Consider the following 115343-nt stretch of genomic DNA (forward strand, 5'->3'; position numbering starts at 1 on the left):
CACCCTTGCCTCTGGCTAACACTTCCCCTTGCCGGGTGTGTAGAGGACTTGCACCTCCAAGTCACCCGCTTGGCCACCACAGCCAAGCGGGTTGCGCTTGCGCGCAACGCGCCATGCCTGGCGCACCACAAAAAAACCGGCCGAAGCCGGTTTTTTCATTTCTACGGAATCAGAACGAAGCGTTCTGCAGGCCGTCGAGGTAACGCTCGGTGTCCAGTGCCGCCATGCAGCCGGCGCCAGCCGAGGTGATGGCCTGACGGTAAACGTGGTCAGCCACGTCACCGGCGGCGAAAATGCCTTCGACGCTGGTCGCCGTTGCGTTGCCATCACGGCCACCCTGCACAACCAGGTAGCCGTCTTTCAACGTCAGCTGGCCTTCGAACAACGAAGTGTTCGGGGTGTGGCCGATGGCGATGAACACGCCGTCGACTTTCAGCTCGTCGAAGCTGCCGTCGTTGTTCTTCAGGCGAGCACCGGTCACGCCCATGTTGTCGCCCAGCACTTCGTCCAGGGTCGAGTTCAGCTTCAGGATGATCTTGCCTTCGGCAACCCGGGCATTGAGCTTGTCGATCAGGATCTTCTCGGCGCGGAACGTCTCGCGACGGTGAATCAGGGTCACAGTGCTGGCGATGTTGGCCAGGTACAGGGCTTCTTCCACAGCCGTATTACCGCCACCCACCACAGCCACTGGCTTGTTGCGATAGAAGAAACCGTCGCACGTCGCGCAGGCCGAAACGCCTTTGCCCATGAACGTTTCTTCCGACGGCAGGCCCAGATAACGAGCGCTGGCGCCGGTGGCGATGATCAGTGCGTCGCAGGTGTAAGTCGCGCTGTCGCCAATCAGGGTGTACGGCTTGGCGGCGAAGTCCACGGCATTGATGTGATCGAACACGATCTCGGTTTCAAAGCGCTCGGCGTGCTCTTTCATCCGCTCCATCAGCGCCGGGCCGGTCAGGCCGTGGACGTCGCCCGGCCAGTTGTCGACTTCGGTGGTGGTGGTCAGCTGACCGCCAGCCTGCATGCCGGTGATCAGCAGTGGCTTGAGGTTGGCACGGGCGGCATAGACCGCAGCGCTATAACCGGCAGGGCCGGAACCGAGAATAATCACTCGCGAATGACGAACTTCAGACATGACCTGCTCCTGTTGACCGGGCCCGAAACACTGGGCGCGGAACGCCGGATTGCCGGCGGGAATAAAAAAGGACCGTTGAAAGCACTTGGGGAAGGCTTGGGCTCGACAGTCCTGTAAAAGAATGGGTGCAGCGTATCGAGGGGGCGAAGATTAAGGAAATACGGTTTAACAATCCAGCTCATAGGCGGTCTCTATCCCATCATGATGGATACATAGACGCCTTTGTTACAGTTAATGTCGATGCCGTTACCGCACTTTCGCCCGTCAGGCAAAGCCGGTAAGGTCGCCCCGTTTACCCTTTGCTCGGAGCACGTTTATGCCCGCCCCCGTTCTGTCCGGCCCGCAATACCTGCGCGAGGGCCTCAAGCTGGTCCTGAGTCCTAGCCTGCGCTTGTTCGTGTTGTTGCCGCTGGCGATCAACCTGGTGCTGTTCGTCGGATTGATCTATCTGGCCGGCCATCAGTTCAGTATGTGGGTCGATACGCTGATGCCGTCCCTGCCCGATTGGCTGAGCTTCCTAAGCTACGTCCTCTGGCCGATTTTTGTCGTGTTGGTGGTATTGATGGTGTTCTTCACCTTCACCATGCTGGCCAACGTTATCGCCGCGCCATTCAATGGCTTCCTCGCGGAGAAAGTCGAAGTGGTGGTGCGCGGCACCGACGACTTCCCGGCCTTCAGCTGGGGCGAACTGATCGCCATGATCCCGCGCACCCTGTCCCGGGAAATGCGCAAACTCGGCTACTTCCTGCCCAGGGCCATCGGGCTGTTCATCCTGTCATTCATCCCGGTGGTGAACATCATCGCCGCGCCGCTGTGGCTGTTGTTCGGGGTGTGGATGATGGCGATCCAGTACATCGACTACCCGGCGGATAACCACAAACTCGGCTGGAACGAAATGCTCGCCTGGCTGCGGCAAAAACGCTGGCAGAGCCTCGGCTTCGGCGGCAGCGTGTATCTGGTGTTGCTGATTCCGGTGGTCAACATTCTGATGATGCCGGCGGCAGTGGCCGGTGCAACGCTGTTCTGGGTGCGTGAGCGTGGCGCGGAGAATCTGGTGGCAGAAAGCCGTTAATCGCGTCACAAATCCATCATCCCTCCGTCACAATGACGACATGGCCTCAGTCGACACTGAGGCCATGACGACAACTCTGCATATCACCCTGATCACCGAAACCTTCCCACCGGAAATCAACGGCGTGGCCAATACCCTTGGCCGCTTGTTCGATGGTTTGCGCGCGCGCGGGCATCAGGTGGAGTTGGTGCGGCCACGTCAGGGTGGCGACCCGCTCATGGGCAGCAACGATGACTTGCTGTTGTGTCGAGGCTGGCCGTTGCCGGGTTATCCCGGCTTGCAATGGGGTCAGTCGTCGATGCACAAACTGCTGCGGCGCTGGAAACGCCATCGCCCGGACGTGTTGTACATCGCCACCGAAGGACCTCTGGGGTTGTCAGCGTTGCGCGCGGCACGGCGTTTGGGGATTTCGGTGGTCAGCGGCTTTCATACCAATTTTCAGCAGTATTCCAGCCAATACGGCCTCGGGCTGCTGACCCGCTTGCTGACTCACTACCTGCGCTGGTTTCACAATAGCTCGACTCTGACTCTGGTGCCCAGCGCCAGCCAGCGACTGGAGCTGGAACGTCGCAGTTTCGAGCGCCTGGCGCTGCTCTCTCGAGGCGTCGACAGCCAGTTGTTTCATCCGGCCAAACGGCTGAAGCCGCTGCGCGAGCAATGGGGACTGGCCGAGGATGATATTGCCTTCATCCACGTAGGACGCCTGGCCCAGGAGAAGAATCTTGGCTTGCTCAAGCGCAGTTTCGACACGCTGAAAATGAGTTATCCACAACGAAAAATGAAACTGATTGTGGTCGGTGACGGTCCGCAACGATCGACGCTGGAGAAGGAATTGCCCGAGGCGATTTTCTGCGGCTCACAACGCGGCGAAGCCTTGGCCAGTCACTATGCGTCGGGGGATGTGTTTCTGTTTCCAAGCCTGACCGAAACTTTCGGCAATGTGGTGCTTGAGGCATTGGCCTCGGGGCTGGGGGTGGTGGCGTACGATCAGGCTGCGGCGGCCCAGCATATTCGCCATGGCTACAACGGCGTATTGGCCATGCCCGGGGATGAAGAGGCGTTCTGCGATGCGGCACGTTGGCTGCTGGAGGAGCGCGAAAACTTGCGGTGCGTGCGGCTCAATGCGCGCCAGCATGCGAGTCGGCAGGGGTGGGCGGCGATTATTGAGCAATTCGAGGGGCAGTTGCGCGGGGCTTGTGTGCAGGGGCAATCCCTGCCTGATGCGGCGTTGTTGCCTTGAAAAGCTTCGCGGGCAAGCCTCGCTCCTACAGGGTTTGTGTCGTTCGCAATATTGCGTGCGACGCTAACCTTGTAGGAGCGAGGCTTGCCCGCGATGAAGAGGCCCGACCGGATGCCGCTTAAACCAGCGTCATCAACGCCTCACGACTGAACGGCAGAATGTCTTCCTCACGACCGTCCCGCACTTTCTGCGCCCAGTCCGGGTCCACCAGCAATGCACGGCCCACGGCCACCAGATCGAACTCATCGTTGTTCAAACGTTCCAGCAGTTTTTCCAGGCTGGCCGGTTGCGCGATCTTGTCGGTGTTGACCATGAATTGCAGGAACTCACCGTCCAGGCCGACGCTGCCGACGGTGATGGTTGGCTTGCCGGTGAGCTTGCGGGTCCAGCCGGCCAGGTTGAGCTCGGAACCGTCAAACTCCGGTTCCCAGAAACGCCGTGTCGAGCAGTGGAAAATGTCCACGCCGGCGTCGGATAACGGCTTGAGGAATTCGCCCAAAGCTTCCGGGGTTTGTACCAGACGCGCGGTGTAGTCCTGCTGCTTCCACTGGGAGAAACGGAAGATGATCGGGAAACCCTGGCCGACCGCTGCACGCACCGCCTGAATCAGTTCGATGGCGAAGCGCGAACGATTGGCCAGGCTGCCACCATATTCGTCAGTGCGCTGGTTGCTGCCTTCCCAGAAGAACTGGTCCACCAGATAACCGTGGGCACCGTGGATTTCCACGCCGTCCATGCCGATGCTCTGAGCGTCTTTGGCGGCTTGGGCGAACGCGGCAATCACGTCCTGGATATCCTGTTGGGTCATGCCGTGAACCACGACCTGACCCTCCTTCAATTTCTCCGACGGACCGTAACCCGGAACGCTGGCGTCCGGCTCGGTGCCGATGCGGCGCACGCTGCCCACATGCCACAGTTGCGGAACGATCTTGCCACCCTCGGCATGCACCGCGTCGACGACTTTCTTCCAGCCGGCCAATGCCGCTTCACCATAGAAGTGCGGCACATTCGGGTAGCCGTTCGAGGCTTTGTGACCGACGGTGGTGCCTTCGGTGATGATCAGCCCAACCCCGGCAGCGGCGCGACGACGGTAGTACTCGATCACTTTGGAGTTGGGCACGCCGCCCGGCGAAAACGAGCGGGTCATCGGTGCCATGACGACGCGGGTCGGCAGTTCGAGAGCGCCGAGGTGGAAAGGCTTGAACAGGGCTTTGACAGGCATGGGACGCTCCACGGGATATAGACTTTATGACGGCGATAATATGGAGAGTGCCAAGCCTTGAAAAGCACTATTGATTTAGGTGATTAAGGATCAAAAGATAGAAAACATTTGTAGGAGCGAGGCTTGCCCGCGAAGGCGTCATGTCAGTCGATATCAATGTTGAATGACATGACGCCTTCGCGGGCAAGCCTCGCTCCTACACAGAGGGGGAACTCAGCCCAGCGCTTTTTCGATCGCCTGGATGACAGCATGATCATCCGGCGCCGTTCGAGGCGAGAACCGCGCCAGTACGCGACCGTCCTTGCCCAACAGGAATTTCTCGAAGTTCCAGGTGATGTCGCCCGGGAATTCCGCGCCCTCGCCCGCCAGCAGACGGTACAACTGATGACGCTCATGACCGTTGACTTCCAGCTTGCTGGATAACGGAAAGGTCACGCCATAGTTGAGGCTGCAGAATGCCTGGATCTCCTGTTCGGTGCCCGGTTCCTGTCCGGCAAACTGGTTGCACGGCAAGCCCAGCACACTGAAACCCTTGTCCTTGTATTGCTGGTAGAGGTTTTCCAGCGCCGCGTACTGTGGGGTCAAGCCACATTTGGAGGCGACGTTGACCACCAGCACGACGTGCCCTTTGAAGGGCGCCAGAGGTAACTCCTGGCCATCCAAAGCTTTCAATGTAAGGTCGTGAAAAGCACTCATGACGGACTCCAAATTTCCCGTGTTCTTCTCGAAACAGCCACTTGGCGGTGCCATCAAGGACAGCCGCGGACTAAAAAGGCGCCCTCGGGCGCCTCTCCAGATCTCGAAAGCTTAGCGCAGAAAATCAGTGGTGATGGCCACCTTCGCCATGGACGTGACCATGAGCGATTTCTTCCTGGCTGGCGTCACGGATGTCGATGATCTTGACCTGGAAATTCAGGCGCTGACCGGCCAACGGGTGGTTGCCATCAACGGTGACATCGTCGCCGTCCAGATCGCGAATGGTGACGATCTGCATCTGGCCGTCCGGAGCGGAAGCGTGGAACTGCATGCCCACTTCCAGTTCGTCGACGCCTTCGAACATGCTGCGGCTCAAGGTGCTGACCAGTTCGGCAGCGTATTCGCCGTAGGCATCTTCAGGTTCTACAGCGACAGTCAGTTCGTCACCGACTGCTTTGCCTTCCAGTGCCTTTTCCAGGCCCGGGATAATATTACCTGCGCCTTGCAGGTAGACCAGCGGCGCGCCGCCGGCGGAGCTGTCGATGACCTCACCAGCGTCGTTGGTCAGGGTATAGTCGATGGAGACAGCCTTATTGGCGGCGATCAGCATGGGGCGAGACCTTTTGCATAAGAATATAGAAAGACCAAGTTTAGCGAAGCAATCGCCCGAAAGCGAACACAACCCGGACAGACGGGGTGCGACGAAAACTTCGACCGTCACAGGCTTTCATCAGGACGAGGACGGACACTGGGTAGCCGAGCTTTCCTGCGGCCATACCCAACACCTGCGGCACCAGCCCCCATGGCAATCCCGGGCCTGGGTGCTGGACCCTTCGCTGCGTAATGAAAAAATAGGCCAGCCCTTTGATTGCGGATGGTGCGCACAAGGCTCGGTTAGCGATAACCTTGACGACTGATTTGGGCAGATCGTCAGTTATAGATGATCGCCACTGCCATGCACCTCCAGAGAATCCGCATGCAAACTTTTTTTATCGCGCCCACCGATTTTGGTGTGGGTCTGACCTCCATCAGCCTCGGGCTGGTGCGTACGCTTGAGCGGGCCGGCCTCAAAGTCGGCTTTTTCAAACCGATTGCCCAGCCGCACCCGGGCGACACAGGCCCTGAACGCTCCACCGAACTGGTGGCCCGCACCCACGGCTTGAAACCGCCTCAGCCGTTGGGCCTGGCTCACGTTGAGCGGATGCTCGGCGACGGTCAGCTGGACGAGTTGCTCGAAGAAATCATCACGCTTTATCAGCAAGCCGCTGTCGGCAAAGATGTGCTGATCGTCGAAGGCATGGTCCCGACCCGTAGCGCCAGTTACGCGGCGCGGGTCAATCTGCATTTGGCCAAGAGCCTGGACGCCGACGTGATTCTGGTCTCGGCACCGGAAAACGAAGTGCTGACCGAATTGTCCGGCCGGGTGGAGTTGCAGGCGCAATTGTTCGGCGGGCCGAAAGACCCGAAAGTGCTGGGCGTGATCCTCAACAAGGTCAAGACCGACGAAAGCATGGAGGCCTTCGCCTCGCGCCTGAAAGAACACTCGCCGTTGTTGCGCAGTGGCGATTTCCGCCTGCTCGGCTGCATCCCGTTCCAACCCGAATTGAACGCCCCGCGCACCCGTGACGTAGCCGATCTGATGGGCGCTCAGGTGCTCAACGCTGGCGATTACGAAACCCGGCGCATGACCAACATCATCATCTGCGCCCGCACCATGCGCAACACCGTGGAGCTGCTCAAGCCCGGCGTGCTGGTGGTGACTCCCGGCGATCGCGACGACATCATCCTCGCCGTCAGTCTCGCAGCGATGAACGGCGTGCCCCTGGCCGGTCTGTTGCTGACCAGCGACACCCTGCCCGATCCGCGCATCATGGATCTGTGCCGTGGCGCCTTGCAGGCCGGCTTGCCGGTGTTATCGGTCAGCACTGGTTCTTATGACACCGCCAACCAGTTGAACAGTTTGAACAAGGAAATCCCCATCGACGATCGCGAACGTGCGGAGATCATCACCGATTTCGTCGCCGGTCACCTCGACGCCAACTGGCTGCACCAGCGCTGCGGCACGCCACGGGAAATGCGCCTGTCGCCCGCGGTGTTCCGTTATCAACTGATCCAGCGCGCCCAGGCCGCCAACAAGCGCATCGTATTGCCCGAAGGCAGCGAGCCGCTGACGGTGCAAGCCGCGGCAATCTGCCAGGCCCGCGGCATTGCCCGTTGCGTATTGCTGGCGAAACCGGCGGACGTCGAAGCCGTCGCCCGCGCCCAGGGTATCGAGTTGCCGCCAGGGCTGGAAATCCTCGATCCGGACCTGATCCGCGAGCGTTACGTCGAGCCGATGGTCGCCCTGCGTAAAAGCAAAAGCCTCAACGCGCCGATGGCCGAGCAACAACTGGAAGACACCGTGGTGATCGGCACCGTGATGCTGGCGCTGGATGAAGTCGATGGGCTGGTGTCCGGAGTCATTCACTCCACCGCCAACACCATCCGCCCGGCCCTGCAGCTGATCAAGACCGCGCCGGGCTGCACGTTGGTGTCCTCGGTATTCTTCATGCTGTTCCCGGAAGAGGTGCTGGTCTACGGCGACTGTGTGATGAACCCGCACCCGAGCGCCAGCGAACTGGCCGAGATCGCCTTGCAAAGCGCCGATTCGGCAGCGGCATTTGGCATCACTCCGCGCGTGGCGATGATCAGCTATTCCAGCGGCGAGTCGGCCAGCGGTGAAGAAGTCGAGAAGGTCCGCGAAGCGACGTTGCTCGCCCACGAACAACAGAACTCATTGTTGATCGACGGCCCATTGCAGTACGACGCCGCCGCCAACGAAACCGTGGCCAAGCAACTGGCGCCGAACAGTCAGGTGGCCGGTCGTGCCACGGTGTTCGTGTTCCCCGACCTGAACACCGGCAACACCACCCACAAAGCCGTGCAGCGCAGCGCCGACTGCGTCAGCCTCGGGCCAATGCTGCAAGGCTTGCGCAAACCGGTGAATGACCTGCCGCGCGGCGCGCAGGTCGACGATATCGTCTACACCATCGCGTTGACCGCGATCCAGGCTGCCAACCGACCTATGGACGTTTAAATGCTGGATTTTCTACCTGCACCCCTGCGCGGCGTGATCGCTTCGCTGTTGTTGGCGCTGAACACGATTGTCTGCTGCACGCCGCTGTTCGTGGTGGCGATCTTCAAACTGCTGCTGCCCTTCCCCGCCGCCCAGCGTTTCACCGACTGGCTGATGGGCCATATCCACGAAACCTGGATCAGCAACAACAAGGCCTGGATGGACCTGCTCGGGCATACGCGCTGGCAGCTCAGCGGGCTGGAAGGCCTGGACTATCAGCACTCGTACCTGATCACCAGCAACCACCAGAGCTGGGTCGACATCATGGTGTTGCAGTATGTGCTCAACCGTCGCATCCGCCCGCTGAAGTTCTTCCTCAAACAGCAACTGATTTGGGTGCCGGTGATTGGCCTGGCATGGTGGGCGCTGGGTTTCCCGTTCATGAAGCGATACTCCAAGGCCTATCTGGAAAAGCATCCAGAGAAGAAAGGCAAAGACCTGGAGACCACCCGCAGGACGTGCGACAAGTTCCGCAATAACCCGGTGGGGATTTTCAACTTCATCGAAGGCACGCGCTTCACCGAGGGCAAGCACGTACAACAGGGTTCACCGTTCCGCTATCTGCTCAAGCCGAAAGCGGGCGGTATTGCCTTCGTGCTGGATGCCATGGGCGATCAGCTGGAAGCCATCGTCAATGTGACCATCCACTATCCGGCCGGGCGTCCGGGTTATTGGGATTTGCTCTGTGGGAATGTGAAGGATGTAGTGGTGCACTGTCAGGAGCTGAGGATTCCACCGCAATTTGTCGGCAAGAACTACGACCAGGATGGGGTGTATCGGCTCGAGTTTCAGGGTTGGATCAATCAGCTGTGGAATGACAAGGATGCGCTGCTGGGGCAGATGCACCGCGAGTATCCGTCTAACTGATCGTTCCCACGCTCCGCGTGGGAACGATCATCTCAAGAACACAAAAAAACCCGCAGACGATCACTCATCTGCGGGTTTTTTATTTGCAGCTAACGCTTAGATCGCGCCACGCTGACGCAGCAGATCCAGCACTTGCTTGACGCTTTCTTCCAGCGACAGTGACTGGGTGTCGATCACCAGATCGGCATTCAGCGGCACGTCGTACGGGAAGGATTCGCCCGGGATGTTGTCGCCACCCGCCGCGTACAGACCTTGCGGATCACGCTCGGCACAGACCGTCGGCGAGGCCTGGACGTAGACCGTCAGCAGACGCTCCTTGCCGATCAGTTCCCTGGCCTGCTCACGACCTTCAGCACTCGGCGCAACGAAGGCTGCCAAGGTCAGCAGACCGGCTTCGTTGAACTGACGCGCAACGTGCGCCGCACGACGCCAGTTTTCAGTACGCCCGGCGCGATCCTGCGGCAGACCTTTGTTCAGGTCATGACGCAGGTTCTGGCCATCGAGTACAAACACCGCACGACCCAGGTCGAACAGCTTGCGTTCAACCGCGTAGGCCAAGGTGCTTTTGCCAGCGCCCGACAGGCCGCTGAACAACACGGTGGCCGGTTGCTGACCAAAGCGCTGGGCACGTTCTTCGGTAGCCACGTGAGCCAGTTTGCCGTGATGGGTGCTGGTGCCATGGCTCAATGGCTGGGCGATGATCATGCCCGCCGCGACCGTACCGTTGGTCAATCGATCGATGACAATGAACGAACCGGTGGTGCGGTTGCTGTCGTAACCGTCCAGCGCGATAGCCGCGTCGAGACTGATCTTGACCCGACCGATCTCGTTCAACTGCAAAGCGCTGGCCGGCCCTTCGGCCAAGGTGTTCACATCCACGCGATTGACGATGCTGGTGATCGAACCCGGCACGTACGTCGTGGCGCGTTTGATGTCATATTTCTTGCCCGGCAGCATCGGCTCTTCGGCCATCCATACCAGCATGGCGTCGAAGGCGTCGGTCACTTGCGGCTGGTTGTCGGCATGCACCAGCAAGTCACCGCGGGAGATGTCGATTTCGTCTTCCATGGTCAGCGTCACCGCTTGACCAGGACCTGCATGCTCCAGCTCACCTTCGAAGGTGACAATGGATTTCACGCGGCTGCTCTTGCCCGACGGCAACACAACGACTTCGTCGCCCTTGTGCACGATGCCGCTGGCCAGGGTGCCGGCGAAACCACGGAAGTTCAGGTTCGGACGGTTGACGTACTGCACCGGAAAACGCAGGTCGGTGTAGTTGCGGTCGCTGGCGATTTCGACGGTTTCCAGGATCTCCATCAGCGACTGGCCGGTGTACCACGGCGAGCGCTCGGACTTGTTCACTACGTTGTCGCCCTTGAGAGCGGACATCGGCACGAACGCCATGGTGGTCGGCTTGAACGCGATGCCTTCGGCGAATTTCAGGTAATCGGCCTTGATCGACTCGAACACGCTTTCGTCGAAGCCGTTGAGGTCCATCTTGTTGATGGCGACAACGATGTGCTTGATGCCCAGCAACGAGGCGATAAAGCTGTGGCGACGGGTCTGGGTCTGCACGCCGTAACGGGCGTCTACCAGGATGATCGCCAGGTCACAGGTGGATGCACCGGTGGCCATGTTGCGGGTGTACTGCTCATGGCCGGGGGTATCGGCGATGATGAATTTGCGCTTGGCGGTGGAGAAATAGCGGTAGGCGACATCAATGGTGATGCCCTGCTCACGCTCGGCCTGCAAGCCGTCGACCAGCAACGCCAGGTCGATGTCTTCGCCAGTGGTGCCGACTTTTTTCGAGTCGCGGGTAATGGCTTCCAGGTGATCTTCGTAGATCATTTTGGAGTCGTGCAGCAGACGCCCGATCAGGGTGCTCTTGCCGTCGTCGACGTTGCCACAGGTAAGAAAGCGCAGCATTTCCTTGCGTTCGTGCTGGCCCAGATAGGCGAGGATGTCCTCGCTGATCAAATCAGATGCGTGCGACATGACAACCCCTTAGAAATAACCCTGACGTTTCTTTTCTTCCATCGAGCCTGCGCCATCGTGATCGATGACCCGGCCCTGGCGTTCGGAAGTTCGCGTCAGGAGCATTTCCTGAATGATGTCGGTCAGGCTGGTGGCCTCGGACTCGACCGCACCGGTCAACGGGTAGTCGCCCAGTGTACGGAAACGGACCTTCTTCTTGACGATGCGCGCCTTGTCTTCGTCGCTCAAGTGATTGAGCAGGCGCTCGTCGTCGATCATGATCCAGGTGCCATTCATCTCGATGACATCGCGTTCGGCTGCGAAATACAGCGGCACGATCGGGATGCCTTCGAGGTAGATGTACTGCCAGATATCCAGCTCGGTCCAGTTCGACAACGGGAATACGCGGATCGATTCACCCTTGTTTACCTTGCCGTTGTAGACGTTCCACAACTCGGGACGCTGGTTTTTCGGGTCCCAACGGTGCTTGGTGTCACGGAAGGAATACACGCGCTCTTTGGCCCGGGATTTCTCTTCGTCGCGACGGGCGCCACCGAATGCCGCATCGAAGCCGTACTTGTCGAGGGCCTGTTTGAGGCCTTCGGTCTTCATGATGTCGGTGTGCTTGGCACTGCCGTGGGTGAGCGGGTTGATACCCTGCGCAACACCCTCAGGATTGACGTGCACCAGCAGGTCCAGGCCGAGTTCTTCGACCATGCGGTCGCGGAACGCGTACATTTCCTTGAACTTCCACTGGGTGTCGACGTGCATCACCGGAAACGGAAGTTTGCCCGGGAAGAATGCTTTGCGCGCGAGGTGCAGCATCACGGCGGAGTCTTTACCGACGGAGTACAGCATCACCGGGTTATCGAACTCGGCGGCGACCTCGCGGATGATGTGGATGCTTTCGGCCTCCAGCTGTTTCAGATGCGTCAGTTTGTCGACCATGGCTACTCACGAAAACGATCTTATGGACGGCCGGCGGGCCGTGTTCGAGCGGGGAATCCTAGCACAGCGCCCCCTTCTAATCAGGACCACGGCTAGATCGAAAGAGTATATGAATATACCCCCTCGTTCGGGCTTCTTCCCCTGTAGGAGCGAGGCTTACCCGCGAAGAACACTGATGAACCGCGTTATCGTTCTTCGCGGGCAAGCCTCGCTCCTACAGGGTGATCCCATTCAGCCGTGAAATCAGATGGGGTTCGGGCAATCGATGAAGATGTGCTCGAGGGCGAAACGTCGCGCCAGGTAATCGCCCAATGCCTGCACACCGTAACGCTCGGTGGCGTGGTGACCGGCGGCGATGAAGCTGATGTCGTTTTCCCGGGCGCTGTGGAACGTCTGCTCGGAGGCCTCGCCGCTGAGGTACAAGTCGACACCAGCCAACACCGCCTGATCAATGTAACCCTGGCCGCCACCGGTGCACCAGCCGATCCGACGAATCATCTCGCTGCCTTCGATCAACAATGGCTCGCGCCCCATGACTTCCTGCACTCGACGGGCGAAATCGCGAGGGGTCATCGGCTCGCTCAACGAGCCAACCAGGCCAACGACTTTCAGATTGTCCGGATCCAGCGGGCCTTCGACGGTGATATCCAGTTGCCGGGCAAGCTGCACGTTGTTACCGACTTCCGGGTGCAGGTCCAGCGGCAAGTGATAGGACAGCAGGCTGATATCGTGCTTGAGCAGGGTTTTCAACCGGCGCTGCTTCATGCCGGTGATGCACGGGTTCTCGCCTTTCCAGAAATAACCGTGGTGCACCAGCACCAGATCGGCCTGGGCCTCCACCGCAGCGTCTAGCAACGCCTGGCTTGCGGTGACACCGCTGACGATGCGCATCACCTGCGGCCGGCCTTCGACCTGCAAACCGTTGGGGCAGTAATCGGCGATCTTCGCACTTGCCAGGTAGCGGTCGGCTTCTTCGACCAGGGTGCTCAGGGCGACGGCCATAAAAGACTCCTAAATATCCCGTTCAGAGGCGCGCGTGGCCTCGTATAATGCGCGACATTATGGGCGGTCTCACACCGCCTGCAACCTCTGTAGGACGTGCTTAATGCTCAAAGCGCTGCGTTTTTCCGGCTGGCCGCTGTTGGCCGGCGTGCTTATCGCTTTATTGATAATTCAGCGTTACCCAGAGTGGGTCGGGCTACCGAGCCTGGATGTCAATCTGCAGCAAGCCCCGCAAACTCTCGGTCTGCAGCAGGGTCCGGTGTCCTATGCCGACGCGGTGACCACAGCTGCACCGTCGGTGGTCAACCTGTACACCACCAAAGTGGTCAACAAACCCAGCCATCCGTTATTCGAAGATCCGCAGTTCCGCCGTTTCTTCGGCGATAACTCGCCCAAGCAGAAGCGCATGGAGTCGAGCCTCGGTTCGGGCGTGATCATGAGCCCGGAAGGTTACCTGCTGACCAACAACCACGTGACCAGCGGTGCCGACCAGATCGTGGTGGCGCTCAAGGATGGCCGTGAAACCCTGGCCCGGATCATCGGCAGCGACCCGGAAACCGACCTCGCGGTATTAAAGATCGACCTGAAAAACCTGCCATCGATCACCGTCGGCCGTTCCGACAATATCCGCATCGGCGACGTGGCCCTGGCCATCGGCAACCCGTTCGGTGTCGGCCAGACCGTGACCATGGGCATCATCAGCGCCACCGGACGCAATCAGCTCGGGCTGAACAACTATGAAGACTTCATCCAGACCGACGCCGCGATCAACCCCGGCAACTCCGGCGGTGCGCTGGTGGACGCCAACGGCAACCTGACCGGCATCAATACGGCGATTTTCTCCAAGTCCGGCGGTTCTCAGGGTATTGGCTTCGCGATCCCGGTCAAATTGGCGATGGAAGTGATGAAGTCGATCATCGAACACGGCCAGGTCATTCGAGGCTGGCTCGGTATTGAAGTGCAACCGTTGAGTCAGGAACTGGCGGAGTCGTTTGGTCTGTCGGGACGTCCGGGGATTGTAGTCGCGGGGATTTTCCGTGATGGCCCGGCGCAGAAGGCCGGCCTGCAATTGGGCGACGTGATCCTCAGCATCGACGGTGAACCGGCCGGCGACGGTCGCCGTTCGATGAACCAGGTGGCGCGAATCAAGCCGACCGATAAGGTCACCATTCAGGTGATGCGTAACGGTAAAGAGCTCAAGCTCACGGCAGAAATCGGCCTGCGTCCGCCACCCGCGCCGATCAAGGAAAAAGAAGGAGAGTAAGCCGGTAGGAGCTGCGCCCTCAGCAGCCCCATAACTCCGAAGCCGTAACAGCAGACATTCTCATTAGGCATGTTATGTTGTTTCAATATCACTATTGGAACAACATAACATGTCGTCTCGAACAATGGCTTCCCTCGCAGGCCTGGCCCTTGGTTTGCTGGGGGATCCGGTCTTCGCCGAAGAGTCGAAAACCGTTGAGCTGGACGCCATAAGCGTCACTTCCGACTACGAATCCCCCACTGGCCCGGTCAAGGGTTACCGCGCCACCCGCTCTTCCAGCGCCACCAAAACCGACACCGCCCTTCGCGATATCCCGCAATCGATCAGTGTGATTCCCGCCAGTGTGCTCAAGGATCTGGGCAGCACCAGCGTCGAACGCGCACTGGAATTTGCCGGCGGCGTGTCGAAGCAGAACAACTTCGGCGGCCTGACGCTCTACGAATACAGCGTGCGCGGCTTCACCACGTCGGAGTTCTACAAGGACGGCTTCAGTGCCAACCGCGGCTATCCAAGCACGCCGGACGTGGCCAACATCGAACGCATCGAAGTGCTCAAAGGCCCGGCCGCCAGCCTCTATGGTCGTGGCGATCCGGGCGGTACGGTGAACATCGTCACCAAAAAACCCCAGCCGGAAGCCTTCACCACACTGCAAGCCAGCGCCGGCAGCTGGGATCGCTACCGCACCGCCGTGGACGTCAACACGCCGCTGGATGATGACGGTAACGTTCTGTCCCGGGTGAACCTGGCGGTCGAGGACAACAACAGCTTCCGCGATCACGTCGACAGTCAGCGAGTGTTCGTTGCGCCTTCATTCAGTTGGCAACTTAACCCGGACACCAGCCTGTTGGTGGAGAGCGAATTCGTTCGCCACAGCTCGACATTCGATCGCGGCATCGTCGCGCCAAACAATAAATGGAGCGGCGTCTCTCGTTCGACCTTCCTCGGCGAACCCAACGACGGCAATGTCGACAACCACAACAATCTGCTGCAAGCCGCCCTCGAACATCAGCTCAACGACAGCTGGAAACTGCGCCTCGCCAGCCATTACAAGGAAGGCAAACTCTGGGGCTTCGCCTCAGAAAATCGCCCATTGAACGCCGACGGCCACACCGTCAACCGCCGCTACCGCGAGCGCGATATCAACTGGCACGACAGCATCACCCAACTCGAACTGCGCGGTTTGTTCGACATCGGCAGTTGGCAACACGAACTACTGATCGGCAGCGAATACGAGAATTTCCGCAAGAACGAACGGGTTACGACCATTGCCGGCAGCCCTTACGCCATCGATATCTATCGACCAATCTACGGCCAGCCGAAACCTGATGGTGCGCGCTCCGGGACCGATTTCTTCGAGCATGTCAAAAGCCAGGCGTTGAACCTTCAGGACCAGATCATCTTCACTGACAAACTGCGCGGCATGCTCGGTGCCCGCTTCGAGCACTTCGAACAAAGCATCGACGATCACAGCCGCAACGCGACCAGCCGCCAGCGCCACGATGCCCTGACCCACCGAGCCGGGCTGCTTTACCAACTGACGCCCGAAGTGGGGCTGTTTGCCAACGCCTCCACCTCGTTCAAACCGAACAACGGCCTGGACGCCGCCGGCAAATCCTTCGACCCGGAAGAAGGCGTCGGTTATGAAGTCGGGATCAAGAGCGAGCTATTCGACGATCGCTTGAGCAGCACCCTCGCCGTTTTCCATATCGACAAGGAAAACGTCCTGGCCCTCGATCCGAGCACAGATTCCAGCCGCGCCATGGGCAAGGCCCGCAGTCAGGGTGTCGATCTGCAAGTCAGCGGGCAAGTGACCGATGCCGTGCGAGTGATCGGTGCCTTCGCTTACATCGATGCCGAAGTCACCCAAGGCGACAAGGTCATTCCCGCCGGCAGCCGGATTCTCGGCGTGGCCAAACGCAGCGGCAGTTTGCTGGGGGTTTACGAATTTCAGGATGGCCATTTACGCGGTTCGGATCTCGGCGCCGCGTTCACTTATGTTGGCGATCGCTCGGGTGAAGCCGGCAGCGATTTCGAACTGCCGGCCTACCATACCGTCGATCTGCTCGCGCATTATAGAGCCAGCGAAAACGTCACCCTCGGCCTGAACCTGAACAACCTGTTCGACGAGAAATACTTCGAGCGCTCCTACAGCAACTACTGGGTCAATCCCGGTGAGCCGCGTAATTTCACTGTCAGCCTGACACTCAATCTGTAAAAGGAAAAATCTCCATGCAACAAGGCAAATCATTGGTTCTGCTGGGTCTGTTCGGCGCGATGTTCGCCACCCACGTTTCGGCCCATGGCCTGTGGACCGAACAACGTCGCGGCAATATCGAAGCCATCTACGGTGATGGCGCTGAGGACAATGCCTTCAAGGCGCAGAAAATCAGCGGCGCCTGGGCCTACGACACCGAAGGAAAAATGATCCCGGTTACCGTGGAACGCCTGGCCGACCATGCGCGTCTGCAACCACTCAAACCGCCCGCGGCGCTAGCAGTCGCGCTGGACAATGGCATGTGGTCGCTGACCGCCGACAAAAAGTGGATCAACGAAGGGCGCAGTAAGGTGCCAGGATCGATCGAGTCGACCGAGACGTTCAAATACAGCCTGGCCATTTACCAGCCGGGGGCGAAGTTGCCGAAGCTCGATCAGATGAAATTGGTGATTTTGCCGGAAGTCGATCCGCTGACGGTCGGGCCGGGCAGGTCGTTGCCGGTACGGGTGCTATTGGACGGCAAGCCGGCGGCGGGCGTGAAGTTGGTGGGCGACTATCGTAGCGCGCCGAGTACCATGAGCACCGAAACCGATGCGGACGGCCGGGCGCAGGTTCTGGTGCGCAATGAAGGGTTGAACGTGATTGCGGCGCAGGTGGAAGTGCCAGTGAAAAATAGCCCGGATGTGGCGACACGCGGGCTGTTCACGTCGTTGACCTTCCTGGGCGAACCGCATCACGAGTAACCACCGCATGATCGTTCCCACGCTCTGCGTGGGAATGCCGCCATGGACGCTCTGCGTCCACTGTGACGCGGAGCGTCACGGGATGCATTCCCACGTGGAGCATGGGAACGATCAGTCCGGGGGGGCGTTAGAGGTCGCCTAGTCCGTCGATCAGCGCCTGATTCTGTTCTGGCGTACCGATGGAAATCCGCAGGAACTGGGCAATCCGCTCCTGCTTGAAGTGCCGAACGATCACGCCCTGTTCGCGCAACTTCGCCGCCAGCCCTGCCGCATCGTGCTTCGGGTGACGAGCGAAAATGAAGTTCGCCGCCGATGGCAACACCTCAAACCCTTTCGCCTCCAGCTGCGCGACCACCTTCTCGCGACTCTCGATGACCAACCGGCAGGTCTTGTCGAAATACTCGCGATCCTCGAACGCCGCCGCCGCCCCGACAATCGCCAGACGATCCAGCGGATAGGAGTTGAAGCTGTTCTTGATCCGCTCCAGCGCCTCGATCAGGTCCGGGTGCCCCACCGCCAGACCAACCCGCAGGCCCGCCAGCGAGCGGGACTTGGACAGGGTCTGAGTCACCAACAGGTTCGGATAACGGTCCACCAGCGTGATCGCCGTTTCACCGCCGAAATCGATGTAAGCCTCATCCACCACGACCACCGAATCCGGGCTGGCCTTGAGGATCTGCTCAACCGCGTCCAGCGCCAACAGGCAACCGGTCGGCGCGTTCGGGTTAGGAAAAATTATCCCGCCGTTCGGCTTGGCGTAGTCTGCCGGATTGATCTGGAATTGTTCATCCAGCGGCACCGCATCGAACTTAATGCCATACAACCCGCAGTAAACCGGGTAGAAGCTGTAGCTGATATCCGGGAATAGCAGTGGCTGATCGTGTTGCAGCAGACCGTGGAAAATGTGTGCCAGGACTTCATCGGAACCATTGCCGAGGAACACCTGATTGCCCTGCACGCCGTAGTACCTGGCAACAGCCTGCTTGAGCTGGTCGCTGTTCGGGTCCGGGTACAGACGCAGGTTGTCGTTCAGTTCGGTCTGCATCGCGGCCAATGCTTTGGGCGATGGACCGTACGGGTTTTCGTTGGTGTTGAGCTTCACCAGTTTTGCCAGCTTCGGCTGCTCGCCCGGCACGTAAGGCACCAGATTCTTGACGAAGGGACTCCAGAATTTACTCATGCTTAGTTGCCCTTCTTTTCGTCAACGATGCGGTATTCGGCGCTGCGGGCGTGAGCGGTCAGCGACTCCCCACGGGCCAGCACAGAAGCGGTTTTGCCCAGTTCGGAGGCACCTTGCTCGGAGCAGAAGATGATCGACGAACGTTTCTGGAAGTCGTAAACACCCAGCGGCGAAGAGAAGCGCGCGGTGCCGGACGTCGGCAGCACGTGGTTCGGACCGGCACAGTAATCGCCCAAAGCTTCGGACGTGTGACGACCCATGAAGATCGCGCCGGCGTGACGGATCTGCGGCAACCAAGCCTGCGGGTCGGCGACCGACAACTCCAGGTGTTCTGGCGCGATACGGTTGGCGACTTCGATGGCTTGTTCCATGTCGCGAACCTTGATCAGCGCACCGCGACCATTGATCGAGGTTTCGATGATCTCGGCGCGCTCCATGGTCGGCAGCAGTTTGGCGATGCTGGCAGCGACCTTATCGAGGAACTCGGCGTCAGGGCTGACCAGGATCGCCTGGGCATCTTCGTCGTGCTCGGCCTGGGAGAACAGGTCCATGGCAATCCAGTCCGGATCGGTCTGACCGTCACATACCACGAGGATCTCCGAGGGGCCGGCGATCATGTCGATGCCGACTTGGCCGAACACATGGCGCTTGGCGGTGGCGACGTAGATGTTGCCCGGGCCAACCACCTTGTCGACCTTCGGCACGCTTTCGGTGCCGTAAGCCAGCGCGGCAACTGCTTGCGCGCCGCCGATAGTGAACACCCGGTCAACGCCGGCAATGCAGGCTGCGGCCAACACCAGCTCGTTGATTTCGCCGCGCGGAGTCGGCACGACCATGACCACTTCGGTCACGCCCGCCACCTTGGCAGGAATCGCGTTCATCAGCACCGAGGACGGGTACGACGCCTTGCCACCCGGCACATACAGACCGGCGCGATCCAGTGGCGTGACCTTCTGGCCCAGCACCGTGCCATCGGCTTCGGTGTAGCTCCAGGAATCCTGTTTCTGTTTTTCGTGGTAGCTGCGCACGCGGGCCGCGGCTTTTTCCAGCGCGTCGCGCTGAGGCACGGTGATGCGGGTCAATGCCAGTTCCAGGCGTTCGCGCGGCAGGATCAGGTCTGCCATGGAGGCGACTTGCAGGCCGTCGAACTTCTGGGTGAATTCCACCAGCGCCGCGTCACCACGCTCGCGCACAGCCTTGATGATGTCCAGCACCCGCTGATTGACCGAGTCGTCAGACACACTTTCCCAGCTCAGCAGATGATCCAGATGATGTGCGAAATCCGGGTCAGCAGCATTGAGTCGGCGAATTGCAGTCGGTGCGGTCATAGCGAGAGCCTCATAGGATTGGCAAAAACTCAGGCGCCCGAAGCTAACATTCGATCCGCTTGGGCACCTGAGAATTCTGGCTATGAGGCGGATAGACGGCGCGACTCAAGGTCGCGCAGGTAAATCAGCCGCGGTGTCGAGACTCCACTGCCTTGCGCAGGGTGTCGATCAACGCCTGGATACGGGCGTGTTGCATTTTCATCGAAGCTTTGTTGACGATCAGCCGGGAGCTGATGTCGGCAATGAAATCCTGAGGTTCCAGGCCATTGGCACGCAGGGTGTTACCGGTGTCGACCACATCGATGATCTTGTCCGCCAGACCAATCAGCGGCGCCAGCTCCATCGAGCCGTAGAGCTTGATGATGTCGACCTGACGGCCCTGCTCGGCGTAGTAACGCTTGGCGACATTGACGAATTTGGTCGCTACCCGCAGACGGCCCTTGGGCTCGACATCGCCGACACGGCCGGCGGTCATCAGCTTGCACAGGGCAATTCGCAGATCCAGAGGCTCGTACAGACCCTGGCCGCCATATTCCATCAGCACATCTTTACCGGCGACGCCGAGGTCCGCGGCACCATGCTCGACATAGGTCGGCACATCGGTGGCGCGCACGATCAGCAAGCGCACATCGGCCTGAGTCGTGGGGATGATCAGCTTGCGGCTCTTGTCCGGATTCTCGGTCGGCACGATGCCCGCTTCAGCCAGAAGCGGCAGGGTGTCGTCAAGGATGCGGCCCTTGGACAGTGCGATAGTCAACATGGGAAACGTCAGTCCTTATCAAGGTACTCATGCCCGGTCGCAAGTGACGCCGGACACACATCGAGGGTGTCACCACCCTCGACTCATAACAAATTCAGCAGGCGCGTCCTTGCGCCCATACGGCAACGACTAGCCCGGTACGCGGCGGATCTTGGCGCCGAGCATCTGCAGCTTCTCTTCGATGCACTCGTAACCACGGTCGATGTGGTAGATGCGGTCGATCAGGGTATCGCCTTCGGCGATCAGCGCCGAGATCACCAGGCTGGCCGAAGCACGCAGGTCGGTGGCCATTACTGGCGCGCCCTTGAGCTTTTCGATGCCGGTGACGATGGCGGTATTGCCTTCGACCTGGATGTGCGCGCCCATGCGGTGCAGTTCGTAAACGTGCATGAAGCGGTTTTCGAAGATCGTCTCGATCACCGCCCCAGTGCCTTCGGCAATGGCGTTGAGGGAGATGAACTGCGCCTGCATGTCAGTCGGGAACGCCGGGTACGGAGCGGTCCGCACGTTGACGGCTTTTGGCCGCTTGCCGTGCATGTTCAGCTCGATCCAGTCTTCACCGCAGGTGATTTCAGCACCCGACTCGCGAAGTTTTTCCAGAACGGCTTCGAGGATGGTCGGATCGGTGTCCTTGACCTTCACACGGCCGCCGGTGACCGCTGCCGCCACCAGGTAGGTGCCGGTCTCGATACGGTCAGGCATCACTTTGTACGTGGTGGTGTGCAGACGCTCGACGCCATCGATGGTGATGGTGTCAGTGCCGGCACCGGAAACCTTCGCGCCCATGGCATTCAGGAAGTTCGCCAGGTCGACGACTTCAGGCTCGCGAGCGGCGTTGGCCAGCACGCTACGGCCCTTGGCCAGAGCAGCCGCCATCATGATGTTTTCGGTACCGGTCACGCTGACGGTATCAAAGAAGAAGTGCGCACCGCGCAAGCCGCCTTCAGGCGCCTTGGCCTTGATGTAGCCGCCTTCGACATCGATCACCGCGCCCATGGCTTCGAGACCACGGATGTGCAGGTCGACCGGACGCGAACCGATGGCGCAACCGCCAGGCAGTGCGACTTCGGCTTCACCGAAACGGGCAACCATCGGGCCCAGCACCAGGATCGAGGCACGCATGGTTTTCACCAGTTCGTACGGCGCGATCAGGGTCTTGATGGTGCGCGGGTCGATTTCGACGCTGAGCTTCTCGTCGATCACCGGCTCAATGCCCATGCGGCCGAACAGCTCGATCATGGTGGTGATGTCGTGCAGGTGCGGCAGGTTGGCAACGGTAACCGGGCCATCGCACAGCAGGGTTGCAGCCAGGATCGGCAGGGCAGAGTTCTTTGCCCCGGAGATGCGGATCTCGCCATCAAGACGAGCGCCACCGGTAATAATCAATTTATCCATAAGAATCTCGACGCCCTTGGGCTCAGGTGCGCTCGGCCCAGGCCGCGCTGCTGAAAAATTTCATAGTGACCGCATGGATGCTGCCATCGGTGATCCATGGGTTCAAATGGGCATAGATCTGCTGCTGACGCTTGACCGGGCTTAACGCCGCCAGTTCATCGCTAATCACGTTCAGCTGAAAGTTGCAGCCTTCGCCCTCAACTTCTACCAGCGTTCCGGGCAGCTTTCCTTCAAGGAAGCTCTTCACTTCTACGGCCTGCATGCTCAACCTCAATCGGCGCCCTGTGCGCGCGGGTCGGACATCATACAAAAAAGCCCCGCGCCTGCGAACCCCGCGAAGCAGGACTCTGACGGGGGGCTTCTTTATAGATGCGGTTCAGGGATGCGCCAACAGCTCGGTCAATTCGCTGACCTGAGCAATTTCGCGCATATCGTCGGGTATCGCACGAATGCTCAGGGCCTTGCCGGCCGCCTGGGCATCGCGCATGAAGCACAGCAGCAGCGACAAGCCGACGCTGCTGGACTTCTCCACCGCGGAGCAATCAACCACCAGCGCAGCCGCGTTACTGGACTTGATCAGCGCCTGCCCCTGCTTGCGCAGGTTCGGGCCTGTCCGGTAATCCAGCACACCACTAAGCAGCAGCTCGCCGGATTCGCTCATGCGAATGGCCGACTCACTCATTGGGTTTGGGTCTCGGTGGATTTTTCGGTGGCTTCCTTGGCTTTGGCGACTTCCCCGGCCCAACCGTTGATGGTTTTGTCCAGGTCGTTGCCATTGCGCTGCATTGCATCAGCGAACTGATCGCGGAACAGCTTGCCAATGTTGATGCCATTGATGATCACGTTGCGCAGCTTCCACTCGCCATTGATCTTTTCGAGTGTGTAAGACACAGGGTAGATCGCGCCACTGCTGCTTTTGACCGTCATGCCAACGCTTGTACGGTCTCCCGATTCATCCTTGGCTGGGTCAACGGTGATGCTTTCGTTGTCGTACTCCAGCAGGGCATTGCCATAGAACTGGAACAGGCCCCTTTTGAAGTTTTCGACAAACTTCTGCATCTGCTCGGGTGTGGCCTTGCGTGAATACTTGACCGTCATGATGCTTTTGGAAATACCTTCGGCATCCACCACAGGTCCGACGATGGTATTCAGCGCCGTATAAAAGTCTTGCGGGTCCTGCTTGTACTTTTCCTTGTTGGCGGCAAGATCCGCCAGCAACCGGGTGGTGGTGTCCTGTACCAGTTCATGCGCGGAAGGCGCCGCTACGGCGTTAGCCATCAACGGCAAGGCCGCGAGTATTACCAACAGGCCACGTCGCAATATAGAGATCATTTAAAAGCTCCTCATTTGGCGTCTTTACTAACGGTATTGAGCAGGAATTTACCGATCAGGTCCTCGAGCACCAGCGACGACTGCGTGTCGTGGATGGTTCCACCCTCCTTGAGCAGGGTTTCTTCCCCACCGACGCTCACACCGATGTACTTCTCGCCCAACAGGCCAGCGGTCAGGATAGATGCAGTGGAATCAGTCGGCAGGTTATCCACGCGCTTTTCCAGTTGCATGGTCACCCGGCCAGTGAAGCTGTCGCGGTCCAGATCGATCGCCGTGACCTTGCCGATGGTCACACCGGCCATGGTCACTTTAGCTCTGACCGTCAAACCGGCGATATTGTCGAAATACGCATAAAGTTTATAAGTATCGGTGGTGGCGCTCGGGGACAGGCCACTGACCCGCAACGCAAGCAACAGCAAAGCCAGGATGCCAGCCAGCAAGAAAAGGCCGACACCGATTTCCAGGGTGCGGTTTTGCATCAGAAATCTCCAAACATCAAGGCGGTCAGAATAAAGTCCAGGCCGAGTACAGCCAAAGAGGCATACACCACGGTCTTGGTAGTGGCACGACTGATCCCCTCGGAGGTGGGCTCGCAATCATAGCCTTGGAATACGGCGATCCAGGTTACGACGAAGGCAAAAACCATGCTTTTGATAATGCCATTGAGCACATCGTCGACAAACGTCACGCTGTTTTGCATGTTCGACCAGTAAGAGCCTTCATAGACACCCAGCCAGTCGACTGCCACCCACGAACCGCCCCAGATACCCACCACGCTGAAGATCATCGCCAGCACAGGAAGGGAAATGAAGCCGGCCCACAGGCGCGGGGCAATGATGTACTTGAGCGGGTCGACCCCGATCATCTCCAGACTGGACAATTGCTCGGTGGATTTCATATTGCCGATTTCGGCGGTCAGGGCGGAACCTGCGCGCCCGGCGAACAGCAAGGCTGTGACCACCGGACCCAGTTCACGCAACAGCGTCAGCGCAACCATCTGCCCGACGGCCTGCTCCGAACCGTAGCTGGACAGAATGTTGAAGCCTTGCAGCGCCAGCACCATGCCGATGAATATCCCGGAGACGACAATGATCACCAGGGACATCACGCCCACGGAATGCAGTTGCTTGACCAGCAGGCCAAAACCACCGCCGATGCCGCCACGACCGAGCAAGGCATGAAACAGGAACAACGCCGAACGCCCGAATACCGCCAGCACATCGATGCCGGCGTAGCCGAAGCGGCGCACTCTTTCTATCAGTGAAATCTTGCGCATCAGCGCTTCCCCAGAAGATCTGCGCGGTAATCCGTCGCTGGAAAATGATAGGCGACCGGACCATCGGGTTCGCCCGTCAGGAATTGACGAATACGTGGCTCGTCCGACTTCATCAAATCCTTGGGCGCGCCCTGGCCCAACACTTGCCCGTCACCTACCACAATGAGGTGGTCGGCGATGCTCGCGGTCTCGGCCAGATCGTGGGAAACCACGATGCTGGTGATGCCCAGCGCATCGTTGAGCAGGCGGATCAGGCGTACCAGCACGCCCATAGCGATCGGATCCTGGCCGACAAAGGGCTCGTCATACATGAGGATTCGCGGATCGAGAGCAATTGCCCGGGCCAACGCGACACGACGCTTCATGCCGCCGGACAATTCGTCAGGCATCAGGTCGATGGCACCACGCAGGCCCACAGCCTGCAACTTGAGCAGGACAATGTCGCGGATCATTTCTTCCGGCAGCCCGGTATGAACACGCAGCGGAAAGGCGACGTTCTCGAACACATCAAGATCGGTAAACAGCGCGCCGCTCTGAAACAACACACCCATGTGCTTGCGCGCATCGAACAGATCGCTGCGCGACAACGTTGGCAGGTTCTGGCCGTTGACCCAGACTTCGCCGCTGGTGGGGCGCAATTGTGCGCCTATCAGCCGCAACAGCGTGGTCTTGCCACACCCGGAAGGCCCCATGATGCCGGTGACCTTGCCGCGCGGGATACGAATATCGACGTTATTGAAAATGCTGCGCGTACCGCGCTTGAAGGTCAGTCCCTTCAGCTCGACCGCGTAGGCGTTATCGGCGCTCATCTAAACTCCTTGCGATGCAGCCTCTCACTCGGACGCCTGGCTTTCTGGCGAAAGCACATACCTCCCCGGGCAGGCCGAACTGGCGGCGAACTATATCACTGCAAAGGCCAAGCGCCCAAGGCCCAAGCCGGGTACGTTCAGCATCATGACCGCCTGAAATCATCTATTTAGAGAGATTCGGTAACAAGGAATGACAAACCGCGACGAACTTGCGTGAGGGTTTTGATCATTACCGTTATAATCGCCGCCTTTTCATCAGGCTATTCGATTTCCGACATGAACCAATCCAGCGACCTGATTCAATCAGCACAACGTACCATCCGCCTCGAACTGGAAGCCGTACAAGGCTTGCTACCCCATATCGATGCAGATTTCGTACGTGCTTGCGAGATGATTCTGGCCAGCAAAGGCCGCGTGGTCGTGGTCGGCATGGGCAAATCGGGGCATATCGGCAGCAAGATTGCCGCCACCCTGGCCAGCACCGGCACCACGGCTTTCTTCGTGCACCCGGCCGAGGCCAGCCATGGCGACATGGGCATGATCACCCGTGATGACATCATTCTGGCGCTGTCGAACTCCGGGTCTACCAACGAAATCGTCACCTTGCTACCGCTGATCAAGCGCCAGGGCATTCAAATGATCAGCCTGACTGGCAACCCCGAGTCGCCGCTGGCCAAGGCTGCGGAAGTCAACCTCAATGTAAGCGTCGAACACGAAGCGTGCCCGCTGAATCTGGCACCTACTTCATCGACCACTGCTGCGCTGGTCATGGGTGACGCTCTCGCCGTTGCCTTGCTTGAGGCTCGTGGCTTTACCGCTGAAGATTTCGCTTTTTCCCACCCGGGGGGTGCCCTTGGCCGCCGCTTGCTACTGAAAGTGGAAAACGTCATGCATGCCGGCACCGAGTTGCCGCAAGTGACGTGCGGCACGCTGCTCAAGGATGCCTTGATGGAAATGACCCGCAAGGGGCTGGGCATGACCGTCGTGCTGAGCACGGATGGGAAACTCGCCGGGATCTTCACCGACGGCGACCTGCGACGCACTCTGGACCGCACCATTGATATTCACAGCACGACCATTGACGAAGTGATGACCGCCCATGGCAAGACCGCCCGCGCCGAGATGCTCGCCGCCGAGGCGCTCAAAATCATGGAAGACCACAAGATCAATGCACTGGTAGTGGTCGACAGCGAAGACCGCCCGGTCGGCGCCTTGAACATGCACGACTTGCTGCGTGCGGGAGTAATCTAAATGAGCACGGACCTGCTGCAACGTGGCAAACAGATCAAACTGGCGGTATTCGACGTCGATGGCGTACTGACCGACGGGCGCTTGTACTTCCTTGAAGACGGTAGCGAATTCAAGACGTTCAACACCCTCGACGGCCAGGGCATCAAGATGTTGATGGCTGCCGGCGTGCAAACCGCGATCATCAGCGGCCGCAAAACGCCGGTGGTCGAACGGCGCGCGAAGAACCTCGGCATTCCACACCTGTTCCAGGGCCGAGAAGACAAACTGGTGGTGCTCGATGGGCTTCTTGCCCAACTCAACCTGAGTTATGAACAAGTGGCTTACCTCGGCGACGACTTGCCAGACCTGCCGGTGATTCGCCGCGTCGGCCTTGGCATGGCGGTGGCCAGCGCTGCCAGTTTTGTGCGCGAACACGCCCATGGCATCACCCAGGCCCGCGGTGGCGAGGGTGCCGCTCGGGAATTCTGCGAGTTGATCCTGCGCGCCCAGGGCCACCTCGATGCGGCCAATGCCGCGTACCTGTGAGCCCATCATGCTGAGCAAAAAGATTCGCAACATCCTGGTGTTCGGTTGCATCGCAGCGATTTTTGCAGCGGTCGGCTATTGGAACATCAGCCCGGAACGCTTCCTCGACAAGCCGGTGGTGAAGGTCGATGAAAGCGCGATCGACTATTACGCCGTCAACGCCCACAGCGTGCAATACCTGCCCGACGGCAAACTGCAATACGAGATGACGTCGGACAAGGTCGAACACCTGAAAGCGACCGAAGTGACGTTGCTGACCAATCCTGACCTGAACATGTTCCGTGGCACCGAATTCCCCTGGCACGTCCAGAGCGAGCGCGGCGAAGTCAACCCGGACGGCACTCAGGTCGAGCTGATTGACTCGGTACGTATCACGCGTTTCGACGAAAAAAACCGCAAGACCCTGATTACCACCACCCGTATGACAGTGTTCCCGCAGCAGCAATATGCGCAGACCGATCAACCCGTTAGAATCGATGGCGCTGGCGGTGTATCGACAGGCAACGGAATGAAAGCGTACTTGAAAGAAAGCAGGATACACCTGCTATCGAACGTAAGAGGACAGTATGAGGCTCGTTAAAACTCTCCCTATTTTGCTCAGTCTGGGCGCAGCACTGGGAAGCGTGAGCGCCTGGGCTCTGCCGAACGATCAAGAGCAGCCTATCCGCATTCAGGCCGACGATGCCCAACTGGACGACAAGAATGGCGTTGCCACCTATAAAGGTGACGTGATCATCACCCAGGGCTCGATGAAGGTCACCGGCAATACCGTGACCATCACCCGCACTCCAGCCGGCGACATCGACGTGGTGACTTCGGTGGGCAACCTCGCCTACTTCGAGCAACTGCAAACGGCAGGCGACACCAAGCCGGTTCAGGGCTACGGCGTCACCATCCAGTACCACGCCTCGCAAAACCGTGTCGTTCTGATTGATCGCGCCAAAGTCATCGACAAAGACAACAACGTCACCCAAGGCGAGAAAATCGTCTACGACACGGTCAAAAAGCTTGCGAGCGCCGGTCGCGCCACGGGTAACAAGGTCACCGAGACGCGTCCTCGCATCGACATGGTGATCCAGCCGAAGAAGAAAACCGACGAGCAAAAGGCCCAGTAATGGCAACTCTGAAAGCTCAGCATCTGGCCAAGAGCTACAAGAGCCGCCAGGTCGTGCGCGACGTCAGCCTGTCCATCGACAGCGGTCAGATCGTCGGCTTGCTTGGCCCTAACGGTGCCGGTAAAACCACCTGTTTCTACATGATTGTCGGCCTGGTACAGGCCGATCAGGGCCGTGTACTGATCGATGACCTGGACGTCAGCCACCAGCCGATGCACGGTCGTGCGAAGGCGGGTATCGGCTATCTTCCGCAAGAAGCGTCGATCTTCCGCAAACTGTCGGTGGCCGACAACATCATGGCCATCCTCGAGACCCGCAAGGAACTCGACAAGGCCGGTCGTCGCCAAGAGCTGGAAAGCCTGCTGCAGGAATTTCACATCCACCACATCCGCGACAACCTCGGCATGAGCCTGTCCGGTGGTGAACGCCGCCGTGTGGAAATCGCCCGGGCCCTGGCTACCAACCCGAAATTCATCCTCCTCGATGAACCCTTCGCCGGCGTAGACCCGATTTCGGTGGGCGACATCAAGCAGATCATCCATCACCTCAAGGCCAAAGGCATTGGTGTGCTGATCACGGACCACAACGTCCGCGAAACCCTGGATATCTGCGAAACGGCCTACATCGTCAACGACGGACAGTTGATCGCCGAAGGTGACTCCGCCACCATCCTGGCCAACGAACTGGTCAAGGAAGTGTATCTGGGCCATGAGTTCCGACTGTAAGCGCTGAGGTGCCTGGCCCAGTCGCCCACAGCGCTGTAATAGTAAAAAATCAATAAGTTTTTATTGTTACAGCACTCTAGGCAAACACTTCAGTTTCAGGCATATAATTTGCTTATGTTTGGCGCTTCGGCGCCCTGTAGTGGATGGCGCATGTGCGCCGGCGAATTAAGGTGTTAAGCCCCTGCCATGAAACCATCGCTAGTCTTGAGAATGGGCCAGCAGCTGACGATGACACCGCAGCTGCAACAGGCCATCCGCCTGCTCCAATTGTCGACCCTGGACCTGCAACAGGAAATCCAGGAGGCCCTGGAGTCCAATCCGATGCTCGAACGCCAGGAAGAAGGCGACGACTTCGATAACGCCGACCCCTTGGCCGATAGCGCCGAACAGAAACCCAATGCCGACATTCAGGAACCCTCCTACCAGGAAACCGCCCCGACGGTGGATAACCTCGAGGAAGGTGACTGGAACGAGCGCATTCCCAACGAATTGCCCGTCGACACGGCCTGGGAAGACGTCTACCAGACCAGCGCCAGCAGCCTGCCGAGCAACGATGACGACGAGTGGGATTTCACCACGCGTACGTCGGCCGGTGAAAGCCTGCAAAGCCATTTGCTCTGGCAATTGAACCTGGCACCGATGTCTGACACCGATCGCCTGATCGCCGTGACCCTGATCGATTGCATCAATAATCAGGGCTACCTGGACGAAACCCTCGAGGAAATCCTCGATGCATTCGACCCGGAACTGGACATCGAACTGGACGAAATCGAAGCCGTCCTGCACCGCATCCAGCAATTCGAACCCGCTGGCATCGGCGCCCGCAACCTTGGTGAATGCCTGCTGCTGCAACTGCGTCAACTGCCCGCCAAGACCCCATGGCTGGCCGAAGCCAAGCGCCTGGTCACCGATTACATCGACCTGCTCGGCAGCCGCGATTACAGCCAGCTGATGCGCCGCATGAAACTCAAGGAAGATGAACTGCGCCAGGTCATCGAACTGGTCCAGAGCCTCAACCCGCGCCCGGGCTCACAGATCGAGTCCACTGAAGCCGAATACGTCGTTCCCGACGTGATCGTGCGCAAGGACAACGAGCGCTGGCTGGTGGAATTGAACCAGGAGTCGGTGCCACGCCTGCGGGTCAACGCCCAATACGCCGGTTTCGTACGCCGTGCCGATACCAGCGCTGATAACACCTTCATGCGCAATCAGCTGCAGGAAGCTCGCTGGTTCATCAAGAGCCTGCAAAGCCGCAACGAAACCCTGATGAAAGTGGCTACCCAGATTGTCGAGCATCAGCGCGGTTTTCTTGAATACGGCGACGAAGCCATGAAACCGCTGGTACTGCACGACATCGCCGAAGCGGTGGGCATGCACGAATCGACGATTTCACGGGTGACCACGCAAAAGTTCATGCATACCCCACGGGGCATCTATGAATTGAAATACTTTTTTTCCAGCCACGTCAGCACCTCCGAAGGCGGTGAATGCTCGTCCACGGCGATCCGCGCGATCATCAAAAAACTGGTTGCCGCGGAAAATCAGAAAAAGCCGTTGAGTGACAGCAAGATCGCTGGTTTACTGGAGGCACAAGGCATTCAGGTAGCCCGTCGTACCGTCGCCAAGTACCGCGAATCTTTGGGGATCGCGCCTTCCAGCGAACGGAAGCGGTTGATGTAGCCGCCGGGCTCGCCACAGCGTTCCAGTGGCAGGCATTTCTGCCTGCCGCTTTATGCACTGGCAACGAAGGAGAAGCTGTATGCAAGTCAACATCAGTGGACACCAACTGGAAGTGACCGAACCCCTGCGCACCTATATCGGCGAAAAACTCGACCGATTAGAGAGGCATTTCGACAGGATCACCAACGTGCAAGTCACGATGAACGTCGAGAAGCTGCTGCAGAAAATCGAAGCCACGCTGCATATCCCCGGTGGAGAAGTGGTCGCCAATGCCGAGCATACGGACATGTATGCCGCCATCGACCTGCTGACCGACAAGCTGGATCGCCAACTCAAAAAGCATAAGGAAAAGACCCAGAGCCTCCTCCAGGGCGCGACCGGTCGTTAACACTCCCAACCCATGATCCGACTAGAAACCATCCTGACCCCCGGCCGTTCCCAAGTGAACGCGCCGGGTGGCAGTAAAAAGAAAGCCCTCGAGCAAATTGCCAACCTTATCCACCGCGAAGTGCCGGATCTGGAAATGCAGGACGTCTTCGAGGCTCTGATTGCCCGTGAGAAACTCGGTTCTACCGGTTTCGGCAACGGCATCGCCATCCCCCATTGCCGGCTCAAAGGCTGCACCTCGCCAATCAGTGCGCTGCTGCACCTGGAAGCCCCTATCGATTTCGACGCCATTGATGGTGCCCCGGTTGACCTGCTGTTTGTGCTGCTGGTCCCGGAAGCCGCCACCGATGCACACCTGGAATTGCTCCGTCAGATCGCCAGCATGCTGGATCGCAAGGAAGTGCGTGAAAAACTGCGCAGCGCCCCGAGCAACGAAGCCTTGTATCAGGTTGTCCTGGACGAGCAGAACGGTCACTAATCATGCGCCTGATCATCGTCAGCGGCCGTTCCGGCTCAGGTAAAAGCACCGCCCTCGATGTGCTCGAGGACAACGGCTATTACTGCATCGACAACCTGCCTGCCGGCTTGCTGCCGGAACTGGCCGAACGCGCGCTGATTCACACCGAACTGGCACAACCGCTGGTGGCCGTGTCCATCGATGCACGTAACTTGCCAAGTCACCTGTCACGGTTTCCCGAACTGCTGGAAGAAGTCCGCGGCCGGCATATCCAGTGCGACGTGCTGTACCTGGACGCCGACGAAGAAACCTTGCTCAAACGCTTTTCGGAAACTCGCCGTCGTCACCCACTGAGCAGCGCCAATCGCTCATTGGCGGAGGCGATACAGGACGAAACCAATCTGCTGGGGCCTATCGCCGATCTGGCCGACCTCAAGGTCAATACCACCAATCTGAACCTGTATCAGCTACGCGATACCATCAAGCTGCGCCTGTTGAATCAGCCGGAGCCCGGTACTGCATTCCTGGTGGAATCTTTCGGGTTCAAGCGTGGCATGCCGGTGGACGCCGATCTGGTGTTCGACGTGCGCTGCCTGCCCAACCCTTACTGGAAACCGGAACTGCGGGCACAATCCGGGCTCGATCAACCGGTGGCCGAGTACCTGGCGGCACAGCCGGACGTCGAAGAGATGTTCCAGGACATTTCCTCCTACCTGCTCAAGTGGTTGCCCCGCTTTGCCGCCAGTAACCGCGCCTATGTCACCATTGCCATTGGCTGCACCGGCGGGCATCACCGCTCTGTCTACCTGACCGAACGTCTGGGTCAGGTCCTGCAAAAAACCCTGAAGAACGTCCAGGTTCGCCACCGCGACCTCAGCTAAAGGATTCACATCGCGATGCCTGCTCTGGAAATCGAAATCATCAACAAGCTGGGCCTGCATGCCCGCGCGTCTGCCAAATTCGTTGGAGTGGCGGGTCAGTATCCCTGCCAGATCAGGGTAGGACGCACGCCTGAATCCGTGGTGGACGGCAAAAGCATCATGGCCATGATGATGCTGGCCGCTGGCAAGGGCACCACAATCCACCTGAGCACTGAAGGCGAACAAGAGCAGGAAGCGCTGGATGCACTGGTAGCGTTGATCAACAACTTCTTCGATGAAGGCGAGTAATCCTCGCGCTCTAGGCAAGCGCTGTATCCATCACCATCATCAGACAAAACCCGATCAGCAGCCCAAGGCTGGCCAGTTTATCGTGACCATGGCGGCGCGATTCGGGTATGACTTCGTGAGTCACCACCAGCAGCATTGCACCGGCCGCCAGTGCCAGCCCCAAAGGCAACAGCAGTTCGGCCAGGCTCACCAGCCAGGCGCACAACAGCGCAAAGACCGGCTCGACCAAACCTGACGCCGCTCCGATCAGGAACGCCTTGACCCGCGACATCCCTGCTGCGGCCAACACCAACGCAATCACCAGCCCTTCCGGTACATCCTGCAAGGCAATGCCCATGGCCAGGCTGTCGGCGTCAGGCATGCCACCACCGGCCGAGACACCGACTGCCATGCCTTCGGGGATGTTGTGGGCGATGATGGCGAACACAAACAACCAGATTCGCGGTGCAATTACCGATCGCTCCAGTGCCCCCACGAGCATTTCCGGCGTAGCGCCGGACACCTTGCGATCCACCAGAAACAGCCCGAATGCGCCCAGCATGATGCCGAAACTGATCAGGCCGCTCGCCGCCCAAGGCGTCAGGCCGAGATTTTCAGCCGCGGCAATGCCCGGCACGATCAGCGAAAACGCCGTCGCAGCGAGCATCACTCCGGCCCCGAAACCGAGCAATATGTCGCTGACTACCTGAGGCATCTGCCGAATCACCAGCACCGGCACCGCGCCCAAAGCCGTGCCCAAGGCACAAATCACCCCGCCTTGCAGGGCACGCTGCAGTTTCGATTCGAGGTCCAGCCAGCTCAGCCCTTGGGCAGCCAATAACGTCATGCCCGCCAGCAGTAACAGCGATCCCAGTGCGTAACGAAACATCCGTCCACTTCCGACTGCCAGTGTTTCAGTGCCCATAGTCAGCCCTGGATTGTTTTATAGAGACTTAGGGGGCGTTCTCAACTAGTTCCCCCTCCGCGTTGTCGCCTTAAAGCGGGCCAGGCAAGGCGCAGGCTGCTGGGAATGGTTGTTCCCTTTCCAAGGCCTGCAACGCAGGCTGGCCCGTTTTAAGGCACAACCCGAAGGGCCGGGCCTGCTGTTGTGCAGGGCTGCGTTGCTCGAAGCTTATTTGGAATGACCAAACCACGCTTCTCGCGCCTTGCCCTGCACAACAGCAGACCCGGCGCGGAGGGGAAACTAGTTGAGAACGCCCCCTAAACCAGCGCAGCCTGATAACGCGTGGCGACTTCGGGCCAATTGATCACGTTGTAGAACGCATTGATGTATTCCGGACGGCGGTTCTGATAGCGCAGGTAATAAGCGTGTTCCCAAACGTCCAGGCAGAGAATTGGCGTATTGCCGCTCATCAATGGGCTGTCCTGGTTGCCGCTGCTTTCAACGATCAAGGTCTTTTGCGGCGTCACGCTCAACCAGGCCCAACCGCTACCAAAACGGGTCAGCGCGGCTTTGGTGAAGGCCTCCTTGAAGTTGTCGAGGCCGCCCAGTTGCTCGTCGATCGCCTTGGCCAGCGTACCTTCAGGCTGGCCACCGCCGCTGGGCGCCATGACTTCCCAGAACAACGAATGGTTGGCATGCCCACCGCCCTGATTGATCACCGCCGCACGAAGTTTTTCCGGCAATTGCTGGACAGCCGCCACCAGTTTTTCCACGGGCCATTCAGCAAATTCAGTGCCTTCGACTGCAGCGTTGAGGTTGTTGATGTAGGTCTGGTGGTGTTTGGTGTAGTGGATTTCCATGGTCTGCGCATCGATGTGCGGTTCCAGGGCGTCGTAGGCGTACGGCAAGGCAGGCAGGGTAAAAGCCATTTCAATGAACTCCATGTTGTAAGGGCGCAGGCTGATGCGAGGGCGAAGCGGTGTCGGTGTGCAGCAAACGGTGGGTGCGCGGATACTCGCCGTGATCGCTGATGAAATTCAGCAGCTCGACATAGGTTTTGCTGCTCTGGCGCAGCGCGGCTTCACGCAAAGCCGGCGCCAGTCGTGGGTTCTGCATGGTCTGCAACAGCCGTTGATGGATCGCGCACAGGTACTCGGCGCTCTCCTCCGGCTGGTTCAGACGCAAGTGCAGGTCCGCCAGGTTATGGTGGGAAATCACGCAAGCCGCCACCGCTTCGTCGGCATCCGCCCAGCGCTCGAACAACACCTGAGCCAAAGCCAATGCCTGCAAATAAGCCTCGCGGGCATCGACCAGCTCGCCCAGCATGAAACAGCGATTTGCTCTTTCGATCGTGCGTTTCCAGTGCTCCATGGTGAGCCTCCAAAGCGGTAGCAGTGATTACACGCCGCCTGCGGTGAGCTTCTCTGGGTTGAGCAATTCTTCCAGTTGGCTGCGCGTCAGGTCGGTGTATTCCAGGGCGACATCGATCACCGGTCGGCCCTGCTGATAAGCCTTCTTGGCAATCTCAGCGGCTTTTTGGTAACCAATGATCGGGTTGAGTGCAGTGACCAGAATCGGATTGCGCGACAGCGCTTCCTTGAGCCGGGCCTCGTTGACCTTGAAACTGGCGATAGCCTTGTCGCCCAGCAGACGGCTGGCGTTGGCCAGCAACTCGATACTGCTCAGCAGGTTCTGGGCGATGATCGGCAGCATGACGTTCAACTCGAAATTACCCGACTGGCCGGCGACGGTGATCACCGTGTCGTTGCCGATCACTTGAGCGGCGACCATCGCGGTGGCTTCCGGGATCACCGGGTTAACCTTGCCGGGCATGATCGACGAGCCCGGCTGCAAGGCTTCGAGCTCGATTTCACCGAGCCCGGCCAACGGGCCGGAATTCATCCAGCGCAGGTCATTGGCGATTTTCATCAAGGAAACCGCTGTGGCCTTGAGCTGCCCTGAAACGCTGACCGCCGTGTCTTGCGAGCCGATCAGCGCAAACAGGTCCTTGCCCGGCGTGAACTGCACCTGGGTCAGTTGGCTGAGTTGTTGGCTGAAACGCGCCGCAAATTCCGGATGGGCATTGATCCCGGTGCCCACTGCCGTGCCGCCTTGGGCCAGGGATTGCAGGCTTGGCAGCAGATCCTGCAAGTGACCGATATTGGCCTTGAGCTGTTGCGCCCAACCATTGAGCACCTGACTCATACGTACGGGCATGGCGTCCATCAAATGGGTACGCCCGGTTTTGACGAACGGATGAACCTGCTCGGCCTTGTGCTCGATCACCTGCACCAGATGCACCAGCGCCGGCAGCAACTGCTCATGCAAGCTCAATGCGGCGCTGACATGGATGGTGGTCGGGATGATGTCGTTGCTGCTTTGGCCGCAATTGACGTGATCGTTGGGATTCACCGGCTCGCCCAACAAGCGGCTGGCCAGGGTGGCGATCACTTCATTGGCGTTCATGTTGGAACTGGTGCCGGAACCGGTCTGGAAGATATCCACCGGGAAGTGCTGCATGAAGTCGCCTTCGAGCAGGCCTTGAGCCGCATCGACGATCGCCTTGCCTTGGGATTCGCTGATCTGTTTGAGCTCGACGTTGGCTCGGGCGGCCGCAGCCTTGGCCAGAATCAACGCCCGGATGAACTGCACGGGCATCGGTTTGCCGCTGATCGGGAAGTTATCCACCGCGCGCTGGGTCTGTGCGCCATACAAAGCATCAATCGGGACCTGTAACTCGCCCATGCTGTCGCGTTCGATACGTGTGTTATTCATCAGGAGATCCTTGCACCAGTTCTATGAGAGGAATCGAGGGTTGCAACTCGCAGGTCGCCAATTGCCAGGCATAGCTTTGCCAGCGCTTGAGGCGGCAACCGCAGAGTGATTGCCGTTCGAGATCGCGCAACGGCCGCCAAGCCTGGTCGAGACACAGGCTGCGCCAGTGCCAGGGCAGCGCGACATCGACGGCAGTGTCGAGCAGCAAACGGAAAGAGGTTTCGGCGATGGTCCAGGGAGAGGTGGCCGTGCAACACGCCAGATACCGGCCTTCGGCCAGGTAATGCTCGATCAGGCGCGGCTCGTCAGGGTCCATGGCGCAACGGATCTGGCGACTCATCCAGCGCCAGCTTTCAAGGTAAGGCTGCTCGTGCAAGGCAGAACTCATGATCCGGGCTCATTCGGTAATGAGATTTATTATTAGATGATAATGAGAACCAAAACAAGAGCCAGAGTAAAGCGGATCCTGTAGGAGCGAGGCTTGCCCGCGAAGACGGCGGTACAGTCAATTGATGTCGCTCGATATACCGCTTTCGCGAGCAAGCCCGCTCCTACGGGGGTTGTGTGAGCCCAATAAAAAAGGCGCGCCATCCGATAGATGGCGCGCCTTTTTGTACAGCGAGCGGAGGTTAGCTACCCGCCACCGTCATCCGCTCGATCAATACCGAACCGGTGCGAATGTTGCTGCGCAGTTCCAGGTCATTACCGACCGCAATGATCTGCTTGAACATGTCGCGCATGTTGCCGGCGATGGTCACTTCCTGCACCGCGAACTGGATTTCACCGTTCTCGACCCAGAAACCCGCTGCACCACGGGAGTAATCGCCGGTGACCATGTTCAGGCCTTGGCCCATCAGCTCCGTCACCAACAGGCCGCGGCCCATGCGGCGCAGCAAGGCTGCCTGGTCTTCGTCGCCGTGGGTGACGAACAGGTTATGCACGCCGCCGGCATTGGCGGTGCTCGGCATGCCTAGTTTGCGGCCAGAATAGGTACCGAGCACGTAGGACACCAACTCGCCATTCTCCACAAACGGCTTGGCATAGGTCGCCAGGCCATCGCCGTCGAAGGCCGAACTGCCCAGGGCGCGCATCAAGTGCGGACGCTCATCGAGGGTCAGCCATTCCGGGAACAGCTTCTGCCCCAGGGTGCCCTCGAGGAACGACGATTTGCGGTACAGACTGCCGCCAGAGATCGCCGAGAGGAAACTGCCGAACAAGCCACCGGCCAGTTCCGCGGAAAACAGCACCGGCACTTCGCAAGTCGGCACCGGACGCGCACCCAGACGGCTCGCCGCCCGTTGCGCGGCACGTTGGCCGATACTCTCCGGAGTGGCCAGCAAGTTGCCCTGACGGTTTACGTCGTACCAGTAATCGCGCTGCATCTGGCCATCGGCTTCGGCAATCATCACGCAGCTGAGGCTGTGACGAGTCGACGCGTAACCGCCGATAAAACCGTGGCTATTACCGTAAACCCGGCAACCCTGGTGAGTGCTGAGGGTCGTGCCGTCGGCGTTCTGGATCCGGCTGTCGGCGGCAAACGCCGCCGCTTCACAGGCCAGGGCCTGCTCGATGGCTTGCTCCGGGGTAATGTCCCATTGATGGAACAGGTCGAAATCCTGCAGATCCTTGGCCATCAGCGCGGCATCCGCCAAGCCCGAGGCTTCATCTTCGGAGGTGTGCTTGGCAATGGCCAGCGCGGCGGCGACGGTTTCGCGAATGGCTTCCGAACCGCTGGCCGAGGTGCTGGCCGAGCCTTTGCGCTGCCCCACATACAAGGTGATGCCAAAGCCCTGATCGCGATTGAACTCAACGGTTTCGACTTCCCGCTGACGCACCGTGGTCGACAAGCCCTGCTCCAGCGACACCGCCACTTCACAGGCACTGGCGCCCTGGCGCTTGGCTTCAGCGATGATCTGCTCGACTTGTTCTTGCAGTGCCGGCAACGCTTGTGGGCCGACGCTTTCAACTGCACTCATGCTGTTCTCCACTCAAATTCTGCTTTCGGCTGGGGCCTTCGAGCGACCGGGCCGGACAAGCGGCCCCCGACTGGTTATCATGGCGGCGTTTCTTTGCGGACGGCCACCATGGTTGATTCTTACGACGACTCCCTCGATACGGGAGAAAAAAGCAAATCCCAGGTTAAACGCGAGCTTCATGCTCTGGTTGACCTCGGCGAGCGCCTTACAACGCTCAAGCCTGACTTGCTGGCAAAACTGCCGTTGACCGACGCTTTGCGCCGGGCTCTGGGCGATGCCCCCAAGCACACCGCGAATATCGCGCGTAAACGGCACCTTATGTTCATCGGCAAACTGATGCGCGATCAGGACACTGACGCCATTCTGACTCTGCTCGATCAACTGGATGCCTCCACTCGGCAGTACAACGAACGTTTTCATGGCCTGGAACGCTGGCGCGATCGCTTGATCGCGGGCGACGATGCAGTCCTGGAGAAGTTCGTGCTCGACTACCCGGAAGCTGATCGTCAGCAATTGCGCTCCCTGATCCGTCAGGCCCAGCACGAACTGGCGACCAACAAGCCACCGGCTTCGAGCCGTAAAATCTTCAAGTACATCCGTGAGCTGGACGAGACTCAACGCGGTCTGCGTTAAGTCCCGAATCGGGTGAGCCGCCTGGCGGTTCACCCGAAGCTCCACTTTTTCAAGAGCCCTTACGCGCCCGTGCCACCCACGGTAATCGCGTCGATTTTCAGCGTTGGCTGGCCGACACCCACCGGCACCGACTGCCCATCCTTGCCACACGTTCCCACACCGCTGTCCAGCGCCAGATCGTTACCGACCATCGACACCTTGCTCATGGCTTCCGGCCCGTTGCCGATCAATGTCGCACCTTTGACCGGGGCAGTAATCTTGCCGTCTTCGATCAGGTATGCCTCGCTGGTGGAGAACACGAATTTGCCACTGGTGATGTCCACCTGACCGCCGCCGAGGTTGGCGCAATAGATGCCTTTTTTTACCGAGGCAATGATTTCCGCCGGGTCGCTTTCGCCAGCCAGCATGTAGGTGTTGGTCATGCGTGGCATCGGCAAGTGCGCGTAGGATTCGCGCCGACCATTACCGGTACGGGCCACGCCCATCAGGCGCGCATTGAGCTTGTCCTGCATGTAACCTTTGAGCACGCCGTTTTCGATCAGCGTGGTGCACTCGGTCGGCGTGCCTTCGTCGTCGACACTCAGCGAACCACGGCGCCCGGCGAGGGTGCCGTCATCGACGATGGTGCAGAGCTTCGAGGCAACCATCTCGCCCATGCGCCCGCTGTAGGCCGAACTGCCCTTGCGATTGAAATCGCCTTCCAGACCATGGCCGACGGCTTCGTGCAGCAACACGCCGGACCAACCCGAACCCAACACCACCGGCAACGTACCGGCCGGGGCCGGGATCGCTTCCAGATTCACCAGTGCCTGACGCAACGCTTCGCGGGCATAACCCATGGCGCGGTCATCGCTGAGGAAATAGCGGTAGTCGGTACGACCGCCACCGCCATGACCGCCGCGTTCACGACGACCGTTCTGCTCGACGATCACGCTGACGTTGAAACGCACCAGCGGTCGCACATCCGCCGCCAGGCCGCCGTCGGTGGAAGCAATCAAAATCCGTTCCCAGACCCCAGCCATGCTCACGGTGACTTGCTGGATACGCGGGTCGAGGGCGCGAGTCGCCACGTCGATACGCTTGAGCAGCTCGACTTTCTCGGCACGGGTCAGCACTTCCAGCGGGTTGTCCGGCCCGTACAACTGGGCGACATCCTGGGTGGTGAACGCCTGCACGCTGCCATTCTGCCCGGCCCGGGAGATCGAACGGGCCGCACGGGCCGCCGCGCCCAAGGCTTCGAGGGTGATTGCATTGCTGTAGGCGAAACCGGTTTTTTCGCCCGATTGCGCACGCACGCCGACACCCTGGTCGAGGTTGAAGCTGCCTTCCTTGACGATCCCGTCTTCCAGTGCCCAGGACTCGGAAATCTGCCCCTGGAAATACAGGTCGGCGGCATCGATGCCCGGGCCGGCCAGATCGCCGAGCACACCTTGCAGGCTTTCGATTGTTACGCCGCCGGGCGCCAGGAGGTGTTCACTGACGGAGGACAACAACTCGCTCATATGCTTTACGCCTTAAATTCGTCGTTCTGATGCAGGTCGCTGGGCGCCCTGCGAGAAAAATCGCCGGTGAGTGGACACCGGCATCCGCGCCCTGATGGACGCCTGTTCGCTGCTGTCGCGTTGGGCCAGCAGCACGGCCTCGCCTTGATCCTGTTGTGCCAGCACACGCCCCCATGGGTCGACGATAGCGGCATGACCAAAGGTTTCTCGTGGCCCCGGATGCGTCCCACCCTGGGCGGCCGCGAGCAGGTAACACTGAGTCTCGATGGCCCGTGCGCGAATCAACACGTCCCAATGGGCCGCGCCGGTTACCGCGGTAAAGGCCGACGGTGCGGTAATCAATTCCGCGCCGGCAGCACGCAATTCACTGTAAAGCTCCGGAAATCGCAAGTCGTAACACACCGTCAGGCCGACTCGACCGACGGGCGTGTCGGCAACCACCACGCCACTGCCATAAGCATAGTCATCGGATTCGCGATAACGCCCGCGATTGTCCGCCACATCTACGTCGAACAGGTGCAGCTTGTCATACCGTGCAATGGTTTCGCCCTGGTCATCGACCAGCAACGAGCACGCATGCACCTTGGCCGTCGGTTGATCCACCGGCGGCAACGGCAATGTGCCGGCCACTATCCATAACTTGAGGTCGCGGGCGGTCTGTTTCAACCACGGCAGAATCGGGCCTTCGCCCAAGGCTTCGGCGCGGCCGATGTCGGCAATGTCGCGACGGCCCATGGCGGCGAAGTTTTCCGGCAGCACGGCAAGCCGCGCGCCACCGGTCGCCGCCTGCTCAAGCAGACGACGGGCCTGGGCCAGATTGACCAGCACGTCGCTCTGGCTGACCATTTGAATCACCGCTACAGACATGGCCTATTCCTTACTTGTGATTTCACCCTGCCGTCGGTAAACGACACGACCTTGTAGCAGCTGGCGAAGCCTGCGTTCGGCTGCATAGCAGTCGTAAATCCGCAATGCACGGTTTGCCTGAAGGAATGCGGCATCTGATTTTACGACTGCTGCGCAGCCGAACGCAGCTGCGGCAGCTGCTACAGGGAAACGTGGCGGCTACAAACCAACCTTTGGACATGCTACTCCATAGGCCCAAAGAGTGCTTTTTCAAAAGAATTCAAAAAGGCTTGTCGAAGGTGATTTTCGGTTCTTTCCACGGGCCTTTGACGGTGTATTTGACACTGGCAAAGCGCGCCACGCGATCACCGATCAACTTATCGATCAGGAACAGCGCCCCGCCGACGGCCGGTGCACCGACGATCAGCGCAGCAATCGGCAAATTGTTGGTCACCGGCAAAGTCACCAACAACTTGGCATCGATCTGATCGCCCACTAGGTCCAGCGTGCCATTGAGCTCCACATTGCTCGACGGGCCGGTCATCAAAATCGGCTCACGGGTGACGTAGACCCCGTTACTGGCGACCAACAGGCCTTTGACGCGGTCATAGCTCAAGCCTTTGCCAAACAGATCGGAGAAGTCCAGGCGCAAGCGGCGGCCAATGGAGTTGAAGTTGAGCAGGCCGAATACGCGTAGCGCTTGGGCGCTGCCCTCGACTTCAACGAACTGACCTTTTTTCAGCGAAGCATCAAGGCTGCCGGAAAAGCGCTTGGTGGCCAGCCACGCCGGTGAGCCGGGCCAGCGACCGTCGACATCCATATGAAATTCTTCACTGGTGACGCTCGGTGCAAAACCCCAGCCCTTGAGTACGTCAGCGAGGTTCTTGCCTCTGATCCGTCCCTTATACCAACTGCTGGAGTTACCCGGCGTGCCTTCCCAGCCGCCGCTGCCCTGCAGGAAGATACCCTTGAGGCCCAGATCCAGGTTATTGAAGGCAATGCCTTTGGCGGTCGGCCGAATTTTCAGATGCCACGCGCCCACCAGATCCGGCCCCTGGAACAGCTGATTAATGGTGACATCCAGCGCCGGGATCTTCGTCGGGTCTACGGTGGCCAGCGGATCCGGCGAATTCTCGTCAGCCAGCGCCGTTGGGTCTCGTGCCGGCAAACGTACGTATTGCAGATTCACCGCAATCGGTGCGGCTTTCGCATCGGCAATAACGGCGCTGCCCTTGGCCTGCTGACTGTCTAGCTGCAAGCTCCATGCGGCCGGTTTGCGCGTCAATTGCACCGAGGCCTGATCGAAGGTCGTGCCGAAACCGCTGAGCTTGCCAATCTTGAAATCCGCGCCGCTGAGCAATTGTTTGGCACTGCCTTCCGGATCCTGGCCGGCATATTTGCTCAGCAGATCCTGCCAAGGGGCGACATCCAGCTCGGACAGTACGCCACGCACACGCAAGCCTTTGGCACCAGGCAACACGGCATTGCCACCACCGAGAAACAGCTCGCCGCGACCTGCGGCGAAATTACCGGTCGGTGCCGCAAACGTGAAGTTCGCCAGTTCACCGTAATTGACCCAGTAGCGCCGCTCCGGCCCTTGCAGGGTCATGCGGAACACGGTATCGCGCCCGACATCGGCCGCCATGCCGAACGGCGCCGGCAAATCCACCGCCACGCCTTTGAGGTTGGAACTGACCATTAATTGACTGTCGACGCCATCAAGGTTGAGCTGCAACTGGTAAGGGATCATCCCTGTCACCGGCAATGGCTGAGTGACATTCAGCCATTCAGTGAGTTTTTTGACCTCCACTTCGCTCGATGCGGTGATCCGCGTGATGAGTTTGCCCTCACGGCCCTCGGCATGGATCCGTGCGGTCACCGGCTTGTCGAATACCCTCGCCGTGATCTTTTGCCCACTCAGCCCCTTGATGCTGTCGAAACGGAAATCGCCCTTGAGTTGCGTCAGCTCCAGGGTGGGCTCGCGGAGCTTCAAACGGGCTTTGTCGGTCTTGAAATCCACAAGGATTTTCGGCCGCTCGCCTTTGACCAGAGGGATATCGAGTTTGAGCTTGCCTTGCAGATCGCCCTCGCCTTCCCAACCGGCGAAGGTGTCGGCGGTGCCGATTGGCGCTTCCTGCAGAATCTTCAGGCCATCGCCCAAGCCACCAGCAAACGCGCCGTCGAGAAACAGATGAGTGCTCTGCCCGGCAGGTACACGGGGAATATTGACGTAGACGTCGCTGACCTGAGTGTCGAGCAATTGACCCTTGCTCGCGAGGATCCGCACGCCGCTGTCTTCGATGAACACATCGCCGCTGACCTTGCTGACATGCGGCCAGCCCGGCTGAAACGCCAGCTCGGCATCGTGAACCTTGAAAAACAGGCTGATGCTGCGGGCCGTTTCGGCGGCGCCGTGGTTCAGCGAACCCTGATACTGGAAGAAGCCTTCATCCACCGCGCCTTTGAGAATCGCGGTGCGCAGCCATTCGTCCAGCCCCGGGCTGAGCACCGTCGGCAGGTACTTGGCGGTGTAGCGACCGTCGCCGTCCACCAGGCCGACCCGCAGGTCCATGTAGTCTTCCCGGGTGTGATCGAAATGCAGGCGGATCAGGAAGTCGCCGGCAATCTTGCCCTCCTCGCCCAATACCTTCAGGTACGGTGCGATCAGGGTGAAACCTTCTTTGTCGAGTTTCCAGGTCAACCGGGCGTTGGCCTGAATGTACTGCCATGGCTTGGCGAAAATCGGGTCCAGGTGCAGGGAGAAATCCTTGCTGTCCATGCGCAGCTCACCCTGCCCGAGGTCGCCGCTGATGTTGCCACTGACATTTCGCACCGCCGGCGCACCGCGATAAGCGTCGAAGCCGACTTTTTCCAGATTGGCGGCAAAGCTGAATTTGCTGTCATCGGTAGCGGCTGGGCGGAAGTCGATCAGCACGTTGCGCAAAACCCCGGTGACCTTGAGCCGCTCGACCGCCGTGGCAACACCTTCGGGCAGTGGGCCCAGTGCGTTCAGCAACGGAGTGAGCGGCGTGAGATCGATACGGTCGGCTTGCAAATGCAAGAGCTCTGGCGCCGTATCGTTCGCCGCCGTTTGTTGAAATTGCAGTTTCGATTCCCAGCGGCTATCGCCCAGACTCATCGCCAGCGAATCCAGGGTCACCAGAACGCCTGTGGAACTGCGCTGGAAATACCCGTTCAGCGCCAGATTATTGATCTGGATCGGCTGGCGCTCGGCATAGGCGCCTTTGAGTTGCGGCGCGTTCAAACGAATCGCGGCGCGTTGCACGGTGCCCTTGCTCCAGTTAATCCAGAACTCGCCACCTGCCTTGATCTCGGAAAAATTCCATTGCTGAGTCAGGCGCTCGGGTAACCATTTCGACCAATCACTTTGCGGCAGGCTCAGGTAAGCGTCCGCTTCGCCGTCCTTCCATTGGGCAGCGCGCAAACGGGTGCGCAGGCTCATCGCAACCGGCTGGCCGTCGGGCAAGGTCAAACGGGCATCGAGCCGCTGGCGGGATGGGCCGGTTTTCAAATTCAGGCCGACGTACGTCAGGGTCAGCGGCGACTCCCCCAATGGCTGCAAGGTGACCTGGCTGTCGAGCACCGACAGCTGCTGGATCATCTGCATACGATTGAGCAGTTGCTCCGGATTCAGCGGCTGGTCTTGCTGCACCGGTAAACCTTCCAGCGCCCAATGACCGTCCTCACCTTCCTTGAGGCTGATCTTCAGGCCGTTGAGTTCCAGATGTGCGATGCGCACTTCGCGCGCCAGCAGGCTGGCCCAGAGATCCGGCACCGCGCGCACCTGATCCAGGCGCAAGGCATTGGAACCCTCGCCGACCATCACGTCATGGGCCAGCAGAACCGGGGCGAGGCCGCTCCAGTTGCCTTCCAGCTTGCCGATTTGCAGGGGCATGCCCAAGGCATCGCTGGCTTTGTCTTCGACATCGGCACGGTACTCGGCCACCAGCGGCGTCAACTCCCGGCCGAGGCTGACGAACAGCGCCGTCAACACTAAAACCAACGCGCACAGGCCCAGGCCCCAGCGGGTCAGTGCGGCCAAAATGCGTGTCAGACGCTCCATGTCAGTTGGCTCCCATGGCAAAAATACTGCAAAAAGCTGAGGCCAGCCGCTCTAGTGGAGTTGAAACCCAACGATTCAGAGCAACACCACGTCGTATTGTTCCTGGGAATACATGGTTTCCACCTGGAACCGAATGGTGCGCCCGATAAAGTCTTCGAGCTCTGCGACGTTGCCCGACTCTTCGTCGAGCAAACGGTCGACCACTTTCTGGTTCGCCAGCACCCGATAACCTTCGGCCTGATAGGCCCGGGCCTCACGCAGGATTTCACGGAAGATCTCGTAGCACACGGTTTCCGGAGTCTTGAGCTTGCCGCGACCCTGGCAGCTGTTGCACGGTTCGCACAACACTTGCTCAAGACTTTCGCGGGTGCGCTTGCGGGTCATCTGCACCAGGCCCAACTCGGTGATGCCGATGATGTTGGTCTTGGCGTGATCGCGTTCCAGTTGCTTCTCGAGGGTGCGCAACACCTGACGCTGATGTTCTTCATCTTCCATGTCGATGAAGTCGATAATGATGATCCCGCCCAGGTTACGCAGGCGCAGCTGACGGGCAATGGCGGTGGCGGCTTCGAGGTTGGTCTTGAAGATGGTTTCTTCGAGGTTGCGATGACCAACAAAAGCGCCGGTATTGACGTCGATGGTGCTCATGGCTTCCGCCGGATCGATCACCAGATAGCCGCCGGACTTGAGCGGCACTTTGCGTTCCAGGGCTTTCTGGATTTCGTCTTCGACGCCATACAAGTCGAAGATCGGCCGTTCACCTGGGTAATGCTCCAAACGGTCGGCGATTTCCGGCATCAGTTCGGCGACGAACTGCGTGGTTTTCTGGAAAGTTTCCCGCGAATCGATACGAATCTTCTCGATCTTCGGGCTCACCAGATCGCGTAAGGTGCGCAGCGCCAGGCCGAGGTCTTCGTAGATCACACTCGGCGCGCTGATGGTCTTGATCTGGTCGTTGATCTGGTCCCAGAGCCTGCGCAGGTAGCGGATGTCCATGAGGATCTCATCAGCCCCGGCCCCTTCGGCAGCAGTGCGCAAAATGAAACCGCCGGCTTCCTTGATGCCTTCTGTGGCCACGCAGTCGGTGACCACTTGCTTGAGGCGTTCGCGCTCGGCTTCGTCTTCGATCTTCAGGGAAATGCCGACGTGGGCGGTGCGCGGCATGTACACCAGATAGCGCGACGGAATCGACAGTTGCGTTGTCAGGCGTGCGCCTTTGGAGCCGATCGGATCCTTGGTGACTTGCACCACCAGGCTTTGACCTTCATGAACCAGCGCGCTGATGCTCTCCACCGTCGGGCCTTCGCGAAGAGAAATTTCCGAAGCATGAATGAACGCGGCACGGTCCAGGCCGATGTCGACGAAAGCGGCCTGCATGCCCGGCAATACCCGCACGACTTTGCCTTTATAGATGTTGCCGACGATCCCGCGCTTTTGCGTGCGCTCGACGTGGACCTCTTGCAGGACACCGTTTTCGACCACCGCCACGCGCGATTCCATCGGCGTGATGTTGATCAGGATCTCTTCACTCATGGCAGGGTCTCGTTCAGGCATGTTCACGATAATGGCCGCATCTTGTCAGTACGACGCTCAGCGCGCGTTAAGGGTTTGCCAACAGGGTATGCCGAAATGGCCGAGTAGCTCGAAGGTTTCGCACAGCGGCAATCCGACCACCGCCGAATAGCTGCCATTGAGCCCGGCGACGAACACCGCACCCAATCCTTGAATCCCGTAGCCGCCAGCCTTGTCCCGGGGTTCGCCGCTGGCCCAGTAGGCCGACGCTTCGTCGCGATCGATGGTGCGAAAACGCACCAGACTGCGCACCACCAAAGACTCGCAGCGCTCGCCATCGCGCACTGCAATCGCTGTCAGCACTTCATGCTCACATCCGGACAACAGCATTAGCATGGCGCACGCGTCGGCTTCGTCCACCGGCTTGCCGAGAATTTTCCCGTCCAGCACCACGGCGGTGTCGGCACCCAGCACGCAGAAATCCGCGTCGGACACGACCGTTCCATGCCCGGCTTCGGCCTTGCCGCGCGCCAGACGCTCGACATAGGCCGATGGGGATTCTTCAGATAAAGGGGTTTCATCGATGTCAGCGCTGATGACGGAGAACGACACGCCGATCTGCGTGAGCAGTTCACGCCGACGCGGCGAACCTGAGGCGAGGTACAGCTGTTTCATCAAGACATCTCCCTGCTAGCGCCCTGTCTCACAAATACTGTTCCTTTTCGGCGAGACAGAGCACCAGGTGCGGGCACATGCCTGACCGAATTAATTGATTTTGTAGCGTCGACGCAAACCGCGCAAACCGTAGCTGATCCATGGCCAGAGCAATGCGCTGACCAGTGCCGGCAACACCAGTGCCAGGGTCGGCTGACGATTGCCGGTCAGGGCGCTCAGCCACAACTGAACCAATTGGGCGAGGCCGAAGATCACCAGGATCACCAGGCTCTGTTGCCACATCGGGAACATGCGCAGGCGCTGTTGCAACGACAGCACCAGGAAAGTAATGAGCGTGAGGATCAACGCGTTCTGGCCCAGCAACGTGCCATACAGCACGTCTTCGGCCAACCCCAGGCACCAGGCGGTCACCATGCCGACTTTCTGCGGCAGGGCCAACACCCAGAACGCCAACAGCAAGGCCAGCCACAGAGGACGCAGGATTTCCATGAACTGCGGCAGCGGCGAAACGCTGAGCAGCATGCCGATGGCGAAGGTCAGCCAGACCATCCAACCGTTTTTGGATGAAGTAGTACCGCCCATTATTCTCTTCCCCCAGTGGTGGCCGGCGCGGAGACAGGCGGTTTGGCAGCAGGCTTCACGGCAGCAGGCTGGGCCGTCGGTGGTTTGGCGGCGGCCGGTGCAGACGCGGGTGGCTTGCCGGCAGCATGGACAGCGGCAGGTTTTGCCGGCGTCGCGGCAGCAGGTGCCGTCGCAGGAGCAGCCGGAACAGCCGGAGCAGCGACGGCAGCCGGGATCACCGACACAGCCGGTTTCGGCACAGTCGCAGGAATGATCGGCCCACCGCCGTGCTGGTCCAGCGCTTCCTGAGCCTGGGCGGCGTCGTTGGCGCGCTCCTCGGCGGTGCGTCCGTCACTGAATACCAACAACAGATAACGGCTGCGGTTCAACGCGGCGGTCGGCACGGCACGGACGATGGCGAACGGCTGGCCGGAATCGTGGATCACTTCCTTAACCGTCGCCACCGGGTAACCCGCAGGGAAACGCTGACCGAGGCCGGAACTGACCAGCAGATCGCCTTCTTTAATGTCGGCGGTATCGGCCACATGACGCAGCTCAAGGCGTTCCGGGTTACCGGTGCCGCTGGCAATCGCCCGCAGACCGTTACGGTTCACCTGCACCGGAATGCTGTGGGTGGTGTCAGTCAGCAACAGGACGCGGGAGGTGTATGGCATCAACTCAACCACCTGGCCCATCAGGCCCCGTGCATCGAGCACCGGCTGACCGAGGACCACACCGTCGCGCTCACCTTTATTGATGATGATGCGATGGGTAAAGGGGTTGGGGTCCATGCCGATCAACTCGGCCACTTCGACCTTCTCGTTGACCAGCGCAGAAGAGTTGAGCAACTCGCGCAGCCGAACGTTCTGTTCGGTGAGGGCGGCAAGCTTTTGCATGCGCCCCTGCAACAGCAGGTTTTCGGTTTTGAGTTTTTCGTTTTCGGCGACCAGTTCGGTCCGGCTGCCAAACTGGCTGGCCACACCCTGCCATAACCGCTGCGGCAGGTCGGTGATCCAGTAGGACTGCATCAGCACCAGCGACATTTGGCTACGCACTGGCTTGAGCAGTGTGAAGCGGGCATCGACCACCATCAGCGCGACCGATAGCACGGCCAGCACCAACAAGCGCACGCCCAGTGAGGGGCCTTTGGTGAAAAGCGGTTTAATAAGCCGCTCCTCCCAGGCAAATGTTCTCTTTATTCATACGGCATCAAACCGGCCTGGATGCAGACTGACAGAAGATAAACGCCAACAGGCAGCACTGCAAAGTGCTGCCTGCGCGCTCAACAGCATAGAGGCGATCCGGCAACTTATTCGCTGGAAAGCAGATCCATGGTGTGTTTATCCATCATTTCCAATGCACGGCCACCGCCGCGAGCAACGCAGGTCAGCGGGTCTTCGGCGACGATCACCGGCAGACCGGTTTCCTGGGCCAGCAACTTGTCGAGGTCGCGCAGCAAGGCGCCACCACCGGTCAGTACCAGACCACGCTCGGCGATATCCGATGCCAGCTCCGGAGGCGATTGCTCCAGCGCACTTTTCACAGCCTGAACGATGGTGGCCAGGGACTCTTGCAGAGCTTCCAGCACTTCGTTGGAGTTCAGGGTGAATGCGCGTGGAACGCCTTCGGCCAGGTTACGGCCACGAACGTCGACTTCACGAACTTCGCCGCCTGGGTAGGCCGTACCGATTTCCTGTTTGATGCGCTCGGCGGTGGACTCGCCGATCAGGCTGCCGTAATTGCGACGCACATAGGTGATGATCGCTTCGTCGAAGCGGTCGCCGCCAACCCGTACGGATTCAGCGTAGACCACACCGTTGAGGGAGATCAGCGCGATTTCAGTGGTACCGCCACCGATATCGACCACCATCGAACCGCGCGCTTCTTCAACCGGCAGACCGGCACCGATTGCAGCGGCCATCGGCTCTTCGATCAGGAATACTTCACGGGCACCGGCACCAAGGGCCGATTCACGGATGGCACGACGCTCAACCTGGGTGGATTTGCATGGAACGCAGATCAGCACACGAGGGCTAGGCTGCAGAAAGCTGTTTTCGTGAACCTTGTTGATAAAGTACTGCAGCATTTTTTCGCAGACGCTGAAGTCGGCGATCACGCCGTCCTTCATCGGACGAATGGCAGCAATGTTGCCCGGCGTACGACCGAGCATGCGCTTGGCCTCGGTGCCGACAGCAACGACACTTTTCTGATTACCGTGTGTCCGAATAGCCACAACGGAGGGCTCATTCAGGACAATACCGCGCTCGCGCACGTAAATAAGGGTGTTGGCAGTGCCCAGGTCAATGGAAAGATCGCTGGAAAACATGCCACGCAGTTTCTTGAACATGGGAAAGGGACCCTAGGCAACGCGTGGGTAAAAAAGTGCGGCAAACTCTAACAACGACAGGGATTTTGGGCAAGGCGCCAATATGTTAAATTGGCCGCTTTTCTGTGCACCAAGCCCCACAATCGCGGCCTTGAGACCGTAGAAATGCGGTAGTGTTCCGACAATCTAACACACGGACGCCGTCCGTTCTGTTTTCCACTGGAGAATCCCATGGCGCTTGAACGCTCCGACGTGGAAAAAATCGCTCATCTGGCCTGCCTTGGCCTCAATGATGCCGATCTTCCACACATCACTTCGGCCCTGAACAGCATTCTCGGGCTGGTCGACGAAATGCAAGCGGTCGATACCGACGGTATCGAGCCGCTGGCCCACCCATTGGAAGCGAGCCAGCGTCTGCGTGCAGACGTCGTGACCGAAACCAATCATCGCGAGGCCTATCAGTCCATCGCACCAGCGGTCGAAAACGGCCTGTATCTGGTTCCGAAAGTCATCGACTAAAGGGAAAGAGCCTGCAATGCATCAATTGACTCTGGCCGAGATCGCCCGCGGACTCGCCGATAAAAAGTTTTCTTCCGAAGAGCTGACCAAAGTCCTGCTGGCGCGCATCGCCCAGCTCGATCCGCAGCTCAACAGTTTCATCAGCCTCACCGAAGACCTGGCGCTCCAGCAGGCGAAAGCCGCTGACGCTCGTCGGGCCAACGGTGAGAGCGGCGCCCTGCTCGGCGCGCCGATCGCCCACAAAGACCTGTTCTGCACCCAGGGCATCCGCACCAGCTGCGGTTCGAAGATGCTCGACAACTTCAAAGCCCCGTACGACGCCACCGTGGTTGCCAAACTGGCCGCTGCCGGGGCCGTGACCCTGGGCAAGACCAACATGGACGAATTCGCCATGGGGTCGGCCAACGAGTCGAGCTATTACGGCGCGGTGAAAAACCCGTGGAACCTGGACTACGTTCCGGGCGGCTCGTCTGGCGGTTCGGCTGCGGCAGTGGCCGCTCGTCTGTTGCCAGCGGCGACGGGCACCGACACCGGCGGTTCGATTCGTCAACCTGCCGCGCTGACCAACCTCACCGGCCTGAAACCGACGTACGGTCGCGTTTCGCGCTGGGGCATGATCGCCTACGCGTCCAGCCTCGATCAGGGCGGTCCATTGGCCCGCACCGCCGAAGACTGCGCGATCCTGCTGCAAGGCATGGCCGGCTTCGATCCAAATGACTCCACCAGCATCGATGAACCCGTGCCTGATTACAGCGCCAGCCTCAACGGTTCGCTGCAAGGCCTGCGCATCGGCGTGCCGAAGGAATACTTCAGCGCAGGTCTGGACCCGCGTATTGCCGACCTGGTCATGGCCAGCGTTGAAGAGCTGAAAAAGCTCGGCGCCGTGGTCAAGGAAATCAGCCTGCCGAACATGCAGCACGCAATCCCTGCGTACTACGTGATCGCCCCGGCGGAAGCGTCCTCCAACCTGTCGCGTTTCGACGGCGTGCGTTTCGGCTATCGCTGCGAAGACCCGAAAAACCTGGAAGACCTGTACAAGCGTTCCCGTGGCGAAGGTTTCGGCCCGGAAGTGCAGCGCCGGATCATGGTCGGCGCCTACGCGCTGTCGGCCGGTTACTACGACGCCTATTACCTGAAAGCGCAGAAGATCCGTCGCCTGATCAAGAACGACTTCATGGCGGCCTTCAACGAGGTCGACATCATCCTCGGCCCAACCACGCCGAATCCGGCCTGGAAGCTCGGCGCCAAGAACAGTGACCCGGTCGCTGCGTACCTGGAAGACGTCTACACCATTACCGCCAACCTCGCCGGTCTGCCGGGCTTGTCCATGCCTGCAGGTTTTGTCGATGGCCTGCCGGTCGGCGTGCAGTTGCTCGCCCCGTATTTCCAGGAAGGCCGCCTGTTGAACGTTGCCCATCAGTATCAGTTGAACACTGACTGGCACACCCGCACCCCAACCGGCTTCTGAGGAGAAACACATGCAATGGGAAGTCGTGATCGGGCTGGAGATTCATACCCAGCTCACCACCCGGTCGAAAATCTTTTCCGGTAGTTCCACCACCTTCGGTTCCGAGCCGAACACCCAGGCCAGCCTGGTTGACCTGGGCATGCCCGGCGTATTGCCGGTGCTGAACCAGGAAGCGGTGCGCATGGCGGTGATGTTCGGTCTGGCCATCGATGCCGAGATCGGCCAGCACAACGTGTTCGCCCGTAAAAACTATTTCTACCCGGACCTGCCCAAGGGCTACCAGATCAGCCAGATGGAATTGCCGATCGTCGGCAAGGGTCACCTGGATATCGCGCTGGAAGACGGCACGGTCAAACGCGTCGGCATTACCCGTGCGCACCTGGAAGAAGACGCCGGTAAAAGCCTGCACGAAGAATTCAGCGGCGCCACCGGCATTGACCTGAACCGCGCAGGCACACCGTTGCTGGAAATCGTTTCCGAGCCGGACATGCGCAGCGCCAAGGAAGCCGTGGCTTACGTCAAGGCTGTCCACGCGCTGGTGCGTTACTTGGGCATCTGCGACGGCAACATGGCCGAAGGCTCGCTGCGTTGCGACTGCAACGTGTCGATCCGTCCGAAAGGCCAAGCTGAGTTCGGCACGCGCTGCGAGATCAAGAACGTCAACTCGTTCCGCTTCATCGAGAAAGCGATCAACAGCGAAGTGCAGCGTCAGATCGAGTTGATCGAAGACGGCGGCAAGGTGATCCAACAGACCCGTCTGTACGATCCGAACAAGGACGAAACCCGTCCGATGCGCAGCAAAGAGGAAGCCAACGACTACCGTTACTTCCCCGACCCGGACCTGCTGCCGGTAGTCATCGAGGATTCGTTCCTCGACGACGTGCGCGCCACCCTGCCGGAACTGCCACCGCAGAAACGCGAGCGCTTCCAGGACCAGTTCGGTCTGTCGGTCTACGACGCCAGCGTCCTGGCCACCAGCCGCGAGCAAGCCGATTACTTCGAGAAAGTCGTGAACATCAGCGGCGACGCCAAACTGGCGGCCAACTGGGTGATGGTTGAACTGGGCAGCCTGTTGAACAAGCAAGGCCTGGACATCGAACAGTCGCCGGTTTCGGCCGAGCAACTGGGCGGCATGCTGTTGCGCATCAAGGACAACACCATCTCCGGCAAGATCGCCAAAGTGGTCTTTGAAGCGATGGCCAATGGCGAAGGCAGTGCGGACGAGATCATCGACAAGCGCGGCCTCAAGCAAGTGACCGACACCGGCGCGATCTCGGCGGTGCTGGATGAAATGCTCGCGGCCAACGCCGAGCAGGTCGAACAATACCGCGCGGCAGACGAAGCCAAACGCGGCAAGATGTTCGGCTTCTTCGTCGGCCAGGCCATGAAAGCCTCCAAAGGCAAGGCGAACCCGCAACAGGTCAACGAACTGCTCAAAAGCAAGCTCGAAGGCTGATGAGAATGGAGCCAGTTCTAAATATTGGCTCCATTCCCTGTGGGAGCGGGCTTGCTCGCGAAAGCGGTTCGGCACTCAACACAAGGTTGACTGTCAGAATGCATTCGCGAGCAAGCCCGCTCCCACATTTGTTTCGGGAATACCTTTTATGAAGCGTCTGCTCAGTGCCTGCGCCCTGCTCTCTCTGCTGGCCGGTTGTGCCAGTACGGATACCGTCGATCCACACGGCTACGACAAGACCGGCGTAGCTTCGTATTACGGCGCCAAACACCATGGCAAACGCACCGCCAGTGGCGAGCGTTTCAACCAGCACGGCCTGACCGCCGCCCATCGCCAGTTGCCGTTCGGCACCCGGGTGAAGCTCACCAACCTGAAAAACGACAAGTCCTGCGTGGTGCGCATCAACGATCGCGGGCCATACTCTCGTGGGCGCCTGATCGACGTGTCACGTGAAGCGGCCGAACAGTTGGGCATGCTGCGCAGTGGCACCGCGAAGGTTCGCGTGCAAGCCCTCGACGACTGATTGACGGAGCGCTGACTATTTTCGGACTTGCCGATTTACCCCTGATCAGCGTGATTGAATTGCTCTGCGGTCTGTTTTTACTGATCGCCGGCGCCGAACTGATGGTGCGCGCCGCCGTGCGCCTGGCCGCGCGACTGCAGGTGCGGCCGCTGATTATCGGCCTGACCATCGTGGCCCTCGGCAGCAGCGCACCGCAGATGGCGGTCAGCCTGCAAGCCACCCTGGCGCAAAACGTCGACATCGCCGTTGGCAGCGTGATCGGCAGCAGCATCTTCAACATCCTCGTCACCCTCGGGCTCTCGGCGCTGATAATTCCGCTGCGGGTTTCGCGGCAATTGGTGCGCCTGGATATTCCACTGATGATCGGCGCCAGCCTGCTGGTGTTCGTACTGGCGTGGAACGAAGAACTGAACCGCACAGATGGCATTATTTTGCTGGGCGCGCTGGTGCTGTACCTGGGTTTGCTGCTGCGCCAGTCGCGACACTCGGCCCGTCCGCCATCGGGGGCGCATGAAGCGCCACAGGCACCGTGGTTCAGCAGCCTGCTGATGATTATTGCCGGGCTGGTGATGCTGGTGTTCGCCGGGCACTTGCTGCTTGGCGCCGCAGTAGCGGTCGCGACCGACCTGGGGTTGTCTGAGCGGATCATCGGCCTGACCATCGTCGCCGTCAGCACGTCCCTGCCGGAGTTGGCCACTTCTTTGATCGCTGCGTTGCGCGGTCAGCGAGACATCGCGGTGGGCAACGTGATCGGCAGCAACCTGTTCAACCTCTTGGGCGTGCTGGGCTTCACCGCGTTGATCGCGCCATCGCCGCTGTCGGTGTCGCCCAACGCCCTGGATTTCGACTTGCCGGTGATGCTCGGCGTCGCGGTGCTGTGCCTGCCGGTGTTTTATTCCGGTTACCGGGTGACCCGCGCCGAAGGTCTGCTGTTTTTGGGTTTGTATCTGGCTTACGGTCTGCACGTGGTGTCGTTCACTACCGGCATGCCGCTGGCCGGCAAGCTTGAACACCTGATGCTGTTTTTTGTCCTGCCGGCGCTGATGGCGTTTTTGCTGTTCACGTCGCTGCGCGCCTGGCGTCGCCAACACCACAAGAGGGAATTGCCATGAGCACTGATAAAAAGGCTGGGGTTGAAGTCCGTCGCCAAGTGATGGGCGACGCTTTCGTCGACCGCGCTTTGGGCAACGCCACCGAGTTCACCCAGCCACTGCAAGACTTCGTCAACGAACACGCCTGGGGGGGTGTGTGGAACCGTGAAGGTCTGCCGCTGAAAACCCGCAGCCTGATCACCCTCGCCGCGCTGACCGCGTTGAAGTGCCCGCAAGAATTGAAAGGTCACGTGCGCGGAGCGCTGAACAACGGCTGCACCGTGGAAGAGATTCGCGAGGCGCTGCTGCATTGCGCGGTGTATGCGGGAGTGCCGGCGGCGATCGATGCGTTTCGGGCGGCGCAGGAAGTGATTGATAGCTACCAGAAGCCGGAGTAGGCAAATCGATCGCCTTCGCGGGCAAGCCTCGCTCCTACGGTGTTGTGTCGTTTGCGAAATTTGCACACGACAAAAAATCCTGTAGGAGCGAGCGGTGCGGCGATCCGACTTGCCCGCGAATGGCCATAAAGAACACTACAAATTCCGAAATTAAATCCACCCACCCCACTGCAACAAAAAGATCCCGACGTTGGTGGTGATCGCCGCCATCAGCGTGGTAATCACAATGATCGCTGCCGCCAGTTCATGATTGCCATTAGCCTGCCGGGCCATGACGAAACTGGCCGCGGCAGTCGGGCTGCCGAAGTACAGAAACAGAATCCCCAACTCCGCCCCGCGAAAGCCCCAGAGCCAGGCGCCAAGCGTCGCCAGCACCGGCAGGCCGATCATTTTCAGCAGACTCGAACTCAACGCCATCGTGCCGCTTTTGCGCATCGCCGCCAGCGACAACGTGCCACCGATGCAGATCAGTGCCAACGGCAAAGTGGTTTGTGCCAGGTACTGGCCGGACGTTTCCAGCCATCCCGGCAGCCCGATCTTGAACCAGGCAAACGGCGCCGCCGCAAACACACTGATGATCAACGGATTGACCATCACGCTTTTGCATATGCTCCACGGATCAGATTTGATCACCGGACTGTAGACCGCCAGTACGATGGTCGAAAGCGTGTTGTAGAACAGGATCACCAGTGCCGCGAGAATCGCCCCAAGGGAAATCCCGTAGTCGCCATACATGCTCGCCGCCAATGCCAGACCGATAACACCGTTGTTGCCGCGAAACGCGCCTTGGGTATAGATACCTCGGTCTTCCCGCGGGCATTTCCAGATTGCCCAACCCCAGGCAATCGCAAAGCACGCCAGGGTCGCGACCGAGAAGTAGATCAGCAGCGCCGGTTGCAGCGCGGCATGCAGGTCGGCATGCAAGATACCCAGAAACAGCAACGCCGGCATGGTGACGTTGAACACCAGGGCTGACGCGGTATGAATGAAATTGTCGTTGATCCAGTCGATGCGCTTGAGCAGCGCCCCCAGAAACAGCATGGCAAACACCGGCGCGGTGATGTTCAGGGTTTCGAGGAAGATAGCCAGCATGCCGGGGGGGAACCTTGGGTGAGTGTCGTTAGGGGGCTAATGATAAGCCACTTTCACCCGGATCGTTCCCACGCTCTGCGTGGGAACGATCACTCGGTCTCAGGTAATCGGCGCCGGGTTGAACAAGGTGATGTCGTTATGCAGCTTATGCTGCTCCGCCCACGTCTGTTTCTTGCCGCTGGCCACGTCCAGGTAGTAGTGGAACAACTCCCAGCCAAGGTCTTCAATCGACGCCCGCCCGGTGGCAATCCTCCCGGCATCGATGTCGATCAAATCCGGCCAGCGTTGCGCCAGTTCTGTGCGGGTCGACACCTTCACCACCGGCGCCATCGCCAACCCATAAGGCGTACCCCGCCCGGTGGTGAACACATGCAGGTTCATCCCAGCCGCCAACTGCAACGTCCCGCAGACAAAATCACTGGCCGGGGTTGCGCAGAAAATCAGCCCTTTGCGCTTGAAGCGCTCCCCAGGGCCAAGCACCCCATTGATCGCGCTGCTGCCGGATTTGACGATCGAGCCCAGGGACTTCTCGACAATGTTCGACAACCCGCCCTTCTTGTTCCCTGGAGTGGTGTTGGCACTGCGATCCGCTTCGCCCTTGGCCAGGTAACGGTCGTACCAGTCCATTTCCCGCACCAGTTCCTGAGCAACTTCCTCAGTTTCGGCGCGGGACGTCAGCAGATAAATCGCATCGCGCACCTCAGTGACTTCGGAAAACATCACCGTCGCCCCCGCCCGCAGCAACAGATCCGAGGCATAGCCAAGCGCCGGATTGGCAGTGATGCCAGAGAACGCATCGCTGCCGCCGCACTGCATACCGAGGATCAGCTCGGACGCCGGCACAGTTTCCCGACGACGCAGATCGAGCTTCTTCAAACGAGTCTCGGCCAGCGCCATGATCTGCTCGATCATCTCGGTGAAACCGTGGCCGGAATCCTGCAAGCGGTACAGCCACGGCTCGCTGAGATCGACCGAACTGTCGTTCTCGTGCATCACCTGCCCGGCCTGCAATTTCTCGCAGCCCAGGCTGATCACCAGCGCCTCGCCACCCAGGTTCGGGTTGCGCGCCAGATTGCGCACGGTGCGGATAGGGATGTACGCGTCGGTGGCGGTGATCGCCACGCCGCAACCATAACTATGAGTCAGCGCCACCACATCGTCGACGTTCGGGTACTTGGGCAGCAACTCGTCCTTGATGCGTTTCACCGCGTGATCCAACACCCCGGTGACGCACTGCACCGTGGTGGTGATGCCCAGAATATTGCGCGTGCCGACGGTGCCGTCGGCGTTGCGATAACCCTCGAAGGTGAAGCCTTCCAGCGGTGCCTGCGCGGCCGGCACTTCGGTGGATAGCGGCAGGCTATCCAGCGGCGGCGCGGTCGGCATGCGCAGTTGATCTTCCTTGACCCAGCTGCCGCGAGGGATCGGCTGCAACGCGTAGCCAATGGTCTGACCGTAACGAATCACCTGGCCGCCCTCTGGGATATCCTCAAGAGTGACCTTGTGGCTCTGCGGCACGAAATCCACGGTGACCAGGCCATCGGGGAATTCGGTGCCGGCCGGCACGCCCTGATCGTTGACGATGATCACCACATTGTCCCGCTCGTGCAGGCGGATGTAGCGCGGCGAGTCGGAATGTTCAATCAACTGCATGACGCCGCTCCTCAGGAATGCGCTTCAGATAACTTGTTGCTGGTTTCAGCGCCGCTGACTGGCGGCTCTTTGAGCACCACACGCTTGATCGGGCCAACGATCACCAGATAGCTGAAGACGGCTACCAGCGCGTTGCAACCGACGAACACCAGCGCCCACTTGAACGAGCCGGTGGAGCTGATGATGTAACCGATGACAATCGGCGTGGTGATCGACGCGATGTTGCCGAAGGTGTTGAACAGGCCACCGCTGAGACCGGCGATCTGTTTCGGCGAGGTATCGGACACCACCGCCCAGCCCAACGCACCCACGCCTTTGCCGAAGAAAGCCAGGGCCATGAAGCCGACTACCATCCATTCCACGTCCACGTAATTGCAAGCCACGATGCTACTGGAAACCAGCAGGCCGGCGATGATCGGCGCCTTGCGGGCGAAGGTCAGCGAGTGGCCTTTGCGCAGCAGGTAATCGGAAATCACCCCGCCGAGCACTCCACCGATAAACCCGCAGATCGCCGGCAGCGAGGCAATGAAACCGGCCTTGAGGATGGTCATGCCGCGCTCCTGCACCAGGTACACCGGGAACCAGGTCAGGAAGAAGTAAGTGATGCCATTGATGCAGTACTGGCCCAGATACACACCAAGCATCATGCGGTTGGTCAGCAGTTGGCGGATGTAGTCCCACTTCGGACCGTCGCCCTTTTTGCCTTTGCCTTTGTCCTGGTCCATGTCGACCATGCCGCCGTTGTCGGCGATGTGCTTGAACTCGGCGTCGTTGATCATCGGGTGTTGGCGCGGGCTGTAGATCACCTTCAGCCAGATGCCCGAGAAGACGATGCCGATCACGCCCATGACGATGAACACATGCTGCCAGCCGAAGGAATAAACGATCCAGCCCATCAACGGTGCGAACAACACGGTGGCGAAATATTGCGCCGAGTTGAAGATCGCAGAGGCGGTACCGCGTTCTGCGGTCGGGAACCAGGCCGCTACGATGCGTGCGTTGCCGGGGAAGGATGGCGCTTCGGCCAGGCCCACCAAAAAGCGCAGCATGAACAGCGCAACCACCGCCGTGGACATGCCGAACTCACCGACATAGCCCTGCAGCACGGTGAACAAAGACCAGGTGAAGATGCTCAGGGCGTAGATTTTTTTCGAACCGAAACGGTCCAGCAGCCAGCCACCGGGAATTTGCCCGGCCACGTAGGCCCAACCGAATGCGGAGAAGATATAACCGAGAGTGACCGCGTCGATGCCGAGGTCTTTTTGCAGGCTGGAGCCGGCGATTGCGATGGTGGCCCGGTCGGCGTAGTTGATCGTGGTCACCAGAAACAGCATGAGCAGGATCAAATAGCGGACGTGAGTCGGCTTGGTCGATTGCATTGTAGATGTACTCCCACTGATTATTTTTATGCGCGGGTGAAGTTGTTGTGTTGCGGTATCGATGCCGATACCGCGGTGTTCCTGTCAGGAGCCGATGTAGCTGGTCTTCACGACCGTGTAGAACTCTTGCGCATAGCGACCTTGCTCACGTGATCCATAGGATGAACCTTTACGCCCACCGAACGGAACGTGGTAATCCACGCCGGCGGTCGGCAGGTTGACCATCACCATCCCAGCCTGGGAGTGGCGTTTGAAGTGGTTGGCGTACTTCAGCGACGTGGTGGCGATGCCCGCCGACAGTCCGAACTCGGTGTCGTTGGCCATGGCCAGCGCTGCCTCGTAATCGGCCACGCGAACGATGTTGGCCACCGGGCCGAAGATCTCTTCGCGGCTGATGCGCATCGCAGCTTCGCTGTCGGCAAACAGCGTCGGGGCGAGGAAGTAGCCTTCGGTGTCGCATGTCACCAAACCACCGCCATTGACCAGACGCGCACCTTCGGACTGGCCGATATCGATGTACTTCAAGTCTTGTTCAAGCTGAGCCTGCGAGACGACCGGACCGATATCGGTGCCGGTTTTCAGCGCGTGACCGACCTTGATTGACTTCATGCGCTCGGCCATGGCTTCGACGAATTTGTCGTGAATCCCGGCGGTGACGATGAAGCGGCTAGACGCGGTGCAACGTTGGCCGGTGGAGTAGAACGCGCTCTGTACCGACAGTTCGACCGCTTGCTTGAGATCGGCGTCATCGAGAATGATCTGCGGGTTCTTGCCGCCCATTTCCAGCTGAACCTTGGCTTGGCGCGAGACGCAGCTGACAGCGATCTGACGACCCACACCCACGGAACCGGTGAAGCTGATGCCGTCGACTTTCGGGCTCTGCACCAGCGCATCGCCAACCACGCGACCGCTGCCCATCACCAGGTTGAACACGCCGGCCGGGAAGCCTGCGCGGGAGATGATTTCTGCCAGCGCCCAGGCGCAGCCCGGCACCAGATCAGCTGGTTTCAGCACGACGCAGTTGCCGTAGGCCAGGGCCGGGGCGATTTTCCACGCCGGGATCGCAATCGGGAAGTTCCACGGGGTGATCAGGCCGACCACTCCGAGGGCTTCGCGAGTGACTTCGACGTGGACGCCCGGACGCACCGACGGCAAGTAGTCGCCAGACAGGCGCAGGCATTCACCGGCAAAGAACTTGAAGATATTACCGGCGCGAGTCACTTCGCCGATGGCTTCTGGCAGGGTCTTGCCCTCTTCCCGGGCCAGCAAAGTGCCTAACTCTTCGCGACGGGCGAGGATCTCGCTGCCGACTTTATCCAGTGAATCGTGGCGAGCCTGAATACCCGAAGTGGACCAGGCCGGGAACGCGGCGCGAGCGGCGTCGATGGCGGCGTGGACCTGAGCCAGGTAGGCCTTGGCGTATTCGCCGATGGTATCGGTCAGCTCGGACGGATTGATGTTGGCGCAGTAATCACTGCCCGCCACCCATTCGCCGTTGATGTAGTTATCGAAACGCTTTGAATCAGCCACGGGCTGCCCCTTTTAAAAGAAGTCCTCACACAAAAAGCCACTAATTGCTCAGCGGCCTTGTTTAATCGGTTGTTACTGCGCACCTTGCTTGTCGATCAGCGCAGCAAGCATTTCGTACTCTTCGCCCGTCAGATCGGTCAGCGGTGCACGCACCGGGCCTGCGTCATAACCGGCAATTTTTGCCCCGGCCTTGACGATGCTCACGGCGTAACCGGCCTTGCGGTTGCGGATGTCCAGGTACGGCAGGAAGAAGTCATCGATGATCTTGCCAACGGTGGCGTGATCTTCGCGAGCAATCGCGTGGTAGAAATCCATCGCGGTTTTCGGGATGAAGTTGAATACCGCCGAGGAGTAAACCGGCACGCCCAGCGCTTTGTAGGCCGCGGCGTAGACTTCGGCGGTCGGTAAACCGCCCAGGTAGCTGAAGCGATCACCGAGGCGGCGACGGATCGACACCATCAACTCGATATCGCCCAGGCCATCCTTGTAGCCGATCAGGTTCGGGCAGCGCTCGGCCAGACGTTCCAGCAACGGAGCGGTCAGGCGGCAGACGTTACGGTTGTAGACCACTACGCCGATTTTTACCGATTTGCATACCGCTTCAACGTGGGCAGCAACACCGTCCTGGCTGGCTTCGGTGAGGTAATGCGGCAGCAGTAAAAGGCCTTTGGCGCCCAGACGCTCGGCTTCCTGAGCGTATTCGATGGCCTGGCGGGTGGCGCCACCGACACCGGCGAGGATCGGCACGCTGGTGGCGCAGGTATCGACGGCAGTCTTGATGATTTCCGAATATTCGCTGGCCGCCAGAGAGAAGAACTCACCGGTGCCGCCCGCGGCGAACAATGCCGAGGCGCCGTATGGGGCCAGCCATTCGAGACGCTTGATATAGCCCGCGCGATGGAAATCGCCCTGAGCATTGAAGTCGGTGACCGGGAACGACAGCAGGCCGGAAGAGAGGATGGACTTCAGTTCTTGTGGATTCATTTATTCGAACACCCTGGGTAGCAACGTTGTATGAGAAAACCGTTCAGCCTTCGCCGAAGTTGTAGGTCATCGTACAACTTAAAATACAACCGTCAACTGCATTTCATCGCGGGCCTCAACATTTGCGTCAGAAAAGGTAATTCCGTATCTGCTGCTCAAGGACTGGAAACCGGCGGGCGTTGTGAATTCGCCGGCCAAGGTAGATTTCCCAGGGGAGGGCCTCGCAGAGCCTACCGGCGTCTGGGATGAAGCCAGTGACGATGTGGTAACACAGACGGGAATTGAGCTGCGAATTCCGAAAGCGGAACTGGAAAAGTGCCGGAACACAGAAATCGAATTGCGTTACAAATTCGCGGATGAGTCGAGTATGGAGCCGTGTTCGGATCCCCTCATGACATCCAACCTGCGCCTGGCCTTTATAGTTCAGGCGCATTACGACACGACCGAAGTGAAGCCGTAACGCCTGTCACCCCTGTGCCTGCGCCTCTTCATGGGCCTGGCGCAGCCTTTCGCGGCTATTGGTCAGGTGCAGACGCATCGCTGCGCGCGCCGCATCGGAATCCTGTCGCGCGATCGCCTCGTAGATTTCCTCGTGCTCGCGGCTCAGGCGACTCATGTAGTGCTGCTGGTCGTCATGGGCCAGGCGCGCGGAGTTGAGGCGTGTGCGCGGAATAATGCTGGTGCCCAGGTGGGTCATGATGTCGGTGAAGTAGCGGTTGCCGGTGGCCAGGGCAATCTGCAGGTGGAACTGGAAGTCCGAAGCCACTGCATCGCTGGCGTGGGAGACGCTTTCATTCAGCGCGTCCAGCGCCGCTCGCATCAACGCCAACTGCTCAGGGCTGCGACGTTGCGCGGCAAGGCCGGCGGACTCCACTTCCAGGCTGATGCGCAATTCCAGAATCGCCAATACGTCGCGCAAGGTCACCACGGTGGCCGGGTCGATACGGAAACCGCTCGGGCTCGGGGTGTCGAGCACGAAGGTGCCGATGCCGTGGCGGGTTTCAACCTGCCCTGCCGCCTGCAAACGGGAAATCGCTTCGCGCACCACGGTGCGGCTGACGCCATGGGCCTCCATGATCGCCGACTCGGTGGGCAACTTGTCGCCACGTTTGAGGTGACCATCGCGGATCTGCTCGGACAGCACCGTCACCAGTTCCTGAGCGAGGCTGCGGCGCTTGCGAGGGAGGCGAGGTGTGTCGATCGGGTTTTCCATGGTGAACGTCTGTCTCAAAAATTCGGCTGAGCCCGCATCATAGCGCATGCGAGTTGTACGATCACCACCGCCCCCTGTAGGAGCGAGGCTTGCCCGCGAAGGCCTCCCCGCGGTTTTCAATCGAAGACCGCGTTATCGTTCTTCGCGGGCAAGCCTCGCTCCTACAGGGGGGAGGTGGTGTTCAGGCGGTGACGGTCTGGTCCACCAGATGGCCATTCTCGATGCGCACATGCCGTGGATGGAAACGCTTCAGGCTGCTGCGATGGCCGACGCTGACGATGCTCAAACCCGGCAACTCGTCGATCAACGCCTGATACAACGACGCTTCATCCTCTTCGTCCATCGCCGAAGTGGCTTCATCCATATACAACCATTGCGGCGCATAAAGCAGCGCGCGGGCGAAGGCCAGTCGTTGCTGCTCACCTGGCGAGAGCATGCGCTGCCAGTGATTGCCTTCATCCAGACGCGAAACCAGATGCGGCAAGCGGCAGGTTTCCAGCACGTGGACGTAGCGCTCGTGCGGGTAGGTGTCGCCGGGTTGTGGATAACTCAGCGCCTCGCGCAAGGTGCCAATCGGCAGATAGGGTTTTTGCGGCAGGAACAGATACCGTGCCGTCGGCAGACGGATGCTGCCATGGCCAGCCGGCCAGAGGTGCCCCATCGCCCGCAGCAACGTCGATTTGCCGCTGCCGGAACGACCGCTAAGCATGACGCGCTCGCCCTCCTCCACAGTCATGTCGGCGTTGGTCAGCAGATGACGACCGTCTGCGAGATCGAGGCCAAGGTTATGTACCTTCAACGTCGTGCCTTGGTTCTGTACATCGATGGCCGGTGCGCGCTGTTCGTTGTCAGTCATGGCCTGATGGAAACTCAATAGACGATCGCAAGTGGCGCGCCACTCAGCAAGGCCCTGGTACGCACTGATAAACCAACTGAAGTTCTCCTGCACGTTGCCGAACGCCGAGTTGATTTGCATCAATTCACCAAGCTCAATCTTGCCGGCGAAGTAACGCGGTGCGGCGACCATGAACGGAAAGATGATTGCGATCTGGCCATAACCGGAAGTGAAAAAGGTCAGGCGTTTGGACACTTTCATGATGTCCCAGAAGTTGTGCCAGACCAGGCCGAAACGGCTGCTCAGACGGCGGTTCTCATTGGGCTCACCGTTGTACAACGCAATGCTTTCGGCATTCTCGCGAACCCGCACCATGGAGAAACGCAAGTCGGCTTCGAAACGTTGCTGGTTGTTGTTGAGACCGATCAGACGACGCCCGATCAAATGCGTGAGCCAGCTGCCGACGATGGCGTAAACCAATGCACACCAAAACATATAGCCGGGAATCGTATAGCCAAATACTTCGATGCTGCCTGATACCCCCCACAGAATGATTGAGAATGACACTAGGCTGACGACGGTGCGGATCAAACCAAGGCCCAGGGCCAAGGTATTGGAGGTGAATTTATTGAGGTCTTCGGAAATCCGTTGGTCCGGGTTATCGGTGTAACCGCCCTGCTCCAGTTGGTAGTAGTTTTTATTGCCGAGCCAACGGGTGAAGTGCTTCTCGGTGAGCCAGGCCCGCCAACGGATGGTCAGCATCTGGGTCAGATAGAGCTGATACACCGCGCCGAGAATCGCCACCGCCGCGATGCCGCAGAAATACAGAATCAAATGCCAGAACGCCGCTTCGTCCTTCTTCTGCAAGGCGTTGTAGAAGTCCTTGTACCAACTGTTGAGCCACACTGAAATCGCCACGCTGAACAATGACAGCGCGATCACGGCGATCAGCAACGTCCAGGCCTTGCCCTTCTCTTCGCTACGCCAGTAAGGCGTGGTCATTGCCCAGACTTTGCGAAAAAACTGCCCGCGCACAGCATCGTTGACCGCGGAATATTCAGCGTTCTGATTCATGGATAAGGCTCGATAAAGAAAAGAACACACACGAGCCGATCATAAATGATCGACCCGGCTTGTAACGAGGTGTGACAACAATTGTTCAGCGCCAGTTCAGCGACGGACCGGGCGCTTCTGCAGTTTGCGCTGCAGCGTGCGGCGGTGCATGCCCAAGGCGCGGGCAGTAGCGGAGATGTTGCCTTCGTGCTCGGTCAGTACGCGCTGGATGTGCTCCCACTGGAGACGGTCCACGGACATCGGGTTTTCCGGCACCAGCGTGTCAAGGTCGGCGTGCTCGGAGAGCAATGCGGCCAGCACGTCATCGGCGTCCGCCGGTTTGCACAGGTAATTGCAGGCACCGCGCTTGATCGCCTCGACAGCGGTGGCGATGCTCGAGTAACCGGTGAGGATCACCACGCGCATTTCCGGATCGAGTTCGAGCAGCTTGGGCAGCAACACCAGGCCCGAGTCGCCGTCCATTTTCAGATCAAGGGCGGCGTAATCCGGAATGTCGGCCTGGGCGATGGTCAGGCCTTCTTCGGCGGAACCTGCTGTACTGACCCGAAAACCACGGCGGGCCATGGCGCGGGCCATCACGCGGGTGAAGGTTGCGTCGTCATCTACCAGCAGCAAATGCGGCAGTTCTTCGCCTTCGACTTGGATCTCGTCACTCATGTTCGTCTCCTCGGGCGACACGGGGCAGGCGCAGCTCGGTCAGCGTGCCACCTTCCTCATGACTGTAGAGTTTCACTGAGCCGCCGGCGCGTGTCACGCTGGCCTTGCTCAAAAACAGGCCCAGGCCGAAACCTTTGCCCTTGGTGGTAAAAAACGGTTTGCCGATCTGCTCGGCAATGGCCAGCGGCACACCGGCGCCATGGTCGCGAATGCTGATGGTCAGATCCTCGGCATTCCAGTCCAGGGTCACTTGCAAGCCTTCGGGGCACGCATCGGCGGCGTTGTTCAGCAAATTTAGCAGGGCTTGGGTCAGGTCCGGCGGCGGCGCCATGCGCGGCACGGTCCCCTGGCCCAGGCGCTGGAAGCGGTAACTGGCTTCCGGGCGCATCAGGTGCCAGCGGTTCAGGGCTTCGTCGAGCCAGTCGGTGACGTCCTGCATCTCCACCGCCAAGCGACGATTGGCTTCCGCCGCCCGAACCAACTGCTGCAAGGTTTCTTTGCAGAGTTTGACCTGATCCTGCAACACGCTCAAATCGTCCTGCAACAGCGGGTCGGGATGGTCCTGGCGCATTTCCTTGAGCAGCACGCTCATGGTTGCCAGTGGTGTGCCCAGTTCATGGGCTGCGCCGGCAGCCTGGGTCGCGACGGCCAGCAATTGCTGATCGCGCAGGCCTTCTTCGCGACGAATGGCACGCAGTTCCTCTTGGCGGCGTAGCTCTTCGGCCATGCGGGCGGCGAAGAAGGTGATGACTGCCGCAGCCAGGGCGAAACTCAGCCACATGCCATAGATCTGCAAATTTTCCCGGGCGATCGGGAACGTTTCCAGTGGGTAGAACCGCGCCAGCAGCAACGTGTAAAGCGCCAGGGCAATGCCCGACAGAATCACCGAATAACGCCAAGGTAGCGTCACGGCGGCGATGGTCAGCGGCACCAGATAATAAGAGACGAACGGGTTGGTCGAACCGCCGGAGAAGTACAGCAAGGCACTGTGGATAAACAGGTCGCAGGCCAGTTGCAGCGCGTATTCAAGCTCGGTGACTGGCCAGGAGGTACGCAGGCGGACGGCGGTGAACACGCAGAGCAGGATCGAGCAACCGAGGGTCATTGCCAGTTGCACCCACGGCAACGGCAGCAGGTCGAACCAGTAGGCCAGGCCCACGGAACCGGCCTGAGCGGCCAGCACCAACGTGCGGATGAACGTGAGCCGCCAGAGGTTCTGGCGAGTGGCGGAAGTGATTTGAACGGGGGCGAGCATGAGCTCTCCTGATGAGCGCTCCAGGCGGATCGCACGGAGTATAACCAAGCACAGGGGGTGACAGGCAAAAGTGCGGCAAACGGCCACATGGCAGGAAGGTTTGCTGCGTCTATAAGGACGCCTTCGCGGGCAAGTCGGATCGCCGTACCGCTCGCTCCTACGGGATTTTGGCGTGCAGGAGTTTATATACGACGTATTCCTGTAGGAGCGAGCGGTGCGGCGATCCGACTTGCCCGCGAATGGCCGCAACGCGCTCACCAGCCTTCCATCTGTATAGAAGTTGTAACTGTGCGAACCGGACCATTGAGGCTAGAGTCTGATGGTTTCACGCAGGTTCGGACTTTAACCCCTGCGCATCGTCCAAGGAGCTTTTCATGCACACATTGCGCCGCAGCGCCGCCCTTCTTGCCTTAAGCGTTGGCACCGTCAGTCTTCCGGCCCTGGCCGTCGACGAACTGCATTACAACCAGATATCCCTGCGCGCCGAAGTCAGCCAGGAAGTGGCCCGCGACCTGATGATCGTGACCCTCTACACCGAAGAGCAAAACACCGACCCGGCCAAACTCGCCGCCGACGTCAGCACCACCATGAACAAAGCACTGGCCCAGGCTAAAGAAGTCAAAGACATCACCCTGCGTCAGGGCAGCCGCAACAGCTACCCGATCTATGACACCAAAGGCCAGAAAATCACCGGCTGGCGCGAACGCGCCGAACTGCGCCTGGAAAGCTCGGACTTCGCCGCCCTCTCCAAACTCACCGGCGAACTGCTCACCGACCTGAAAATGGGCGGCATGGACTTCGCCATCGCCACCCCAACCCGCAAGGCCAGCGAAGACGCACTGCTCAAAGAAGCCGTGACCGCCTTCAAATCCCGCGCCCAACTGGCCACTGACGCCCTGGGCGGCAAGAGCTACAAAATCGTCAACCTGAACCTCAACAGCAATGGTTATCCACAACCGTACATGCGTGGGCCGATGATGATGAAAGCCGCGGCAATGGATTCAGCGCCAGTAACGCCAGAGGTTGAAGCAGGGACCAGCCAGGTCAGTATGACGGCGGATGGGGCGATTGAAGTGTTGATGCAGTGATTGGATAAGGGTTAAACGAAAACCGGCGATCAATAAGTGATCACCGGTTTTTTTGTGCCCTGAAGAAACGGAGTTTGTCCGTCAGGCCCTGTGTTGATTGATCTGCCGTCAATCGCGGGCAAGTCGAATCGTCGCACCGCCGCTCCCACAAGGTCATGCGCCAATTTCAAATCAGCACAAATCCTGGGGGAGCGGGCTTGCCCGCGATGAACGATAACGCGGTCTACGCCGGATCGACGTTATCCAGCGCCCGGTTCACCGCCAATTCCGCCAACATAATGATCTGTTGAATCGCCAACGCCGTATGACGCTGCGGGCCGATCAGATTGTTGGCGAAATCGCTGGCCAGGACACTCGCTGAGGCCAACGATTCGTAGGCGTAGGCCAGCAGGCTTTCGGTGCCGGCACCCGGGGCGACCATGAACAGGGTGCTGGGGCGACGGGGTTTTTCTGTGTATTGCGCGGGGGGATCGAGATAGTAGTCGAGGGCGCGCTTTATGGCTTCGCGGTCTTTGAGTAATTCTTCGGTGCGCGAAGCTTCGGCGTTGGGTGTGGTGGTGTTGAAGGGTGGGTCGGGGATTAATTTGTCCATTGAAAAATTTCTCCAGCGTTGGAGCCTCCACTCGCCGCTTCTCACACGGCGAAGAGGTGGCAGCTATGTGCGAGGTGAGAAGACCGGTTATGGACACCCGGCCGGACCGAAGTCCGCCCGCACACAGCCGCCATAACGCATTTGCAGGCAGCTAATAAACTGGCGGCGATTATGCGTGTACAGACACTGGATGACCATAAGTTGCCGGGCTTCTCACACCCGATCGCTGAGTTGTCAGCGACAGCCAAAGGTTATTGGGCCCGCGTCCGACCGACAACCTGAAAAATGCGTGGGAAAGTTCCATGTTTTGACACATCCATTAAACATTCAAAAGCGGAACGCGGAGCGTGCCTGGCGGCATTCCCACGCGGGAGAGTGAGAGCGATCAATCCCACGTCTGACACCGAATTATCGTCTGACACGGATTACTTGTAGGGGCTGTCGAGTGAAACGAGGCTGCGATCTTTTGATCTTAAAAAACAACGTCAAAAGATCGCAGCCTTCGGCAGCTCCTACAGTGGAGCGGTGTGCCCCGCCCCTCGCCACTCGTTGCAAGCCAAGGTGTCCACCGACAAACAGCAGCGGGTCAAACTGTACCAACAGGCACATCAAATCTTGAGCAACAGGTGCCGATTACACCGATTGCGAATTCGACAGTGTTCCAGCCACTGCGCAAGGAAGTTGCCGACTTCAAGATCAGCCCATTCGGCCTTACCCCCTTCTATGGAGTGGGTATAAATAAGTAACACCAGGCTCCAATCGGGTGCGCCAAACGCCCCGATTGCCCTTTGTCGGTGCGCGGTTTGCACCGTAAAAAACCTGCGCAAACGGTCAAATACCTCAGCATTTATACATATGCGACATTAAGGTACGTTCGTGCCACTGTTTAAGGCTTGTGACCATTCGGGATCTTGCATTGGGTATGGCCCCTGCATAAGTATCCGCAGGAACGACTCACGAGGTCGTACCTCAAAATCCAAAAATGACAACAAATCATGAGGCCAACATGCTTAAACACGCGGTCATTCCGTTTTTAGTCGGCGCAGGCTTGTTAGCCAGCGCACCTTTCGCCGCCGCGGCGACTAACCTGGTGTTTTGCTCCGAAGGGAGCCCGGCCGGTTTTGACCCTGGTCAGTACACCACCGGAACCGACTTCGACGCCTCTGCAGAAACCATGTTCAACCGCCTGACACAGTTCGAGCGTGGCGGCACCGCCGTTATTCCTGGCCTGGCGACCAAGTGGGACATTTCCGATGATGGCCTGACTTACACCTTCCACCTGCGTGAAGGCGTCAAGTTCCACACCACCCCGTACTTCAAGCCAACTCGCGAGTTCAACGCCGACGACGTCCTGTTCACCTTTAATCGCATGGTTAACAAGGATGATCCGTTCCGCAAAGCGTACCCGACCGAATTCCCGTACTTCACCGACATGGGGATGGATACCAACATCACCAAGATCGATAAAGTCGACGACCACACCGTCAAGTTCACCCTCAAAGAAGTTGATGCCGCGTTCATCCAGAACATGGCCATGAGTTTCGCTTCAGTCCAGTCTGCCGAATACGCTGCCCAGTTGTTGAAGGAAGGCAAACCCGCCGACATCAACCAGAAGCCGGTCGGTACTGGCCCGTTCGTGTTCAAGAGCTACCAGAAAGACTCCAACATCCGCTACACCGGGAACAAGGACTACTGGAAGCCTGATGACGTGAAGATCGACAACCTGATCTTCGCCATCACCACCGACCCGTCGGTACGTATTCAGAAACTGAAAAAGAACGAGTGTCAGATCACTCTGTTCCCGCGTCCGGCCGACCTGAAGGCACTGAAGGAAGACAAGACCCTGAAGGTACCTGACCAGGCCGGTTTCAACCTGGGTTACATCGCCTACAACGTGATGGACAAGGTCAAGGGCAGCAACGAGCCGAACCCGCTGGCCGACCTGCGAGTTCGTCAGGCGCTGGACATGGCAGTCAACAAGCCGCAGATCATCGACTCGGTTTATCAGGGCGCGGGCCAACTGGCCGTCAACGCCATGCCGCCGACCCAATGGTCCTACGACACCACCATCAAGGATGCGCCGTACAACCCTGAGAAAGCCAAAGAGCTGCTCAAGGAAGCCGGCGTCAAGGAAGGCACCGAAATCGTTCTGTGGGCGATGCCGGTACAGCGTCCGTACAACCCGAACGCCAAGCTGATGGCTGAAATGCTGCAGTCCGACTGGAAGAAGATCGGCCTGAACGTCAAGATCACCAGCTACGAATGGGGCGAGTACATCAAACGCTCCAAAGGCGGCGAGAACCAGGCGATGATCATCGGCTGGAGCGGCGACAATGGTGACCCGGACAACTGGCTGAACGTGCTGTTCGGCTGCGATTCGCTGCAGGGCAACAACTTCTCCAAATGGTGCGACAAGAAATTCGACGGCATCGTTAAAGAAGCCAAGCGCACGACCGATCAGGCCAAGCGCACCGAACTGTACAAGCAGGCGCAACACGTCCTCAAAGACGCCGTTCCAATGACACCTATCGCTCACTCGACGGTGTTCCAACCCATGCGCGACAACGTGCAGGACTTCAAGATCAGCCCGTTTGGCTTGAACTCCTTCTACGGCGTCAGCGTCAGCAAATAAGAAAAGGCAGCGGCGACGTTTTCAGCGTCACCGCTGCTTTTTTCTGCCGAGAAGCCAGGAATTTTCCTACGTCCAAATCCACTGCTTGGTACAGCAGGGCATAGGACGTGTTGACTTTTCCTACGAGTTTTTAGGACTCAACGCATTTACTGCCAGATCCACGGTCCCTACCGTCGGGTTCTGACCAGTAACTGTGTGGACTATCGGTTTGCTGTCCTGGTTTGAGCTCAATGCAGCCACTACGTCCCCAGACGGGATCGCGGCGCATTGAATAACACTACAAAAAGAGGGAGCGTCATGCGCCATACCTTGGTTTTATCCGCATTGCTGGGCACTGGCCTGCTGGCCGTCACTTCCATCAGCCAGGCCGCCAATAACAGTCTGGTGTTCTGCTCCGAAGGCAGCCCTGCCGGTTTCGACACCGCGCAATACACCACGGCGACCGATAACGACGCCGCCGAACCGCTGTACAACCGATTGGCAGAGTTTGAAAAAGGCGCCACCAACGTCGTACCGGGCTTGGCAACGAGTTGGGATATTTCCGAGGACGGCCTCAAGTACACCTTTCACCTGCGCGACGGAGTGAAATTTCATACAACCAAGTACTTCACGCCAACCCGCGATTTTAACGCCGATGACGTGCTGTTCACCTTCAATCGCATGCTCGATCCGCAGCAACCCTTCCGAAAGGCTTATCCGACCGAGTTCCCGTATTTCAACGGGATGAGCCTGAACAAGAACATCGCCAAGGTCGAGAAGACCGGGCCGCTGACGGTGGTGATGACGCTCAACAGCGTCGACGCCGCGTTCATCCAGAACATCGCCATGAGCTTCGCCGCGATCCTTTCCGCCGAATACGCCGACCAGTTGCTGGCCTCCGGTAAGCCGAGCGACATCAACCAGAAGCCGATCGGCACGGGTCCGTTCGTGTTCAAGAGCTATCAGAAAGATTCCAACATCCGTTACAGCGGCAACAAGCAGTACTGGGACCCGAGCCGGGTCAAGCTCGACAACCTGATTTTCGCCATCAACACCGACGCCTCGGTGCGTGTACAGAAACTCAAGGCCAACGAATGCCAGATCACCCTGCACCCGCGCCCGGCCGACGTAACCGCGCTGAAGAATGATCCGAAACTGCAACTGATCGAGAAACCCGGCTTCAACCTCGGTTACATCGCCTATAACGTGCGGCACAAGCCTTTCGACCAGCTCGAAGTGCGCCAGGCGCTGGACATGGCGGTGAACAAGCAAGGCATTCTCAATGCCGTCTATCAAGGCGCCGGTCAACTGGCGGTCAACGCCATGCCACCGACCCAGTGGTCCTACGACGAAACGATTAAAGACGCCGCCTACAACCCGGAAAAAGCCAAGGAACTGCTCAAGGCCGCCGGCGTCAAGGAAGGCACCGAAATCACCCTCTGGGCCATGCCGGTCCAGCGTCCGTACAACCCCAACGCCAAGTTGATGGCCGAAATGCTCCAGGCGGATTGGGCGAAGATCGGCCTCAAGGTCAAGATCGTCAGCTACGAATGGGGCGAGTACATCAAGCGCACCAAGAACGGCGAGCACGACATCAGCCTGATCGGCTGGACCGGTGACAATGGCGACCCGGACAACTGGCTCGGCACGCTGTACAGCTGTGATGCCATTGGTGGCAACAACTACTCGATGTGGTGCGATCCGGCTTACGACAAGCTGATCAAGCAGGCCAAGGTCGTCACCGATCGCGACCAGCGCACCGTGCTCTACAAACAGGCGCAACAGTACCTCAAGCAGCAGGTACCGATCACGCCGGTCGCCCATTCAACGGTTAACCAGCCGTTGAGCGCCAAAATCGAAGGATTCAAGGTGAGTCCGTTCGGTCGTAACGTTTTCTCGGGTGTCAGCATAGAAAAATAACCGCTTAGCCAAGAACCCGCTGAGGGCGCATTGCGCCCTCACGCAAGCGTATTGCCGTAATTCGCCAATCCGGCCTATAGCAAACGTTTGCGATGCGTGCATGAGTTCTAAACCAAATAGCCGGATCACCAAAAAAGACCGGCGTTAAAAAAAAGAAAGTAAGGAGCTTCACCCATGAAACTGAGCAGCACCGCGTTATTGGCCTTGGCCATCAGCAGCGTGACCGCCACGGCTTACGCAGAATCCCAGAGCCAGGCTTTTACGCCGGTTACCGTGAAAGAGAAAAGTGCTCAGAGTGAAGCCACTGGCTTTGTCGAAGGCCAATCGATCAGCGGCACTACGCGCAATTGGTACGCCAACGAGCAACTGAAACGTGGCGCCACGTTCAGCTACAAGAAAGACGGCGTATCGACCCCGACTGATCGTCGTATCAACTGGGTTCAGGGCACCATCCTCAAGTACAACTCCGGCTTCACTGAAGGCACCGTGGGTTTCAGTACCGAAGTGGCGGCCTACAACGCCATCGCTCTGGATCGTGATCGCAAGGATCTGGCGTCCAACAACGGCGGCGCACCGGGTACCCGTTCCGGGGCGGGCAACAACCGTACCCTGACCGAAGAAGGTGGCGACGCCGTCGGCCAGTGGAGCAAGCTGGGCCTGGCCAACGTCAAGGCCCGTGTGTCCAACACCACCCTCACCGCCGGCCGCCAGAACTTCAGCAGCCCGATGGTCGATGTCATCGGCAACCGTGCGCTGCCTTCGAGCTTCCAGGGTGTGACCCTGCACAGCGAAGAGCTGGAAAACCTGAGCTTCGACCTCGGTACCTTCGATCGCAATTCACCGCGAACCGAACAAAGCCAGCGCAAGTTCCGCACCGAATACGCCAACGGCATTGTTGAAACCGATCACGTCCACACAGCCGGTATCACCTACACGCCATTTGCCAGCCTGACCACCAGCCTGTGGGCAACCCAAGCCGAAGACATCTGGAACCAGTACTACTTCGGCGCCAGTCATGTGCTGGGCGACAGCTCGATCCTGAGCCTGACCACTGGCCTGAACTACTACAAAACCCAGGAAGAAGGTAAAGCGCTGATCGGCAAGATCGACAACGACACTTACTCCCTGTCGTTCGGCCTGACCCACCAGGCGCACAGCCTGACCTTCTCTTATCAGGAAGTGAACGGTAACGAGTACTTCGACTACCTGCACGAAACCAACGGCATCTACCTGGCCAACTCCCTGCTGTCGGACTTCAACGGCCCGAACGAGAAATCCTTCCAGATCGCCTACGGTCTGAACATGGCCGAATACGGCGTACCAGGCCTGAAGTTCAACATCTACCAGGCTCGCGGCTGGGGCATCGACGGCACCCACTACACCGGCAACGGCGGCGTGGCAGGCAAGGGTTACGACGGCATCCAGGCCCAGGATGGCGAACACCACTATGAATACGGCATCGGTGCTTCGTACGCCGTGCAGAGCGGTCCACTCAAGGCCACCGCCATTCGCGCGACCTACACCGCGCACCGTGCCAGCGAAAATCAGGCGGATGGCAGCATCAACGAGTTCCGTCTCGTGACCACCATCCCGTTCAACATTTTGTAAAACGCAGGCCTGCGGCTGACTCATGCTGAGTCGGCCGTCTGGCTTTTCTGTTCAACCGATTGCAGAGGGCTCTAGATGAAAATGCTTCCCCTACGAGCGGCCATCGCTGCCGCGTTGCTGAGTGTCGCCGTCGGCGTCTCGGCCAAACCCTTGGTGGTCTGTACCGAAAACAGCCCGGAAGGCTTTGACATGGTCCAGTACACGACTGCAGTCACAGGCGATGCAGTGTCCGAAACCATCTTCAACCGTCTGGTGGGTTTCAAGCCCGGTACCACCGAAGTGATTCCGTCATTGGCCGATTCGTGGGAGATCAGCGATGACGGTCTGACCTACACGTTCCACCTGCGCAAGGGCGTCAAGTTTCACACCACCGACTACTTCAAGCCGACCCGCGACTTGATTGCCGACGACGTGGTCTGGAGTTTCCAGCGTCAGCTGGACCCGAATCATCCGTGGCACAAGCAGTCGAGCGTGGGCTTCCCGTACTTTGAAAGTATGGGCTTCAAAGAGCTACTCAAGAGCGTCGAGAAGGTCGACGACAACACGGTCAAGTTCACTTTGACCCGCCGTGAAGCGCCGTTCCTGGCCGACATCGCCATGGCCTTCTCCTCGATCTACTCCGCCGAGTACGCCGACCAATTGCTCAAGGCCGACAAAATGGGCGACCTGAACAACAAGCCGGTCGGCACCGGCCCGTTCGTCTTCCAGCGTTACGCCAAGGATGCTCAGGTTCGCTTCAAGGCCAACCCGGACTACTTCCTGGGCAAGCCACCGGCTGACGCGTTGGTCCTGGCGATCGCCACCGATAACAACGTGCGCCTGCAAAAGCTCAAGGCCAATGAGTGCCAGATCGCGCTGTATCCAAAACCGGATGACATCCCGAGCATCAAGAAAGACGACAAGCTGAAGGTCGATGAACTGAACGCGATGACCGTCTCCTATATCGCCATGAACACCACTCGCAAGTACATGAGCGACGTGCGAGTGCGTAAAGCCATCGATATCGCCTTCGACAAAGAAGCGGCGGTCAACGCCCTGTTCGGCAAAGGCAATGCCACCGTGGCGGTCAACCCGTACCCGGACACCTTGCTGGGCTACAACCACACATTGACCAACCCGCCCCGCGACCTGGACAAGGCTCGCGCCCTGATCAAGGAAGCCGGTGTGCCGGAAGGCACGGTGTTTACCCTGTTCACCCGCAACGGTGGGGGTGCAACCAACCCGAACCCGATGCTCGCCGCGCAGATGATGCAGGCTGACCTGGCGAAAATCGGGATCAACGTGGACATTCGTGTCATGGAATGGGGCGAAATGCTCAAGCGCGCGAAAAACGGCGAGCACGATATGGTGTCTGCTGGATGGGCCGGCGATAACGGCGACCCGGATAACTTCCTGACGCCTATGCTCAGTTGTGAGGCCGCCAAAAACGGCGAAAACTATGCACGCTGGTGCAACGAGAAGTTCCAGGCACTGCTCGACCAGGCACGGGCCAAAGTGGATCCGGCCGAACGCGCCGCGCTCTACGAACAGGCCCAGGCCATTTTCAATCAGGACCAGCCGTGGATCAGCCTGGCGCACACCCGGATGTTCACTGCAATGCGCGCCAACGTAGAGGGCTATCACATTAGTCCCCTCACCACGAATAACTTCGCCACCACCCAGGTGAAGTAGATAAGAAACGCTCGGCATCGCTGACCCCAGCGCTGCCGGGCACGCCTAACCGGCTGATGAGGTACACCTTACGATGTTTAGTTTTATTGCCCGCCGACTGGGGTTACTGATCCCTACGTTCTTCGGCATCACCTTGCTGACTTTCGCGTTGATTCGCATGATTCCTGGCGACCCCGTGGAAGTGATGATGGGCGAACGTCGAGTCGACCCCGAAATGCATGCTCAGGCAATGGAACGCCTAGGTCTGAATAAACCCCTGTATGCCCAGTACCTGGATTACATCGGCAAACTGGCCCACGGCGATCTTGGCGAATCCCTGCGTACCCGGGAAAGCGTCTGGACCGAGTTCAGCTCTCTATTCCCCGCGACCCTGGAACTGTCCATGGCCGCCCTGTTGTTCGCCGGTATCCTGGGCCTTCTGGCCGGGGTGATCGCAGCACTCAAGCGAGGGTCCCTGTTCGACCACGGGGTGATGGGCATCTCCCTGGCGGGATACTCGATGCCGATCTTCTGGTGGGGCCTGATTCTGATCATGTTCTTCTCGGTGAGCCTGGGCTGGACCCCGGTGTCCGGGCGGATCGACCTGCTCTACGATATCGAGCCGCGCACCGGCTTCATGCTGATCGATACGTTGTTGGCCGATGACGTCGGGGCGTTCTTCGATGCCCTGCATCACCTGATCCTTCCGGCCATCGTGCTCGGCACCATTCCGCTGGCGGTGATCGCGCGGATGACCCGTTCGTCGATGCTCGAAGTGCTGCGTGAAGACTACATCCGTACCGCCCGCGCCAAAGGCCTGTCGCCGGCGCGCGTGGTATTCGTTCACGGCCTGCGTAACGCATTGATTCCGGTCCTGACCGTGGTCGGCCTGCAAGTCGGCACGTTGCTGGCCGGTGCAGTCCTGACCGAAACCATTTTCTCCTGGCCCGGCATCGGCAAATGGCTGATCGAAGCCATTGGCGCACGGGACTATCCCGTGGTGCAGAACGGCATCCTGTTAATCGCCTGCCTGGTGATTCTGGTCAACTTCGTAGTGGACATCCTCTACGGCTTTGCCAACCCACGCATCCGTCATCAGCGCTGAGATCAAGACCATGACCACTCTCACTACACCGGTAGCAGTCGATCAAAGCCTGCTGTATCCGTCGCCCTATAAAGAATTCTGGCATGCGTTTTCCAGGAACAAAGGTGCCGTCGCCGGCCTGATGTTCATGCTGCTGGTGATTTTCTGCGCGATCTTCGCCCCATGGGTCGCGCCGCATAACCCGAGCGAGCAATACCGCGACTTCCTGCTGACGCCGCCGTCCTGGCTGGAAGGCGGGCAGATCCAGTTCCTGCTGGGTACCGATGAGCTCGGTCGCGACCTGCTGTCGCGTTTGATTCACGGCTCGCGCCTGTCCTTGCTGATCGGCTTGTCGTCGGTAGTCATGTCGCTGATTCCGGGGATCCTGCTGGGGCTGTTCGCCGGATTCTTCCCGCGCATACTCGGCCCGTCCATCATGCGTCTGATGGACATCATGCTGGCCCTGCCGTCCTTGCTGCTGGCCGTGGCGATTGTCGCCATCCTCGGCCCTGGTCTGATCAACACCATTATCGCCATCGCCGTGGTTTCGTTGCCGTCCTATGTTCGTCTGACCCGCGCCGCGGTGATGGGCGAACTGAACCGCGACTACGTGACCGCCGCGCGTCTGGCCGGTGCCGGTCTGCCGCGCCTGATGTTCATCACCGTGCTGCCCAACTGCATGGCGCCGCTGATCGTTCAGGCCACCTTGAGCTTCTCTTCGGCGATTCTCGATGCCGCGGCACTGGGCTTCCTCGGCCTTGGCGTACAACCGCCAACCCCGGAGTGGGGCACCATGCTGGCTTCGGCTCGCGACTACATCGAACGCGCCTGGTGGGTGGTGAGCTTGCCTGGTTTGACCATTTTGCTCAGCGTGCTGGCAATCAACTTGATGGGCGACGGCTTGCGCGATGCGCTGGACCCGAAACTCAAGAACGCCGCCTGAGGAGATTCAAATGTCACTGTTAGAAATCAAGAATCTCAACGTTCGCTTCGGCGACGCCAACGCTGTTCCGGTGGTCGACGGTCTCGACATTTCCGTGGACAAGGGCGAAGTGCTGGCCATCGTCGGCGAATCGGGTTCCGGCAAGTCCGTGACCATGATGGCGCTGATGGGCCTGATCGAGCATCCGGGGATCGTCACCGCCGACGCCCTGAATTTCGACGGCAAGAACATGCTCAAGCTCAGCAACCGTCAGCGTCGGCAAATCGTCGGCAAAGACCTGGCCATGGTGTTTCAGGACCCGATGACCGCGCTGAACCCAAGTTACACCGTCGGTTTCCAGATCGAAGAAGTGCTGCGTCTGCACTTGAAAATGTCCAGAAAGGATGCTCGCAAGCGCGCCATCGAACTGCTTGAAAAAGTGGAAATCCCGGGCGCCGCCAGCCGTATGGACGCCTACCCGCATCAACTCTCCGGCGGCATGAGCCAGCGCGTGGCGATTGCCATGGCGATTGCCGGCGAACCGAAACTGCTGATCGCCGACGAACCGACCACCGCGCTGGACGTAACGATTCAGGCGCAGATCATGGACCTGCTGCTGGCCCTGCAAAAAGAGCAGAACATGGGTCTGGTGTTGATCACCCACGACCTCGCGGTCGTTGCCGAAACCGCTCAGCGCGTGTGCGTGATGTACGCCGGCCAGGCTGTTGAAGTCGGTCAGGTGCCACAGCTGTTCGATATGCCGGCGCACCCCTACAGCGAAGCACTGCTCAAGGCCATTCCTGAGCACAGCCTGGGTGCCGCGCGCCTGTCGACACTGCCGGGCATCGTTCCCGGTCGTTACGACCGCCCGCAGGGCTGCCTGCTGTCGCCACGCTGCCCGTACGTGCAGGACAACTGCCGCGTGCAACGTCCAACCCTTGACCCGAAAAGCAACAGCCTCGCCCGCTGCTTCTACCCGCTGAATCAGGAGGTGGCGTAATGGCCGTCGTACTTACCGCCCGCAACTTGACCCGTCACTACGAAGTGTCCCGGGGCCTGTTCAAGGGTCATGCGACCGTGCGCGCCCTTAACGGTGTGTCGTTCGAACTGGAAGCCGGCAAAACCCTCGCCGTTGTGGGCGAATCGGGTTGCGGCAAATCCACCCTGGCCCGCGCCCTGACACTGATCGAGGAGCCCTCCTCCGGCTCCTTGAAAATCGCCGGACAGGAAGTCGCCGGCGCCGACAAGGCTCAGCGCAAGCAGCTGCGCAAAGATGTGCAGATGGTGTTCCAGAGCCCGTACGCATCGCTGAACCCACGGCAGAAGATCGGTGATCAGCTGGCAGAGCCGCTATTGATCAACACCAACCTGAGCGCCGCGGAACGTCGCGACAAAGTCCAGGCGATGATGAAACAGGTGGGCTTGCGTCCCGAGCACTACCAACGCTATCCGCATATGTTCTCCGGCGGTCAGCGCCAGCGGATTGCCCTGGCCCGCGCGATGATGCTGCACCCGAAAGTGCTGGTCGCAGACGAACCGACCTCGGCGCTGGACGTATCGATTCAAGCGCAGGTACTCAACCTGTTCATGGATTTGCAGCAAGAGTTCAACACCGCCTACGTGTTCATCTCTCACAACCTGGCCGTGGTGCGTCACGTCGCCGATCACGTGATGGTGATGTACCTCGGCCGCCCGGTGGAAATGGGCCCGAAAGAGGACATCTATACTCGTCCTCTGCACCCGTACACCCAGGCGCTGTTGTCGGCCACTCCGACCATCCACCCGGATCCGGACAAGCCGAAAATCAAAATCGTCGGCGAACTGCCGAACCCGCTGAACCCGCCATCCGGCTGCGCCTTCCACAAGCGCTGCCCGTACGCGACCGAGCGCTGCACCACCGAAGAACCGCTGCTGCGCCTGGTCGATACGCGTCAGGTGGCTTGTCACTACGCCGAGCAATTTCTCGACGGCGCGACATAAAAAAACGCGCCTCGGATATCGGGGCGCGCTTTTGCTGAGTTGACCAGATCCCTTCCGCCAGACTGCGCATCAGTCCGGCAGGAGGGGTTTTCTTTTGTCCGTCATTTACGTTTGCGTGTCTTCCTCATCTTCATCTTCATCGGCGTCCGGGTCGTCATCGTCTGTTTCGGTCGCAGCGATCATCAGCTCGCTGTGCACGCCTTGCCCGTTCAAGGCCTGTTTTTCATGGTCCTGACATTCTGCCCACGCCACCGCCGACGTGCCGAGGGACAGCATCACCAAAACCTTTAGCAACAACACAATGCGTTGAAAAATGCTCATAGCCGATTCCATCCTTTGTGGGTGACGCATGGATGCCTGAAAGGTACTGAATGAAATTTAGTTCCGATTGACCGGGTTCTCCAGACAGGACGCTACCGGGTAGCAGAAAATCCCGTTGTCGAAGAGATTGGTTTCGAATAAGCCTTATATCCAAACCCACTAACAATGATGATCCAATGTGGGAGCGAGCCTGCTCGCGATGGCGGATAGGCAGTCAACACATGTCTGAATGCCAGACCGCTATCGCGAGCAGGCTCGCTCCCACGGGCAATAGTGGTCAATAAAAAAAAGCCCCGAGGCTTATGCATCGGGGCTTTGGTTGTTACGGCTCAGCGCTTAATGATGCTCACGCGTCGCACGGAACTTCACGTCTGGCCAGCGCTCTTCCATCAATGCCAGGTTGACCCGGGTCGGGGCGAGGTAGGTCAAGTGACCGCCACCGTCCAGCGCGAGGTTTTCCACCGCTTTGTTGGAGAATTCCTCAAGCTTCTTCTTGTCGCTGCATTCGACCCAGCGCGCGGAATAAACGGTAATCGGCTCGTAAGAGCATTCGACCTTGTATTCCTCTTTCAATCGGCTGGCCACCACATCGAACTGCAGCACACCAACGGCGCCGAGGATGATGTCGTTGCTCCGCTCGGGGAAGAACACCTGGGTGGCGCCTTCTTCGGCCAGTTGCTGCAAGCCCTGGCGCAGTTGCTTGGATTTCAGCGGATCACGCAGACGCACGCGACGGAACAGTTCCGGGGCGAAGTGCGGGATGCCGGTGAAGCCCAGGACTTCGCCTTCAGTGAAGGTGTCGCCGATCTGGATGGTGCCGTGGTTGTGCAAACCGATGATGTCGCCGGCAAATGCTTCTTCCAGCTGCTCACGCTCGGAGGAGAAGAACGTCAGCGCATCGCCGATCCGCACGTCTTTGCCGGTGCGTACATGGCGCATTTTCATGCCTTTTTCGTACTTGCCGGAGCAAATCCGCATGAAGGCGATGCGGTCGCGGTGTTTCGGGTCCATGTTCGCCTGGATCTTGAACACGAAGCCGGCGAATTTCTCTTCAACCGGTTCCACGGTGCGTTCGTTGGCGACACGGGCCAGCGGTTTCGGCGCCCAGTTGACCACGGCGTCGAGCACGTGATCGACACCGAAGTTGCCCAGTGCGGTACCGAAGAACACCGGTGTCAGTTGGCCGTCGAGGAATTCCTGTTGATTGAATTCGTGGCAGGCGCCCTGCACCAGTTCCAGCTGATCAACAAAGCGATCGTATTCGTCGCCCAAGTGCGCGCGGGCTTCGTCGGAGTCGAGCTTCTCGATGATTTTCACATCGGTGCGCTCGTGGCCGTGACCGGCGGTGTAGACAATGATGTAGTCGTCGGCGAGGTGATAAACGCCCTTGAAATCGCGGTAGCAACCGATCGGCCAGGTGATCGGCGCAGCCTTGATCTTCAGGACCGCTTCGATTTCGTCGAGCAGTTCGATCGGGTCGCGGATGTCACGGTCGAGTTTGTTGATGAAGCTGACGATCGGCGTGTCACGCAGACGGCAAACATCCATCAGGGCGATGGTCCGTGGCTCTACACCCTTACCGCCGTCGAGGACCATCAAGGCCGAGTCCACTGCCGTCAGGGTGCGGTAGGTATCTTCGGAGAAGTCTTCGTGGCCCGGGGTGTCGAGCAGGTTGATCATGTGGTCGCGATACGGGAACTGCATGACCGACGTGGTAATGGAAATACCCCGTTGTTTTTCCATTTCCATCCAGTCGGAGGTGGCATGGCGGTCAGATTTTCGAGATTTCACCGTGCCGGCAACCGCAATCGCCTTGCCCATCAGCAAGAGTTTCTCGGTGATGGTGGTTTTACCGGCATCGGGGTGGGAAATAATGGCGAAAGTGCGGCGTTTCGCGACTTCGGCGGCCTGTTTGGTCATGGGAAATCGCCTGGCAGGTGATTCAAAAAAAGGGCGCAGATTATAGCCCAACTTGAGTCAATAACCGAACCGTTGAGCACATTAGGGGTGGCCAAATGCTGCCGTAGATGGGAACCTTTTAAAGCACGGAGACGTCCACTCCCCCGTAACGACCACTCGTCGGGGGCCTGAAACACCTGCAATTCGGCCTGACGAGGCTGTGCTCACGGCTCGATTGCATACTGTTTCACCGGTATGACGAGCTGCTTCTCGCGATCATTTTTTCGGCAGCCAAGAAAGGCGTTGCCACACGAAAGAGTGTTCGCCGACTGAAAAAAAGGAGTCCGCCTGTGGCTATCCACTATGGCAAAGGGCTGATAGGAGGCGCGCTGGTAATCGCCCTTCTGGCCCTGCTGATCCACTGGATCGGCATCAACACGATCGAACAGTACCGCGAAGATTTGTTGTTTTACCTGCAAGCTCATCTGATTCTTGTCCTCGCTTCCATGCTGGCCGCCCTCGTTGTAGGCATCCCCGCCGGCATCTTCCTCAGCCGCCCGACCATGGTTGGACGCGCCGAACGCTTCATGCAGATCTTCAATATCGGCAACACTGTGCCGCCTCTCGCCGTACTGGCCATCGCCCTGGGTATCCTCGGCATCGGCAGCGGCCCTGCGATCTTCGCCTTGTTCCTCGCCTCACTGTTGCCGATTGTGCGCAACACCTATGAAGGGCTGAAAAACGTTCAGGGTTCGCTCAAGGAAGCCGCCGTCGGCATCGGCATGACACCGACTCAGGTGCTGTGGCGGGTCGAACTGCCGAACGCCATGCCGATCATCATTGGCGGCGTGCGCGTGGCGCTGGCGATCAACGTCGGGACTGCACCGCTGGCGTTCCTGATCGGCGCCAACAGCCTGGGCAGCCTGATTTTCCCCGGCATCGCCCTGAACAATCAGCCGCAACTGCTGCTCGGCGCGGCATGCACCGCCCTGCTGGCCTTGCTGCTCGACGGTCTGGTGACACTCGCCAGCCGCCTCTGGCTCGAACGCGGCTTGCGCCCGTCTTAAGCCTCGGCAAAGGAATATTCATGAAGACATTTAGCTTTTTACTAGGCTGCGTTCTGCTGTTCGCAGGATTTGCCCAAGCCGCTGATAAACCGCTGATTCGCATCGGCGCCCGGGTGTTCACCGAACAAACCTTGCTGGCGGAAATCACTTCCCAATACTTGCGCACCAAGGGTTACGACACCCAAGTGACGGGCGGCCTGGGCAGCAATCTGGCCCGCAGCGCCCACGAAAGTGGTCAATTGGATTTGATGTGGGAATACACCGGCGTTTCGCTCGTGGCCTACAACCATGTCACTGAAAAACTCGACAGCGAACAGTCTTACGCCCGAGTAAAAGAACTCGACGCGAAAAAAGGCCTGATCTGGCTCACCCCGTCGAAGTTCAGTAACACCTACGCCCTGGCACTGCCGGAAAACACCGCGAAGGCTTATCCGCAGATCAACACCATGAGCGAGCTGAACGCGGTGATGCAGGCGGAGCAGAAGCAAAATCATCTAGTAGCGCTGGACACTGAGTTCGCCAACCGCTCCGACGGTCTCGATGGCATGGTGGATCTCTACGGCATGAACCTGACCCGCAACAACATCCGTCAGATGGACGCCGGGCTGGTCTACACCGCCCTGCGCAATGGCCAGGTGTTCGCCGGTCTGGTCTACACCACCGACGGTCGCTTGAACGCCTTCAAGCTCAAATTGCTGGAAGACGACAAACACTACTTCCCCGACTACACCGCCGCGCCGGTGGTGCGTCAGGTTTACCTCGACGCCCACCCGAAACTCGCCGAAGAGCTCAAGCCGCTGGCTGAGCTATTCGACGACGCCACCATGCGTCAGCTCAACGCACGGGTCGATGTCGATCACGAAAGTCCTTCATCCGTTGCTGCAGATTTCCTGCGCCAGCACCCCATCAACTGAGGAGGAAAAGCCATGGAATTTTTGAACGCCTTTTCCCATCTCGATTGGCCGCAGGTTTTGCAGCTGACCTGGCAGCACATCACCCTGGTCGGCATCGCCGTGACCCTGGCGATTTTGGCCGGCGTGCCGCTGGGCATCCTGATGACCCGCTTCCCGACGCTCGCCGGCCCCTTGCAAGCCAGCGCCACGGTGCTGCTGACCGTGCCATCGATTGCGCTATTCGGCCTGCTGCTGCCCTTCTACTCGAAATTTGGCCAGGGCCTCGGCCCGATGCCGGCAATCACCGCGGTGTTTCTGTACTCGTTGCTGCCGATCATGCGGAACACCTACCTGGCCCTGACCAACGTCGAACCGGGCATTCGCGAAGCAGCGCGTGGCATCGGCATGACCTTCGGCCAGCGCCTGCGCATGGTCGAACTGCCCATCGCCGTGCCGGTGATCCTCGCCGGTGTGCGCACCGCCGTGGTGATGAATATCGGTGTGATGACCATCGCCGCGACCATCGGCGCCGGTGGCCTCGGTGTACTCATTCTCGCTTCCATCAGCCGCAGTGATATGTCGATGCTGATCGTCGGTGCCGTGCTGGTCAGTCTCCTGGCCATCTTCGCCGACCTGCTTCTGCAATGGCTGCAACGCACGCTGACTCCAAAAGGACTGCTCAAATGATCGAACTTCAAAACCTCAGCAAGACCTTCCAAAGCAACGGCAAAGATGTGAAAGCCGTGGACTCGGTAAGCCTGACCGTCAATGAAGGCGAAATCTGTGTGTTCCTCGGGCCATCGGGCTGCGGCAAAAGCACCACGCTGAAAATGATCAACCGCCTGATCAAACCGACCTCGGGCAAGATCCTGATCAACGGTGAAGACACCACCGACCTCGACGCCGTGACCCTGCGTCGCAACATCGGTTATGTGATCCAGCAGATCGGTCTATTCCCGAACATGACCATCGAAGAGAACATCGTGGTGGTGCCGAAACTGCTCGGCTGGGACAAACAGAAATGCCACGACCGTGCCCGCGAGTTGATGAGCATGATCAAGCTCGAACCCAAGCAGTATCTGACTCGCTATCCGCGAGAACTGTCCGGCGGCCAGCAGCAGCGGATCGGCGTGATTCGTGCGCTGGCGGCGGATGCGCCGCTGTTGTTGATGGACGAACCGTTCGGCGCGGTCGACCCGATCAACCGCGAGATGATTCAGAACGAGTTCTTCGAGATGCAACGGGCGCTGAACAAAACCGTGATCATGGTCAGCCACGACATCGACGAAGCCATCAAGCTGGGCGACAAGATCGCGATCTTCCGTGCCGGCAAACTGCTGCAAATCGATCACCCCGACACTCTGCTCGCGCACCCGACGGATGACTTTGTCAGCAACTTCGTCGGCCAGGACAGCACCCTCAAGCGTCTGTTGCTGGTCAAAGCCGAAGATGCAGCGGACAACGCGCCATCCGTCAGCCCGCAGACTCCCGTGGCCGAAGCGCTGGAATTGATGGATGAGCATGACCGGCGTTATGTGGTGGTCACCTGTTCCGAGAACAAGGCCCTGGGGTATGTACGACGTCGCGACCTGCACCGTCAGACCGGCACCTGCGCGCAGTACTTGCGCGAGTTCAACGCCACCGCGGCGTATGACGAGCATTTGCGAATCCTGCTGTCGCGCATGTACGAGTTCAACCGCTCGTGGCTACCGGTAATGGATGCAGAGCGGGTGTTTTTGGGTGAGGTGACCCAGGAATCGATTGCCGAGTATTTGAGCTCCGGCAAGTCCCGTGGGGGCAAGACCAGCATTGTTTCGCCGGCCGAGGTTGCAATGGCCTGACCTGACCCTGTGGCGAGGGAGCTTGCTCCCGCTCGGTTGCGAAGCAGCCGCAAAATCTGGGGCCGCTACGCAGCCCAGCGGGAGCAAGCTCCCTCGCCACAAAGGCAATGCAAATCCCTCCAAAATTCCTCATTCGGGGAACATCACACTGTCATGCAGGTCGGTTACATCAGTAGCTGTCCGGCACCGCACGACGGATGCGTGCAAAAACGCGACATTTTTTGTTGATCTCAAGCCCCTCACGCCCTAAAGTTCGCGCCGAACGTCCATGCTGGAAACGATCCATCCGGCTCAAGTACTGACGACGAGACAGCAAGGCCAAGGGTAAGCACCGCCTCCCATGGCCTTTTTGCTTTCGGCGACATGCCTTGGGAAGTAGGCGAACCAAAGTGGGGATACGGAGGGCGTTCATTTGCACCCATTGATAATTTCAGTTTGCCAGTAGGAGTTCCCAGCATGTCGATCAACGTCGAAGACTATTTCGCGCGCGATACCTTCCAGAAAATGAAGGCTTTCGCCGACAAACAAGAAACCCCGTTCGTGGTGATCGACACCGCGATGATCAGCCAGGCCTACGACGACCTGCGCGCCGGTTTCGAATTCGCCAAGGTCTACTACGCAGTCAAGGCCAACCCGGCCGTTGAAATCATCGACCTGCTCAAAGAGAAAGGCTCGAACTTCGACATCGCCTCGATCTACGAGCTCGACAAAGTGATGAACCAGGGCGTCGGCCCGGATCGCATCAGCTACGGCAACACCATCAAGAAATCCAAAGACATTCGCTACTTCTACGACAAGGGCGTGCGTCTGTATGCCACCGACTCCGAAGCCGACCTGCGCAACATCGCCAAGGCAGCTCCAGGCTCGAAAGTCTATGTGCGCATCCTGACTGAAGGCTCGACCACCGCTGACTGGCCACTGTCGCGTAAATTCGGCTGCCAGACCGACATGGCCATGGACCTGCTGATCCTCGCTCGCGACCTGGGTCTGGTGCCGTACGGCATTTCCTTCCACGTCGGTTCGCAGCAGCGCGACATCAGCGTCTGGGACGCGGCGATCGCCAAGGTCAAAGTGATCTTCGAACGCCTGAAAGAAGAAGACGGCATCCACCTGAAGCTGATCAACATGGGCGGCGGCTTCCCGGCCAACTACATCACCCGCACCAACAGCCTGGAAACCTACGCTGAAGAAATCATCCGCTTCCTCAAGGAAGACTTCGGCGACGAGCTGCCGGAAATCATCCTGGAGCCGGGCCGTTCGCTGATCGCCAACGCCGGTATTCTGGTCAGTGAAGTAGTGCTGGTGGCGCGTAAATCCCGTACCGCCGTTGAGCGATGGGTGTACACGGATGTGGGCAAATTCTCCGGCCTGATCGAAACCATGGATGAAGCCATCAAGTTCCCGATCTGGACCGAGAAGAAAGGCGAAATGGAAGAAGTGGTTATCGCCGGCCCAACCTGCGATAGCGCTGACATCATGTACGAAAACTACAAGTACGGCCTGCCGCTGAACCTGGCCATTGGTGATCGCCTGTACTGGTTGTCCACCGGTGCGTACACCACCAGCTACAGCGCCGTTGAGTTCAATGGCTTCCCGCCGCTGAAGTCGTTCTACGTGTAAAAACCACGCGCAGAAATCAAAAAGCCCATGACATGTCATGGGCTTTTTTGTGTCTGACGTTCCAAGCTGTCGAGGTAGTTGCTATCGGTCTTCCCGCACATGCCATAGACGAAGTATGTAGAGCGTGGAGCCTTGAATCTCATACCGCATCTCATAATGACCAACCAAAAGTCGTCGCACATCTCGCGGCGCGAACTCGTCGACTCGCTCCCCGATTCGCGGATTGCTGAGCAAGGATGTGGGGGCCTGAGTAAGAGATTGCACAGTACGCGCTGCAGCAGGACGATTGACCACCGCAAGAAACTCAAAAAGTCGTGCGAGATCCGATAACGCTTTATTCGTCCATTTCAACTCCATCAGTAAGGTACCGGCAACGGCTTATCGGTACTCAAACTGTCTGCCCAAGCCTGGACAGACTGATGATCGATCACCCGCCCAGCATCAACGTCAGCCATTGCCTCGCGGGTAAGTCGGCTTCGTTCTTCTTCCAGATCTACCCAATCGGCAAGCGCCTGCTTCACGATCCAGCCCCGTGAGCGCTCCATCCTCGCAGCCATCTGATCGACTTTATCAGCAAGCTCCATGGGTACATGGGCAGTCAGGACTTTGGTTGCAGCCATGATTTCATCTCCAGGAAGCAATTTTGACGAGATTTGATTAGTTTTCAATCATAGTGATTTAAACCAACTCAACAACCCTTGATACGCTCCGTTCATCGCTCATCTGAACGAAGCGTTGATCATAGAGGGTCGCCATTTCCCGAATTTGTAGATTATCTGCGTTAAGCAGTGCCTTTCTCGCCACCCGCAAAAAATTCAGATTCCCACCATCCAGTGCCTTGTGCAGCCAACCCAGCGCCTCGTCGATGCTCCCTTCATCCGCCAACACCGCTGCATAACTGAACTGTCCACGAAAATCCCCGCCGACCGCCGAGCGTCGATACCAGTCACGAGCAGCTTGCGGATCTGCCGGACAAACCCGCCCCTCTTCCAGATAACGCCCCAGCAGGTTCATCGACTTTGCATGCCCCCAGTTCAGCGGCGCGGCGATAAAGGCCTAGCGCTTGTACCTGATCCTCGATCACTCCACGACCAGTAGCCAGCAGATTGGCGTAATTGTCGTAACTGACTGACATCAGGCCAAAGCCCCGTTCATCGAAGTGAACGGGGCTTTTGTGTGTAAAAAAGAATGCTTCTCGACAACTCACGGCATAATGCGCGCCGTGATGATAATTTTTGAACGAACAAGGCGAGCGACGTGTTGAAGAAATCCCTGTTCCAGTTGCACTGGTTTTTCGGCATCAGCGCCGGACTGGTCCTGGCCCTGATGGGCATCACCGGGGCGACGGTATCGTTTCAGGATGAAATCCTGCGGGCGCTGAATCCCTCTGTGCTGCACGTCGAGAAGCAGATAGCCGGCGTGCTGCCCCCGGCTGAGCTGGTGGAAAAAATCGAAGGTGCTTCGGGCAAAACCGTCTCGATGCTCTGGGTCGAGACCGACAGCGGCAACGCCGCGCGGGTGATCTTCACCGCTCCGCCAGGCGAGCGCCGTGGGCCGATGCGTTACTTCGATCCGTACACCGCCGAGTTCATGGGTGACGTCACGGGCCAGGACTTCTTTGGCCTGATGCTGCAACTGCATCGGGTCCTGGCCATGGGCGATATCGGTCGGCAGATCACCGGCGCCTGTACGCTGATTCTGCTGTTCTTCTGCCTGTCCGGCCTGTACCTGCGCTGGCCGCGCCAGTGGAAAAGCTGGCGCGCCTGGCTGACCCTGGACTGGAATAAAAAGGGTCGTAGCTTCAACTGGGATCTGCACTCGGTGGCCGGTACCTGGTGCCTGGTGTTCTACCTTCTGGCAGCGCTGACCGGGCTGTCCTGGTCGTACGAGTGGTACAACAAAGGCCTGACCCGACTGCTTTCCGATTCGCCGCAAAACGAACGAGTGCGCAGCGGTCGCGGCCCTGCGCCAAGTGGTCCGGCTCCCACTGCCGATTACGCCGCCATATGGAGCAGCATCTACAGCGCCGCCGGCCCTGATCTTTCATCCTACAACGTGCGTATGCCGCCCGTGGCCGGGCAACCGGCAACCGTGTTCTACCTGCTGAAGAATTCACCCCACGACCAAGCTCGGAACCAGATCACCCTCGATCCGGCGACCGGCATCATCAGCCGTCATGACCGCTACAGCGATAAGAGCCTCAAGGCGCAATTGCTGACCAGTATTTATGCGCTGCACGTCGGCAGTTATTTCGGGATGGTCGGTCGGATAATCCTGACGATCGCCGCGCTGGCCATGCCGCTGTTTTTCATCACTGGCTGGTTGCTGTATTTGGACCGTCGACGCAAGAAACGTCAAATCAAGGATGCCCGCAAAGGCCTCGCGCAACCGGGCAGCGACGCGCCCGCATGGCTGATCGGTTTCGCCAGCCAGAGCGGATTCGCGGAGCAACTGGCCTGGCAGACCGCCGGGCAATTGCAGGCTGCCGGGTTGCCGGTGAAGGTTCAACCGTTGGCGAATGTCAGTGAACAGGACCTGCAGGATTCCAGCAACGCGCTGTTTGTGGTCAGCACCTTCGGCGACGGTGAAGCGCCCGACAGTGCCCGAGGATTCGAACGCAAAGTGCTGGGCCGTGCGCTGAGCTTCGACAGCCTTAACTATGCCGTGCTCGGCCTCGGTGACCGCCAGTATCAACACTTCTGCGGCTTCGCTCGTCGCTTGCACACCTGGCTAGGCGAGCACGGCGGCAAGACCTTGTTCGCCCCGGTGGAAGTCGACAGCGGTGACCCCTACGCCCTGCGCCACTGGCAACAACAACTCGGCCTGCTGACGGGCCAGGCGCCGGTAGATACCTGGCAAGCGCCAAGCTACGACAACTGGACCCTGATCCGCCGCGAATTGATGAACCCGGACAGCAGCGGTTCACCCGTGTACTTGCTCGGCCTCAGCGCCCCCACCACCAGCAGCTGGCTGGCCGGTGACCTGGTGGAAGTGCTGCCGCGCAATTGTCCGTGGGCCATCGAGCATTTCCTCGACGGCCTGGGGATTGACGGTCGAGCCACGGTTGAGTTCGATGGCCTGTCGCAAACGCTGGAACAAGCCCTGGCCAGCCGCCAACTGCCCGAGAACCGCGCTCATCTGGTCGGCCTGCACGCGCAAGCGCTGACGGACGCCTTGGTGCCGTTGGCCATGCGCGAATATTCCATCGCCTCGATCGCCGCCGACGGCGTGCTGGAATTGATTGTGCGTCAGGAACTGCATTCCGACGGCACCTTGGGCGTCAGTTCCGGCTGGTTGACCGAGCATGCGCCCGTGGGTAGCGGCATCAGTTTGCGGGTGCGACGCAACAGTGGTTTCCATTTACCAAACGAGCCGGTGCCGATGATCCTGCTGGGCAACGGCACCGGACTGGCCGGGTTGCGCAGTTTGCTCAAGGCACGGATTGCCGACGGGCAGCAGCGCCAGTGGCTGCTGTTCGGCGAGCGTAATCGGGAACACGATTACCTGTGTCGCGCAGAGCTTGAGGAATGGTTGATTGCCGGGGATCTGGAACGACTGGACCTGGCGTTCTCCCGAGATCAGGCCGAGAAGATCTATGTGCAGGATCGCCTGCGCGAGTCTGCTGACGAGTTGAAAAAGTGGCTGGCCGATGGCGCCGTGATTTACATCTGCGGCAGTTTGCAGGGGATGGCTTCAGGGGTGGATCACGTGCTTAACGAATTGCTGGGCATTGAAGAAGTCGACCGCCTGATCGAACAAGGTCGCTATCGCCGCGACGTCTACTGACACCGCACAGCCAATGTGGGAGCGACCTGTGGCGAGGGGGCTTACCCCCGTTGATCGTTCCCACGCTCCGCGTGGGAATGCAGCCCGGGACGCTCCGCGTCCCTTTCAAGCCGAACACGGAGCGTCCGTTGAGGCATTCCCACGCAGAGCGTGGGAACGATCATGCGGCCCTCACACCGGCTGCAACGTGCGCTCCCCCCCCCCCCGCAGCACCACACTCATCTCCCCCATCTGCCCGTCGATGTTCACCTCCGAAAGCTGCGGGCCGCAGCCGAACCAGCGCCATTGCTCATCAGCCTCCAGTAACAACATGAAATAGGAAATTTCAGCGCCGCTTTTGGGAAACGTCCTAACGCCAGCCTCTGAGACTTTCAGTAGGTTCGAGGCGAACCCAGACGAACAAGAAGCGCTAATGAAAAAGCTCGGTTTCCCGGACACCCCGGATTTTCTGCCCGCCCCAAGACAACAACCCACCCAGGCGCAGATACAAGCCTTCCAGGACGCCGGCGCAGCGGTAGCCGCCATTAACCGAAAGAATGAACTGGACGCCAACGCCCGCTGGGAGATGCATCAGAAAAAACAACAGGACGCCCTCAATACTCAGCCCGACTCGCAAGGTTGCGTGTTCGCCAAGAGCTGCAACCTCCCTGACGGCGTCATCAATCACAGCCACCCGAGCGGATTTGTCCCCGTAGAGAAATTGGCCGACTACGGATTATGGGCCGTGCTCGACACCGGTGCGCCGATCACAGCCGCCGGGGTCCCCCTGAAACTGGTGAGAGGCTCAGCCACGGCCGGCGCCATCGCCCAACGTCTCGGCGGCTCGCTTGCACTCGGTCTGCTATCAGGCTCCACGGCAGTGGCAGCCGGCGCAGCGCTCGGGACCGTGGCACTCCTGATGCCGAATACCCGCCTTTCCCCCGACAGCGCCTTCTACAAGAAAGAACAGTACACAGAACTGAACACCGGGCGAACCCGTGTGCGCCTCAACGTGAAGACCTTGCCGGACGGCTCCGTCAACGCCTACGGCTTCTACACCGGCGGGAAAAAAGACTGGGAATTTGTCCCGGTCATCAAGGCCACCCAAGAGGGAGAGAAATTTGTCGCCGACCTCGGCAACGGCATCGGCCTGATCTGGACGCCTGCGGCGAACCCCGACGATATACCACGCATCCCGGCCCTCGAAGGCGCCCCGCCACTGCCAACGATATGGGTGTACCCGCCCACCGAGCAAGCCAACAAGGCTCTGGTGAACCCGGAGCATCCGCCCGATTATCAGGACGCGATTATCTGGTTTCCTGCGGATGCGGGACTTGAACCGATCTACATCGTGCTCAATGCCCGGTTTGAACCCGGTGGGGTTACGGGGGTGGGCGAGGATGTGTCGGGGGTTTGGCTTGCTGGGGCTGGCACTGGGTTAGGCGCTCCCATTCCGACGCGGATTGCTGACCAACTCAGGGGGAAGAGTTTCAGTAGCTTCGACACTTTCAGGAAAGCGTTCTGGATGGCGGTTGGGAGTGATGCCGAACTAGCCAGCCAATTCAATGACAGCAACAAGGCACGAATGCTTGAAGGCATGGCACCACGCGCAAAAGCAATCGATACAGTAGGCAAACGACGATCCTTTGAACTACACCACGGCATACCCGTTTCAGAAGGTGGAGAGGTTTACAACATCGACAACCTCAGTGCCATGACTCCGAAACATCACATTGGCACACACAGGAGCCCAAAATGATCGCACTTAAAAGCAGTCTGTCGGAATACACAGAAGACGAATTTCTGGAACTGATCAAAGAGATATGTAGCGCAGTCGGCACAGAGGAGTATCAGGACGAGCTTCTGGAGCGCTTCATCGATGCGACTGGTAACGCTGCTGCATCTGATTGGATCTACTACCCGGAGAACGGTGAGGATGATTCGCCGAAAGGCATCTTGAAAGCGGTCAAGGAATGGCGTGCAGCTCAGGGTTTGCCGGGGTTTACAGACTGATCCTGAAAACGGAAGTCATGCCGAGGAGGCAAATGAAACCACCGACCTGATTCGATATCGGGGTGACATTAAAAAGATCGCAGCCGTCGACAACTCCAGATTCGATGTACGCCGCAACATCGCGGTCGAACACAATCCAGGGTAGGAGCTGCCGAAGGCTGCGATCTTTTGCTTTTAAGCCTTGACCGGCTCCAGCACCAACTCCACCGTCTCAGGCCGTTTGAGCACCGAATACGTCACCGCCGTCAGCAGACTCCCGGCCACGATCGCCAGCAGATACAACAGCGCATGGTTGATCGCATTCGGAATCAGCATCACGAACAACCCACCGTGCGGCGCCATGAGTTTGCAGCCGAAATACATCGACAACGCGCCGGTCAGTGCGCCGCCGGCGATGCTCGCCGGAATCACCCGCAGCGGGTCTTTCGCCGCAAACGGAATCGCCCCCTCGGAGATAAAGCACAACCCCAATACCAGCGCCGCTTTACCGGCTTCGCGTTCAGTCTGGGCGAACTTGCGCCGGGCAATGAACGTGGCGATGCCCAAGCCAATCGGCGGCACCATGCCGGCGGCCATGGTCGCGGCCATCGGCGCATAACTTTGCGACGCCAGCAGCCCCACCGAAAACGCGTAAGCTGCCTTGTTGATCGGCCCGCCGAGGTCGACGCACATCATGCCGCCCAGCAATACACCGAGCAGAATGGCGTTGGTGGTGCCCATGCTGTCGAGGAAGTGTGTGAGCCCCGCGAGCATCCCGGCCACCGGTTTGCCGACCACGTAGATCATCACCAGACCGGTGAACAGGCTCGCCAGCAACGGGATGATCAGGATCGGTTTCAGTGCCTCAAGACTTTGCGGCAAGCGCGCATAGCGGTTGATCGCCTGGGCCGCATAGCCGGCAATGAAACCGGCAATGATCCCGCCGATGAAACCGGCGCCCAGGGTGCTTGCCAGCAAACCACCGATCATCCCCGGCGCCAGGCCCGGGCGGTCGGCGATCGAGTAGGCGATGTACCCCGCCAGCAGCGGCACCATCAGCTTGAACGCGGTCTCGCCGCCGATCTGCATCAGCGCTGCCGCGAGCGTGCCTTCCTCCTTGAATGCGGTGATGCCGAACACGAAGGACAAGGCGATCATCAGACCGCCCGCCACCACCATCGGCAACATGTACGACACACCGGTCAGCAAGTGTTTGTAGAGGCCTGTCTTCTCTTGCTTGGCCGGGCCTTTGGCGCCGGTCGCAGCGCTTTCCTGCTTGCCTTCGGCCAGGGCTTTGTTCAGCGTCGCTTCGGCCTGTTTCAGGGCGATGCCGGTGCCACAGCGGTAGATTTTCTTGCCGGCGAAACGCTCGGTGGCGACTTCGATGTCTGCCGCCAGCAGCACCACGTCAGCATCGGCAATCGCCTCTGCGCTGAGCGGATTGCGTGCGCCAACCGAGCCTTGGGTTTCCACTTGCAAATCGTAACCCAGGCGTTTGGCCGCTTGCTGCAAAGCTTCGGCGGCCATGAAGGTGTGGGCGACGCCGGTCGGACATGCGGTGATGGCCACCAGGCGCGGTGCATTTTTAACCACCGCAGCAGGCTCGGCGGTGGCTTCGGGCGCGACGTAAACCTCGGCCTCTTCCACCCCGCGACGTAGCAGCGCTTCGACATCTTGCAGGGCCTGGGCCGGGGTGCTCTGGAACACACGCTTGCCGACGAACCGTGACATATCCACCGGTCCGCTGGTGACCAGCAACACCCACTCAGCGGCTTCAAGGGTCGAGGCCGACAGTTGACGTTCCGGATGGGCCGCATCAACGACTTCGACACTGGTGCTCCAGCCCTGACGCTGGGCGGCTGCATCAAGCAGACGAGCACACAGCACACTGGTGACCATGCCGTTCGGGCAGGCCGTAACAATGGCTAACTTCATGTCAAACCCTCTTATTGTTCTGTCAGGGGGCGCACGCGCACGCCCTGTTCAAGCTGCGTCAGTTGCGCGGCATCGCCGATACCAAAACCGATCTGGGTGACGGCCATGGCGGCAATCGCGGTGGCGGTGCGCAAGGTTTGTTCGGGCGTATCGGCACTGAGCAATCCGTGCAGCATGCCCGCCAGCAACGAATCCCCCGCACCGACGGTGCTGACCACGCTGACCTTGGGCGGCGTGGCGTGCATGGCCGAGCCGACACTGAACCAGTTCACTCCGTCGGCACCATGGGAAATCACCACGTGCTCGATGCCATGGGCATGCAAGCGGCTCGCCGCTTCGGCTTGAGCGGTCACGGAAACCACCTCGCAATCCAGCGCCTCAGCCAGTTCTTCGGTATTGGGTTTAATCAACCATGGGCCGGCCGTCAGACCTGCGCGCAAGGCTTCACCGCTGGTGTCGAGCGCCACTTTCAAACCGCGCCTTTTCAAGCGCTGGATCAACTCGCGCAACCATTGAGGATTCACACCACGGGGCAAACTACCGGCAACGACGACGGCATCATGACCCGGTGCAATCTGGTCGAGACGATCGAGCAAAGCCTGCTGCGCCGCTTCACTGACCCTCGGCCCCGGACCGTTGAGATCGGTGATGCGCCCATCGCTTTCCGCCAGTTTGATATTGCTGCGGGTCTCGCCGGGGACGCGGATGAATGCGTCGGTAAAACCGCGTTTGGCGAACAGGGTTTCGAACGCCTGAAGGTTGTCTTCCCCGAGAAAACCGCTGACGGTCAGCTGATGACCGAGGTCGGCCAGCACCTGGGCCACGTTCACCCCTTTGCCAGCGGCGTGGGTGTGCATTTCGTCGCTGCGGTTGACCTGACCGGGTATCAGATGCGGCAACTGAACGGTGAGGTCCAGCGCCGGGTTAAGGGTCAGGGTTAAAATCTTGGCCATTACAGGGCCTCCACTAATGCGCGGACTTCGTTCGCGCTGCCCACAGCCAGGGCTTGTTGGGCAAGGGTTTGAGTCTGGGTCAGGCTGAGTTCACGAATGCGCGCCTTGACCTCGGCAATGCTGCGGCCCGACACGCTCAACTCATCCACACCCAGGCCCACCAGCACTGGCACCGCCAGCGGATCGGCCGCCAGTTCACCGCACACGCCGACCCACTTGCCATGAGCATGAGCCGCACGCACGGTGATGTCGATCAGTTGCAGCACCGCCGGATGCAAGCCGTCGGCCTGGGCCGACAAGGTGGGATGACCACGGTCGATGGCCAGGGTGTATTGCGTCAGGTCGTTGGTGCCGACGCTGAAAAAGTCCACCTCTTTGGCCAGCACCGGCGCCAGCAAGGCGGCCGACGGTACTTCGATCATGATCCCCAGTTGCAGATCGGCCACCGGAATTTCCAGGCGCAGACGTTCGGTCATGTCCCGCGCCTGGCGCCACTCATCGACGCTGCCGACCATCGGGAACATGATCCGCAACGGACGGTTGTCAGCCGCACGCAACAAGGCGCGCAACTGCGCTTCCATGACCTGCGGGCGTTGCAGGGTCAAGCGAATGCCACGCACGCCGAGGAACGGGTTTTCTTCTTTCGCGATCGGCCAGTACGGCAGCGGTTTGTCACCACCGACGTCGAGGGTTCGCACCACCAGCGGTCGACCGGCCAGGCCATCGAGTACGCGACGGTATTCGACTTCCTGAGTCGCCTCGTCCGGCGCTTGTGGGTGGGCCATGAAAATCAGCTCGGTGCGCAGCAGGCCAATGCCTTCGGCGCCCTGCTCCACCGCACTGGTGACGCCGGCGCTTTCACCGATGTTGGCGAACACTTCCACCGCGTGACCATCGGTGGTCAGCGCCGGTTGATGGCGTTGTTCAGCGGCGGCTTTCAAGCGCAGTTCGCGGGTATCCCGCTCTTCGGTGGCGCGTTGCAAGGTTGCGGCATCAGCGTCCACGTGCAGGCGACCGCGTTGGCCATCGATCAACAGCGGCGTGCCCGGTTTCAGCAGCAACACGGCGGCACCGGCGCCCACCAGCGCCGGAATACCGAGGGCGCGGGCGACGATGGCGCTGTGGGCCGTGGCACCACCGCGAGCGGTGAGGATGCCGGCGACGCGCGTCGGATCGAGACGCGCCACGTCGGACGGACCGACTTCGTCCATCACCAAAATGTACGGCTGCGCGGGCTCGGCCGGTGTTTCGACGCCACTCAATTGCGCCAGCACCCGACGGCCAATATCGCGCAAGTCAGCGGCACGCTCGGCGAGCAAGGCGTCCTGCAGCGATTCCTGTTGTTTGGCGGCCGCTTCAATCACCGCCATCCATGCCGCTTCGGCGCTCTCGCCTTGCTTGAGGCGGGTGTCGACTTCGTCGGTCAGTTCCGGGTCGTCGAGCATTTCCTGATGGGTGATGAAAATCTCGCGAATCGCCTTGGCCTTGCTGCGCTCGATCAGGCCTTCAATGTCGCGACGCACATCCGCCAGCGCTTGCTTGAGACGTTCACGCTCGACGGCGGCAGACTCACCGCGCAGCGGGTAATCAATGATTTGCAGCACTTGAATATGCGCCGGGCCGATGGCGATCCCCGGTGCGGCGGCAATCGCCTGAACCAGGCTGCCGGACGTTGGCGCGAGCAGCACTTCGACGACTTCGGCGAGCACTTCGCGCTGTTGGCTCACGACCGGCAGTGGCTCGACTTCTTCACCGAGGCCTTCTTCGATGGCCGCCAACAAGGCTGGCAAGGCATCGGCGGCGATGGTCGGTTCGGCGATGAATTCCAGCACCTGACCGCGACGGGCGCCAAGGCTGAGCAGTTTGCTCAAACTCTTCACCGACACCGCGCTGTCATGGCCATCGACAATGCGCACGCGGATTTCGCCTTCAAAGCTTTTCGCCAGTTGCGCGAGGATCTTCGCCGGGCGCGCATGCAAACCGTGGGCGTTGGCCAAGGCAATGCGTACGTTCGGCCAATCCGCCGGCACTTCACCGCCGAGGACTTCCAGCACCGCGCGACTGCTGGTGGCACGTCCCAATTCATGACCCCGGCCTTCGATCAGCAACGCGCAAAGGCGTTCGAGCAGCGCCTGATGGGCCTCACCGAGGCTAGCCAGGCAGAATAGACCGCTCAACGGCTGACCGAGGTAGCGTATGGGTTTGTCCGGGGTGACGAAGGCCAGGCCCGGACGCTTCACCGTTTGTTCGCTGTGCAGCCACCACAGGCCATCGCCCAGGGGCAGCGCTTCGACCTGCTGTAAAACGCCGGCAAAACCATTGCTCACGCAATCGGCCTGCCGCAGCAAACGGGCACCGCGCCAGACCAGTTCTTCGAAGTCATCGGCGGAAACACTGAGGCCGATCATCTGTGCGTCCAGCGCCAGTTCTTGCGGTGCGCCTTGCAGCAGTTTCAGCAAGGCTTCGGCGGAACTGGCGCGGCGCAGAGCCTGGCCCAGATCGGTTTCACCGAGGGCGCGGGTCAGCAGTTGCAGCAGGCGCAGGTGTTCATCGGATTTGGCGGCGATACCAATCGCCAGATAAACGATCTGACCATCGCCCCAGTCCACGCCGTCAGGAAACTGCATCAGCCGCACGCCAGTAGCGAACACCTGATCGCGGGTTTCCGGGGTACCGTGAGGGATAGCGATACCTTGGCCGAGAAAGGTCGAGCCCTGGGCTTCCCTGGCCTGCAAGCCCGCGAGGTAGCCATCGGCCACCAGGCCATCGATCACGAGTCGGTCAGCGAGCAATTGCAAGGCGGTGGCTTTATCCATAGCCGACTGGCCCATGGATATCTGCTCTATGGTGAGCTCGAGCATGCTTTCTCCTTTTTGGCGCCGTGTGACGCCAGGTATTGTTTTGATTGATTCAGCTTAGGCGTTTGGAAACACCTTTTCAGAGGCAGTTTTGGCGGTTTCGAGGCAGAACCTTCCAAAGCGACCTGTAACGTAGAAAATACGCCTGCTGAAACGTTTAATCTAGAATGTTAGGCACGTTACTCGATAATGTCTCATCCTTGAAGTCCAATTGTCGGACAGACTGCGACAATGGTCGCCTGCCTGAATCAGGTAGGATTGGCGAAAATGTCGGGGCAAGCTCGAAAAAACAAGGAATACCGGGTTGAAACTCAGTGATATTGCACAGTTGGCCGGCGTCTCCGTGACCACCGCCAGTTATGTCATCAACGGCAAGGCCGAACAGCAACGCATCAGCAGCGCCACTGTCGAGCGCGTGCGTGCGGTGGTCGAACAACATGGTTTCACACCCAACCCCCAGGCCGCCGGGCTGCGCAGTCGGCATACCCGCACGCTGGGGTTCATTCTGCCGGACCTGGAAAACCCCAGTTACGCGCGAATCGCAAAACTGCTGGAACAAGGCGCCCGGGCTCGCGGCTATCAGCTGCTGATCGCCAGTTCCGACGATGCGCCGGACAGCGAACGGCAATTGCTGCAACTGTTCCGCGCCCGACGCTGCGATGCGCTGATCGTCGCCAGTTGCCTGCCGGCCGGCGACGACAGTTATCGCCAGTTGCAGGCCAAAGGCATTCCGATCATCGCCATCGACCGGGTGATGGAGCCTGAGCACTTCTGTTCGGTGATCAGCGACGACCGCGAAGCCAGCCTGCAGCTTACCCGCAGCCTGCTGGACCCGCTGCCCAAGCAAATCGCGCTGATCGGCGCCCGCCCGGAATTAAGTATCAGCCAGGAACGGGCGGCGGGCTTCAAGGAAGCGCTGAACGGTTTCCAAGGCGAGGCGCTGATCGAACACGGTGAGTCGTTCAGCCGTGAGTGCGGCAAACAATTGATGGAAGAGTTGCTTCAGCGCCTGGGTCATTTGCCGGATGCGCTGGTGACCACGTCCTACGTGCTGCTTCAAGGCGTGTTCGATGCCTTGCACGACTTCCCTCTGAAGTCCCGCCCGCTACGCCTGGGCACGTTCGGTGATACGCAGTTGCTGGATTTCCTGCCGCTGCCGGTCAACGCCATGTCCCAGCAGCATCAGCTAATCGCCGACAAGGCTTTGCAACTGGCGTTGGCGGCCATTGAACAGGCCGAATACCAACCCGGTGTGCAGGCCATCGCGCGGACCTTCAAGCAGCGAATCAATCAGGACTGAACCGTGGAACTGATCGACACCCACACTCATCTGGATTTCCCGGATTTCGACGTGGATCGTCAGGCGCTGCTGACCGAGAGCCGCGCCCTTGGCGTGCGACGGATGGTGGTGCTGGGGGTTTATCAGGCCAATTGGCAGCGGGTCTGGGATCTGGTGCAGAGCGATCCCGATCTGCACGCGGCGTTCGGTTTGCACCCGGTGTACTTGGATGACCATCGCCCTGAGGATTTGACCGAACTCGGTAACTGGCTGACGCGTCTGGCGGGCCATCGGCAGTTGTGCGCGGTGGGCGAGATCGGCCTGGATTACTTCATCGAAACCCTGGATCGCGAACGTCAGCAGGCGCTGTTCGACGCTCAATTACAACTGGCGGCGGACTTCAATCTGCCGGCTCTGATTCATGTGCGACGCAGCCATGCGGCGGTGATTGCCACGCTCAAACGATTTCGCTTGAAACGCGCGGGGATCATTCATGCCTTCGCCGGGAGTGCGGAAGAGGCTCGTGAATACATCAAGCTGGGTTTCAAACTCGGCCTCGGCGGTGCCGCGACCTGGCCGCAGGCCCTGCGCATGCACCGTGTGATCGCCGGTTTACCCATTGAATCGGTGGTACTGGAAACCGATTCACCGGACATGGCCCCCGCCATGTTTCCCGGCCAACGCAATAGCCCGGCTCATTTGCCGGCAATCTGCGAGGCACTGGCCGCCCTCATGGCGATCAGCCCCGAACGACTGGCTGCTGCCAGCACGGCCAATGCGTGTGAGTTGTTCAACTGGTAATCAGTCGCCCCGCTCCCACAGTAAATCAACTCCGTGGTATCAAACCCGGAAAGCGCTGATCAATTGTTTGAGCTCCACCACCTGAGCCGACAACGCACGACTGGCATTTTCAGTCTGGTGCGCGCCTTCGGCGGTGCGCTCACCGGCGCGGTTGATCTCGACGAGGTTCTGGTCGATGTCGTGAGCCACGGCGGTCTGCTGTTCTACCGCGGCGGCGATTTGCTGGTTCTGGTCGACGATCATGCCAACGGCGCCGAGGATGTTTTCCAGCGCCTGCTGGACCTTTTCCGACTGCCCGACCGTGCCGTTGGCCATCTGATGGCTGGTGCCCATCGCCTTGACCGCCGCACCGACACCGCTGTGCAGCTTGGCGATCATCTGCTCGATTTCTTCGGTCGATTGCTGGGTACGTTTGGCCAGGGTCCGGACCTCGTCCGCCACCACCGCAAAACCACGGCCCTGCTCGCCCGCGCGTGCGGCTTCGATGGCCGCGTTGAGGGCCAGCAGGTTGGTCTGTTCGGCAATGCTTTTGATCACTTCCAGCACACGACTGATGGATTGGCTGTCGCTGGCCAGTTGATTGATCACCCGCGCCGACTGATCGATCTCACTGGCCAGTGCAGCGATGCTGCCCTGCTGGGACTCTACCAGCCCGCGCCCGCTAATGGTCTCGTCGTTGACGCTGTGGGCGCTGCTGACGGCCGCCGCGGCACTGCGCGCCACCTCCAGAGAAGTGGCTGACATCTGGTTCATCGCTGTGGCGACCTGCTCGATCTGCGTACGCTGCCCCGCCACCGCCTGATTGCTCTGGGCAGACACGTTTTCGACCTGGCCGGCCTGGCGCTCGACCTCACTGACGGTCTGGCCCACCCGCTCGATCAGATCATGGATTTTCTTCACGGTGCCGGTGAATACCTCGCCCAACTCGCCCAGTTCATCGCGGCTGTTGGCGCTGAAGGTCACAGTCATGTCGCCGGCCGCCACCTTGTCCATCACCGCGCCAAGACGCTTGAGGGTGGTGCGGGTCGAGGCATAGAAACCGCCGTAGAGGTAAAAAATCAGCACAAACACCAGCGCGAGCGCCACTGCCTGCAGGATCATGTGAGTGCGGTGCTGCTCCAGCCGCTGCTGCAACTGGGTACCGAGAAACTTCAGGGTGGCTTCATTGAGTTGGTAGGTCTGGTCGATCAGGCCCGTGACCTGATCGTAAAAGGTCTGCCACGGTGCATCGAGGGTGTCAGCCATCACCACGTGTTCTTCGAACAGTTCACTGGCCTTTTTCAGCGAGGCCTTGCTGCTTTCGGCCTGAGCAGCCAGGGTTTCGTGCGCCGCTTTACTGGAGCCCAGAGCATCCTGCAATTTCAGGCCGTATTCGGCCTGAAGCTTTTCGATCTGCGCCAGCAACTCATCGAAACGGGTGCTCGACGCCGAATTGAGAAAGCCCTGTCCCAATGAGTAAGAACCCATCGCCCGACCTTCGCCGAGCGTCTGGGTGACGGCTGGCGTGACGTTGGTAATGAGCTCGCTCAGCTGACGCATGTCGCTCTGGCTGTCGCGGCTCAGGCCTGCCTGACTGGTGATGATCTGGCTGAAAATCTGCGCGTTGCCGAGCAACTTGCCGATCAGCGCACTTTTGCTTTGCAGGGAGTTTTCTGCTTGCTGGGCCTTGAACGCGGCGATCATTTCATCGCGCTTGCCATCGAAAAAGGTGATTTGTTCCGGGTCAGTGGTCATCGCCGCCAGCCCTTGCAAACGGCTCAGAACACTTTGCTCCAGGGCGCTGATATTCGATTCGACATTGCCGGCCTTGCCGGACTGGCCGAGGGTGACATTGATCTGCACCAGGTTGTTCAGGGTTTCCAGATCCCGGCGCAGGCTCAGGCCGCTGCCCAGCAGATCGAGGCTCTGCAGCTCGACCCGAGTGCCCTGGAATTCGCGATAGGAGTCGCGCACCAGATAGAAGTTGGTCACCAACATCGGCACGAGGAATAGCACGCTGATCAGGCTGAACTTCATACCGAAGTTCAAGCGGTTCATCAGCGCAACGGCGGGATAGAGCAAGCTCTTCACTGTGAAGTCTCCCTGTGAATTCTTATTTTTATGGCAGGCGCGCTGAGACAGCAGATAGCCACTATTGGCGCTATCTCTGTATAGCCTAAATCGGCGGAGGGTTTTGTAACTTAAGGTTAACGGCGGGGTGCCGTCGTTGGAGCGGATGAGCCCCCCTGTGGCAAGGGAGCTTGCTCCCGCTCGGCTGCGAAGCAGTCGTAAATCCGGACAACTCGATCTATCTGAAAGGGTGTTGGGGGGCCGCTTCGCGGCCCAGCGGGAGCAAGCTCCCTCGCCACAATGAAGTTCGCTTCAGATGCGTTGTGGATTAAGACAAAACAGTCCACAACGCGAACCCGGCATACCAAAGCACTGCCGCCCGCAGCAGCAGTTCCCAGATCCGGTCCAGGCTGTTGATGCCGTCCGGCCCGACCATCGGCGCCGGAATTTCACCTGCCACCAACCCGACCTTCTCGATCAGTTGGGCGGCGCTGATGTTCCAGTTCAGCAGCTCGTGCAACATCACCCGGCTGACCGCGACAAAGTTGCCGACCAGCGCAAAACTCGCCGCCAGCAGCCGCACCGGCACCCAATCGAACGCATGACGCAGCTGTGCCGCTCGCTCGACCACGGCCGGGTTCTGCCCGTGCTCCTCGGCCAGCGCCAGCAATCGATAGCTCAGGGCCGCGACAGGGCCCAGCAAGAAGTACCAGAAGATCACGGCGAAAAAGCTCTGGTACGCCTGCCACAGCAGATGCGCCTGGACTCGTTCCAGCAATTGCTCGCCGCTGTCAGCGCAAATATTCAGATCGCGTTTGGCCACATGGGCGGCGGCTTGCAGGTCTTCCCGGCGCCAGGCATCGCGAAACGACCCGAGGTCGGCCAGCAGATCACCACGGCCCAGACTGTAAATCACCACCAGCAGGTGCACCGGTAACGCCAGCAAACCGTAGGCCACCGGGTCCAGCACCACCAACAGCAAACCCAGCAGCGCCACCGGCAACAACACCAGCACCACCAGTATCAGCCACGGACGGTTTGTCATGCGCGGGCTGGCTTCAAGCTTGTTCAGCTCACGCACCCAACCGCCATCACGTTGAACCCGATGGCGCAGGGCTGAGAACTTCTCGATCCATACCGCCAACAGCAGCACCAGAAAACTCATTGTTACTCCTTTTTCTCCAGAGCAGCTTTTGCCAGAGCCGCGCGATAGCGTGTCCAGTCAAATGCCGGTCCCGGATCAGTCTTGCGCCCGGGTGCGATGTCGCTATGCCCGCAAATTCGTTGCGCGGTGATGCCTGTGAAGGCGCTTTGCAGCTGTCGTGTCAAGGACGTCAACGCTTGATATTGGGCGTCGGTGAACGGCAGATCATCCGTGCCTTCGAGTTCGATGCCCACGGAAAAATCGTTACAGGTTTCCCGTCCTTCGAAACACGAGACGCCAGCGTGCCAGGCGCGCTCAAGACAAGAGACAAACTGAGTGACGGTGCCGTCACGTTCGATCAAAAAGTGTGCAGACACCCGCAGGTCGGCGATTCCTGCAAAGTAGGGATGTTCCGTGACATCCAGACGATTCTGGAAAAATTCCTGCACCTTGCCGGTCAGAAACTGCGCGGGCGGCAGACTGATGTTGTGAATCACCAACAGGGAAATTTCGCCCTCGGGGCGCGCATTGAAGTTGGGCGAAGGGCATATACGCACACCCTGACACCAACCGCTCGCGGGGTCCAACTGCATACAGGTTCCTTCAACGACGACTGTGTTGGTGCCCAGTATGCCGCGATAGACCCTTGGCGCGCGATCACTTGCCGCGATTGAGACGCCGCAGGTTGCCCAGCACCGACTCCAGCGCCCGGTCGAACAGCAAGGTGTCGTCCAGCGTTCGCACCGCGCCACGCCGGAACTGCAGGGCCAGCCCGGTACGGCTGTGCTCCAGCACTTTCATCCCGGTACGGTTGACGAAGATGTACTTGCCGGTGGCTTCAATGATCGCCGCCAGCTTGCAGCGCAGGGTGTTTTCCTCGTCTTCCTGAATCTCAACCCAGCAGCCCGGGTGCAGTTGATCGACTTGAAGCAGTGCGACATCGCCCTCCGGCAAACGCACCGAGGCCTTCTCGACCGGGCCTTCATCAGCGGTGCGAAGCACGATTTCCTGCTGCACCTGGACCATCATCGGTCCGCCAACAAGCGTACTGTTCTGGCCCGGGCGTTCGAACTGCTGAACGTGCAAAACTTCCAGCTCGCTGAAAAACTCGCCGGTGGCGAACGGGTCGAATGCCGAGCTGTTCAACCCATCGCGCAACGACTTGAGCAACCCCGGCACCAGCGCCAACAAGCGCTGGCTTACATCGGGTTCGTCATGACGCTGCACGCTCCAGATCAATTGTTCCATGGTCTGCACATCGGCATGCCATTCGGCGGACTGGTCACCGTGCTTGAGGCCGGTCAGCAACAGCACTTTGCTCCAGGCCTCCTGGACAAACGCCACCACGCTGTGCGGCAACACCTTGCCCACCAACGCCTGGTTCAGCGCCTGCTCGACGCGCTGACGCGCCAGTTCGGTCCTCGCGCGGCCTTCTTCGGCGTCACGGGTGCGCTGCTCGAGTAATTCGCTGCGACGGCGCTCGTCACTGGTGAAGGCGAGAAAATCCGCCAGCAATTCGGAAAAGATCGCCGGATCATCGACAAAATCGTTTAACAAGCGCTGCACCACTTGCTCGATGCGCAGGTACAGGCTGTCGCGCTCATGGTCATCGCACTCGCCCCAGCCCATGGCCGCAGCGGCAATTTCGTTGAGCAAACGCCGGGCCGGATGGCTGTTGCGGCTGAAAAAGCTCTTGTCGAGCACCGCGACTTTCAGCATCGGGATCTGCAAACGGCCGATCAACGCCTTGAGGGAGTCCGGCAGGTTGCGGTCATCGAGGATGAATTCGAAGAGCATGGCAATCAGGTTGATCACGTCTTCGTCGGCCACCCCCACCACGCGGGATCTGCCGCTTTTGACGCTGACCCGGGTCAGCAGTAGTTCGAGCTGGTTACGCAGATCGAAGTCGTCCTGAGCCGCCAGCGCCGGCACATATTGTTGCAAGTGTGAGAGCAGGCGCAGCAAGTCGCGGGTGGAAATGGGCTGGGTCTGGGCACTGACTTCCAGGGTCGGCGCAACGCTGCCACGCACATGGAGCAGCAATTCCTGCAATGCGGCGAAGACCTCCTGTACCCCATCGTCGATCTGAGGATTGCCCATCAGTACGCCTGTCTCGTCGGGAGAACCACGAACACACGCCGCCGCCCGATCGGTGGCGCGTCGCGCCGGTGCTGGCTTGAGGTCCGGCAGCACGCCGGTGGCAATCAGCAATTGATTGGCTTCGGCGTACAGCTGATCAGCATTGCTGAGCACATAACGCCCGAACAATTTGAGGATGATCAGCTTGACCTTGATCTCCATGCCCAGGTTGCGCCCGGCCTGCAAGAAATACTCGCAGAGCAGCGTTGGCCCCAGGGGGTTGTGCTGTTCGACCAGCGTTTTGCTCAGCAGTGTGCTGAGTCGAGCGGTGAGCTGGTCGAGGGCGAAACCGTCGCGATTCAGCACTTTGCCGACCATGGCCTCCACCGCCACGCTGCGCTCCATGTCGTCGCTGGGCACCGACGTCGAGGCATCGAAAACCAATGTCCGGGGCAAGGCAGTTTGAGAAATGTCGTACTGCGCGAGGCTGACGAAAGCCTCGAAGAATTGCTCGAGAAATCCGCGTTCGATGCTTTTGCGCTTGAGGCGCAAATCGCGCATGGCCTCGAAGAAGATGTTTTGCTCGACATTGTTTCGGGCGCGGTCGGCCATTTCGAACAGGGTGTCGTCGGCGTTATCGAACAGCTCCTGCAAACCTTGCTTAAGCTGTTGAGCAGCCTTGTCGCGAACCTGAAGCAGAATCACGGGCAGGCGGGCGAGCGGCGAGTGAGTCGCCTGGTCGGTAGCGGCCTTGTGCAAAGGCACTACATTCCCGTCGTTGTGCATTCAGGCCTCCTGAGACGGTGATGCTTCGATTCGGCAAGAAAGATCGAGCGAGCAGGCCCCATAGCCGGCGCTCGACAGAGACACTCGTCACCGTTGTCATTCGGAATCCAAAATTACGTCAAAGCCATGGCGTCAAATGAAAGGCGGATTATCTGCAAAAGACCTTCCTTGTACCAGCGGACTCTGCGCTCCCCGGGAAACTAATTGAGAACGCCCCCTAGAGCTGATTGCTCGCGCGAATCGACCAAATGCAGGTTTGCGAACAAGGGAATGGCCGTTGATACCTTGGGTTGCCTCGCAGCATGGCCCTATAATCGGGCCACTTTGTTTGTGGAGCCCGTTATGCCGAATCTACGTCTCGCCGATTTGACCGCCGAAATCGAAGCCAACGTGCGCCGTGCGTTGCTCGAGGACATCGGCAGCGGCGACATCACCGCGCAACTGATCCCGGCCGAACGCCTGGCCAAAGCCACCATCATTACCCGCGATGCGGCTGTCATTGCTGGCACCGCTTGGGTCGATGCAGTTTTTCGGCAATTGGACCCGCGGGTTGCCGTTCATTGGCAGGTGCGCGATGGCGAACGAGTGAAACCCAATCAGGTGCTATTCCATCTCGAAGGCCCGGCGCGCTCGCTGCTGACGGGTGAGCGCAGTGCACTGAATTTTCTGCAAATGCTTTCCGGCGTGGCCACTCGCGCGCAGTATTTGGCCGACTTCGTCGCCGAGACCCAGGTGAAATTGCTCGACACCCGCAAAACCCTGCCGGGATTGCGCCTGGCCCAGAAATACGCCGTAACCTGCGGCGGTTGTCACAATCACCGCATCGGCCTGTATGACGCCTTCCTGATCAAGGAAAACCATATCGCCGCCTGCGGTGGCATTCCTGAGGCTATCGCGGCCGCACACAAGATCGCCCCGGGCAAACCGGTGGAGATTGAAGTGGAGAACCTGGCGGAGTTGAAAGAAGCCCTGGCGGCGGGTGCCGACATCATCATGCTTGATGAACTGAGCCTGGACGACATGCGCGAAGCCGTGCGGTTGAACGCCGGCAAGGCAAAACTGGAGGCCAGCGGCGGTATCAACGAAAGCACGCTGCTGCCAATCGCCGAAACCGGGGTGGATTATATTTCGATTGGTGCGATGACCAAGGATGTGAAGGCGGTAGACCTGTCGATGCGCCTGAGTCTGTGACCCGCAAAGCAAACCTGTAGGAGCCCGGCTTGCCGGCGATGGCGATCTCAAGGACGCTATCGCCGGCAAGCCGGGCTCCTACAAACGCGGTTATCCAGGCGTTTTTGTCAAACCACCAGATTATTCATCTCGCAGTACTCTTCCCACTCGACGCCCAATACCTCGGCCGCCTCCTTGTGCAGCGCCAGGCGCGCGGCCTCGAACTCTTCCGGGGTGGTCGTGTACTTGAGCGTCAGCTCCCAAGGCTGCAAGCCCTGAGCCTCTGCCTCATCCTCGAACGCCCACTGAATCTGGTCTTTCTGATCGTCGGCTGGCAAGTCCTTGATCTCTTCGGCTAGCTGGGGTGACTCAAGCAGGTACTTTTTGAGGGCTTCTTCGTGTCTGGCTTCTTGGGTCAATTCTTTAACGGTCATGGCGTTCTCTCTGATCTGGGGAATGGAAGATGGATCTGGATCATCAAGGATCTCTCTGACGCAAAAAAACCGTTTTAAGCCCGGTTTGTCTGGCCTTCAGAACCATTCGGGATCATCTGAAAACAAAGTGTCGCTGGTGCCCGAGACAGGAATCGAACCTGCGACCTTCGCGTTACGAGTGCGCTGCTCTACCGACTGAGCTACACGGGCGGTGGGCTAAACCTAGCACCGACTTCAGGGGCAGGCAACTTCGCGAAGTGCTTCAATTTTTTGCAGGCAAAAAAAAACCCCGCAGCGTTCACTGCGGGGCATTTCTACAACGTTGAAGCGGTCAGGCGAAGGGGGTGATTAAACGCCCGAAGCCTTGGCTGCTGCTACGTCTTTGATGGACAGCTTGATACGGCCGCGGTTGTCCACGTCCAGTACCAGCACTTCCACTTCCTGGCCTTCTTTCAGGATGTCGGTCACTTTCTCGACACGAGCATCGCTCAGCATCGAGATGTGAACCAGACCGTCCTTGCCCGGCAGGATGTTGACGAATGCGCCGAAGTCGACGATGCGCTCAACCTTACCGACGTAGATCTTGCCGATCTCGGCTTCAGCGGTGATGCCCAGAACGCGCTGACGTGCCGCTTCAGCCGCTTCCTTGGTTTCGCCGAAGATCTTGATCGAACCGTCGTCTTCGATGTCGATCGAAGCCTTGGTTTCTTCACAGATCGCACGAATGGTCGCGCCGCCTTTACCGATGACATCACGGATTTTGTCGGTGTCGATTTTCATCGCGATCATGGTCGGAGCGTTTTCCGACAGCTCGGTACGCGACTGGCCAATGATCTGGTTCATCTGACCGAGGATATTCAGGCGCGCTTCCAGGGCTTGGCCCAGAGCGATTTCCATGATTTCTTCGGTGATGCCCTTGATCTTGATGTCCATCTGCAGCGCGGTAACACCTTTGGCGGTACCGGCTACTTTGAAGTCCATGTCGCCCAGGTGATCTTCGTCGCCTAGGATGTCGGTCAGAACAGCGAATTTCTCGCCTTCCTTAACCAGACCCATGGCGATACCGGCAACCGGTGCCTTCATCGGAACGCCGGCATCCATCAGCGCCAGGGAAGCGCCGCAGACCGAAGCCATGGAGCTCGAACCGTTGGACTCGGTGATTTCCGACACCACACGAATGGTGTACGGGAACACGTCGGCAGCAGGCAGCATGGCCTGAACCGAACGACGGGCCAGACGGCCGTGACCGATTTCGCGACGACCGGCGCCACCCATGCGACCACACTCACCTACCGAGAACGGAGGGAAGTTGTAGTGCAGCATGAACGGGTCTTTTTTCTCGCCTTCCAGGGTGTCCAGCAGCTGTGCGTCACGGGCAGTACCCAGAGTCGCGACTACCAGGGCCTGGGTTTCGCCACGGGTGAACAGTGCCGAACCGTGGGTCTTCGGCAGAACGCCGACTTCGATGTTCAGCGGACGTACGGTCTTGGTGTCGCGACCGTCGATACGTGGCTTGCCGTTAACGATGTTTTCGCGAACGGTGCGGTATTCGATTTCACCGAAAGCCGCTTTGACCTCAGCGGAAGTCGGCTGACCTTCTGCACCGGACAGGTTGGCAACCACCAGGTCTTTCAACTCACCCAGGCGAGCGTAACGGTCTGCCTTGATGGTGATGGTGTAAGCCTGGGAGATCGCTTCGCCGAACTCGGCACGGATAGCGCCCAGCAGTGCGGTGGCTTCTGGCTGAGGAGCCCAGGTCCAGGTTGGCTTGGCAGCTTCAGCGGCCAGTTCCTTGACGGCGTTGATCACCACCTGGAACTCGTCGTGAGCAAACAGTACAGCGCCCAGCATCTGGTCTTCGGTCAGCTCTTTGGCTTCCGATTCAACCATCAACACAGCTTCCGAAGTACCGGCAACGACCATGTCTAGGCTCGAAGCTTTCAGTTGTTCGTAAGTCGGGTTCAGCAGGTAACCGGTGCTTTCATGGAACGCAACGCGGGCAGCGCCGATCGGACCATCGAAAGGAATACCGGAGATGGCCAAGGCAGCTGAGGTACCGATCATCGCAGCGATGTCCGGATCGGTCTTTTTGCTGGTGGAAACGACGGTGCAGACAACCTGCACTTCGTTCATGAAGCCTTCTGGGAACAGCGGACGGATCGGACGGTCGATCAGTCGGGAAGTCAGGGTTTCTTTCTCGGAAGGACGGCCTTCACGCTTGAAGAAACCGCCAGGGATCTTACCGGCAGCGTAAGTCTTTTCCTGGTAGTGAACGGACAGAGGGAAGAAGCCCTTGCCTGGATCGGCTTGTTTGGCACCGACAACGGTCACCAATACGCTGACGTCGTCGTCAACGGTGACCAATACTGCGCCGGAGGCCTGACGGGCGATACGGCCAGTCTCGAGGGTAACGGTCGACTGACCGAACTGGAATTTTTTGATTACCGGGTTCACGGTGTCCTACCTTCTTTTGTGGCTCTTGGGGAACTTGTCTTCTTGCGAAATTCTTGGGCAATGTCGGGAATCGGCCCAACGCCTGTCCAGAGTAAAACGTATATCCAGATAAAACTTGAGGCTGGGAGCCTGCCATGCGCCAGCGGGAAACCCACTGACGCACGACAGACAACCAACCTCTAGCGCAATCGCTTATTAGCGACGCAGACCCAGGCGAGCGATCAGAGCGCTGTAACGGCTCACGTCCTTGCCTTTCAGGTAGTCCAGCAGCTTACGACGCTGGTTTACCATGCGGATCAGACCACGACGGGAGTGGTGATCTTTACCGTTGGCCTTGAAGTGACCTTGCAGTTTGTTGATGTTGTGGGTCAGCAGTGCAACTTGCACTTCTGGCGAACCAGTGTCACCAACAGCTTGCTGGTAGTCAGCTACGATTTGAGCTTTTTCTTGAACGTCGAGAGCCATGAGGCAATCCTTTTATCAGGAAACTGTTTCAAAGAAACAGCTTCAACAGGCCAGGGACAAATCCCTGTATCTATAAATGAGTAGTGACCGTGCCTGTTAACAGCCACACTCGCCGGCCTGCTGTTACACAGGCCGGTTCCGGTCATTCTGACCGAATCAGTCGACGCGGCGCGATGCGCCCGTCTTCGCTCACTTCACCGATACCGATGAAGCGACCGTTGTGATCCTGTACCCGTACCATGCCGAACTTCGGTGCATCCGGGGCGCGTACCGGTTGGCCGTTAAGCCAGTAGAACGCGCTGTGCTCCGAGAACTGCAACAGTGGCCAGTCCAGCAGGCCGCTGTCCGATGGCATCAGGAAGCGGTCGACCGCTTCGTTGCCGCCTTCGGCATGTACCGCTTCAAGCTCTTCCAGAGTGACGGTCTGTGCAAGCGTGAAAGGCCCGGCCTGGGTACGTCGCAATTCAGCCACGTAAGCGCCACAACCGAGTTGCTCACCGATATCCTCCACCAGGGTACGGATATAGGTGCCTTTGCTGCAATCCACCGCAAGCCGCGCAGTATCACCCTCAAAGGCCAGTAATTCCAAGCGCGCAATAGTAACAGAACGCGGTTCGCGCTCCACTACTTCGCCTGCACGGGCCAGCTTGTACAGCGGCTGCCCATCACGCTTGAGCGCCGAGTACATCGGCGGTATCTGACTGATTTGCCCACGAAATTTCGGCAGCACAGCTTCGATATCGGCGCGACCAACGGTCACCGGACGCTCCAGCAAAACTTCACCTTCGGCATCGGCCGTGGTGGTGGTCTTGCCCAGTTGCGCCAGGGTTTCATAAGCCTTGTCGGAATCGAGCAGGTATTGCGAGAACTTGGTGGCTTCGCCGAAGCACAACGGCAGCACGCCAGTGGCCAGCGGATCGAGACTGCCGGTGTGCCCGGCCTTCTCGGCATTGAGCAACCAGCGGACCTTCTGCAACGCCGCGTTGGAGGTGAACCCCAACGGCTTGTCGAGCAGGATGATGCCGCTGACGTTACGACGGATACGTTTGACCTGAGCCACCGATTACTCCTTGGCGTCTTCGGGTTCAGCCGCTACCGGGTGCTGATTGTCTTCAGCCACCGCACGCTCGATCAGGGCCGACAGGTGCGCGCCACGCACGACGCTTTCATCGTAATGGAAGTGCAACTGCGGAACGCTGCGCAACTTCATTTCGCGAGCCAACTGCATACGCAGGAAACCGGCGGCGGAGTTGAGCACCTTGATGCTTTGCGCGATATCTTCAGCGCTGTCCTGCCCCATAACGGTGATGAAGATCTTGGCGTGACCGACGTCACGGCTGACTTCAACAGCGGTAATGGTGACCAGACCGACGCGCGGATCTTTGACTTCACGACGGATCAGCTGTGCCAGCTCACGCTGCATCTGATCGCCGATACGTTGGGTACGGCTGTATTCTTTTGCCATGTCTTGTTACCTGTTACTGCCCCACGGTGAAACCCGAGGGGTCTGAAAGCGGCAAACGCCCGGCCTGACAAAAGCCAGACCGGGCGTTGCGTTTAGAGTCCGGACGTTGCGCCGCGCATCTGCATGCAGCGGCTCATCGTGGCCCTTGAAGTGCGCGAGTTAGAGGCTGCGAGCAACCTGCACCTTCTCGAAGACTTCGATCTTGTCGCCGACTTTGACGTCGTTGTAGCTCTTCACGCCGATACCGCATTCCATGCCGGCACGTACTTCAGAAGCGTCATCCTTGAAGCGGCGCAGGGATTCCAGCTCGCCTTCGAAGATAACGATGTCTTCACGCAGTACACGGATTGGACGGTTACGGTGAACCGTACCCTCGAGCACCATGCAACCCGCAATCGCGCCAAACTTCGGCGAGCGGAACACATCACGCACTTCGGCGATGCCCAGGATGTTCTCGCGAACATCGCTGCCGAGCATACCAGTGAGGGCTTTCTTGACGTCTTCGATGATGTCGTAGATCACGTTGTAGTAACGCATATCCAGACCTTCCTGCTCGACGATCTTGCGAGCGCCGGCATCGGCACGCACGTTGAAGCCGAACAGTACAGCGTTGGAGGCCAGTGCCAGGTTGGCATCGGATTCGGTGATACCACCGACACCGCCACCGACAACACGCACTTGCACTTCGTCGTTACCCAGGCCGTTCAAGGCACCGTTCAACGCTTCCAGCGAACCACGGACGTCGGATTTGAGGACGATGTTGAGCGTCTTCTTCTCTTCCTGACCCATGTTCTCGAAGATGTTTTCAAGCTTGCCGGCGTGAGCACGGGCCAGTTTGA

Annotated in this window: 104 protein-coding genes, 1 tRNA gene and 3 pseudogenes (1 of these 108 running past the window's edge); 47 read left to right on the plus strand and 61 right to left on the minus strand. The window is 59.4% G+C overall.

All coding sequences use genetic code 11. The features are described 5' to 3' along the window. Positions 1-169: 169 nt before the first annotated feature. Positions 170-1132 (minus strand): thioredoxin-disulfide reductase, encoded by a 963-nt coding sequence (gene trxB, locus CKW20_RS23820; protein ID WP_095055091.1) that lies wholly within the window; start codon positions 1130-1132, stop codon positions 170-172. A 316-nt stretch (positions 1133-1448) separates the two neighbouring features. Between trxB and cysZ the strand changes: the two genes are divergently transcribed. Beyond that, positions 1449-2204, plus strand: coding sequence for a sulfate transporter CysZ (cysZ, locus tag CKW20_RS23830; protein WP_095055092.1), 756 nt, complete (start codon positions 1449-1451; stop codon positions 2202-2204). Positions 2205-2244: 40 nt separating this feature from the next. Further along, positions 2245-3444 (plus strand): glycosyltransferase family 1 protein, encoded by a 1200-nt coding sequence (locus tag CKW20_RS23835; RefSeq protein ID WP_095055093.1) that lies wholly within the window; start codon positions 2245-2247, stop codon positions 3442-3444. 118 nt (positions 3445-3562) lie between these two features. On the opposite strand, the gene CKW20_RS23840 is transcribed toward CKW20_RS23835, so the two are convergent. The 3 genes from CKW20_RS23840 to CKW20_RS23850 form a co-directional block, all read right to left on the minus strand. Continuing rightward, positions 3563-4666 (minus strand): NADH:flavin oxidoreductase, encoded by a 1104-nt coding sequence (locus CKW20_RS23840; RefSeq protein ID WP_095055094.1) that lies wholly within the window; start codon positions 4664-4666, stop codon positions 3563-3565. Positions 4667-4879: 213 nt separating this feature from the next. Next, positions 4880-5362 carry a glutathione peroxidase gene (locus CKW20_RS23845; RefSeq protein ID WP_095055095.1) on the minus strand — a complete coding sequence of 161 codons (483 nt, stop codon included), beginning with the start codon at positions 5360-5362 and terminating at the stop codon, positions 4880-4882. Positions 5363-5486: 124 nt separating this feature from the next. After that, on the minus strand, positions 5487-5972 hold the full coding sequence (locus CKW20_RS23850) for a peptidylprolyl isomerase (RefSeq protein ID WP_007901600.1): 486 nt from the start codon (positions 5970-5972) through the stop codon (positions 5487-5489). Between CKW20_RS23850 and CKW20_RS23855 the strand changes: the two genes are divergently transcribed. From CKW20_RS23855 to CKW20_RS23865, 3 genes are read left to right on the plus strand one after another with little or no spacing between them, the layout of a single operon-like run. Next, a complete protein-coding gene (locus CKW20_RS23855) occupies positions 5941-6279 on the plus strand; it encodes a DUF3565 domain-containing protein (protein ID WP_095055184.1) in 339 nt (112 codons plus the stop codon). The two genes, CKW20_RS23850 and CKW20_RS23855, sit on opposite strands and share 32 nt — an antisense overlap. Before the next feature lie 59 nt (positions 6280-6338). Continuing rightward, on the plus strand, positions 6339-8438 hold the full coding sequence (gene pta, locus CKW20_RS23860) for a phosphate acetyltransferase (RefSeq protein ID WP_095055096.1): 2100 nt from the start codon (positions 6339-6341) through the stop codon (positions 8436-8438). Then, entirely contained in the window at positions 8439-9344 is a 906-nt protein-coding gene (locus tag CKW20_RS23865; protein WP_095055097.1) for an acyltransferase, read from the plus strand. Between the two features lie 96 nt (positions 9345-9440). Here CKW20_RS23865 and cysN read toward each other — a convergent pair whose 3' ends face one another. The 3 genes from cysN to CKW20_RS23885 all read right to left on the minus strand — a co-directional run bounded on the left by cysN (position 9441) and on the right by CKW20_RS23885 (position 13268). Next, positions 9441-11339 (minus strand): sulfate adenylyltransferase subunit CysN, encoded by a 1899-nt coding sequence (cysN, locus tag CKW20_RS23870; RefSeq protein ID WP_095055098.1) that lies wholly within the window; start codon positions 11337-11339, stop codon positions 9441-9443. A 9-nt stretch (positions 11340-11348) separates the two neighbouring features. Further along, positions 11349-12266 carry a sulfate adenylyltransferase subunit CysD gene (gene cysD, locus CKW20_RS23875; RefSeq protein WP_008008639.1) on the minus strand — a complete coding sequence of 306 codons (918 nt, stop codon included), beginning with the start codon at positions 12264-12266 and terminating at the stop codon, positions 11349-11351. A gap of 243 nt (positions 12267-12509) precedes the next feature. Continuing rightward, a complete protein-coding gene (locus tag CKW20_RS23885) occupies positions 12510-13268 on the minus strand; it encodes a Nif3-like dinuclear metal center hexameric protein (RefSeq protein ID WP_095055100.1) in 759 nt (252 codons plus the stop codon). 103 nt (positions 13269-13371) lie between these two features. Between CKW20_RS23885 and algW the strand changes: the two genes are divergently transcribed. From algW to CKW20_RS23900, 3 genes are all read left to right on the plus strand, one after another. Next, positions 13372-14532 (plus strand): Do family serine endopeptidase AlgW, encoded by a 1161-nt coding sequence (algW, locus tag CKW20_RS23890; RefSeq protein ID WP_095055101.1) that lies wholly within the window; start codon positions 13372-13374, stop codon positions 14530-14532. Positions 14533-14641: 109 nt separating this feature from the next. Next, complete coding sequence (locus tag CKW20_RS23895) at positions 14642-16747, plus strand: TonB-dependent siderophore receptor (RefSeq protein ID WP_095055102.1); 2106 nt, start codon at positions 14642-14644, stop codon at positions 16745-16747. 14 nt (positions 16748-16761) lie between these two features. Beyond that, entirely contained in the window at positions 16762-17490 is a 729-nt protein-coding gene (locus CKW20_RS23900; RefSeq protein WP_095055103.1) for a DUF4198 domain-containing protein, read from the plus strand. A 127-nt stretch (positions 17491-17617) separates the two neighbouring features. On the opposite strand, the gene hisC is transcribed toward CKW20_RS23900, so the two are convergent. The 10 genes from hisC to CKW20_RS23950 form a co-directional block, all read right to left on the minus strand. Continuing rightward, complete coding sequence (gene hisC / locus CKW20_RS23905; protein WP_095055104.1) at positions 17618-18670, minus strand: histidinol-phosphate transaminase; 1053 nt, start codon at positions 18668-18670, stop codon at positions 17618-17620. Positions 18671-18672: 2 nt separating this feature from the next. Then, positions 18673-19998 (minus strand): histidinol dehydrogenase, encoded by a 1326-nt coding sequence (hisD, locus tag CKW20_RS23910; protein ID WP_095055105.1) that lies wholly within the window; start codon positions 19996-19998, stop codon positions 18673-18675. Between the two features lie 124 nt (positions 19999-20122). After that, complete coding sequence (gene hisG, locus CKW20_RS23915; RefSeq protein ID WP_007901570.1) at positions 20123-20758, minus strand: ATP phosphoribosyltransferase; 636 nt, start codon at positions 20756-20758, stop codon at positions 20123-20125. A gap of 129 nt (positions 20759-20887) precedes the next feature. Then, on the minus strand, positions 20888-22153 hold the full coding sequence (gene murA, locus CKW20_RS23920; protein WP_008070575.1) for a UDP-N-acetylglucosamine 1-carboxyvinyltransferase: 1266 nt from the start codon (positions 22151-22153) through the stop codon (positions 20888-20890). Positions 22154-22175: 22 nt separating this feature from the next. After that, entirely contained in the window at positions 22176-22415 is a 240-nt protein-coding gene (locus CKW20_RS23925; protein WP_007912386.1) for a BolA family protein, read from the minus strand. A gap of 114 nt (positions 22416-22529) precedes the next feature. After that, positions 22530-22835 carry a lipid asymmetry maintenance protein MlaB gene (locus CKW20_RS23930; RefSeq protein ID WP_095055106.1) on the minus strand — a complete coding sequence of 102 codons (306 nt, stop codon included), beginning with the start codon at positions 22833-22835 and terminating at the stop codon, positions 22530-22532. Further along, positions 22832-23485 (minus strand): phospholipid-binding protein MlaC, encoded by a 654-nt coding sequence (locus CKW20_RS23935; protein WP_095055107.1) that lies wholly within the window; start codon positions 23483-23485, stop codon positions 22832-22834. The genes CKW20_RS23930 and CKW20_RS23935 overlap by 4 nt, the downstream gene beginning before the upstream one ends. 11 nt (positions 23486-23496) lie before the next feature. Then, positions 23497-23964, minus strand: coding sequence for an outer membrane lipid asymmetry maintenance protein MlaD (mlaD, locus tag CKW20_RS23940; protein WP_095055108.1), 468 nt, complete (start codon positions 23962-23964; stop codon positions 23497-23499). Further along, positions 23964-24761 (minus strand): lipid asymmetry maintenance ABC transporter permease subunit MlaE, encoded by a 798-nt coding sequence (gene mlaE / locus CKW20_RS23945; RefSeq protein ID WP_095055109.1) that lies wholly within the window; start codon positions 24759-24761, stop codon positions 23964-23966. Before mlaE ends, mlaD begins: the two co-directional genes overlap by 1 nt. Next, entirely contained in the window at positions 24761-25570 is an 810-nt protein-coding gene (locus tag CKW20_RS23950; RefSeq protein WP_095055110.1) for an ATP-binding cassette domain-containing protein, read from the minus strand. The genes mlaE and CKW20_RS23950 overlap by 1 nt, the downstream gene beginning before the upstream one ends. Positions 25571-25846: 276 nt before the next feature. Between CKW20_RS23950 and CKW20_RS23955 the strand changes: the two genes are divergently transcribed. The 10 genes from CKW20_RS23955 (at position 25847) to CKW20_RS24000 (ending at position 32879) form a co-directional block, all read left to right on the plus strand. Continuing rightward, positions 25847-26821 carry a KpsF/GutQ family sugar-phosphate isomerase gene (locus CKW20_RS23955; protein WP_095055111.1) on the plus strand — a complete coding sequence of 325 codons (975 nt, stop codon included), beginning with the start codon at positions 25847-25849 and terminating at the stop codon, positions 26819-26821. Then, positions 26822-27346 (plus strand): HAD family hydrolase, encoded by a 525-nt coding sequence (locus CKW20_RS23960; RefSeq protein ID WP_095055112.1) that lies wholly within the window; start codon positions 26822-26824, stop codon positions 27344-27346. 7 nt (positions 27347-27353) lie between these two features. Next, positions 27354-27926 carry an LPS export ABC transporter periplasmic protein LptC gene (lptC, locus tag CKW20_RS23965; RefSeq protein WP_095055185.1) on the plus strand — a complete coding sequence of 191 codons (573 nt, stop codon included), beginning with the start codon at positions 27354-27356 and terminating at the stop codon, positions 27924-27926. Next, positions 27913-28461, plus strand: coding sequence for a lipopolysaccharide transport periplasmic protein LptA (gene lptA, locus CKW20_RS23970; RefSeq protein WP_095055113.1), 549 nt, complete (start codon positions 27913-27915; stop codon positions 28459-28461). Before lptC ends, lptA begins: the two co-directional genes overlap by 14 nt. Beyond that, positions 28461-29186, plus strand: a complete 726-nt coding sequence (lptB, locus tag CKW20_RS23975; protein WP_030128011.1) for an LPS export ABC transporter ATP-binding protein — start codon at positions 28461-28463, stop codon at positions 29184-29186. Before lptA ends, lptB begins: the two co-directional genes overlap by 1 nt. 186 nt (positions 29187-29372) lie before the next feature. Continuing rightward, positions 29373-30866 (plus strand): RNA polymerase factor sigma-54, encoded by a 1494-nt coding sequence (locus tag CKW20_RS23980; protein ID WP_095055114.1) that lies wholly within the window; start codon positions 29373-29375, stop codon positions 30864-30866. A 79-nt stretch (positions 30867-30945) separates the two neighbouring features. Continuing rightward, positions 30946-31254 (plus strand): ribosome hibernation-promoting factor, HPF/YfiA family, encoded by a 309-nt coding sequence (gene hpf, locus CKW20_RS23985; protein ID WP_095055115.1) that lies wholly within the window; start codon positions 30946-30948, stop codon positions 31252-31254. A 12-nt stretch (positions 31255-31266) separates the two neighbouring features. Beyond that, the gene (ptsN, locus tag CKW20_RS23990) at positions 31267-31731 is read left to right on the plus strand and encodes a PTS IIA-like nitrogen regulatory protein PtsN (protein WP_007901530.1); all 465 of its coding nucleotides are present in this window, start codon (positions 31267-31269) and stop codon (positions 31729-31731) included. Positions 31732-31733: 2 nt separating this feature from the next. Then, positions 31734-32591: an RNase adapter RapZ gene (rapZ, locus tag CKW20_RS23995; RefSeq protein ID WP_007901528.1), complete on the plus strand. Its 858-nt coding sequence runs from the start codon at positions 31734-31736 to the stop codon at positions 32589-32591. Between the two features lie 15 nt (positions 32592-32606). Further along, positions 32607-32879 carry an HPr family phosphocarrier protein gene (locus CKW20_RS24000; RefSeq protein WP_095055116.1) on the plus strand — a complete coding sequence of 91 codons (273 nt, stop codon included), beginning with the start codon at positions 32607-32609 and terminating at the stop codon, positions 32877-32879. Between the two features lie 10 nt (positions 32880-32889). On the opposite strand, the gene CKW20_RS24005 is transcribed toward CKW20_RS24000, so the two are convergent. The 6 genes from CKW20_RS24005 to pmbA all read right to left on the minus strand — a co-directional run bounded on the left by CKW20_RS24005 (position 32890) and on the right by pmbA (position 38513). Continuing rightward, positions 32890-33783: a ZIP family metal transporter gene (locus tag CKW20_RS24005; RefSeq protein WP_095055117.1), complete on the minus strand. Its 894-nt coding sequence runs from the start codon at positions 33781-33783 to the stop codon at positions 32890-32892. 296 nt (positions 33784-34079) lie between these two features. After that, positions 34080-34691, minus strand: a complete 612-nt coding sequence (locus tag CKW20_RS24010) for a superoxide dismutase (protein ID WP_095055118.1) — start codon at positions 34689-34691, stop codon at positions 34080-34082. A gap of 1 nt (position 34692) precedes the next feature. After that, positions 34693-35133, minus strand: coding sequence for a hypothetical protein (locus CKW20_RS24015; protein WP_095055119.1), 441 nt, complete (start codon positions 35131-35133; stop codon positions 34693-34695). Positions 35134-35160: 27 nt separating this feature from the next. Further along, positions 35161-36537: an aspartate ammonia-lyase gene (locus CKW20_RS24020; protein ID WP_095055120.1), complete on the minus strand. Its 1377-nt coding sequence runs from the start codon at positions 36535-36537 to the stop codon at positions 35161-35163. Continuing rightward, the gene (locus tag CKW20_RS24025) at positions 36530-36925 is read right to left on the minus strand and encodes a FagA protein (protein ID WP_095055121.1); all 396 of its coding nucleotides are present in this window, start codon (positions 36923-36925) and stop codon (positions 36530-36532) included. The genes CKW20_RS24020 and CKW20_RS24025 overlap by 8 nt, the downstream gene beginning before the upstream one ends. Before the next feature lie 241 nt (positions 36926-37166). Beyond that, positions 37167-38513, minus strand: a complete 1347-nt coding sequence (pmbA, locus tag CKW20_RS24030; protein WP_095055122.1) for a metalloprotease PmbA — start codon at positions 38511-38513, stop codon at positions 37167-37169. Between the two features lie 108 nt (positions 38514-38621). Here pmbA and yjgA point away from each other — a divergent pair, with 108 nt between their 5' ends. Then, the gene (gene yjgA, locus CKW20_RS24035) at positions 38622-39146 is read left to right on the plus strand and encodes a ribosome biogenesis factor YjgA (protein ID WP_008026892.1); all 525 of its coding nucleotides are present in this window, start codon (positions 38622-38624) and stop codon (positions 39144-39146) included. A 59-nt stretch (positions 39147-39205) separates the two neighbouring features. Here the strand turns inward: yjgA and tldD are convergent, their stop codons facing one another. From tldD to mreB, 8 genes are all read right to left on the minus strand, one after another. Beyond that, positions 39206-40648, minus strand: a complete 1443-nt coding sequence (gene tldD, locus CKW20_RS24040) for a metalloprotease TldD (RefSeq protein WP_095055123.1) — start codon at positions 40646-40648, stop codon at positions 39206-39208. Positions 40649-40660: 12 nt separating this feature from the next. Next, on the minus strand, positions 40661-41515 hold the full coding sequence (locus CKW20_RS24045; protein ID WP_095055124.1) for a carbon-nitrogen hydrolase family protein: 855 nt from the start codon (positions 41513-41515) through the stop codon (positions 40661-40663). A 259-nt stretch (positions 41516-41774) separates the two neighbouring features. Continuing rightward, a complete protein-coding gene (locus tag CKW20_RS24050) occupies positions 41775-45578 on the minus strand; it encodes a YhdP family protein (RefSeq protein WP_095055125.1) in 3804 nt (1267 codons plus the stop codon). A 75-nt stretch (positions 45579-45653) separates the two neighbouring features. Next, complete coding sequence (gene rng / locus CKW20_RS24055; RefSeq protein ID WP_095055126.1) at positions 45654-47111, minus strand: ribonuclease G; 1458 nt, start codon at positions 47109-47111, stop codon at positions 45654-45656. 57 nt (positions 47112-47168) lie between these two features. Beyond that, complete coding sequence (locus tag CKW20_RS24060) at positions 47169-47765, minus strand: nucleoside triphosphate pyrophosphatase (RefSeq protein WP_095055127.1); 597 nt, start codon at positions 47763-47765, stop codon at positions 47169-47171. Positions 47766-47855: 90 nt separating this feature from the next. Then, on the minus strand, positions 47856-48347 hold the full coding sequence (gene mreD, locus CKW20_RS24065) for a rod shape-determining protein MreD (RefSeq protein ID WP_095055128.1): 492 nt from the start codon (positions 48345-48347) through the stop codon (positions 47856-47858). Then, positions 48347-49492: a rod shape-determining protein MreC gene (gene mreC / locus CKW20_RS24070; RefSeq protein ID WP_095055129.1), complete on the minus strand. Its 1146-nt coding sequence runs from the start codon at positions 49490-49492 to the stop codon at positions 48347-48349. Before mreC ends, mreD begins: the two co-directional genes overlap by 1 nt. A 143-nt stretch (positions 49493-49635) precedes the next feature. Next, positions 49636-50673 (minus strand): rod shape-determining protein MreB, encoded by a 1038-nt coding sequence (gene mreB, locus CKW20_RS24075; protein WP_002555108.1) that lies wholly within the window; start codon positions 50671-50673, stop codon positions 49636-49638. A gap of 210 nt (positions 50674-50883) precedes the next feature. Here mreB and gatC point away from each other — a divergent pair, with 210 nt between their 5' ends. The 6 genes from gatC (at position 50884) to CKW20_RS24105 (ending at position 56107) form a co-directional block, all read left to right on the plus strand. Beyond that, complete coding sequence (gene gatC, locus CKW20_RS24080; protein ID WP_003221657.1) at positions 50884-51171, plus strand: Asp-tRNA(Asn)/Glu-tRNA(Gln) amidotransferase subunit GatC; 288 nt, start codon at positions 50884-50886, stop codon at positions 51169-51171. 16 nt (positions 51172-51187) lie between these two features. Further along, positions 51188-52639 carry an Asp-tRNA(Asn)/Glu-tRNA(Gln) amidotransferase subunit GatA gene (gatA, locus tag CKW20_RS24085; protein WP_095055130.1) on the plus strand — a complete coding sequence of 484 codons (1452 nt, stop codon included), beginning with the start codon at positions 51188-51190 and terminating at the stop codon, positions 52637-52639. A gap of 10 nt (positions 52640-52649) precedes the next feature. Then, positions 52650-54095 (plus strand): Asp-tRNA(Asn)/Glu-tRNA(Gln) amidotransferase subunit GatB, encoded by a 1446-nt coding sequence (gene gatB, locus CKW20_RS24090; protein ID WP_095055131.1) that lies wholly within the window; start codon positions 52650-52652, stop codon positions 54093-54095. A gap of 148 nt (positions 54096-54243) precedes the next feature. Then, a complete protein-coding gene (locus CKW20_RS24095; RefSeq protein WP_095055132.1) occupies positions 54244-54618 on the plus strand; it encodes a septal ring lytic transglycosylase RlpA family protein in 375 nt (124 codons plus the stop codon). Between the two features lie 50 nt (positions 54619-54668). After that, the gene (locus CKW20_RS24100; RefSeq protein ID WP_095055133.1) at positions 54669-55730 is read left to right on the plus strand and encodes a calcium/sodium antiporter; all 1062 of its coding nucleotides are present in this window, start codon (positions 54669-54671) and stop codon (positions 55728-55730) included. After that, positions 55727-56107, plus strand: coding sequence for a carboxymuconolactone decarboxylase family protein (locus CKW20_RS24105; RefSeq protein WP_095055134.1), 381 nt, complete (start codon positions 55727-55729; stop codon positions 56105-56107). The genes CKW20_RS24100 and CKW20_RS24105 overlap by 4 nt, the downstream gene beginning before the upstream one ends. A gap of 150 nt (positions 56108-56257) precedes the next feature. Here CKW20_RS24105 and CKW20_RS24110 read toward each other — a convergent pair whose 3' ends face one another. The 5 genes from CKW20_RS24110 to kdgD form a co-directional block, all read right to left on the minus strand. Further along, positions 56258-57199, minus strand: a complete 942-nt coding sequence (locus CKW20_RS24110; RefSeq protein ID WP_095055135.1) for an AEC family transporter — start codon at positions 57197-57199, stop codon at positions 56258-56260. 99 nt (positions 57200-57298) lie between these two features. Further along, positions 57299-58852, minus strand: coding sequence for a galactarate dehydratase (gene garD, locus CKW20_RS24115; RefSeq protein WP_095055136.1), 1554 nt, complete (start codon positions 58850-58852; stop codon positions 57299-57301). Positions 58853-58863: 11 nt separating this feature from the next. Beyond that, positions 58864-60231 carry an MFS transporter gene (locus CKW20_RS24120; protein ID WP_095055137.1) on the minus strand — a complete coding sequence of 456 codons (1368 nt, stop codon included), beginning with the start codon at positions 60229-60231 and terminating at the stop codon, positions 58864-58866. A gap of 84 nt (positions 60232-60315) precedes the next feature. Beyond that, positions 60316-61761, minus strand: coding sequence for an aldehyde dehydrogenase family protein (locus tag CKW20_RS24125; protein ID WP_095055138.1), 1446 nt, complete (start codon positions 61759-61761; stop codon positions 60316-60318). Positions 61762-61833: 72 nt separating this feature from the next. Then, positions 61834-62745 (minus strand): 5-dehydro-4-deoxyglucarate dehydratase, encoded by a 912-nt coding sequence (kdgD, locus tag CKW20_RS24130; RefSeq protein ID WP_008015297.1) that lies wholly within the window; start codon positions 62743-62745, stop codon positions 61834-61836. A gap of 181 nt (positions 62746-62926) precedes the next feature. Between kdgD and CKW20_RS30010 the strand changes: the two genes are divergently transcribed. Further along, on the plus strand, positions 62927-63205 hold the full coding sequence (locus CKW20_RS30010; RefSeq protein WP_256585120.1) for a hypothetical protein: 279 nt from the start codon (positions 62927-62929) through the stop codon (positions 63203-63205). A 6-nt stretch (positions 63206-63211) separates the two neighbouring features. Here the strand turns inward: CKW20_RS30010 and CKW20_RS24140 are convergent, their stop codons facing one another. The 4 genes from CKW20_RS24140 to CKW20_RS24155 form a co-directional block, all read right to left on the minus strand. Further along, entirely contained in the window at positions 63212-63958 is a 747-nt protein-coding gene (locus tag CKW20_RS24140) for a FadR/GntR family transcriptional regulator (protein WP_095055186.1), read from the minus strand. A gap of 181 nt (positions 63959-64139) precedes the next feature. Further along, complete coding sequence (locus CKW20_RS24145) at positions 64140-65867, minus strand: ABC transporter ATP-binding protein/permease (RefSeq protein WP_095055139.1); 1728 nt, start codon at positions 65865-65867, stop codon at positions 64140-64142. A gap of 96 nt (positions 65868-65963) precedes the next feature. Continuing rightward, entirely contained in the window at positions 65964-66524 is a 561-nt protein-coding gene (locus CKW20_RS24150; RefSeq protein ID WP_007901386.1) for a response regulator transcription factor, read from the minus strand. After that, positions 66517-67779: an ATP-binding protein gene (locus CKW20_RS24155; protein ID WP_030128039.1), complete on the minus strand. Its 1263-nt coding sequence runs from the start codon at positions 67777-67779 to the stop codon at positions 66517-66519. Before CKW20_RS24155 ends, CKW20_RS24150 begins: the two co-directional genes overlap by 8 nt. A gap of 374 nt (positions 67780-68153) precedes the next feature. Here CKW20_RS24155 and CKW20_RS24160 point away from each other — a divergent pair, with 374 nt between their 5' ends. Next, positions 68154-68867: an SIMPL domain-containing protein gene (locus tag CKW20_RS24160; RefSeq protein WP_095055140.1), complete on the plus strand. Its 714-nt coding sequence runs from the start codon at positions 68154-68156 to the stop codon at positions 68865-68867. Between the two features lie 223 nt (positions 68868-69090). On the opposite strand, the gene CKW20_RS24165 is transcribed toward CKW20_RS24160, so the two are convergent. After that, the gene (locus tag CKW20_RS24165; protein ID WP_095055141.1) at positions 69091-69459 is read right to left on the minus strand and encodes a DUF6124 family protein; all 369 of its coding nucleotides are present in this window, start codon (positions 69457-69459) and stop codon (positions 69091-69093) included. A gap of 495 nt (positions 69460-69954) precedes the next feature. Between CKW20_RS24165 and CKW20_RS24170 the strand changes: the two are divergent. The 9 genes and pseudogenes from CKW20_RS24170 to CKW20_RS24210 all read left to right on the plus strand — a co-directional run. Further along, positions 69955-70205 (plus strand): annotated as a pseudogene (locus tag CKW20_RS24170) (ABC transporter substrate-binding protein); the annotation flags it as partial. 260 nt (positions 70206-70465) lie between these two features. Beyond that, positions 70466-72091, plus strand: coding sequence for an ABC transporter substrate-binding protein (locus CKW20_RS24175; RefSeq protein ID WP_095055142.1), 1626 nt, complete (start codon positions 70466-70468; stop codon positions 72089-72091). 297 nt (positions 72092-72388) lie between these two features. Next, entirely contained in the window at positions 72389-73990 is a 1602-nt protein-coding gene (locus tag CKW20_RS24180) for an ABC transporter substrate-binding protein (protein WP_095055143.1), read from the plus strand. Between the two features lie 174 nt (positions 73991-74164). Next, on the plus strand, positions 74165-75598 hold the full coding sequence (locus CKW20_RS24185) for an OprD family porin (protein WP_095055144.1): 1434 nt from the start codon (positions 74165-74167) through the stop codon (positions 75596-75598). A gap of 75 nt (positions 75599-75673) precedes the next feature. Then, complete coding sequence (locus CKW20_RS24190; protein ID WP_095055145.1) at positions 75674-77269, plus strand: ABC transporter substrate-binding protein; 1596 nt, start codon at positions 75674-75676, stop codon at positions 77267-77269. Between the two features lie 73 nt (positions 77270-77342). Then, positions 77343-78353 carry an ABC transporter permease subunit gene (locus CKW20_RS24195; protein ID WP_054049982.1) on the plus strand — a complete coding sequence of 337 codons (1011 nt, stop codon included), beginning with the start codon at positions 77343-77345 and terminating at the stop codon, positions 78351-78353. A 10-nt stretch (positions 78354-78363) separates the two neighbouring features. Then, positions 78364-79275 carry an ABC transporter permease subunit gene (locus CKW20_RS24200; RefSeq protein WP_095055146.1) on the plus strand — a complete coding sequence of 304 codons (912 nt, stop codon included), beginning with the start codon at positions 78364-78366 and terminating at the stop codon, positions 79273-79275. Between the two features lie 10 nt (positions 79276-79285). Next, the gene (locus CKW20_RS24205) at positions 79286-80254 is read left to right on the plus strand and encodes an ABC transporter ATP-binding protein (RefSeq protein ID WP_030128047.1); all 969 of its coding nucleotides are present in this window, start codon (positions 79286-79288) and stop codon (positions 80252-80254) included. Continuing rightward, positions 80254-81234: a peptide ABC transporter ATP-binding protein gene (locus CKW20_RS24210; RefSeq protein ID WP_095055147.1), complete on the plus strand. Its 981-nt coding sequence runs from the start codon at positions 80254-80256 to the stop codon at positions 81232-81234. Before CKW20_RS24205 ends, CKW20_RS24210 begins: the two co-directional genes overlap by 1 nt. A 105-nt stretch (positions 81235-81339) precedes the next feature. On the opposite strand, the gene CKW20_RS24215 is transcribed toward CKW20_RS24210, so the two are convergent. Beyond that, complete coding sequence (locus CKW20_RS24215) at positions 81340-81555, minus strand: hypothetical protein (protein ID WP_095055148.1); 216 nt, start codon at positions 81553-81555, stop codon at positions 81340-81342. A 336-nt stretch (positions 81556-81891) separates the two neighbouring features. Then, the gene (locus tag CKW20_RS24220; protein ID WP_095055149.1) at positions 81892-83475 is read right to left on the minus strand and encodes a peptide chain release factor 3; all 1584 of its coding nucleotides are present in this window, start codon (positions 83473-83475) and stop codon (positions 81892-81894) included. Between the two features lie 329 nt (positions 83476-83804). On the opposite strand from CKW20_RS24220, the gene CKW20_RS24225 reads away from it, so the two are divergent. The 5 genes from CKW20_RS24225 (at position 83805) to CKW20_RS24250 (ending at position 88875) form a co-directional block, all read left to right on the plus strand. Further along, positions 83805-84521: an ABC transporter permease gene (locus tag CKW20_RS24225; RefSeq protein ID WP_095055150.1), complete on the plus strand. Its 717-nt coding sequence runs from the start codon at positions 83805-83807 to the stop codon at positions 84519-84521. A 20-nt stretch (positions 84522-84541) separates the two neighbouring features. Further along, positions 84542-85435: a glycine betaine ABC transporter substrate-binding protein gene (locus CKW20_RS24230; protein ID WP_095055151.1), complete on the plus strand. Its 894-nt coding sequence runs from the start codon at positions 84542-84544 to the stop codon at positions 85433-85435. Between the two features lie 12 nt (positions 85436-85447). Further along, on the plus strand, positions 85448-86101 hold the full coding sequence (locus tag CKW20_RS24235; RefSeq protein ID WP_095055152.1) for an ABC transporter permease: 654 nt from the start codon (positions 85448-85450) through the stop codon (positions 86099-86101). Further along, positions 86098-87255, plus strand: a complete 1158-nt coding sequence (locus CKW20_RS24240; protein ID WP_095055153.1) for a betaine/proline/choline family ABC transporter ATP-binding protein — start codon at positions 86098-86100, stop codon at positions 87253-87255. Before CKW20_RS24235 ends, CKW20_RS24240 begins: the two co-directional genes overlap by 4 nt. 456 nt (positions 87256-87711) lie before the next feature. Then, positions 87712-88875, plus strand: coding sequence for a type III PLP-dependent enzyme (locus tag CKW20_RS24250; RefSeq protein WP_008067252.1), 1164 nt, complete (start codon positions 87712-87714; stop codon positions 88873-88875). An 81-nt stretch (positions 88876-88956) separates the two neighbouring features. Here CKW20_RS24250 and CKW20_RS24255 read toward each other — a convergent pair whose 3' ends face one another. The 3 genes and pseudogenes from CKW20_RS24255 to CKW20_RS24265 all read right to left on the minus strand — a co-directional run. Continuing rightward, a complete protein-coding gene (locus CKW20_RS24255) occupies positions 88957-89232 on the minus strand; it encodes a type II toxin-antitoxin system RelE/ParE family toxin (protein ID WP_095055155.1) in 276 nt (91 codons plus the stop codon). Further along, positions 89232-89495 carry a CopG family ribbon-helix-helix protein gene (locus CKW20_RS24260; RefSeq protein WP_095055156.1) on the minus strand — a complete coding sequence of 88 codons (264 nt, stop codon included), beginning with the start codon at positions 89493-89495 and terminating at the stop codon, positions 89232-89234. The genes CKW20_RS24255 and CKW20_RS24260 overlap by 1 nt, the downstream gene beginning before the upstream one ends. Before the next feature lie 58 nt (positions 89496-89553). Next, positions 89554-89992 (minus strand): annotated as a pseudogene (locus tag CKW20_RS24265) (tetratricopeptide repeat protein); the annotation flags it as partial. 140 nt (positions 89993-90132) lie between these two features. On the opposite strand from CKW20_RS24265, the gene CKW20_RS24270 reads away from it, so the two are divergent. The 3 genes from CKW20_RS24270 (at position 90133) to CKW20_RS24280 (ending at position 94653) form a co-directional block, all read left to right on the plus strand. Next, positions 90133-92661: a sulfite reductase flavoprotein subunit alpha gene (locus CKW20_RS24270; RefSeq protein WP_095055157.1), complete on the plus strand. Its 2529-nt coding sequence runs from the start codon at positions 90133-90135 to the stop codon at positions 92659-92661. 412 nt (positions 92662-93073) lie between these two features. Next, positions 93074-94399 (plus strand): S-type pyocin domain-containing protein, encoded by a 1326-nt coding sequence (locus CKW20_RS24275; protein ID WP_095055158.1) that lies wholly within the window; start codon positions 93074-93076, stop codon positions 94397-94399. Next, positions 94396-94653 (plus strand): bacteriocin immunity protein, encoded by a 258-nt coding sequence (locus tag CKW20_RS24280; protein WP_095055159.1) that lies wholly within the window; start codon positions 94396-94398, stop codon positions 94651-94653. The genes CKW20_RS24275 and CKW20_RS24280 overlap by 4 nt, the downstream gene beginning before the upstream one ends. A gap of 174 nt (positions 94654-94827) precedes the next feature. Here CKW20_RS24280 and CKW20_RS24285 read toward each other — a convergent pair whose 3' ends face one another. From CKW20_RS24285 to ptsP, 3 genes are read right to left on the minus strand one after another with little or no spacing between them, the layout of a single operon-like run. Next, a complete protein-coding gene (locus CKW20_RS24285) occupies positions 94828-96567 on the minus strand; it encodes a PTS fructose-like transporter subunit IIB (protein WP_095055160.1) in 1740 nt (579 codons plus the stop codon). An 11-nt stretch (positions 96568-96578) separates the two neighbouring features. After that, entirely contained in the window at positions 96579-97520 is a 942-nt protein-coding gene (gene pfkB, locus CKW20_RS24290) for a 1-phosphofructokinase (protein WP_095055161.1), read from the minus strand. Next, the gene (ptsP, locus tag CKW20_RS24295) at positions 97520-100381 is read right to left on the minus strand and encodes a phosphoenolpyruvate--protein phosphotransferase (protein WP_095055162.1); all 2862 of its coding nucleotides are present in this window, start codon (positions 100379-100381) and stop codon (positions 97520-97522) included. The genes pfkB and ptsP overlap by 1 nt, the downstream gene beginning before the upstream one ends. Positions 100382-100682: 301 nt before the next feature. Here ptsP and cra point away from each other — a divergent pair, with 301 nt between their 5' ends. Then, positions 100683-101678: a catabolite repressor/activator gene (cra, locus tag CKW20_RS24300; protein WP_095055163.1), complete on the plus strand. Its 996-nt coding sequence runs from the start codon at positions 100683-100685 to the stop codon at positions 101676-101678. Between the two features lie 3 nt (positions 101679-101681). Next, positions 101682-102458 (plus strand): TatD family hydrolase, encoded by a 777-nt coding sequence (locus CKW20_RS24305; RefSeq protein WP_095055164.1) that lies wholly within the window; start codon positions 101682-101684, stop codon positions 102456-102458. A 39-nt stretch (positions 102459-102497) separates the two neighbouring features. On the opposite strand, the gene CKW20_RS30255 is transcribed toward CKW20_RS24305, so the two are convergent. The 5 genes and pseudogenes from CKW20_RS30255 to CKW20_RS24325 form a co-directional block, all read right to left on the minus strand. Beyond that, positions 102498-103427, minus strand: coding sequence for a methyl-accepting chemotaxis protein (locus CKW20_RS30255; RefSeq protein WP_371857449.1), 930 nt, complete (start codon positions 103425-103427; stop codon positions 102498-102500). After that, a pseudogene (locus CKW20_RS30260) lies at positions 103404-104495 on the minus strand (methyl-accepting chemotaxis protein); the annotation flags it as partial. The pseudogene CKW20_RS30260 and the gene CKW20_RS30255, both read right to left, overlap by 24 nt. Before the next feature lie 340 nt (positions 104496-104835). Next, positions 104836-105672: a regulatory signaling modulator protein AmpE gene (ampE, locus tag CKW20_RS24315; protein ID WP_095055166.1), complete on the minus strand. Its 837-nt coding sequence runs from the start codon at positions 105670-105672 to the stop codon at positions 104836-104838. 2 nt (positions 105673-105674) lie between these two features. After that, positions 105675-106244, minus strand: a complete 570-nt coding sequence (gene ampD, locus CKW20_RS24320; protein ID WP_095055167.1) for a 1,6-anhydro-N-acetylmuramyl-L-alanine amidase AmpD — start codon at positions 106242-106244, stop codon at positions 105675-105677. Positions 106245-106308: 64 nt separating this feature from the next. Beyond that, a complete protein-coding gene (locus CKW20_RS24325; RefSeq protein ID WP_095055168.1) occupies positions 106309-108516 on the minus strand; it encodes a DUF1631 domain-containing protein in 2208 nt (735 codons plus the stop codon). A gap of 342 nt (positions 108517-108858) precedes the next feature. Between CKW20_RS24325 and nadC the strand changes: the two genes are divergently transcribed. Beyond that, complete coding sequence (gene nadC, locus CKW20_RS24330; protein ID WP_095055169.1) at positions 108859-109707, plus strand: carboxylating nicotinate-nucleotide diphosphorylase; 849 nt, start codon at positions 108859-108861, stop codon at positions 109705-109707. 107 nt (positions 109708-109814) lie between these two features. On the opposite strand, the gene CKW20_RS24335 is transcribed toward nadC, so the two are convergent. The 7 genes from CKW20_RS24335 to infB all read right to left on the minus strand — a co-directional run. Further along, positions 109815-110120 (minus strand): DUF6388 family protein, encoded by a 306-nt coding sequence (locus tag CKW20_RS24335; protein ID WP_052965653.1) that lies wholly within the window; start codon positions 110118-110120, stop codon positions 109815-109817. A gap of 134 nt (positions 110121-110254) precedes the next feature. Further along, a tRNA-Thr gene (locus CKW20_RS24340) sits at positions 110255-110330 on the minus strand. Positions 110331-110468: 138 nt separating this feature from the next. Beyond that, positions 110469-112574 carry a polyribonucleotide nucleotidyltransferase gene (gene pnp, locus CKW20_RS24345; RefSeq protein ID WP_095055170.1) on the minus strand — a complete coding sequence of 702 codons (2106 nt, stop codon included), beginning with the start codon at positions 112572-112574 and terminating at the stop codon, positions 110469-110471. 195 nt (positions 112575-112769) lie between these two features. After that, positions 112770-113039 (minus strand): 30S ribosomal protein S15, encoded by a 270-nt coding sequence (rpsO, locus tag CKW20_RS24350; RefSeq protein WP_003197723.1) that lies wholly within the window; start codon positions 113037-113039, stop codon positions 112770-112772. A 142-nt stretch (positions 113040-113181) separates the two neighbouring features. Further along, on the minus strand, positions 113182-114099 hold the full coding sequence (truB, locus tag CKW20_RS24355) for a tRNA pseudouridine(55) synthase TruB (RefSeq protein WP_095055171.1): 918 nt from the start codon (positions 114097-114099) through the stop codon (positions 113182-113184). A gap of 3 nt (positions 114100-114102) precedes the next feature. After that, positions 114103-114504, minus strand: coding sequence for a 30S ribosome-binding factor RbfA (rbfA, locus tag CKW20_RS24360; protein ID WP_030128077.1), 402 nt, complete (start codon positions 114502-114504; stop codon positions 114103-114105). A gap of 159 nt (positions 114505-114663) precedes the next feature. Continuing rightward, positions 114664-115343: the 3' end of a translation initiation factor IF-2 gene (infB, locus tag CKW20_RS24365; protein WP_095055172.1), read on the minus strand. 1846 nt of this gene lie beyond the right edge of the window; only the last 680 of its 2526 coding nucleotides appear in the window; its start codon lies off the right edge, out of view — the gene reads right to left on this strand; its stop codon occupies positions 114664-114666.

This window comes from Pseudomonas sp. Irchel s3b2, assembly GCF_900187445.1.
GTDB lineage: Bacteria > Pseudomonadota > Gammaproteobacteria > Pseudomonadales > Pseudomonadaceae > Aquipseudomonas.

Coding starts and splice junctions, on each gene's coding strand:
- lptA (WP_095055113.1), top strand. CDS start 27,913: ATGAGGCTCGTTAAAACTCTCCCTATTTTGCTCAGTCTGGGCGCAGCA.
- ptsN (WP_007901530.1), top strand. CDS start 31,267: ATGATCCGACTAGAAACCATCCTGACCCCCGGCCGTTCCCAAGTGAAC.
- CKW20_RS30255 (WP_371857449.1), bottom strand. CDS start 103,427: ATGACTGTGACCTTCAGCGCCAACAGCCGCGATGAACTGGGCGAGTTG.
- CKW20_RS23900 (WP_095055103.1), top strand. CDS start 16,762: ATGCAACAAGGCAAATCATTGGTTCTGCTGGGTCTGTTCGGCGCGATG.
- CKW20_RS24240 (WP_095055153.1), top strand. CDS start 86,098: ATGATCGAACTTCAAAACCTCAGCAAGACCTTCCAAAGCAACGGCAAA.
- CKW20_RS23850 (WP_007901600.1), bottom strand. CDS start 5,972: ATGCTGATCGCCGCCAATAAGGCTGTCTCCATCGACTATACCCTGACC.
- ampE (WP_095055166.1), bottom strand. CDS start 105,672: ATGAGTTTTCTGGTGCTGCTGTTGGCGGTATGGATCGAGAAGTTCTCA.
- gatC (WP_003221657.1), top strand. CDS start 50,884: ATGGCGCTTGAACGCTCCGACGTGGAAAAAATCGCTCATCTGGCCTGC.
- CKW20_RS24275 (WP_095055158.1), top strand. CDS start 93,074: ATGAAAAAGCTCGGTTTCCCGGACACCCCGGATTTTCTGCCCGCCCCA.
- gatB (WP_095055131.1), top strand. CDS start 52,650: ATGCAATGGGAAGTCGTGATCGGGCTGGAGATTCATACCCAGCTCACC.
- CKW20_RS23855 (WP_095055184.1), top strand. CDS start 5,941: ATGGAGACAGCCTTATTGGCGGCGATCAGCATGGGGCGAGACCTTTTG.
- rpsO (WP_003197723.1), bottom strand. CDS start 113,039: ATGGCTCTCGACGTTCAAGAAAAAGCTCAAATCGTAGCTGACTACCAG.
- trxB (WP_095055091.1), bottom strand. CDS start 1,132: ATGTCTGAAGTTCGTCATTCGCGAGTGATTATTCTCGGTTCCGGCCCT.
- rapZ (WP_007901528.1), top strand. CDS start 31,734: ATGCGCCTGATCATCGTCAGCGGCCGTTCCGGCTCAGGTAAAAGCACC.
- hisG (WP_007901570.1), bottom strand. CDS start 20,758: ATGTTGACTATCGCACTGTCCAAGGGCCGCATCCTTGACGACACCCTG.
- CKW20_RS24155 (WP_030128039.1), bottom strand. CDS start 67,779: ATGCTCGCCCCCGTTCAAATCACTTCCGCCACTCGCCAGAACCTCTGG.
- CKW20_RS24285 (WP_095055160.1), bottom strand. CDS start 96,567: ATGAAGTTAGCCATTGTTACGGCCTGCCCGAACGGCATGGTCACCAGT.
- gatA (WP_095055130.1), top strand. CDS start 51,188: ATGCATCAATTGACTCTGGCCGAGATCGCCCGCGGACTCGCCGATAAA.
- algW (WP_095055101.1), top strand. CDS start 13,372: ATGCTCAAAGCGCTGCGTTTTTCCGGCTGGCCGCTGTTGGCCGGCGTG.
- mlaD (WP_095055108.1), bottom strand. CDS start 23,964: ATGCAAAACCGCACCCTGGAAATCGGTGTCGGCCTTTTCTTGCTGGCT.
- yjgA (WP_008026892.1), top strand. CDS start 38,622: ATGGTTGATTCTTACGACGACTCCCTCGATACGGGAGAAAAAAGCAAA.
- CKW20_RS23935 (WP_095055107.1), bottom strand. CDS start 23,485: ATGATCTCTATATTGCGACGTGGCCTGTTGGTAATACTCGCGGCCTTG.
- cysD (WP_008008639.1), bottom strand. CDS start 12,266: ATGGTCGACAAACTGACGCATCTGAAACAGCTGGAGGCCGAAAGCATC.
- cysN (WP_095055098.1), bottom strand. CDS start 11,339: ATGTCGCACGCATCTGATTTGATCAGCGAGGACATCCTCGCCTATCTG.
- CKW20_RS24235 (WP_095055152.1), top strand. CDS start 85,448: ATGGAATTTTTGAACGCCTTTTCCCATCTCGATTGGCCGCAGGTTTTG.
- CKW20_RS24050 (WP_095055125.1), bottom strand. CDS start 45,578: ATGGAGCGTCTGACACGCATTTTGGCCGCACTGACCCGCTGGGGCCTG.
- CKW20_RS24180 (WP_095055143.1), top strand. CDS start 72,389: ATGCGCCATACCTTGGTTTTATCCGCATTGCTGGGCACTGGCCTGCTG.
- CKW20_RS24150 (WP_007901386.1), bottom strand. CDS start 66,524: ATGAGTGACGAGATCCAAGTCGAAGGCGAAGAACTGCCGCATTTGCTG.
- lptC (WP_095055185.1), top strand. CDS start 27,354: ATGCTGAGCAAAAAGATTCGCAACATCCTGGTGTTCGGTTGCATCGCA.
- CKW20_RS23950 (WP_095055110.1), bottom strand. CDS start 25,570: ATGAGCGCCGATAACGCCTACGCGGTCGAGCTGAAGGGACTGACCTTC.
- mreB (WP_002555108.1), bottom strand. CDS start 50,673: ATGTTCAAGAAACTGCGTGGCATGTTTTCCAGCGATCTTTCCATTGAC.
- pmbA (WP_095055122.1), bottom strand. CDS start 38,513: ATGAGTGCAGTTGAAAGCGTCGGCCCACAAGCGTTGCCGGCACTGCAA.
- hisC (WP_095055104.1), bottom strand. CDS start 18,670: ATGAGTAAATTCTGGAGTCCCTTCGTCAAGAATCTGGTGCCTTACGTG.
- CKW20_RS23930 (WP_095055106.1), bottom strand. CDS start 22,835: ATGAGTGAGTCGGCCATTCGCATGAGCGAATCCGGCGAGCTGCTGCTT.
- CKW20_RS24160 (WP_095055140.1), top strand. CDS start 68,154: ATGCACACATTGCGCCGCAGCGCCGCCCTTCTTGCCTTAAGCGTTGGC.
- CKW20_RS23955 (WP_095055111.1), top strand. CDS start 25,847: ATGAACCAATCCAGCGACCTGATTCAATCAGCACAACGTACCATCCGC.
- ampD (WP_095055167.1), bottom strand. CDS start 106,244: ATGCAGTTGGACCCCGCGAGCGGTTGGTGTCAGGGTGTGCGTATATGC.
- CKW20_RS24005 (WP_095055117.1), bottom strand. CDS start 33,783: ATGGGCACTGAAACACTGGCAGTCGGAAGTGGACGGATGTTTCGTTAC.
- CKW20_RS24095 (WP_095055132.1), top strand. CDS start 54,244: ATGAAGCGTCTGCTCAGTGCCTGCGCCCTGCTCTCTCTGCTGGCCGGT.
- CKW20_RS24045 (WP_095055124.1), bottom strand. CDS start 41,515: ATGTCTGTAGCGGTGATTCAAATGGTCAGCCAGAGCGACGTGCTGGTC.
- rbfA (WP_030128077.1), bottom strand. CDS start 114,504: ATGGCAAAAGAATACAGCCGTACCCAACGTATCGGCGATCAGATGCAG.
- hpf (WP_095055115.1), top strand. CDS start 30,946: ATGCAAGTCAACATCAGTGGACACCAACTGGAAGTGACCGAACCCCTG.
- CKW20_RS24325 (WP_095055168.1), bottom strand. CDS start 108,516: ATGCACAACGACGGGAATGTAGTGCCTTTGCACAAGGCCGCTACCGAC.
- garD (WP_095055136.1), bottom strand. CDS start 58,852: ATGCAGTTGATTGAACATTCCGACTCGCCGCGCTACATCCGCCTGCAC.
- CKW20_RS24200 (WP_095055146.1), top strand. CDS start 78,364: ATGACCACTCTCACTACACCGGTAGCAGTCGATCAAAGCCTGCTGTAT.
- CKW20_RS24060 (WP_095055127.1), bottom strand. CDS start 47,765: ATGAAACAGCTGTACCTCGCCTCAGGTTCGCCGCGTCGGCGTGAACTG.
- murA (WP_008070575.1), bottom strand. CDS start 22,153: ATGGATAAATTGATTATTACCGGTGGCGCTCGTCTTGATGGCGAGATC.
- CKW20_RS24205 (WP_030128047.1), top strand. CDS start 79,286: ATGTCACTGTTAGAAATCAAGAATCTCAACGTTCGCTTCGGCGACGCC.
- CKW20_RS24020 (WP_095055120.1), bottom strand. CDS start 36,537: ATGAATAACACACGTATCGAACGCGACAGCATGGGCGAGTTACAGGTC.
- CKW20_RS23845 (WP_095055095.1), bottom strand. CDS start 5,362: ATGAGTGCTTTTCACGACCTTACATTGAAAGCTTTGGATGGCCAGGAG.
- CKW20_RS23840 (WP_095055094.1), bottom strand. CDS start 4,666: ATGCCTGTCAAAGCCCTGTTCAAGCCTTTCCACCTCGGCGCTCTCGAA.
- CKW20_RS24210 (WP_095055147.1), top strand. CDS start 80,254: ATGGCCGTCGTACTTACCGCCCGCAACTTGACCCGTCACTACGAAGTG.
- CKW20_RS24335 (WP_052965653.1), bottom strand. CDS start 110,120: ATGACCGTTAAAGAATTGACCCAAGAAGCCAGACACGAAGAAGCCCTC.
- mlaE (WP_095055109.1), bottom strand. CDS start 24,761: ATGCGCAAGATTTCACTGATAGAAAGAGTGCGCCGCTTCGGCTACGCC.
- CKW20_RS24280 (WP_095055159.1), top strand. CDS start 94,396: ATGATCGCACTTAAAAGCAGTCTGTCGGAATACACAGAAGACGAATTT.
- nadC (WP_095055169.1), top strand. CDS start 108,859: ATGCCGAATCTACGTCTCGCCGATTTGACCGCCGAAATCGAAGCCAAC.
- hisD (WP_095055105.1), bottom strand. CDS start 19,998: ATGACCGCACCGACTGCAATTCGCCGACTCAATGCTGCTGACCCGGAT.
- CKW20_RS24025 (WP_095055121.1), bottom strand. CDS start 36,925: ATGAGTTCTGCCTTGCACGAGCAGCCTTACCTTGAAAGCTGGCGCTGG.
- CKW20_RS24165 (WP_095055141.1), bottom strand. CDS start 69,459: ATGGACAAATTAATCCCCGACCCACCCTTCAACACCACCACACCCAAC.
- tldD (WP_095055123.1), bottom strand. CDS start 40,648: ATGAGCGAGTTGTTGTCCTCCGTCAGTGAACACCTCCTGGCGCCCGGC.
- CKW20_RS24010 (WP_095055118.1), bottom strand. CDS start 34,691: ATGGCTTTTACCCTGCCTGCCTTGCCGTACGCCTACGACGCCCTGGAA.
- CKW20_RS24175 (WP_095055142.1), top strand. CDS start 70,466: ATGCTTAAACACGCGGTCATTCCGTTTTTAGTCGGCGCAGGCTTGTTA.
- pfkB (WP_095055161.1), bottom strand. CDS start 97,520: ATGGCCAAGATTTTAACCCTGACCCTTAACCCGGCGCTGGACCTCACC.
- CKW20_RS24140 (WP_095055186.1), bottom strand. CDS start 63,958: ATGGAAAACCCGATCGACACACCTCGCCTCCCTCGCAAGCGCCGCAGC.
- CKW20_RS24110 (WP_095055135.1), bottom strand. CDS start 57,199: ATGCTGGCTATCTTCCTCGAAACCCTGAACATCACCGCGCCGGTGTTT.
- CKW20_RS24190 (WP_095055145.1), top strand. CDS start 75,674: ATGAAAATGCTTCCCCTACGAGCGGCCATCGCTGCCGCGTTGCTGAGT.
- CKW20_RS24105 (WP_095055134.1), top strand. CDS start 55,727: ATGAGCACTGATAAAAAGGCTGGGGTTGAAGTCCGTCGCCAAGTGATG.
- mreD (WP_095055128.1), bottom strand. CDS start 48,347: ATGGGCGGTACTACTTCATCCAAAAACGGTTGGATGGTCTGGCTGACC.
- CKW20_RS24230 (WP_095055151.1), top strand. CDS start 84,542: ATGAAGACATTTAGCTTTTTACTAGGCTGCGTTCTGCTGTTCGCAGGA.
- CKW20_RS24185 (WP_095055144.1), top strand. CDS start 74,165: ATGAAACTGAGCAGCACCGCGTTATTGGCCTTGGCCATCAGCAGCGTG.
- cysZ (WP_095055092.1), top strand. CDS start 1,449: ATGCCCGCCCCCGTTCTGTCCGGCCCGCAATACCTGCGCGAGGGCCTC.
- rng (WP_095055126.1), bottom strand. CDS start 47,111: ATGAGTGAAGAGATCCTGATCAACATCACGCCGATGGAATCGCGCGTG.
- pta (WP_095055096.1), top strand. CDS start 6,339: ATGCAAACTTTTTTTATCGCGCCCACCGATTTTGGTGTGGGTCTGACC.
- CKW20_RS23835 (WP_095055093.1), top strand. CDS start 2,245: ATGGCCTCAGTCGACACTGAGGCCATGACGACAACTCTGCATATCACC.
- CKW20_RS24215 (WP_095055148.1), bottom strand. CDS start 81,555: ATGAGCATTTTTCAACGCATTGTGTTGTTGCTAAAGGTTTTGGTGATG.
- CKW20_RS23960 (WP_095055112.1), top strand. CDS start 26,822: ATGAGCACGGACCTGCTGCAACGTGGCAAACAGATCAAACTGGCGGTA.
- CKW20_RS24220 (WP_095055149.1), bottom strand. CDS start 83,475: ATGACCAAACAGGCCGCCGAAGTCGCGAAACGCCGCACTTTCGCCATT.
- CKW20_RS24255 (WP_095055155.1), bottom strand. CDS start 89,232: ATGGAGTTGAAATGGACGAATAAAGCGTTATCGGATCTCGCACGACTT.
- CKW20_RS23865 (WP_095055097.1), top strand. CDS start 8,439: ATGCTGGATTTTCTACCTGCACCCCTGCGCGGCGTGATCGCTTCGCTG.
- kdgD (WP_008015297.1), bottom strand. CDS start 62,745: ATGAATCCACAAGAACTGAAGTCCATCCTCTCTTCCGGCCTGCTGTCG.
- CKW20_RS23885 (WP_095055100.1), bottom strand. CDS start 13,268: ATGGCCGTCGCCCTGAGCACCCTGGTCGAAGAAGCCGACCGCTACCTG.
- CKW20_RS24260 (WP_095055156.1), bottom strand. CDS start 89,495: ATGGCTGCAACCAAAGTCCTGACTGCCCATGTACCCATGGAGCTTGCT.
- CKW20_RS24195 (WP_054049982.1), top strand. CDS start 77,343: ATGTTTAGTTTTATTGCCCGCCGACTGGGGTTACTGATCCCTACGTTC.
- lptB (WP_030128011.1), top strand. CDS start 28,461: ATGGCAACTCTGAAAGCTCAGCATCTGGCCAAGAGCTACAAGAGCCGC.
- CKW20_RS24015 (WP_095055119.1), bottom strand. CDS start 35,133: ATGGAGCACTGGAAACGCACGATCGAAAGAGCAAATCGCTGTTTCATG.
- ptsP (WP_095055162.1), bottom strand. CDS start 100,381: ATGCTCGAGCTCACCATAGAGCAGATATCCATGGGCCAGTCGGCTATG.
- CKW20_RS23895 (WP_095055102.1), top strand. CDS start 14,642: ATGTCGTCTCGAACAATGGCTTCCCTCGCAGGCCTGGCCCTTGGTTTG.
- CKW20_RS24250 (WP_008067252.1), top strand. CDS start 87,712: ATGTCGATCAACGTCGAAGACTATTTCGCGCGCGATACCTTCCAGAAA.
- CKW20_RS23925 (WP_007912386.1), bottom strand. CDS start 22,415: ATGCAGGCCGTAGAAGTGAAGAGCTTCCTTGAAGGAAAGCTGCCCGGA.
- CKW20_RS24145 (WP_095055139.1), bottom strand. CDS start 65,867: ATGAATCAGAACGCTGAATATTCCGCGGTCAACGATGCTGTGCGCGGG.
- CKW20_RS24120 (WP_095055137.1), bottom strand. CDS start 60,231: ATGCAATCGACCAAGCCGACTCACGTCCGCTATTTGATCCTGCTCATG.
- CKW20_RS23980 (WP_095055114.1), top strand. CDS start 29,373: ATGAAACCATCGCTAGTCTTGAGAATGGGCCAGCAGCTGACGATGACA.
- CKW20_RS24000 (WP_095055116.1), top strand. CDS start 32,607: ATGCCTGCTCTGGAAATCGAAATCATCAACAAGCTGGGCCTGCATGCC.